Below are 114,931 nucleotides of genomic sequence, written 5' to 3'. Positions count from 1 at the left end.
GTCGTATATAAAGGGAAATGTTCAATAGCATTCGAGGGAATAGATCAAAGATCAGGTTGAAATGCTATCTCCCGACCAGATTAACTACTAGTGGGATGTCGGTGTAATGGTATGATAGATGGGGCAATCCGGGTCATGCGCTCCGGGCAGATACCCGGTACTCATTAAAAATTCGTTCACAATCTCACCGCCGGTAAACTTAAAAGTCTTCTTAAACAGCTTAACCCACTGCTCTTTGGTCAAAGGATGATGTGCGTCGATCCAGCTTTTGAACGACCCGTATTCTTTTTTCAATTCAAGAATCTTCTGCGCATTCACGATCGCGGCGTTCACTTTCAACCGGTTCCGGACAATGCCCGGATCGGCGAGGAGCCGATCGCGATCGGATTCATCGTAAGCAGCCACTTTTTCGATGGAAAAATTATCGTAAGCCGCGCGGAAACTGTCCTGCTTCCGGAGCATTAGCGTCCAGCTAAGCCCGGCCTGGTTGATTTCCAGCAAAAGCCGCCCGAATAGCTCGTCGTCATCGTCGATCGGGAAGCCGTACTGGTTGTCGTGGTAATGTTTGTGGAGCAGGTAATCAGCCTGCTCCGAGGGGTTGTTGATGATGTAAGTGCAATATGACATCGCGTTGATTTTTAGGATCTTGTCCTTTAAAATAGCTTATTTCAAAATACCGATCTGTACTTCGGTAATATTCCGGTCCGGATTTTCAAAATCCATATTCAAATAAATCTCCCGGCTCTGTCCCGACATGACCAGCTTTTGGGACATGATCTCGCTGAAGAGCGAACCGTAAGTATTAATCAGCCCATCCCAATTTCCGTAAAGCTGCTCGGTAATGCATTCAAATGCTTCGAGCTGCTTCAATTGGTAAGGTGAATCAATAGTGTGTGAAGGTGGCGTGACAGGTAATGCAATGGTGAGTGTGAAAACCGTATCGGGGCGTCCGTCCGCACCCTGGTAAACCCAGTAAACCGGGCCGGTAATTTCGAGGTCGTTGCGAACCGCATCCTGATACAGTTTCCGGGCTTCTACACGTACATACTGAAAAATTTCCTGGAACGAAGTCCGCGTTTCGAAATACAAAACGTGGATAGGTTGAATGGTTTTAGTTTGCATGGCTAACAGATGTTTCCACAAAATTCAAACCTTCGAATGACAACCCTATGTCAGCAGCATTCAGTTTTTTTCACTGTGCCGCCTGGCTTTTATTCTTCGCGCCTGCTGTTGCAGCCAGGGGTAGCTGATATACACGACTTTCGTTGCACCTATGCCTATACCCGCACCCATGAGCACGTCCGCCAGCCAGTGGTGGTTGCCGAGGACCCGCATTGTCCCTACGGCCGTGGCCGTTCCGTAGCCGCCTATGCTGTATAATACGCTTCGTTGGCCGTATTCCTCATGCAGAATCGTGGCGTTGGTAAATGCGGTCGTGGCGTGTCCGGATGGAAATGAATGGTTATCCTCCCCGTTAGGCCGCTCGTAACGCACAATGCGTTTCAGGCTTTGCGTAACGCCTTGCGCGATGATGTTCGACAGCAAAGCCAGGATTACCTGATCGCCCAGCTTATGTTTCCCTTTTACGCCCGCCGATGCAAGCCCGAGGCTTACCACGCCCGGCGCATACGGTAGGTAGTCGTCCAGGTGCGTATGATAATTGGGATATTTAGAAACCACATGCTCCTGCAAATTCCGACTGATTTTGCCCTGCACGATAAGGCCGGCGAGTCCAAGGGAAACAGGGGGAATAATGTCCCCGGCTGTCACTTTCCAAAGTTTGGTAGAATCCTCCTGCGCAAATGCGGACCGCGGAAGGATTTGCAGACAAAGAAAAAGGCATATCAAATATGCCTTTGTAAATTTTGGGATCATAAGATTGCTTCTCTCACACGTACGAGTCTTTCCAATAACCCTTCCAGCTGATCGAGCGGGAGCATGTTAGCGCCGTCGGATTTGGCTTCGGCGGGGTTGAAATGGGTCTCGATAAAAAGACCATCGGCGCCCACGGCAATGGCTGCCTTGGCTATCGTTTCGATCAGTTTGGGCTTGCCGCCGGTTACGCCGGAGGTTTGGTTGGGCTGTTGCAATGAATGCGTGCAGTCCATCACTACGGGTACGCCGAATGCGGCCATTTCGGGCAGGTTACGGTAATCTACAACCAGATCGCCATAGCCGAAACTGTTGCCTCGATCCGTGAGAATCACTGGGGCGTCCGGATTTACTTCATTGATTTTTTCGGCAGCAAATTTCATCGAAGCACCCGAAAGGAATTGCCCTTTCTTCACATTCACAGCCTTACCTGTGCGCGCTGCGGCTGCGAGGAGTTCTGTCTGGCGGCAGAGGAATGCGGGTATTTGCAGAACATCGACATACTCAGCGGCAAATGCGGCTTCGTGTGATTCATGTATATCGGTTACAGTAGGAATGCCAAAAGTCTGACTTACTTCTTGCAAGATTTTCAGCGCTTTTTCATCACCAATCCCGGTAAACGAATCGATCTTGGTGCGGTTGGCTTTGCGATAAGAACCTTTGAATATATAGGGAATGCGAAGGCGGTCGGTAACCGTCACGATATGCTCGGCGATTCGCAGGGCCATATCCCGTCCTTCGATCGCACAGGGGCCGGCCATGAGGAAAAAGGAGGTCGAATCGGTGTTTTTCAGCTTCGGTATCGAGATCATACTGGTGTTGGTATAGATATTGATAAATGTTTCGCGAATGTACGGCTATCCGTAATGTTCTGTTTGCAATCAATCGATTTCTTGAAACAGATGCCTTATAATTGGCTGATTTCCTGCTTTTTTTTATTTTAAACAGGGATTGTGCAATAATATGGCCTGTTTAAAAAATTTTTGAAAAAGTGAACTGAAATATCTTTCTTTGTGGCGATTTTAACCAAAAAGTGATTATAAAATGTCAGCAATTGCAGAAAGAGTTAAGCAAATTATCGTCGAAAAACTCGGCGTAGAAGAGTCGGAGGTTACACCGGAAGCAAACTTCCAGAACGACTTGGGAGCGGACTCTCTAGACACCGTTGAGTTGATTATGGAATTCGAAAAAGAATTCAATCTTTCTATCCCTGACGATCAGGCAGAGAACATCGGTACAGTTGGTCAGGCTGTTGCATATCTGGAAGAAAACGTGAAGTAATCCGGTTTTTACCAGTACAATCTTCTATTTCTGTCCCAATTTTATGAGTTTTAAGCGAGTTGTAATTACAGGAATGGGCGCGTTGACGCCCGTTGGCAATGATGTTCCTACCTTTTGGTCAAATCTGGTTGCAGGCGTAAGCGGTGCAGCCCCCATCACGCGGTTCGATGCTGAAAAGTTTCGTACCCGTTTTGCGTGTGAAGTGAAAGGCCTGGACGTTACGAATTACATCCCAAGGCAAGAAGCCCGTAAAATGGACCCCTTTACACAATACGCCGTCATCGCGGCTGATGAAGCGATGAAGGACGCCGGCTTTGACGCAGATACGCTTGATCTCGACAAAGCCGGTGTAATTTGGGGCTCCGGTATCGGTGGCCTCAAAACTTTCGAGGAAGAAGTGATGAACTTCTCCGAGAACGGCAGGACACCCCGCTTCAATCCTTTCTTTATCCCGAAAATGATCGTCGACAGCGCCTCCGGCGTATTGTCGATCCGGTACGGTTTCCGGGGACCCAATTTTATCACCGTTTCGGCCTGTGCTTCGGCGACCAACGCATTGATCGATGCATTCAACTACATCAAACTCGGTTTGATGAACGTGTGTATCTCCGGCGGTTCGGAAGCGGCAGTTACGATTGCCGGTGTGGGCGGTTTCAATGCATTAAAGGCATTGTCCGAAAGAAACGATTCGCCTGAAACTGCCTCGCGTCCTTATGACAGGGACCGTGATGGTTTTGTGCTCGGAGAAGGTGGCGCAGCGCTTATTTTGGAAGAACTCGAACATGCGAAAGCACGCGGGGCCAACATTTACGCCGAAATGATCGGTGCCGGTATGTCTTCCGACGCCTATCACATCACAGCCCCGCATCCGGAAGGACTAGGAGCCTTTATTGTAATGAAAAATGCGATCGAAAACGCGGGTATCAAGCCTGAGGAAATCGATTACATCAATACCCACGGCACATCAACCCCGATCGGTGATCCGCAGGAGATCAAAGCCATAGAAAAATTCTTCGGCGAGCATGCATATGATCTGAATATCAGCTCTACGAAATCGATGACAGGGCATTTATTGGGAGGAGCAGGAGCCATCGAAGCTGCCGCCTGTATCATGGCGATCAAAGACCAGGTCGTGCCGCCTACCATTAACCACTTTACCGACGACCCGGAAATCAATCCGCGGTTGAAGCTGACATTCAATAAAGCTGAAAAACGTCGCGTAAATATCGCTTTGAGTAACACATTCGGTTTCGGAGGTCATAATGCATCAGTCGTTTTCAAAAAGTACGAAGACTGATTAAATCTCTACCATTGGCAAAGCGAATTCTTATACCGATTCTTTCCCTTTTCAGGACCGGAAGTGCTGAGGATAAAAAATTTAAGGAGTCGATCGCGCATGTCATTGGCGACAAGCCTTCCAATCTTGGCGTTTATCAGCTGGCTTTCAGGCACACCTCCGCTTCCCGCGAAACCGCAATCAAAGGTTTCAGGGAGTCGAACGAGCGTTTGGAATACCTGGGCGATGCGGTGCTGGGCATGGTGGTAGCAGAATTTCTTTTTACCAAATATCCCTACAAAGACGAAGGTTTCCTTACCGAAATTCGCTCACGGATCGTGAACCGCGAGTCGTTGAACCAGATTTCGCGTAAGCTGGGGCTCGACCGGTTGATCGAATACGATGGCAACCGCCGCGGGATGTCGCCCCGCTCATCCATGTATGGGGACGCGCTCGAAGCATTCGTAGGCGCTATTTATCTCGATAAGGGTTTCCGTTTTACGCGTACCTTTATTATCAGCAAGCTCATCACGCATTACGATCTGGACAACATTATCCAGAACAATGTAAACTTCAAAAGCCTCATTATCGAATGGGCGCAGCGCGAAGGCAAGGAAATCCGTTTTGAAATACTTGAAGAACGGGGCACCCGCCACCACCGCGAATTCATCTCCCAGATCCTCGTCAACGACGAGCCTTTTGCAACAGGTAATGGCTTTACCAAGAAGAAAGCCGAGCAGTCTGCCTCTGAGCAGGCCTGTGCCATCCTTGAATTGAAATAACCCTGCTTCCTGGTGAATATCCGCTCATTGGTTTTCCAATGGGCTAATGGCGTTTTTGTCATTTTTGTAAACATGAATCGGCCATTTTGTCTGTACTTTCTAATGTGTTTTTAGTAAAATCGGTCATTTTGGCGCTATTTTTTCAATTTTTCAAGCCCGGAACAGAAGTTGTTAAATAGAGGGCATAACCGTGAGGTTAAAAGAAAACAGAAAAACTAAAAACATAAAACCTTATAGCAATGAGCACATTAGTCAAACATTTCGCAGGTCCATCTTATTTGAACGGATTTTTTGGTAAGGATCTTTTTAACGAATACAACACGCCTGCATTTGCGGGCACCGTACCAGCTGTGAACGTGGTTGAAAACGAAGAAGGTTTCCGCATCGAAGTAGCGGCTCCGGGCCTTCAAAAATCAGACTTCAAACTGAACCTTGAAAAGAATCAACTGACCATTTCAGCTGAGAAAGAGCAGAAGGAAGAGAGCAAAAACGAGAAGTACACCAGGAAAGAATTTAAGTATTCATCTTTCCAAAGGACCTTCACTTTGCCTAATACCGTCGACGGCGACAGGATCGAGGCTAACTATGCCGATGGCATTCTAAGCATCGCTTTGCCGAAACGTGAGGAAGCGAAAGAAAAACCGGCCCGCCAGATCGAGATCGCTTAATCTGCCGGACTTACATAATGGGCGTTATTCGAAAGGATAACGCCTTTTTTTGTGAGACCAATGGATAATCGCCTGGCAGGATATTTTAGTAAATTCCCAAATCGAATATCTTTGTTAAAAGATGTTAAACGAATCTACGACGGGAATAATTTGTTAATCGATTTACGTTATTTGTCCATAAAAATATAACCCCAACATATGTCTATGAAAACAAATTGGAAAGGTTTGGTGTTGGTTGGGTTGATTTCAAGTGCGTCAACCATAGCTGGCCTCAAATTCCTGGCTCCTGATCATGATAAAGATGTGATTTTTAAAGAAGCGGCGTCTGAAAATATAGCACGTTTCACATCTGCAGGGGCGCCAGCGGGTGCTCCGGGCGACTTCGTTTATGCCGCCGAGGCTACCACACCAACAGTGGTCCATATTAAATCGACTATTACACGCCAACAATCCCGTGGGCAACAGCAGATCCCCGACATTTTCCGGGATTTCTTCGGTGACGATTTTGGTGGTGGCCAACGCGGCCCTCAGCAATCGGAAGCAACCGGTTCGGGTGTGATCATCTCTGGCGACGGGTACATCGTTACCAACAACCACGTGGTGGAAGGTGCGCAGGAGCTGGAAGTGACGCTGCATAACAAAAGCAAATTTCGCGCGAAAGTGATCGGTACAGACCCTTCCACGGATATTGCCGTGATTAAAATTGAAGGCAAAGATCTGCCAGCCGTAACGCTGGGTAACTCCGACGCGGTGAAAGTAGGGGAGTGGGTAGTGGCTGTTGGTAACCCTTTCAACCTCGAATCTACGGTAACAGCCGGTATCGTGAGTGCAAAAGGCCGGGGATTGGGTATTATCGGCCAATCACGCCGTAACCAAATGCAACCTACTGCGGCCACTGCCGGTGACTCACCGCTGGAATCATTCATTCAGACCGATGCCGTGGTGAACCCTGGCAACAGTGGTGGTGCATTGGTAAACCTGAAAGGCGAGCTGATCGGTATTAATACCGCCATTGCGAGCCCCACGGGTAGCTTCGCAGGCTACGCATTTGCGGTGCCTTCGAGCATTGTGAAAAAGGTATCGAGCGATCTGATCAAATTCGGTAATGTACAACGCGGGTATTTGGGAATCTCTCTTGACGACCTCGACAGCAGAAAAGCCGAAGAATATGGTGTGAAAGTAAATGACGGAGTTTACGTTCGTGATTTCACCGAAAATAGCGCAGCCAAAGCGGGCGGTGTTGCCAAAGGCGACGTGATTGTTAAAGTGGACGGTATGAACATCCACTCGATCCCAGAATTGCAGCAATCGATCGGGTTGCACAAGCCTGGCGATAAAGTGAATGTGACCGTGAACCGCGACGGCAAGGAAAAAGACCTGAGCATTACGTTGCGTAATCGCACAGGTGGTTCCGAAATCATCAAAAGAGACGAATCGGCTGCTGTAATGAGCTCGCTAGGTGCGCAGTTCGGTAACCTGAGCGATCAGGAAAAACAAAGACTATCGCGCTACAAAATCGATGGCGGTGTGAAAGTACTGTCTATCGACGGCGGCAAGTTCGCCCGTTCACAGGTGGAAGAAGGTTTCATTATCACCAAAGTTAACGGCAAAGCTGTCAAAACTGTGAAGGAATTTGAAGCTGCGATCGCAGGCAAAGAAGAATCGATGGTGCAGTTTGAGGGACTTTACCCTGACGCTCCTTACGATGTCTACTCATTCGGATTCAGATTGTAATAATTGAATGTATAAAGAAAGGGCTGCGATGATAATCATCGCAGCCCTTCTTGTTTTATAACCGTTGCTGTTAAAGCAAGAATTTCAGCTTAATCACCTCTTTCTCGGTCAGGAAACGCCACTTGCCACGTGGCAGGTCTTTTTTGTTCAGACCAGCGAAAACGGTACGGTCCAGTTTCTGAACTTCGTAGCCCAAATGCTCGAACATCCGGCGAACGATGCGGTTGCGGCCGCTGTGGATTTCAAGACCTACGACCTGAGCGTCCGGAGTAACCAAACCCACTTCGTCGGGACGGATAAACCCGTCTTCGAGTTCTACGCCGGCTTGCAGCTGCTCGAAATCCTCAGTAGTAATCGGCTTGTCGATTTCTGCCTGATAAATCTTCTTAATACCACTGGAAGGGTGCGTCAGCTTTTCAGCTAATTCGCCATCGTTAGTAAGCAACAACAGACCGGTCGTATTGCGGTCGAGGCGGCCTACCGGGTACACGCGCTCCGAGCATGCGCCCGCGATCAGGTCGAGCACGGTTTTGCGCTCTTCGGGATCGTCGGTGGTGGTTATATAATCCTTTGGCTTGTTGATCAGGATATACACCATTTTCTCAGGGTTCAATGCTTTCTTGCCGTATTTCACGACGTCGGTAGGACGCACTTTGTAACCCATTTCGGCAACGATCTTGCCATTAACCGAAATCTGGCCGGAAGAAATCAGGTCGTCGGCTTCGCGGCGGGAGCAAATACCCGCATTGGCGATGTACCGGTTGAGACGGATCTCATCGCCCTCTTCCTTGTCTTTATGCCTCGGTGATGCTTTCTTCTTTTGATCGTAGCTTTCCAGATTATAACGCGGTGCGGTTTCGTACCGGCCTACGCGTCTCTCCAACCCGCTGCGGTCCGGCTGCTGTTCGTCGTCCTGGAAACGGGAGCGGTAGGGTTTGTCCTCCCTATCGTCTTTTTTTTTAAATGAACCTTCATTCCGGTTGAATGAACGGCCGGGCCTATCGTCGCCCGAACGCTCCGCACGTGGCTTAAATTCACCTCCTTCTCTTTCGGAGCGCGGCTTAAACTCACGATCACCATTGTCTCTTTCGAGGCGCGGCTTGTCGAAGCCCGGCTTATCGAAGCCCGGCTTAAATTCACGCTCATTATTACCTCTTTCAGGCCTTGGTTTGAATTCACGGCTGCCGCTGTCTCTGTCGGATCTCGGTTTGAATTCACGGCTGCCGCTATCTCTGTCGGATCTCGGCTTATCGAAGCCCGGCTTGAATTCGCGGTCACCGTTGCCTCTTTCCGGGCGTGATTTGAAGTCGCGTGAATCTCTGTCCGGACGTGGCCTGAACTCGCGTTCGTCGTTATCCCTGTCGAAACGGGGTTTCAACTCACGATTGCGGTCTCCGCCACCGAATCCGGCTCTTTCAGGACGATCAGCAAATGGTTTTCTGTCACCAGGGCGGTCGCCGGAGCGGAAGTCTTTTTTGAAACTGCGGTCGGCAGAATCGCCTTCACGACGGAACGGGCGCTGGCTGTCGCCGCGGTCTGATCCGTATTTCTTGAAATCGGGCTTGTCGAAGCGAGGCTTGTCAAATCGTGGCTTACCGAATCCAGGCTTATCGAAGCCCGGCTTACCGAAGCCTGAGCGATCGTCGCGTGGCTTCTCATGATCGAAGCTCGGACGTGCTTTCTGGCCTCTGTTTTCGGATGGAGCTGAAAATTTCAGACTGGATTTTTTTACGCTGGGCTTGCTGAACCGGCTTTCGGTCTCAGGCTTAGTGCGTTTGAAGTAGCCGCCTCCACCTTTGGAGCCTCCGGCTGATGGGCGGGAACTGTTGCCGCCTTTTGAATTGCTTCTGTTTCTCATTAGGAATGCAGTATCACTACTGGATTTATTTCCTCTTACAAATTTACCTTGTAACCGATTAGTGCTTTAATTCGCACAAAATGGTATGAATTGCCACTAAAACTGGTTAGCCAACGTATCTGATGGTCGGAGTACTAGTGTTTAAAAAATTAGCCTGCAAAGATACATGAATTTTTCCGGGTAAAAATTTTCGAACGTGTTTATGTCAGAAATGATATGCAAACGTTTATAAGTACTATCGGAGAAAATGCCGCAAAAACAGCGATTTTTACCTAACTAAACCTTCATTAACAATTGTATTATGTCAGCTGACGCACAGGCGCAACCTTTGTGGAAACCGGGAAGGACCCTGTTGGAGCAGTCCAATCTGAAAAAGTATATGGACTGGCTTTTTGTCAAAAAGGGCCTCTATTTCCGTTCCTATCACGATCTCTGGGAGTGGTCGGTGACCGACTTGGAAGATTTCTGGGAAAGTCTTTGGAATTACTTCAATATCAAATCGCACGATCTGTACCTGGAAGTGCTGCAAAAGCCATTGAATGGCCTGATCGGGACGCGCTGGTTTACGCGCTCGAAGCTGAATTATGCCGAACATATTTTCAGGAATAAAACAAAAGACCGTCCGGCGATCCTCTTCCAGTCGGAAAAATCGGAACTCGTTGAAATATCCTGGGAAACGCTCGAAACGCAGGTGGCAGCCGTATCCACCTGGCTGAAACAACGCGGTGTGAAGCCGGGAGACCGCGTTGCGGCGGTACTGCCCAATATTCCGCAGGCGGTAGTCGCGTTTCTGGCGACGAATGCGGTAGGCGCAGTGTGGTCGTCGTGCTCGCCCGACTTTGGAAAACCGGCCATTACCGAGCGCTTCTTACAGATCGAGCCGAAGGTTTTGTTTACTGTGGACGGCTACGCTTATAACGGCAAAAGCTATGACATTACCGCCTTCGCCGGCGAGCTCTCCGCGGCATTGCCCAGCGTGAAAGACACGGTGCTGATCGATAATATATTTTCAGAAACGCGTCCAGACCGCTTCACCGCCTGGGATGACATTCTGCATTTTGAAAACTTCGGTATAGATTTCGAACCGGTACCGTTCGATCACCCGATCTGGATTCTTTACTCTTCCGGTACGACTGCCAAACCCAAAGCCATTACTCATAGCGTCGGCGGCTGCCTGATCGAGCATATGAAAGCACTAATGCTGCATCAGAATGTAAAGCCGGGAGACCGGTATTTCTGGTATTCCACCACCGGCTGGATGATGTGGAACTACGCCATGAGCTCTTTGCTTTGCGGAGCCACATTGGTGATGTACGACGGTGCCCCGGCCTATCCGTCGTCGCAAGTGCTCTGGACACTGGCCGAAAAGGCGCGCATCACACATTTCGGCAGCGGGGCAGCATTCTTTATTGCTTCCATGAAAAGCGGCGTCAGCATTACTTCTGAGCGGCTGAGCCACCTCGAAACGATTGGTTCTACGGGCTCGCCGCTGCCACCGGAAGCATTTGAATGGATTTACAAACAAGTCAAAAAGGACGTTTGGCTGATCTCCCTGAGCGGGGGCACGGACGTGTGCAGCGCGTTTGTAGGGGGGTGCCCGCTCCTGCCTGTGTACGCAGGAGAGATCCAGTGCAGGATGCTGGGGGCGAGAATAGAAGCTTTTGACGAGGACGGGAAACCGGTGTTGAATGAGTTGGGTGAAATGGTTATTACGCAGCCCATGCCGTCGATGCCAATCTATTTCTGGAATGACGAACACGATGAAAAATACATTTCCAGCTATTTCGAAATGTACCCGCACGTGTGGCGACATGGCGACTGGATCAAGATTACGGACCGGAAATCGGTGATTATTTACGGCCGCTCCGATGCCACTTTGAACCGCGGTGGCGTCCGCATCGGGACCGCGGAAATTTACCGGGCAGTCGAAAGCATTCCGGATGTGAAGGACAGCCTGGCCGTTTACCTCGAAAAATCGAACGGTGAGGGTACGATCTCTCTTTTTGTCGTCCTGGCAAAAGACAAGGAATTGACCGACGAGTTGAAAAAGCAGATCAGGGACACACTGCGGACCCAATACAGCCCACGCCACGTGCCGGATACCATTGAGCAGGTGGGCGATATCCCTTATACGATCAATGGCAAAAAGATGGAGGCGCCTATGAAACGGATACTCATGGGGCAGGATCCGGCGAAGTGCATTAATATCGATACGATGCGCAATCCCGAATCACTTAAAGCATTTATCTAGAAATACGTGCTGTTGGTATGTTAACGCCCTGCATTCATTTGCATTAGGCAACCAAAATTGTTTAATTCACGTTGGGGAAATATCCAATTCCCGCGACGCCAGCCCATACTCCTAATTTTTACAGGTATGAATTCACATAGCCCCCAACCCCCCATCCAGAACTCGAAATCCGTAGTTCGTTTGCCTATCATCATTGCCATCACGCTGGCGGCAGGAGTGCTGCTCGGGAGTACATTTTTCAGCGGGGGCAAGAAGCTTTCGGACGTTGCAAAGGGCTATGGCAAGTTCAGGGAAGTACTGATGCTGGTGGAAAATAACTACGTGGATTCAGTAAATACCGACGAGCTGGTCGATTTCTCGATCTCCAAAATGCTCGAAAAACTCGACCCGCACACGGCCTATTTCAATGCCGAGGAAGCTACGGCGGCACGGTCGCAGCTGGAATCCGGTTTCGACGGCATTGGCGTTGAATTTAATATTTATAACGATACGGTTTATGTGGTAACGCCATTGAGCGGCGGGCCTTCCGAGGCCGCCGGTATTCAGAGTGGCGACCGCATTATTTCTGTTAATAAAGAAAACTTGTCGGGCCCCGGAGTTACCAATGCGCAGGTTTACAAGCTATTGCGTGGTAAGAGAGGAACGAAAGTCGATCTGGCGATCGAACGGGTCGGGTTGAAGGACAAAATGAATTTTGCCGTGGTCCGCGACCGTATTCCGACCTATTCGGTGGATGCATCCTACATGGTGGACCAGGAAATTGGCTACATTAAAGTAAGCCGCTTCTCGGAAACCACATTCGACGAATTCAAATCCGCATTGAAAACATTGAAGGCCAGTGGATTGAAAAACCTCATCCTTGACCTTCGCGGCAATCCCGGCGGCTACATGGAGCGCGCCACGAGTATGGCCGACGAATTTATCGCCGGTGATAAGTTGCTGGTTTATACGGAAGGTAAAGACAGCCGGTTCGATCGTAAAACCCGCTCGCATGTAGACGGTCTTTTTGAACAAGGGCCACTGATCGTGCTCGTTGACGAAGGCAGTGCATCAGCCTCCGAAATTCTCGCCGGCGCCTTACAGGATCACGATCGTGCATTGGTTGTCGGACGCAGGTCATATGGGAAAGGCCTGGTACAAATGCCGATCAAACTGTCTGACGGCTCCGAGCTGCGCCTGACCATTTCGCGCTACTATACGCCAAGTGGCCGCAGCATTCAGAAGCCCTATGAAATGGGTAAGGGTGAAGATTACAGCCAAGACCTGACGCACCGTTACGAAAGCGGGGAGCTTTTCAATGCCGACAGCATCAAATTTGATAAAACCAAGATTTATAAAACCGACGGCGGCCGCGTCGTGTACGGTGGAGGCGGTATTACCCCGGATATTTTTGTTGCAAAAGATACTTTGATGAACAGCAAATACCTGTTTGAGTTGTATTCCAAAAACATTATTCGTGAATATGCGCTGCGCTATGCCAACGAAAACCAGAAAAAACTTGAAAAGCAGCCGTTCAAGGAATTCCTGAAATCCTTCCAGGTGTCGGATGTAATGCTGGCCGAGTTGGTGAAAGACGCTTCGAAGGCGGGTATCAAGCCGAATGAAAAAGAACTGAACCTTTCCAAATCGCTCATTACCTCGCAAACCAAGGCGATTATCGGTCGCTATGTGTGGGGAAGAAAGCAAAAGAGCGGTCTGAACAACGAGGTATTTCAGGTTCTAAACCCGGGCGATAATGTTTATCAACAGGCGGTACAACTTTTCAATCAGGCGGCGCAGCTGGAAAAAGGGGAGTTCAGCAGCCTGAATATTCCTAAAAACAAAAAGTAAATTCACTCCACACCATTCACTCAATGTCCCGTATTGCATTTATTACCGGAGCTACATCCGGTATCGGTAAGGCCACGGCAGAAGCATTTGCCGGCGCTGGAATAGACCTTATTTTGTGCGGCCGCCGCCAGGAGCGTCTCGACGAAGTTGCCCTTGAACTGGCTTCAAAAGTAAAGGTGACCACACTCTTGTTTGACGTTCGTGACAAGGGTGGAGTGCTGGCAGCAGTAGGTTCGTTGCCCGACGAGTGGAAAAACATCGACATCCTGGTCAACAATGCAGGCAATGCCCACGGCCTCGGCACGCTCGACGAAGGCGATACCGACGACTGGGACGCGATGATCGATGGCAATGTAAAAGGGCTTCTCTACGTTTCGAAAGCCATTATTCCACTGCTCCTCGAACGCGGCAAAGGGCATATTGTAAACATCAGCTCCATTGCCGGGAAGCAAACCTACGCGAATGGTGCGGTCTACTGCGCTTCAAAGGCCGCCGTGGAGGTCATCAGCGAGGGAATGCGCCTTGAACTCACACAGCACGGCATCAAGACAACTAATGTGGCGCCGGGCGCCGTCGAGACTGAATTTTCGCTTGTCCGCTTTAAAGGTGATGAAGATAGGGCCGAAAAGGTGTACCAGGGTTTCGATCCGTTGCAACCCGGTGACATCGCCGATGCGATCCTGTACGCCGTCAATGCGCCTGACCGCGTTACGATTGCGGATATTACCATCCTGGCCGGAGCCCAGTCGGCAGCCACCGTGATCCATCGTAAATAGAATTTTATTTGGTTTTTGGCCATAGTTTGGCCGGGAATCGATACCTTTATCATTCTTTTTTAGCCCCGACTTATTGTTTATACAAGTCGGGGACATTTTGAATGCCTATGAAAAGTTTCGACCAGAATTCTTCCGCCGAATCTACGGCCGCCGTGGATACAACAGCAGCTTCCGCTTCCCAGACAGTATTTCCAATTCTTCTGGCGCTAAGTTTCTCTCACTTGCTGAACGACACAATGCAATCCCTCATTCCGTCGATTTATCCGATGGTGAAGGAGTCGTTTCATTTGAGTTTTTCGCAGATCGGGCTCATTACATTTACATTCCAGGTGAGTGCGTCTGTATTTCAGCCGCTTGTAGGCTCATATACGGACAAAAGGCCTCAGCCTTATGCATTGGCAGTCGGCATGTGTTTTACTTTGCTGGGGCTCGTATCGCTTTCAATGGCAAACAGCTTTCAGATTGTATTGCTTTCCGTAGGTCTTATCGGGATTGGATCGGCGGTATTCCACCCCGAAGCTTCGCGCGTGGCGCGCATGGCATCCGGGGGCAAGCACGGGATGGCGCAATCGCTTTTTCAGGTGGGGGGTAATGCGGGCAGCTCGCTTGGGCCATTGCTGGCGGCGCTGATATTGCTGCCTTATGGCCGCTTCCAGGTGATCTGGTTTTCGCTGGTGGCGTTGCTGGCTATTGTTATCCTTTCGTGGGTAGGCGGCTGGTACAAGCAAAATCTGACCACGGTTGTCAAAAAAGCGACCGGCGCAGTAAAGCAGGAAACCACTTTGTCGAAATCCAAAGTGGTAGTTTCGATAGGTATTCTGCTCCTGCTGATCTTCTCGAAATACATTTATATGGCCAGCATTTCGAGCTACTTCACCTTTTACCTGATCGACAAATTCGGCGTGTCCATTCAGAGCTCGCAGATTTACTTGTTTGCTTTTCTGTTTGCGGTAGCGGCAGGGACATTCATTGGCGGGCCGGTAGGCGACCGGATCGGTCGTAAGTATGTGATCTGGATATCTATTCTTGGCGCGGCGCCATTTGCGTTGCTGTTGCCTTACGTCGACCTGTTCTGGACGGGTGTATTAAGCTGCATTATCGGTCTGATCTTATCTTCCGCATTCTCGGCAATCCTTGTGTACGCGCAGGAATTGATTCCCGGCAAAGTAGGAATGATCGCTGGCTTGTTCTTCGGTTTTGCATTCGGCATCGCCGGCATCGGTTCGGCCATTCTTGGTACGGTAGCTGATAAGACCAGTATTGAATATGTTTTCTGGATCTGCTCGTTTTTGCCGCTGATTGGTTTGTTGACCGGGTTCTTGCCGAATTTGGAGAAGAAACATTAATCACTAATCCTCAAAATTAACGCAGGATCAGGACATAAATCCAAATAATAGTCCCGATCCGCAGCATGGCAGACGCCGGGGAAGTCGCCCTTGTAATCTCCCATGTTCCGAATAATCTGGAAATGTATATGCGGCGGCCAGTCGCCATTTTCAGGGTAGGGGCCGATGGCGGCGAGGTGTTCGCCGGCTTTAATCGTTTTGCCTTCGAACAAACCTTCCAGTGAGTTTAGCGATAAATGCCCGTATAGCGTGAAAAACGGGATTCCGTCCAGTTCGTGTGCAAGGATAATGGTAGGGCCATAATCTCCATAATGGTTGTTGAAAGCAAAGCTATGCACCGTCGCATCCAGTGGTGCGTAAAGCGGCGTGCCGGCATCCGTCCAGATATCGACGCCCAGGTGAATGCTGCGGGGCTTTTCGCTGTCGGCTGTGAAGTGTTTCCGATGCCGGTAAATGACCCGGTTTTCGCCGTAGCCGCCGATGCCATTATAAGCATTGCCCGCTAAAAGCTCCTGAAAAACATAATCGGAGAAATCACGCGTTTCCGACAGGTCACGCGTCAGCAAATCTGCATTGCCAGCCGTAAAATCCAGCTTGCGATACGGTTTGCCGTTCTGTACAATAGCAGAGAATGCGGGGTGTTGGCGAAGCAATTCGGTGAGTTCAGCCATTTTTCAAAGGTTAGAAAACAAATCAGGCAAGCCGTTATGACCTGCCTGATTCATTATGCATTATTTAGGATCGAGCGCCTGCTTGATTCTCTGGGACACATCCTGCAAATGGTACCGCGTATTCTTGTCGGTGCTTTTCGCGATGGCCGCATTTACAGTCGTTTTCAATTGCTCCAAATGCGCACGGGCAATAGACGGTAAGTCGGTTTTTTCAAGTTCTACCGAGCGGGTCGAGAAGCCGTAGGTAATGCCTACCGGAATGGACTGGACATTAGCCCGGCCCGGTTTCAGTAAGGAAACCAGCTTTTCGGCATACACTTTTTGAAGATTCCTGCGGTAAAGGTCAATCGGCTTGCCGGTTTTGGCTTCCGACCATATTCCCGCTTCCAGATCGGTAAAAAGATCGTCGAGCGTGTAATTTTTGGCAGAAATACCTGTTTCCATCAGTCGTACCGCGCGGTCGCCGGCGAAAAGGGCTGTTAATGCATATTCCTGCAATGCTTTCACTGCCTCCATACCGGTTTCAGGCTTCGTTTTGTTCAGGATATTCTGGTCCAGAAGCCAGGTTGGCGTCTTGAAAAGCTGCGCATTCAAAAAGTCGATCGCTTCTTTTTGCGTGGCTTTGGGAACGGTCGTGAAAGTCGGGCCTTCCATATCGTAGGTAGTCGGTGTGTCGTAAATACCGCCTACATTTTTGATCACGTGGCCCAGGTAGCGGCGGTATTGCGTTACCACATTGCCATAAATTTCATCCAGTTCTTTATAGCTTTCGCCGTCTTCCTTGCTCCATTCGATCAGGTTCGGGATAATGCGTTTCAGGTTTTTGATACCATATTCCGAAGCTTTCATGGCATTATCACTCAAATCTTCGGTCTGGTAGCGTGGGTCGTACGGGCTGATTTCCGTTCCAAAATGCAGGCGGTTGTCCTGGTAAGCCGCTTTGGTCAGGCTATTCAGCGCCAGCTTTTCGGATTGGGCATCTTTGGCGTCCGGGAAGTTGCTGTAACCCCATTGAATGGCCCATTTGTCGTAGTCGCCGATGCGTGGGAAGAGGTTGGTAATACCGTCTTCCGGCTGTGCCACGTAATTGAAACGCGCATAATCCATAATGGAGGAGGTATGGCCGTGTTCTTCAACCCAAGCCTTGTCGCGTAGCTTTTCAACCGGCGTTGCCGAGCTGGCGCCCATGTTGTGGCGCAAGCCAAGCGTATGCCCAATCTCGTGCGACGATACAAAACGAACGAGCTGGCCCATTAATTCATCATCAAATTTCTTGGTACGGGCTTTGGGGTCTACGGCCGCGGCCTGGATAATATACCAGTTGCGTAGCAGGCGCATTACGTTATGGTACCAGCCAATGTGGCTTTCGAGGATCTCGCCACTGCGCGGGTCGTGCACATTAGGCCCGTAAGCATTCTGTATATCGGCCGCGAAATAGCGGATTACCGAGTAGCGGGCATCTTCGAGGCTCATTGTGGTGTCGCTTTCAGGCCAATACTCGCCACGAATGGCGTTTTTCCAGCCCGCTTTTTCAAATGCAACCTGCCAGTCGTCGACACCGGCTTTGAGGTATTTGCGCCATTTCTCGGGTGTCGCCGGGTCAATGTAATAAACGATCGGTTTTTTAGGCTCGATCAGTTCGCCGTTTTTTTGTTTGCGGGCGTCTTCGGCATTTTTTGGTTCGAGGCGCCATCTTACGGCAAAAACCTCCGTGTCGGAACGGTGCGATTCCTCGCTGAAAGTGGCATATTGATTGGCAAAATAACCAACCCGACTATCGAAAATGCGTTTTTTCATCGGCGACTTCGGCAGCAGGATCAGCGAGGAGTTCATTTCAAATGTTACAACCCCGGCATCCAGGCCGGAAGGGAGGTACTGACCGACCGAAGGGACCGGTGTGGGTGTCAGCACCTGGGGCGTCACATTGAACGTCTTGATCGTCCGGATTTCGGTATTAATCGGGTAAGTACAGATTTTGGAAATAAAGGAGGCTTCTTTTTTGAACGCTGCAAGTTTCAGCAATTGTTTGCTGACGGAACTTAACGAGAATACCTGGTTATCGGAGTTGAAAAACTCGGTAACATCGATCACCGAGGATTTCTCCGGGTCTTTTTTCACGGCTTTAATATCAAAAACACCGATAATAGGGTCGGAATTGGAGTTTTTGACGGCCTGGAAAATAGGTTTGGTGCTGTCGGGGCTGGTCACAACGATCGTCACAGAGCGCAGCAGAAGGTTATTATCCATTCCCCTTTCCCAACGGATCATCTGGCGGTTCACTTCCTCACCGCCGAAGATTCCTCCGCCTGCCGCGGTTTTGGAATATCGGGTAACAGCCATAATATCGCGGTTCAGAAGTGAATCGGCGATTTCGAAATACCATTTGTCTTCCACCTTATGAACGGAAATCATGCCTTTCTGGCTGATTGCATTGGTACTGTCGATCAGATCTTTGAATGCCTTCGGGCCTTTCTTTTTGTCGTCTTTCAGCTTGTCTTTTACCGCGGATGCCACCGCGTCGACGGCCTTGTCGATCTTGACATCTTCTTGTTTGTCTTTCTTTTTCTTTCGTTGCGCGTGGGCGTCGTGCATATACACGAATGCCAGCGTCGCGAGGAGAAGGTAACGCATTAATCTCATAGAGTTGGTTTTGGGATAAAGTATAAAGGTGTAATAAATGAGTTGTTGGGTGGTCAGCGTGCCATCAATTCGGCCAGGACGCCTTCTTTGAGGGCATACTTCGAAACCTGGATTTGCCCGATGCCATGCGTTTTGAGCACGTAGTCGATCAGGCAGACGGCCACGACGATCATATCCACACGCAGCTCGATCATACCGGGGATCGCCATGCGTTCGTCATGGTTGCCAGATAGGATGAGGGCATAGGCGCGGTAAAATTCTTCCAGGGGGATATTGAAATCGGTTTCCGATGCCGGTGGCCAGTCGCCCGTGCGGTGGTGAAAGTCGATATCGACAAGGGTATCGAACGTTCCAGACGAGCCTACCAGCTTTTCGGGGGCATATTGGTGGACCGCATTCGCGAGGGGAATGAGGTTTTCGTCAAAATGATTGTACAGGCTCCGGCGGTCGGCTTGGGAAAGCGGGTCGTTCCGCATGAATTTTTCCATGAGTCGCTGCCCGCCGATTTCGAAGCTCTGTTTCCAGAATATCTGCGAGCGGTTGCCAATGATAAATTCGACGCTGCCACCTCCGATGTCCATGATCAGTGAAGGCCCCTCACCAATGTCGGCACCGTGGCGCACACCGTGGTAAATATATTCTGCCTCGCGGTTACCGTCGATGATCGTGACTTCAATATTTGTTTTTTCAAAAATTTCCGAACAGAATGCTTGCCGGTTTTCTGCATTGCGGACCGCGCTGGTGCCGAACGCGAAAGTCTTTTCGGGCATTACTTCAAAGGAGTCGAGTTTCTCGCGGAAATAGGAGAGAACGGCCAGCGCACGATCCTGCGCTTCGGGGGTGATAATGCGCTTGTTGATACCTCCCAGGCCGATCCTGGCAGGCCTGCTTTCGTGGAAAACGGTCTTGAAATGAGCACCGTTGGGCTCCGCGATCAGCAGGTGAAAAGTGTTGGTACCTAAATCAATTATTCCCAGTCTCGAACTCATATCGGGCTGTTTAATCTGTTAATGACTTTCATTTCAATGCAATGGATACAAAAATAAACGAATTTTAACGAGTTATTTCTTGATTTTCTGTCGGATATAGTTTTTCTTTGCAGTCCGATTTCAGAAACCAATTCAAAGAACATTAGAAATTATAAGCATGCTTATTATTAACATCAAAGACAACGAATCGATTGACCGCGCTCTTAAGCGTTACAAGAAGAAATTTGAAAGAACTGGTACAATGCGCCAGCTTCGTGCGCGTACAGCTTTTGAAAAGCCATCTGTAAAGCGTCGTTTCGAAGTTTTGCGTGCAGTTTACAAAGAGAAAACATACGGTCATTTAGAAGACTAGTTCCTGGTGGAATGGTTCTCTGAAAGACTTCTATAGGATTATTGTATCCACATCATACGAAAAGGAGCTATCTTGAATAAGATGGCTCCTTTTCGTATGTTCGGAGTATGATAACGCCATTTTTGGAATTCCTCCAATTCGAAAAGCGCTCGAGTGCGCATACGATCAAATCGTATCAGACTGATCTCGAACAGTTTCAGAAATACCTTCTTTTCCAATACGATTGCGCCGAGCCCGAAACAGCCAAAGCGCCGATGCTCCGGTCGTGGGTAGTGAGTATGATGGAAGAAGGACTCAACCCATCGTCGATTAACCGGAAAATTGCGACGCTCCGGACGTTCTTTGGTTATTTAAGGAAGAAAAAGCACATTGACAGTGATCCGACGAAAATCCTGTCGGCTTTGAAAACCCGCAAAAAACTGCCCGCATTTGTAGAAGAGAAATCCATGGAAATGCTTTTTGAAGAAGGCACATTTTCGGACGATTTCGAAGGGCTGCGCGACAGGGTAATTATGGAACTGCTGTATGGCAGCGGTATCCGGCTTTCGGAGCTCGTGGAGTTGGAATTAAAAGACCTTAACTTGCCCGCCCGCACGATCCGTGTTTTCGGGAAACGGTCGAAAGAGCGGATCGTGCCTGTTTCCACCTCTTTGGCACAATTGCTTCAAAAATATTCAGAACAGCGTGCGCCGGAGGAAAATACTGACATTCTGCTGTTGACTGATTCAAATAAAGCTATTTACCCGGTTTTTGTACAGCGGAAAGTGAAGCAATACCTTTCCGCCGTTACGACGCTGTCGCAAAAGAGCCCGCACGTGCTCCGGCACACCTATGCCACGCATTTGCTCAACCGCGGCGCCGATCTGAATGCGATCAAGGAATTACTGGGACACGCCAACCTGGCCGCTACGCAAATTTACACCCATAACTCCATCGAAAAGCTTAAAAAAACGCATCAACAGGCGCACCCCAAAGCCTGAAACCCATTTTTTAAGGTTATATTTGCCTTCAGTGCAAATTTCAAAATATAATTTCGTCACTCCATTATGAATAATAGTTTCCAGGACGCAGTTGTAACGAAGTATAATATTTTTAATAGCCTGTTTCTGAGTTTACCGTATCGCGGTATCTTCCAAACTGGCTCTCTGCTTCCGATACTGACCCAGCAAAGCGAGGTAGGCTTTCAGGAAGGCAAATCTCCCAAAGAAATCATCGAGCATTTTTTTTCAGAGCTCCTGGAAACAGCTACTCCCAAGGAACGCGCGGACTTGCTTTTTGCATTCATCCAATATATCGAACGCCAGGTGGTGCTTTTCGACTCGGTGGAAGATGCTGCTTTTGACGAAACGCACGACCTGACCGGCAAAGGCTCGGTGACCTACCTGACCGAACGGCTGGAAAATGACGAACTGAAAAAGAAATTGCTCGCAAAGCTGGAAGATTTCAGCGTGCGCATCGTGCTGACTGCCCACCCGACCCAGTTTTATTCCGGCAAAGTGTTGGGCATTATCAACGATCTGGAAGATGCAATCAAGGCAAACGACTTTACAGAGGTAAACCAGTTGCTGTTGCAGCTCGGGAAAACGGCTTTCATTAACCATGAAAAACCCACACCCTTCGATGAGGCGGTGAGCCTGTGCTGGTTCCTCGAAAATGTATATTATGATGCCATTCCGTCCATTCTTGAAAAACTCATTAATGGCTTGGGAATGAGCGTTCACGACTGGCCTTACCCGAATGTGTTCCGTCTGGGCTTCTGGCCGGGCGGGGACCGCGACGGGAACCCGTTTGTGAACCCCGAAATCACACTCAAAGTCGCCGACCGCCTGCGCGAGACGCTGTTGCGTGGCTACTACCGGGATATCCGCCAATTAAAACGCCGCCTGACGTTTAAAGGAGTTGACGAAGCGGTTTCGCTGGCGGAGAAAAAGATGAACAGCACCATTTTCGGGCCGTTTGAAGAAGGATACGAAAATGCGCAGGAGCTGATCGACGAGTTGCTCAAAGCGCGCGAAGTGCTGGTGAACAAGCATCAGGGATTGTTCGTGGAGTTGCTCGATAACTTTATTTTAAAACTCAATCTATTCGGTTTTTTCTTCGCAAGCCTCGACGTCCGTCAGGATAGCCGCAAGCATGGCAAGGCCTGGGAGGATATTCTGAAAAGACTGGAAAGGAAGATTCCGCTGCTGAAATACAGCGATTACGAGAGTTGGGATGAGGCGAAGAAGATCGACCTGCTGCTTTCCCTGAATATACCGCTTCGGGATGAAGACTATGAGGATGAGCTTACTAAGGACATCCTTGGTTCGATCCGGGCGATCAAGACGATCCAGGAGAAGAATGGTGAAAAAGGCGCGCACCGGTATGTAATCAGCAACAATACTTCCGCACTGAATGTAATGCAGGTGGTAGCGTTGGCCAAAAACCTGATTGCAGACGAACAGGGCAAGCTGGCGCTCGACGTGGTACCGCTTTTTGAAACGGTAGATGACCTGGCCAATGCACCGGACATTATGCGCTCGCTATATGAAAACGATTACTACCGCAACCACCTGAGCAACCGCGAGAATCACCAGACGATCATGGTGGGCTTTTCGGATGGAACCAAAGACGGCGGCTATCTGCGAGCCAACTGGTCGATCTACCGCGCGAAGGAAGAGCTGACCAAGGTTTCGCGTGAATTTGGCATTAAAGTCACATTCTTCGACGGCCGCGGGGGACCTCCGGCACGTGGGGGCGGCAACAACCACAACTTTTATTCATCACTGGGCAAGGATATCGAGGATAAGGAAATCCAGCTTACGGTTCAGGGACAGACCATCAGTTCCAATTATGGCACCGTTACGACGGCCATGTATAACCTGGAAAGGCTGTTCACCGCCGGCCTTGAAAACCACCTTTTCAAAGGTCACCGCGAAGATGAACTGACGGATGCAGACAAAGATCTGATCGAGGAAATGGCTGAAATTGCCTACAATTCCTATCTGGACTTGAAAAACCACCCGATGTTTGTCAAGTACCTCGACAAAAAGACGCCATTGCGTTTTTACGGACAAACCAACATCGGTAGCCGTCCGACCAAACGCGGCAACGACGACGAAGGCCTGAAATTCGAAGATTTGCGGGCAATCCCGTTCGTAGGTTCATGGGCGCAGATGAAACAGAATGTCCCCGGATTTTACGGTTTCGGTACCGCGATCAAGGAACTGGCGAAGGAGAACAAAGTCGATGATATCAAAAAGCTTTATCAGAAATCGCTTTTCTTTCGGACGTTGATCGAAAACTCAATGCAGTCGCTCTCCAAAGCATTCTTCCCGGCCACCAAGTACCTTCGCGACGATGAGGATTACCGTGAGTTCTGGGATAAAATGTATAACGAATTCTTGCTAACACGCGAGCTTTTGCTTGATGTATCGGGCCAGAAGGAGCTGCTCGATAGCAACAACGTCACCAAAGTTTCCATTAAAACCCGCGAGCGCATCGTATTGCCGTTGATCACCATCCAGCAATATGCATTGCAAATGCTCGCAGGCGATCCGAAGGAACTGCCGGTTGATGTGGAGACCTATAATCAGCTCATTATTAGGGCGATGTTCGGGATTATCAATGCGGCACGGAACTCGGCTTAGCAGTAAATTTTTGTAAGAAGGTGCCGGCAGGAGAGATCTTGCCGGCATTTTTCATGAAATGCCCTTGGAGGTTAAAATCTCGGGGTGATATCTTTTCATTAGCAGAAAGTATGCCCCTGCGCCGGCGAGTACTGACAATGTAAGCTCCGGCAATGGGGCGAGACGGCCGTTTAGGAAGTACCGCACCATTAAGATCAGAGCGAGCATTGCGACGCTGGGAATGCTGTTTTTTAGAATGATCCGGATGAGCGCAAAGTGTCCTACCGAAATGATTTTCTTCACAAAATGATTGTAGACAAGAAAGCTCACCAGACTCGTAGCGACAATACTTGCGGCGACCCCATCGATTCCATATCCCGCAACCAATGCAAACAGGATACCCGAGGCGGCGATCATTCGGGTGAGTAAGATGATTTTCAGATATGATTTGGTTTGGCCGATCGCCTGATAGATGGCTCCCGGGAAAACACAAATCTCAAATAGCGATGCAAAACCCAGAATTCTCAATATAGGAATTGCTTGTATCCATTTATCACCCAATAAAATGGGAACCGCAAGATCGCATACCACTGAAAAACCGACAATCATGGGAAAACCAATCAATGTCGCGAGCGATACCGTTTTCAGATAAAAGCTGCCCATCGCCGTTCTGTCCCTCTGGATTTTGGAAAACGCGGCAAAAATAACCTGGGAAATCCTGCCCTTGATATTCGAGACAGGCCAGACGTAGAGGCTGTAAGCCAGACTATATATTCCCAATGCGTTGATTCCCATCCATTTCCCAATGAGGATGTCGTCAATTTTCCTACCGAAGACCAACAAAAACTGTGATAGCGATTGAGGAACCCCAAAATGCAGGAGTTCCTTTATTTCGGAGAGCGCCGGACGAAACCTAAACTTCGGCCATGCATAAGCGCATAATGTAAGCGTTCGGACGCTTTGCACGAGGAGGAGTCTTGCCCCCAACGCTATCCAGCCATGTCCGTTGTATGCCAGCCATACAGCCACTACTCCGGAAACGACAATACTCAGGATATTGGTGAATGCAATCTTATCGAAGGCCAGGCGCCTTTGTAATTCAGAGAGCGGGAATGCCTCGATCGCCTGAAAAGGGATGGACCACATCAGCAGCAGGAACACGTCCTGTAATTGGGGCTTGTTATAAAACGCAGCGAGAAATGACGATGAAAAGCCAATAGCGAGCATCATTAATATCGCAAGCAGGGATGTCACGACGAGTACCGCCGAATAGAAGCGGTCGGTAACGACGGCACGCTGGGTGAGCGCAGAAGTGCTCCCCAGTGTGCCAAAGGTCTCAATCAGGCCCGTAAATGCCATCGCCGCGGCCAGCAACCCGAAATCGCCGGGTCCGAGCATACGGCTTAGCAGTAAATTAAAGCCAATGCTGCTTAATTGTCCGCCAGAGGAAATAATCAGATTCCACCTGATGCCCGAAAAGACGGACCGTTCAAACGAATCGGGGTTGATGTTTTCCAATGGAGCGCCTGTTTCGGATGTGGATCAGGAGAATGTATAGGGGATTTCGGGAGAGTTAACGGGTATTCGCCAGTGATCCGGATCGTCGTATTGATATGCCCGATCGACGATATTCAATAATGCGGCATGTTCGTTCGTAAAGTTTTGCACGCCATGCCATATTCGTGGAGGAACGATGATGAGCATAGGCCTGAACGCCCCGCAACGGAATTCGTTGATTTGCCCGTAAGTAGGGGATTCCGGGCGGGCGTCGTACAAAACGACTTTAATCAGACCTGTATTTACAAAAATGCGATCGGTAGTAACTTCGTGCGCATGCCACGCCGAGATACCGCCGGGAAGCAACGAAACCTGGAAAATCTGATCTACCGTTAGGTTGTCGAGCTCCCAGTCCTGCCGGTAGATTTCCGTCAGGAAGCCATTGTTTTTGATCACATTTTTAACCTCTTTCACTTTGACGCCGTCAATCAGGTCCAGGTTAGAGGGGTTCCATTGCGCGGTAATACTTTTAGCGTCTTTGATCGCGCTGTCGATACTCCATTTTTCGGCTTGTAACATTGTTCGGGGAAGGTTAGTTTGAGTTAGTTGAGTCCTCTTTTTTGGCGATAGCTTGCCACCAGACCGCCTTTTCGATAGTTTCTTTTCATGTAGAATTCTATGGTATTCAAGCCCAATTTGATGAAGGCAGTTTTGATCTTTTTCGTAAAAAATCGCCAGTAATACGTTTTTTCATCATAATAGCTTTCTTCGAAGCAATTATATAAGTATTTGACCGCCAATTGCTCTCTAAAATGCGGATTGTCGCGTAATTGCTCAAAGCACCGCTGGCTGTCCTGGGACATGCGGTCCTTATAAGAGTTCTTTCGCGAACTGGAAGGCAGGGCAATTACCGTAAAATGCCTGGTTGGCTCAATCCTCTTGCCGGCCTCGAAAGCACGTTTGAGCCAATCATGCGATGGCACGAGGTGCAGCTCCCTGGCCGGTCGCCAAAAACCGACGTCCTGGATCAGGCTTCGCTTGAAAAGCCAATTGCTCGCAGGCACAAAGATGCGTGACGGATGGTAACCGTACTTTTTTGAAACTACGCCACTCAGGTAAAAATAACTTTTCTCTTCTCCGTGATCTATGAACCCGGCCGCCAGGGCCAGGTCTGCGCCTGACGATTGCAAGAAATTGAGAGAATAAGCAAGATGATCAGGAAACCATAGGTCATCATGGTTCAGAAAGGCGATAAAATCACCCTTTGCTTGTTTCAGGCCTACATTGTTGGGGCCCGACTGCTCACCGAAGTTCTCTTTCAGGTTGATAAAGGTTATTCTGGAATCCTGAAAACCATTTACCACCGATTCCGTATCATCCGTACAGCAGTCCCCGACAACGATCAACTCCCATTCCTGAAAAGTTTGGTTCAATACAGACCGGATCGTGAAACCAAGGATATTGCTCCGATTGTAGGTTGCTGTAACGATCGAGATAACAGGGCTGCTCATGAAGGGGAAAGTAAGTACATATCTCATCTTACTCATAGCCTTTAGTCTCCGTAAGGCATCCTTTGGCGGAAATATAAAATCACCAAACTTTTCCTCACAATTATTAGTAGACGAATTGTTGCGTAGGCTTATATTTGATAATACTCAATCATTCCAAACCTGTTTTACTTCCACATCATGACACATCAGTCGGATCATCGTGCCTACTTTTTTAAGATAGATACGACTATCAAAAAGATTCGCAATGCATTGCAAAAGCAGCTGACTGAGGCGGGTTTTGACCTTACGGTCGACCAATGGGTGCTTATTGACCATATTTTCAGAAAGCAGGGCATCAGCCAGAACGAGCTGGCGGAAATGACCTTCAAAGACCCTCCGACCGTGACGAGGATTATCGATTTGCTGGAAAAGAAAGGCCTGGTTGAGCGCGGGCCAGCTGCGGGCGACCGCAGGAAATTCAATCTGTTTCTCACCAAAAGCGGGGAGGCGATCTACAACCAGGCGTTCCCGATCGTGGCCGACATCCGCCGCAAAGGGTGGGGAAGTCTCAGCGACGCCGATTACCAGCATTTCGTGCGGATCATGGATTCTATTTACCAAAATTTTACCTGATTTGACGGAATTTTACCTCTCCATTAAGTGGAAGAATGACAGCTTTTTACGTCGTTCTTCCACTTTTTTTGTGTAGAAGTGCGACCTTGATGGGGCATTTGCGGGAGCTTCCCATTAAACCTTTCACCACGTTTTTGTATCTAAACCTTAGAACGGTTCCGCAACCAGCAGGTTTGAAAGGGCTGTTCGGTTAAATCAGTTTCATTTTATCCATCATTAAGGCCATGAAAAAGTTTTTTTTGCTCGGCGCTCTCATCACTTCATCACTTGTTACCCCCGCATTTTCCCAAATCAAATCTGAGCTGCAATATCAGGTACCGAATATAGAAGTGGCGGGTTTCGCAGAAATGGAGGTTGTTCCCGATGAAATTTATTTCAACATCTCGCTCCGCGAGTATTTCCAGGACGAGAAGAACCAGAAGGACAAAGTCAATATCTCTACCCTCGAAAAGCAGCTGATCAAGGCGGTGGCCGATGCCGGCTTGCCAAAAGAGGCATTGTCGATCAGTGGGGTGGGCGGTTACCAGAACTATGTGGACAAAAAGAAAAAGCCTGCAACTTTCCTGGAAGCGAAACAGTATGAATTGAAAGTTTCGAGCGCCGAAAAACTGGACGGCATTTTGTCGAAGGTGGAAAGCCGTGGTGTGCAGTATGCCAATGTAGCGCGCGTCGACCATTCGAAGCGTGAAGAATTCAAAAAGCAGGTGAAGATCGATGCGTTGAAAGCTGCCAAGGTGAAGGCAGAGTACCTGGTAGCCGCTTTGGATCAGAAGTTGGGCAAAGTGCTCGAAATCAAAGAGCTGGAGGAAAACCTTTATTTTCCTCAGCCGGTATTCGCCAAAGCCAATGTGCGTGCATTTGCAGCAGAGGCTGCGGATACCGTTCAGGACAGCGATGTACAGTATCAGAAAATCAAGATCAGTTACCGGATGCAGGCTGCATTTGAGATCAAATAGGCCGTTTCACGCATAAACTTCCCTCTCAGGTGCCCGGTAAATAGTTTGCCGGGCACAATTTTTTCTGTGTAATGCATCCGGATTTGTCAGTCCGTTCTTTTGTTGGAACTATTAGTTTCCTTAAATTGAATATTCAATCTCAAACTAAGTAACTGGAAATCATGAGCATTAACGCAAAACACCTGGCCACATTTATTTTGGGAGCCGCCGCGGGAGTGGCAGCACACAAATACCTTCAGACCGAGGAGGGAGAGAAGCTTCTGGAAGACCTTAAAACAAAGGCTAACAACCTGAAAGCCGAAGCCGAAGGGGCCATCGATAAAGCTCCTGAGTATTTCGAGGAACTAAAAACCAAAGGGGCGGAAACTCTGAAGGGCAACTTTCCGGATGCGGAGACCTTTTTTAAGGATTTGTTTGAAAAATTCAAGGGCACAAAGGACGCTGCGTCCACGGAAACGGATATTACGCCAACGCCCGACCCTATTTCCTGATAACAGATCACATGGGGTGCCGGAGAATGCTTGTACGAAGTGCTCTCCGGCATTTTTATTGCCCTAGTAAACCGTTGATCTGGGCATACTGGATGAGCATGATGGTCTTGGCGTCGTTGATTTCGCCGCTGGCGACCATTTGAATCGCTTTTGTGAAGGGGATTTCAATTACCTCAATGTTCTCCTGCTCCGTGGCGCAGCCCCCGCCGTTACTGACTTTCATATCGTCGGAATAGGCTGCTACAAAAAAGTAAAGGATTTCAGTCACCGAGCCGGGCGACATGTATGCTTCGAATATTTTCTTCACCGAGCTTACTTTGTAACCGGTTTCCTCCTCCGTTTCACGTTTAATGCATGCTTCGGGATTGTCTTTGTCGAGAAGGCCTGCGCAGGCTTCGATCATCATGCCGGTGTCATTCCCGTTGGTATAAGTAGGCAGGCGAAACTGCCTTGTCAGCACAACGGTCTGTTTTTCCTTATTATAAAGCAAAATCACCGCGCCATTCCCGCGGTCGTACGCTTCACGCGCCTGGCGCTCCCAGGAGCCGTCGGCGCGTTGGTAGTCGAATGTGTATTTGCGAAGCGTGTACCAGTTATTCGAAAGGACTTCTTCCGATGCCATGTTGACGCGAGGATTTGTCATTGATTAAATTTGATTATTTGTGATTAATAATGATCAAAATTAATCAAAACTTTTCTGCGAGCAAAAAAGAATGAGCCAATGGCGAATATTTAGTGATCCGGATTACTTTGCGGTTGTTATCTCAACCTACGTTCCATGAAACCTGCATCTTACTGGATTGAAAAGTATAACCTTCTGCCTCACCCGGAAGGCGGCTATTATGCCGAAACCTACCGCGCATCCGAAAGTATTCCGCACCACGCATTACCCACGCGTTTCGGGGGCGACAGGGCATTTTCCACCGGCATTTACTTTTTACTAGAATCGCACAACTTCTCCGCATTCCACCGCATTCAGGCTGATGAAATGTGGCATTTCTATGCCGGGGAAGCGTTGGAAGTGTTTGTAATAGATGAAAAAACAGGCGAGCTGAACACAATCAGGCTAGGTAGCAATCCCGACAATGGAGAAACATTCCAGGCCGTGGTACCGGCCGGTGCGTGGTTCGGCTCACGCCCCGCGAGCGGGAGCGCGTACGCGCTCGTGGGCTGCACCGTGGCGCCCGGTTTCGATTTTGCCGACTTCGAAATGGCCGGGCGGGAGGCATTATCCCAGGCTTATCCCCAACACGCCGGGCTGATCGCCGAACTTACCCGTTGCTGACAACCCGGCGCGCGTTAATATCCTGCGCTCGTATCGTCCCCGCGTGGGTCGGAGCCGCCTTCGAGGGAGCCGTCGGGGAGCACCAGGATGCAATCCATCCGGCCGATAGAGTTGCGTTGCTGTTCGAGGATATAGCCCTTGTCCTGCAACTTCTTAATGGCCTCGGCCGAGAATGCATTGGCCTCGAAAGTAGTTTTGTCGGGCAGCCACTGGTGGTGGAATTTCAATGCGTTCACGGCCTGCTGCATGGTCATACCGTGTTCCAGGACGTTTAGAATGGTTTGATAAACCGATGTAATGATGGTAGAACCGCCCGGCGTACCCACTACCATCAGCAGTTTTCCGTCTTTTTCGATGATGGTCGGCGTCATGGAAGAGAGCATTCGCTTGCCCGGTGCGATCGCATTGGCTTTATTGCCGATCAGCCCGTACATATTTGGTGCGCCTGCTTTAATACTGAAATCGTCCATTTCATTGTTCATAAAAAAGCCCCCGCCTTTCACTACGACGCGGCTGCCGTAGCCACCGTTCAAGGTAGTTGTGACCGATACTGCATTGCCTTCTTTGTCTACTACCGAAAAGTGTGTGGTTTCCAGGCTCTCGTAGCCCGGCAGCGTGCCGCCGTGAATATTTTTGCTGTCTGTCGCTTTGTCCCAAGAGAAATCGCTCCAACGTTTTTGCAGGTAAGCTTGGCTGATGAGATCGTTCACTGGCACTTTCACGAAATCGGGATCGCCCAGGAACTTGGCGCGGTCGGCGTACACGCGGCGCTCGGCCTCGATCATCACCTGAATAGTCGAATCGCTGTGCCAGCCCCATTTGCGCAGCGGGTGCTGCTCGGTGAGGCGCATAAGTTGCAGCAATGCTACGCCCCCGCTGGATGGCGGTGCCATCGTGATCACCTTATAGCCTTTATATCCTTCGGTAATGGTTTCGCGCCACTGTGCATGGTAATCGGCGAGGTCATGTTTGCTGATAATGCCTTCTCCGTTCCTGTTAATATCCTTTACGAGCTTTTTGGCCACTCTGCCGGCATAGAAGCCCTCCCGACCTTTCTTCTGAACACGCTTCAATACTTTGGACAGGTCCTTCTGCACGAGGAGATCGCCCGCCGCCCAATCCTTGCCCGTCGGGTTCAAGAAATACAACGAGCCTGGATTTATGGCCAATAAATCCTTTTTGATTGAGTTGAGGCTGCGTGCCTCCCGTTCCGTCAGTATCACCCCATTTGCAGCAATGTCGATGGCTGGCTGCAATACCTGCTTCCAGCTTAGTTTACCATACCTGGCATGCGCCTGGGCCATACCATCCACAGACCCCGGCACGCCCGACGCCAGACGGCCCAGTGTACTCGAATTGGGAACAATATTGCCGTCTTTGTCAAGATACATATCGGCGTGGCCCTTTCCGGGTGCTTTTTCGCGGAAATCGATGCTGTAACTTTTGCCATCTTTATCTCGTAAAACCAAAAATCCGCCGCCGCCGATATTGCCTGCCGAAGGATGAACCACAGCCAGCGCAAATTGCACGGCCACCGCGGCGTCCACTGCATTTCCGCCTGCCTTGAGAATATCCACCCCCACTTTCGAAGCCTCGGGATGGGCCGAAGCGACCATCCCGTTTTGTGCGACGACGCCTTTGCGGTCACTGAAAAAAGGTTTCTGATTAGGATCGTCGGAAAGGAACTGATAGAAGCCGGTAGATTCCTGTACTGGTTTCTGAGCGTAGGAAACGCCGGATAGCGTGCCGGCCAGCAGCATGAGCGCGAAGCGTAATTTCATATAGGAGTGTCAGGTTAATGTTGTAATTTATTAAATCGAACCCTTTTTCTTACCTTTTATACCAATTTATTTCGATGCATTGGGGCGATGCGTTAACTTTTGAATTCAAATTGTCCGTAACGTCATGATGAAGTTTTTACGACAGGTCTGGGAGAGTTTCCGCTTCGCCTGGGGAGCGCTCAAAACCAATGTTACCCGCACTATCCTATCGCTTCTCGGCGTCACGGTGGGCATATTCGCGATCGTTGCCGTGTTTACCATTGTCGATTCGCTGGAAAAAAGCATCCGCGACAGCCTGAGCTTCATCGGCGATAAAGTGATTTATGTACAAAAATGGCCGTGGGGCTTCGGTGGCGAGTATCAATGGTGGAAATACTTTCAATGGCCGGAACCGACGTACTCCGAATATAAATACCTCTACGAAAACCTGGAAAGTGCCAGTGCCGTGGCTGTCATGGATTTCAGGGGTAGCACGACGCTCAAAAATGGCTCCAATAGCATCAACGCCCAGATTCAGGGCGTGTCGTTTGAATACAACCTTATTTCCGACATTCCCGTCCAGAACGGCCGTTACTTCATTCCGCTTGAAACCAACAACGCCCGAAATGTGGCGATTGTCGGTGCGGATATCGCAGAATCGCTATTTCCCGGTCAGGATCCTGTCGGAAAGCCATTCAAGCTGGCGGGCCACAAGTTCACAATTATCGGCGTGAGGGAGAAAAAGGGAGAGAGCCTTGTTGACTTTGGCGGTAGCCCTGATAAAATTTGCCTGATCCCGTTCTCCTCATTCTCCAAACTGTTTCAATCCGGCCGGCGAAGCGCAGACATTGTAGTGAAGGGCTTTCCCGATGATGTGGGTATGAAGGAAGTGGAAGCGGAAATCGTGGGGCTAATGCGGACCAAGCGGGGTATCAAACCTCGCGATGGCAATAATTTCTCATTAAACCGGCCCGAAGCGGCAGCCGTCGCGATTTCCGGATTGTTCGCGGTATTGACGATCGCGGGCTGGGTAATCGGGAGCTTTTCCATTCTGGTAGGTGGTTTTGGAATTGCCAATATCATGTTCGTATCGGTCAAGGAAAGAACAAACCTGATCGGTATTCAGAAATCGCTGGGCGCCAAGAACTATTCGATATTGTTCCAGTTTCTCTTCGAAGCAGTGATGCTGAGCCTTGTAGGAGGGCTTGTGGGGATATTCCTGGTGTACCTGCTTTCGTTCCTGAAACTCGGGTCGCTCGAAATCCTGCTGCTGCCGCGCAATGTGATACTTGGGTTAGGCGTGTCGAGCATCATAGGTGTGCTTTCGGGGATCGTTCCCGCAATGCTCGCCGCACGCATGGATCCGGTGATCGCCATCCGAGCAAAATAATCACTAGGAAAAATCAAACCGTTTTGCGAAGTTCGCTTCTATCACCATCACTGATCGAATATTATGCGTAAGTGGGTCATTTTCGCCGTATTTCTGGCAATCGTATTTGGGATTTTATATTATATCACCTTTGGATATTACAGTGAAGGAAAGCGCGGCGGATATGTGACAAGGCTGAGTAACCGTGGTTATTTGTTCAAAACATACGAAGGCGAGCTGAGAATGGGCGGCCTGTTCGAAGGTGACGGCACGATGAACTCATCGCAATGGGTGTTCTCGGTAAGCGGCAAGAACAAGGATGCTATTTCAAAACTGGAAGAGGCGATCAAAAATGGTCACCGGGTCTCATTGACTTACGAAGAGAAGTTTTTCAAACTGCCATGGAATGGTGACACCAAGTTTTTTGTCACCGACGTGGAAGTACTCGGCCCGAGCCGTCCTGTGACGCCACCACCTTCTACGGTGCCTGCCCCAACGGAAATCGATACGACCAAGGCATTATAGCCAAAGCCGGAGCTAGCCTCCGGCTTTTTTTGCTTTATAGCTTTTGCTGCTGAGCCAGGTAATCACCTTGTCGCGATGGTCGCCCTGAATCTGGATCTCACCGTCTTTCACGGTGCCGCCGGTGCCGCACAGGTTTTTCAACTGCTTGCCTAATGCCTCCAAATCGGCATTTGTTCCGATAAACCCTTTGACAACCGTAATCACCTTTCCGCCGCCTTTGCGGTCGAGCCAAATGCGGAGATCCTGTTGCGGTGGGGCCAGGGTTTCAACCTCGTCTTCCTGGTCGTTGTATTCAAAGTCGGGGTTGGTGGAGTACACGACGCCCGAGCGGTTTTTCTTCGACATATTTTCAAAAGTTAGGGGAATTCAAATGATCACATTCAGGCTTCCCGGCTTTATTTTCACTTCAATCCGTGTGGTATCCAGTTGCAGCGGCTCACCGTCGTAGTGGATCATCGGAGGGGTGTCGGTTTCAACCAGAGCTTCCGTAGCACGCTGGTAGTTGATATAGGTTGATTGTCTCAACTGTTTGGTAAACAAGCCGTAAGCCAGCGCTGTGCCGTACCATTGCGGGAACGGGCTGATCGTACACACGTCCAGCAAGCCATCCTGCAAGCTGGCCTGCGGTGCTACCCACGCATTATTCCCGAATTGGCCTGCATTGGCAAATGAGAGCGAAAATGCCTGCGTTTCGACGCCGTTAAGCCGGAACAGCTGCGGTTTATAGGACCAATATGCTTTGAACGACACATTGACATAAGTAGCAAGCCCCCGTGCCTTTTGCTGGCTGAACAAATGCCCCACATAAGCATCAAAGCCCATTCCGGCAGTACAGAAGAACGGTATGCCGTTTAATTCGGCGCTGTCAATCGTCGAGGGCTTTCCTTCGAACAGCCGTTTCAATGCCGCGTCCAGGGTAAGGGGCAAGCCCAGGTGCCTCGCGAGGCCGTTTCCCGAGCCTAGCGGCAGAATGCCGATCGGGATATCGGTTCCAACAAGCGCCTTGGCAATCTCATTGACAGTACCGTCGCCACCGACGGCCACGATAGCCTTCCACTTTTCCGCGTGCATATGCTCGCGCACGAGCTGTGTCGCGTGGGCGGGTTCCTCGGTGAAGAGGATCTGGGCAGAACCGGCATTCTTTTTCGCGACGGAATGGATCCGTTCCCGTACAGCCGCGCTGTTCTTGCCGATCGAGGTGCCCGAATTGGGATTCAGTATAAATAAATAGGGATGGGTCACTGGTCAGGCAAAAAATAGGAACAGAATGAGGAGAAAAACAATGATGAACAGGTAATACAGACCATCTACGAAAGGGTATCGCTGACGGTCGATTTTCTTGAAAATGCTGTTAAACTTGCTCATACCTGTTGGATCAATGATATTTCGGCAATGCGCCTTTCCGGGGCGATGATCTTTCCGTTATATTTAGAATCGTCAATTGCACTACAAAAATCCGTAAAAAATATGAGAAACTGGCTTTTTACCCTCATTCTGATCGGCGTCGCATTCACGGCAAATGCCCAATCGGCGCGCGACAAGGACGAGATCCTCGGCATTCTGAAACGTCAGGAAGCAGATTGGAACAAAGGGGATATCAAATCGTTCATGAACGGCTACTGGGAATCCGATTCGCTGATGTTTGTCGGAAAGACGGGTATTACCTACGGCTACAAGCCTACCTATGAGGGTTATCTCAAACGTTACCCCGACCGTGCGACGATGGGTACTTTGAAATTTACCTTTCTCAATTTTTCATTCCCGGGCCCGGGTGTCGCGTTCGTGGTAGGGAAATTTCATTTGACCCGACCTGAAAAAGGCGATATGGAAGGGCATTACACGCTTTTGTTCAAAAAAATTAAGGGCAAATGGCTGATCGTTTGCGATCATACGAGCGGGTAACAAAAAAGCCGGACTGAGAAGCCCGGCTCTTTTGTTTATTATTTGAAAGCTTATACTTTTTTGAATTTCAAAACAACATCAATGGCCGCTGAACCAGGAATAACGGCGGCATCGTCAACGGCAACTTGCAAATCGGAGCCGTTCAGCGTGTATTTAAAAGATTTGGAATTGTTCGAAGCGTCTTTCAATATCAGATTACCATCCTTAACTTCCCATTTAGCGCCATTAATTGGGATAACTGCATTAATGAGAGAGACAGCATTATCACAATCGGCAGTGGCAATGGTATTGTCAGCGTTAAACGTCAACTTTAAGCTGTAAATGCACTGGACGAGTGCGGCAGGGTCAACGGGGAGCGTAGATCCGGGAGCAGCCGCAACGGCAGTAAGTTGCCATGTCGCCACGATCGGATCGTTGTTTGCTGGCGGTGTCGGTTCATCTTTGTCGTCCTTACAAGCAAAAGCCACAGAAAGGATCATGAGCATGGCGAGCAAGGAGGTCTTGCTGAGGGCGTAGGTTTTTTTCATAGTTGAGAACGTAAAAAAGTTAAGATCAATAGAGTTGATTCGCGTTAGTGTTAACGCGCAAACTTAGTGAAAAATGCTCTTACAGGGAATTTTTATGACTTAGCGGAATTAAGAAGAAAAGCGTTGATCAAATCCGCCGCCGCCTCGCCGGGCACTTTTTCCCCGCTTCGGACGGCCTCATCCATGGCGGCGATGTGCTTTTTCACCCATTCATTTTCATAAAACCGGTCTTCCAGCAACTGCCGGATCTGCTCGCGAAGCCAGTCTACCCGTTGAAACTGCCTGTTTTGCTGTAAGAAGCCATGTTCGGAAGTTTGAGCATAGTAATCCGAAATCAGCTTCCAAATCGCTTTCATTCCAATGCCTTCCAATGCCGAACACGCCACAACCTGAATGGGCACCTTCGAGGGCGGCTCCGGGAAAAGATGCAAAGCCTGACGGTATTCGGAGACGGCTTTCGCGACTGCCAGCTCATTGCCACTATCAGCCTTGTTAACAGCCACGGCATCCACCATTTCCATAATGCCCTTTTTGATGCCCTGTAACTCGTCGCCCGCACCGGCAAGCATGAGCAAGAGGAAGAAGTCGGTCATGCCTTTTACCAGCGTTTCGGATTGGCCAACGCCCACCGTTTCAACCAATATCATGTCGTAACCTGCTGCTTCACACAACAATATCGCCTCACGTGTGTGCCGTGCGACGCCCCCGAGCGAAAGATTCGTAGGCGAAGGGCGGATGTACGCGTTCGGGTCACGTGCGAGTTTTTCCATTCGTGTTTTGTCGCCCAATATGCTCCCCCCCGACTGTTTGCTGCTCGGATCGACCGCCAGCACAGCTACGCGCTTGCCCAGCGAAGTAAGATAAACGCCGAATGACTCGATAAATGTGCTTTTCCCCACGCCCGGTACGCCGGTAATGCCAATGCGAATCGACTTACCGGTATGTGGCAAGATATTTTGGAGGATCTGGCCTGCCAATGCGCGATCGTCGGGAAGGCTGCTTTCCATGACCGTAATGGCCCGGCTGAGCGTTGCCCGGTCGCCCGCGAGGACGCCTTTGGTATATGTTTCGACAGGCAATCGCTGGCGCATTGGACGTGAATTTTACATTGGTAGACAAACAGGCACTGTCTGTCGCTAAAATGAAACTTTTTGACTTAAAACAGGTGAAAAGGTGTATATTGCTCGTTTACAACCCAATATTTCCAATTTTTTAACCATTATAATGAAAATTTCAGTATTTCGTCTGGGCCTCATTGCAATGAGCAGTCTGGGCTTCTTCAACAACACTATCGCACAGGAAGCGGAGAAGGTGAAATATGATGCGCATGTGCTCTTCCACCCGCTCTTCAACTTCCAGCCCGGCAACGAGTACCGGACCGGAAGTGGCGCCCCCGGGCCCAAATACTGGCAAAACCGTGCCGATTACAAGATCAATGTAGCGCTCGAAGAGGAGAAAGGGACTGTGAGCGGGGAAGTGGAGCTTACCTATAAAAACAATAGTCCTGAAAACCTCGAATTTATCTGGCTCCAACTCGATCAGAATGCATTTGGTAGCCATTCGAGAGGCGCACAAACCACGCCGGTTACCGGTGGCCGTTTCGGTAATATGGGTTTTGACGGCGGAGATTCCATCAAAGCAGTAACTGTGCAGCAAGGTAAGGGCGCATTTGTGGATGCGGAATACAAGATTACCGATACCCGGATGCAGATCCGCCTCAAAACACCGGTGAAAGCGAATGGTGATGTGATTAAAATCAAGCTGGCCTATTCGTTCAAAGTTCCTGAGTACGGCTCCGACCGCATGGGTACGCTTGAAACGAAAAATGGTATCGTGTACGAAATGGCGCAATGGTACCCCCGCGTAGCCGTTTTTGACGATATCGAAGGATGGAATTTGCTTCCCTACCTTGGTGCAGGTGAGTTTTACCTCGAATATGGTGATTTTGAATACAATGTAACTGTTCCCTGGGATCATATCGTAGTAGGTTCGGGCGAATTGCTTAACCCGAACGAAGTACTTACCGCTGAGCAGCGTAAAAGACTGGCCGAAGCTGCCAAAAGCGACCAGACCGTCGTAATCCGCAGTGCAGAAGAAGTTACGAACCCAAATACGAGACCAAAACAATCGGGCACATTGACCTGGCGCTTCCGTTGCGTGCAGGCGCGCGACATTGCCTGGGCTACTTCCAAAGCGTTTGTATGGGATGCGGCGCGTATGAACCTGCCGAAAGGTAAAACTGCGTTGGCGCAGTCGGTGTATCCGGCCGAGGACGGCGGGCTCGATGGCTGGGGCCGTTCGACCGAGTACGTAAAGGGATGCATCGAGTTCTATTCCAATTATGTGCATGAATATACCTACCCCGTGGCGACGAATGTGGCCGGTATTGTGGGTGGTATGGAATATCCCGGAATCGTTTTTTGCAGCAGCAAGAGCCGTAAAGAGGATCTTTGGGGCGTAACCGATCATGAGTTCGGCCACAACTGGTTCCCGATGATCGTAGGTAACAATGAGCGTAAATATGCGTGGATGGACGAAGGGTTCAATACGTTTATCAACTTCCTTTCGGGCGATAACTTTAATAATGGGGAATATAAAACGACCCAGATGAACGATATGCACCGTTTGGCACCGATGATCTTCCGCCCGAAAGCGGATCCGATTATGACGATTCCTGACGTGGTTCAGGCCGTGAACCTGGGCTGGGAAGCGTATTATAAACCTGCATTAGGCCTGAAAATGCTTCGCGAGCAAATTCTCGGCAAAGAGCGTTTCGACTATGCATTCAAAATTTATGTACAGCGCTGGGCATTCAAGCATCCCACGCCTTACGATTTCTTCCGAACCATCGAGGATGCAGCTGGCGAAGACCTGGGCTGGTTCTGGAAAGGCTGGTTTTTCGAGAATTATAAACTCGACCAGTCAGTGAAGGAGGTGGCCTATGTAGAACAAAACCCGCAGAAGGGCTCTTATATCACTATCGAGAACCTGGACCAGCTGGCAATGCCCGTAAAAGTGGATATCGAAGAAGTAAGTGGGAAAAAAACGCGCGTTGAACTGCCGGTAGAAATCTGGCAGCGGGGCGGTGCATGGACGTTCAAAGCGGCTACTCAGGGGCCTATCCGGTCGGTAATGATCGATCCTGAGCATAGCCTCCCGGATATCAATCCTGAAAACAATGTCTGGAAACCGGCATCATACAATGCCGAGCCGGACGTGAACTAAGCATTGAGCGACATAGGTTGCATCAAATATGACTAAGCTGACAACGAAGTTTTTGATGCAACCTATGTTTATGACTTATTGTCGGGCAATCAAATGGTAAGCAGCATAGCCCCGTACGAATAGCCGCCGCCAAATACCGTGATCACGATATTTTCACCTTTTTTGAATTTCTCTTTATTCTCCGAAAGCGCGATCGCGCATCCGGCACAGCCCGTGTTACCGAGGTATTGAATGTTCGATATCAGTTTTTCGGCAGGGATACCCAATGTATTGATCACATTGAGGCTGATCCTATGATTGGCCTGGTGAGGGATAAGGTAATCGAGGTCGTTAATCGTCAGGCCGCATTCTTGCAAAACCTGCTGACTTACTTTGGGCATGTACACGCATGCATTCTGGAACACATCACGTCCGAAAGGCATCACCACTCCACGATCGTTCGGTCGAAGCACCACTGCATCCACTGCTTTTCCGCTGGTAGCAGCGCCACCGGTAATCAACTTTTTGATTTGCATATCGTTCTCCGTCTGCCGCTCTTTTGAAATGAGCAATGCAGAAGCGCCATCGCCCCACAAATGCCCTGAAACCGTATCCATTTCGTTGTAGTAGGCCGTGTTATGATCGGAAACTACCACCAGCGCTTTGGAGGCCTTGCCCATGGCAAAATAACCTTCGACGATCTCGATGGCATTGAGCAGCGACGAGCAGGCGGAAGAAATGCTCACGACGGGAATGTCGGGAATTTGAAGCTGATGCTGTACCGCGTGTGCGAGCGTGACGATGGTATCGTAAGGCGTATAAGTTGCCCCCACGATCAGATCTATCTCGTTTTTACTGTAAGGGATTTTTTCAAGTAAGGATTCCACAGCCCTGATGGCCATGGTCGAGGTATTTTCGTCTGCTGATGCTTTACGTCTTTCTGAGATTCCCGTTCTTTCCGTGATCCACTCGTTAGATAGGTTGTTGAGATTTGTAAAATATTCATTACCAATAACTTCGCTTGGCAGATAATGACTAACCGTATTAATATACATGATTGAGAAGTTGACTTCGCAAGCTACAATTCTTTTCGATTCCGAAAGTTAAATATTTCGTAGAAATCGTAGCACTCCATATTTGAACAATTCAATAATAAATTTATAAAATCATAATGCGTGTTTCTGTAAATCAGATTGTCAGGAAAGCAAAATGTCGTTATAAAATGACAACAGTTTTGCTTCTTCCGAGGCCCAGTTATAGCAGGTCTCCGAGGCTTTTCTCCCGTTGTTACCCATTTGCGAGCGTAATGCATTCTCGGAAATGCAGCATTGCAGCGCGTTATGCAGCGCTTCCGGATCATACGGTGAGATACAATAACCACTTCCCGAGTCCTCCACGATTCGCTTGTAAAGAGGGAAATCCGAAGTAATAACAGGCAATTTTAGTGCCATGTACTCAAACATTTTCGTTGGAAACGAATCCGGATAATCGGCCACAGGTTTAAGCAATGCGATACCGGCGATTGCCTGGCTGGCATATTTTAGCGCCACTTGCTGGTCGGTATAACCGTGGAATGTGATATTATTCATTACCTGCCCGTAGTCTGCTATGGCTCCCAGCTCCTCCTTGTCTACCCTCATGGGGCCGAAAAGGTGCAGATGGCAGTCAGGATAGCTCTTCTTCAATAGGGCCAGCGCATTGATCATCGTATCCAGGCAGCGTTCCATAGACACCACACCCAGGTAGAATAGCTCGGGCCCGGGCGTGCGTGCATCCTCGTGTGCGAGCGTGTCCATGACAGGTAGCGATACGTAATTGTGGATAATGGCGAATGGCTTTGTCAGATTGCGGTATTCTTCCAGGTAGGCGTCGTCCGTAAAAATTAAATGGAACCTCCGGCGTGCCAGCCGGTCGAAAAACCGGAATAGCCATTTGAAAACCAGACCGTTATTATACCGCTTGATCGCAAATTTCTTAAACAGGTTCTCCTGTACTTCATATACCACTTTCGCTCCGGCCCATTGGAAAAGTAATGCCAGTGGAATCAGCTCCGGTACAAAAATGTGGACGATATCCGGCCTCAGCGGCAGGCATTTTAACAATGCAATGGGATGCGCCAGTAAAATCCTGGGGAGCAACCGCCCGAATTTTGGCAGGCGGATCAAATGCAGATTTTTTCGCAAACCTCCGCGAACCCCGGGCAACGCACAAAACACCTCATAATAGCTTTGGAGCGAAGGCGCAATCTTGTACATAATGCGCGGGTCTGCCGACGGGTGCACCGTACTGAGCAGCAGCACGCGTTTCATGCGCGGGTTACGATCGCTACGCCCGACGAAGTCCCGATACGTTCCGCACCGGCTTCGATCATGGCAATGGCCTGTTCATAAGTCTTGATACCACCCGATGCCTTGATTTTTACTTCCGCAGGCAGAATCGAACGCATTTTACGAACCGTTTCGGCATCCGCGCCGCCGGGACCAAAGCCCGTAGACGTTTTCACAAAATCCACTTTGGCTTCCGCGCAGATTTCGCAGGCCGTGTACAGATCGAACGAATCGAGGTAAGCGGTTTCGATAATGACTTTCAGCAATGCATTCTGCTCATGCGCTAGGTCCGCGAGTTGTATGAGTTCTTCGCGGACGCTCAGATAAGCCATGGATTTGAATTGTGAAAGATTCATTACCACATCGAGCTCGGTAGCACCATTTTGCAATGCCTCCCGTGCTTCGAAAAGCTTGGTAGCAGTGGTAGAATAGCCCATTGGAAAGCCGATCACCGTTGCCGTTTCGATTTTAATCGGACAAAATTCCAGCATTTCCATTACATACGGCACATATACAGGCGCTACGCAAACGGCCTTGAACTGATGGATCCAGGCCTCTTCACAGATTTTGCGGATGTCGGTTTCGCTGGCCGTCGCGCTGAGCAGCGTATGGTCGATGTAGGAAGAAAGATTGTCCATATTAAAAACGGAAAACCCCGCCGGAAAGGCAGGGTTCCACATTATATCAGTCGCTGTTAAGCTTTACTTTTTTCTTTTTTGGGAGCCTTTTTCGCAGGAGCTTCTTCTACCGCAGGGGTTTCTGCAACCGGCTCGGCAGCAACTTCCGTCTCACCTTCTGTTGCAACAAATGCTTCGGGCGTGTATTTCGAAAGCAGGTTGTACCAGGTAATGACTTTCTTGATGTCCGACACATACACCTTCGTGCGGTCGAAATCCGGAAGTACCTCAGCAAGAAACTCGATGAGTTCTTTATCTGATGAAGTTTTGACAGACAATGTAACCTCTTCGCCGTGGATCTCACGGATTTTCAGGAACACATCCGACAGGGCAACAGATTCTTCTGCACCGTCTGTAAAGATCGAAACGTCTTTCAGTACCGATACGCGAGCAGTCGGGCCGATCAGCGTTTTTTCACGTTTCTCGTCCAGGCTTTCCACGATCACGCCCGCACGGCTTGGTTTCAGAATGCGGAACAACCCTGGCTTGCCGGATACATTGGCTACTTCTTTCAACAAATCCATTCCTGTTGACTCTACTTTTTCACTCATCCTTTCTTACTATGTTTATATCTTGATGTTAATGTTGGATGCGGCAATCAATTTTTGCGCAAAATAACGGAAAGATTGCCGGGGAAACAACCGATATGCTACTTTGTCTTCACAAACGACTGATTATAAGTTTCTATTGTCGCCAGAATAGGCTCGCGGCCTTCATTTTTCTCTGCCGAGGTTACATACATTTCCGGCACTTCTTCCCACATTTCACCCATTTTTAGCTTGTAAGCCGCCACCTGGCTGGCTACCTGGCCCGGTTTGAGCTTATCAGCTTTGGTAAATATGATCTCGAACGGAATGCCCGCCTCGCCTAATGCAGCCATAAATTCCAGATCGACGGCCATCGCGCTGTGCCTGACGTCCACCAGCACGAAGGTGCAAATCAGGTTTTCGCGGTAATGCAGGTAATCATGGATCATCTTCTCCCACTTGTCGCGCTCGACTTTGCTCACTTTGGCATAACCATAACCGGGCAAATCGACCAGATACCACGTGTCGTCGATGATAAAATGGTTGATCATCTGCGTTTTTCCCGGCTGCTGCGATGTTTTGGCCAACGCTTTTTTGCCTGTCAGCATGTTGATAAGCGAGGATTTACCCACATTGGAGCGTCCGATAAATGCATATTCGGGAAGGATGGGCTCCGGGCACTTTTCGTAGTCGGAGTTACTCATCACATACTTGGCTTCCTGAACTTTCATGGTTTTCTGGCGTTAATAAAGTTGCGAAGTTACCCTTTTTTGAGATTCTTATCCGCAAAAGGTGCGAGATAGCCTTGCAGCCCACAATTGTGTAAAATAAAACAAAGGCGTATTTTCGTTGTGGAATACTGAAATCAAAAATCATATTTAAAAAATGAAAAATCTTAAAAATCTCGGGTTCGCGATCGTGGCGCTGATGCTGACCATGTCCGTGGCAATGGCCGGGGAAGGAGATAAAAAGGCGGCCGAAAAGGGCATCCAGTTCACCGAAGGATCATGGTCTTCCCTACTTAAAAAAGCTAAAAAAGAGAACAAACTGATCTTTCTGGACGCTTACACGACCTGGTGCGGGCCTTGCAAGCAGTTGCAAAAAAACGTTTTCACACGTGAGGACGTGGCCGGGGTTTTCAACGGAAATTTTATCAATGTAAAAATCGATATGGAAGCCGGTGAAGGACCCGCGCTCGCGAGGAAGTATCCGATCGAAGGTTACCCGACCCTGTTTTTTATCAATGGCAAAGGCAAGGTGGTGAAGCAGCTTCTGGGCTATCAGCAACCTCAGGACTTGATCAAAGCGGCCAAATCCGTACAAAAGGGCCCTGCTATTTAAATTATTAGTATAAAAAAGAAACCCCGCAGAATGCCTCTGCGGGGTTTTTATATTTTGTGAAAATCTTATTCGTAGTAGTTGGGAACGCGGTGGCCGCTGCTTTCGAGCAAACGGTCCTTGCGGAACAGTTGGACGTCGGCCGTAACCATGTCGTTCACCAGCGCTTTCAGATCGTATTTCGGTTTCCAGCCCAATTTTTCCATTGATTTCGTAGGATCGCCGATGAGCAATTCCACTTCGGTTGGACGGAAATAGCGCGGATCGACAGCCACTACTTCTTTGCCGATTTCTATCTTGAAATCAGGATTGTTGCATTTAGCCACTTTCGCGATTTCGTCGACGCCTTCACCGCTGAACTCGACTTCGATGCCAACTTCCGCAAATGCCATGCGCACGAACTCGCGGATACGCGTGGTGACGCCTGTTGCGATCACGAAATCTTCGGCTGTGTCTTGTTGTAGGATAAGCCACATCGCTTCCACGAAGTCTTTGGCATGGCCCCAGTCGCGTTGCGCGTCGAGGTTACCCAGGTACACTTTGTCCTGCAAGCCCAATGCGATACGTGCAACCGCGCGGGTGATCTTGCGCGTCACGAAAGTTTCGCCACGCAATGGCGACTCGTGGTTGAAAAGGATACCATTCACCGCGAACATATTATATGCCTCGCGATAGTTGACGGTGATCCAGTAACCGTACAGCTTCGCAACTGCGTAAGGCGAGCGCGGATAGAACGGCGTGCGCTCCGACTGCGGCACTTCCTGCACCAAACCATACAGTTCGGAAGTGGAAGCCTGGTAGATTTTGGTTTTTTTGGTCAATCCCAGCAAACGTACTGCTTCCAGGATACGGAGCGTACCGATACCGTCGACATTGGCAGTGTATTCCGGTTCCTCGAAACTTACCTGCACGTGAGACATTGCTCCGAGGTTATATATTTCATCCGGCTGAACTTCCTGGATGATGCGGATAATGTTCGTAGAATCGCTCAGATCGCCGTAGTGAAGGTGAAAGCGCACGTTTTTCTCGTGCGGGTCCTCGTAAATATGGTCGATCCGCTGGGTATTGAACAACGAACTGCGGCGTTTGATACCATGCACTTCATATCCCTTGCTCAAAAGGAGCTCGGCCAAATAGGCACCATCCTGGCCGGTGATCCCTGTAATTAGCGCTTTCTTCATTCTGTTGGTAGTATGTATATGTGGATAAAGTTATCCGGTTAAAAAGTAATTACATTAATTGTGGTCCGAAGCCGGGCTAACCATCAGGCTTCGTTTGATGTCCACCCTGTCGGCAAGGATTACCGCGGACGCATATTGTTCGCGGATCAGGTCGAGGTATTGCTCTGCGTCGCTCCGGTACATGAAATCGCCCACTTTCACTCGGTAGGTCGGCTGGGTGTACGAAACGTAAGGGTTCAAATCCGGGAAAGCCTGGTAAACATAGGACTTCGCACCATCTGCTTCCTGCCTCACATTTCCTACGTAAATCTGGATCCTGAAACCATTGATGTAGCGGATGGACTTGTTTTGCTTCGACAGCGTATCCAGCACGGATTCCAGTTTTTTGTTGACATACAACGGCTTATCTACATCGGCTTTCGGAACGTTGCTGTTCTTAGCGGGTGTCGCCGGTTCTGCACGGGTCACGACGGCGGGTTCTGTGTATTCATAGCGTGGCCGGACCGCCGAAAGATCTTCCTTGTACTCGGAACCGGAGCTCACTACCGACTTTTTGGCACAACCCGAAATCAAAATGATACCAAGATGCAGAGCCCATAAAAATTTCTTTTTTAGCGTCATATCCTGAACCATTGTAACTGAGCCCACAAACTTAATCAAAATTGGATGAATCACCATACCACTTAATTTTGAATGTAATACCTAACTTTACCCGGTTTATTCCCGATTTCAATGCTAATACAATCCAACGTTTCACTTCGTCATCTCAATACATTCGGGCTCGATGCCGATGCCAGGTATTTCGTAAATGTGCAGTCCGTCGACGAGTTAATAGCCGTTTTGCGTGATCCTGAATGGAAGGAAACGCCGAAATTCATTCTCGGCGGAGGCAGTAATATTTTACTCACAAAGGACATCGAAGCACTCGTGATCCATCCCGCTATGAAAGGTATTTCGATAGTTGAAGAAAATGAGGCAACGGTCGTGCTCGAAGTGGGTGCGGGCGAGGTTTGGCACGATTTCGTGATGCATTGTGTCGGTAAAGGCTATGGCGGTGTGGAAAACCTTTCGCTCATTCCCGGAACGGTGGGCGCGGCACCGATGCAGAATATTGGGGCGTATGGTGTGGAGATTAAAAGTGTGATCGAGTCGGTAGAGGCTGTCGATATTGAAAATGGCAAAAAACGCATTTTCAATAATTCAGAATGTGAATTTGGGTATCGCGAGAGTGTGTTCAAAAAAGCATTGAAGCACAAATATGTGATCACGGGCGCCACTTTTAAGCTTAGCAAGAAACCTATTTTGAATGCTGCTTATGGAGATGTCCAGAAGACATTGCAGGAAATGGGCGCTGAAAATCCGACGATCCGCGACGTTAGTGAGGCTATCATGCAAATCCGCCGCAGCAAGCTGCCCGACCCTGCTGAAATTGGGAATGCGGGAAGTTTTTTCAAAAACCCTGAAATACCGGTTGCTCAGTTTACACGTTTGCGGGAAACCTTTCCGGAAGTACCCGGTTATCCGGTGGATGCCGAAACGGTGAAAGTGCCGGCCGGCTGGCTGATCGAAAGGGCGGGCTGGAAGGGTTACCGCGAGGGCGAGATTGGCGTCCATGCGCGCCAGGCGCTGGTGCTCGTCAATTATGGTGGCGGTACGGGGGCGCAGATCAAAGCATTATCAGAAAAAATTCAGGAATCCGTGGCCGGGAAGTTCGGGATCCGGCTCAACGCAGAAGTCAATTTTATTTAGAACCATGCACCGCAAAAAGTTATACACCTCATTTGCCCTGCTCGCAATATTTGTCATTGTTTTTTTTCTGAAAGAGCGGTTTACCGTGGACCCGTACCAGGACGAACACCATTACCTGCCCACGGCAGTGCTGTTCAGTACCGAACCGGTTCCCTCGCTGCATTTACTCCAAACCTACAACGAGCTGAATACGCCCATCCCTTTCATTCTAGGCGGCTGGGTGCTGCGGGTTTTCGGAAAGGATATTCAAAATCTCCGCCTGCTGACGGCTTTCACGAGTTTTGCATTGCTAATGCTCTTTGTTTGGTTCAGCCCCGAACGCACGAAGCGTTTCTGGCTCTGCCTGGGCGGTTTATTGATTTTTCCGAACTATTACCTCATCAGCGTTTACTATTACACCGATATTTTCGCGATGGTATTCACGCTCGGCGGTGTGATCGCCTATTTGCGTAAATGGCATTGGGTGGGCTTCCTGTCGCTGGCGGCAGCTGTTTGTTGCCGGCAATACATGCTGGCATTTCCTGCGGCTATTCTGGCGTACGAGGTGTTCAAAAATGTAAAATGGAGTACTAATCCTGTGATTTTGGTGAAAAGCGTGTTCTCCGATCCGGGTTGGGTCTGGTACGCGCTGGCGGTTCTGGCCATTGTCCCCTGGGTGGTAATCTGGCACGGACCTGCGCCCGCCTCGGTCATGGCCAACCAGCATTATGATTCGGATAAACTGGTAAACTATAATTTCGGCTATTTAATGTACGCCTCTGCGGTGGTGGCGGTGTATTATATTATTCCTGAAACATTGGTGACGCGCCGTTTTTCACACTTTTTAGAATATCCGCGCAAGCATCCGATCATGTTCGCCGGTTTTCTGGCGGTAATTGCCGTGATTGTCGCCTTTTTTCCTGCCAAACAGGCTTATAATCCCTATTTCACATGGCCATACCTGGGTTATGTGGATGAATTGTTGATGAAGACAGGTATCAGCGGATTACTGAAACAACTGATTTTCGGGTTGCTGATGCTCGTTACGCTCGTCCGTTTCATATCTCCGCGGTTCACCCTTGCGACGTGGGTTTTTCTGCTGAATATCCTGCTGCTGGGTAAGGCACAGCTATCGTGGGATAAATATTCCCTGCCGATGATCATGGTATTATGGTTCCTGGCTATGTATGACGAATATTGGCTGCCCGCCGCGTCACGTACCGAAAACAAACCGGAGACATTAAATGTAAAATATTAAAGATATATTTATAACCGGGCATCGATGTGCCATTCGCCTACTGTCATTGATTCCGGGGCGAAGTATTCCCAGTAGCCATCAGAAACAGCGTCTTAATGAAATGAACTTTACACACTCAAAACTTTTCCTGCTTTCCTTTCTTTTCTGTTGTACAACAGGTAGTGCCATTGCACAGCGTTTTTTTTCCGTGGTTTTCGATAAGCTGCCGCGCGATATGCAATTGTATGCGCGTGCCGACGATAATCTGGCCGAGGTACCTATTTCCGGTGTCATCGAGCTGGCGGGGTGGGACCATATGTCGGTGGTTACGTTCAGGAACAATGTACGGGTCGGATACCAGAAGTCGGCGATCAACTACGGGGGAAAGACGACCGGTACATTCTCGATGAAGCCCAAGATCAAGGCGGAAATGGCGGATTACTCCGTGGAAGTATATGCCTGTCATGCAACAGATTCCGCACTGATCGTGCGGCGCAACGAGCTTGTGGGGGGAGATTTTTATGTGATCAGTGGACAGTCTAATGCGGCCGCTACTGTTTTTGGCGCGTGGTCAAGCAAATATGCGCGTACCATTGCCCGCACGCCCGATCAGACCCCGGCTATTTTACCTGGCGACACCCTTTGGACTGTCGCCGCGTGGTCGTGGACCTACGTAGGCGCCTGGGGCCTTGAAATGCAGAAGGAGATTTTGGAGCGCGATAGCATTCCTACCTGTGTGATCAATGGATCGTTACCCGGGGCAAAACTGACCGAATTTCTGAATAGCCGCCGCTCCAACGACTCTTCGAGCATTAGCTCACTTTACGGCAGTTTGCGTAAAAGGGTGAACGTTGCCAGCCCTTCCCGTATCAGGGCGTTCATCTGGATGCACGGTGAACAGGAGGTGTTCGAAAACATCCCTAACTATGCCACCGAGTACGACCAGTTGCAGAAATTTTGGGTACGTGACTATCCTCAGGTCGAACAATTTGTAGTTGTACAATCGAATCTGATTATTCTCAGAAACGACAATCCGAACCCGGTAGGAGGCTCAGTGCGTGATTTTCTGAGGAGAACTAAATACATCTATCCCAAAACAGATCATTTTGCAGCTATCGGAACACCCGATTATGACGGCGTGCATTATCACAGGTCGGGTTACGAAGAATTTGGCCGCCGGATGTACCGCTTCTTTGCGCCCCGCGTTTACGGGTCGAAGGATTCGGACAATGTCAGGAGCCCGGATATCAAAAAAGCATTTTATACCAATGCGGAGAAAAAGGAGATTACACTGGTCTTTGAAGAAGGCCAGGAGCTGAAATGGCCCGCCGATTCAACCATCAAAGGGCAGGATGGAAAGCCGCTGGTGTTGAGCCTGAAAAACTTCTTTTTCCTCGACGGCGACGAAAAGAAAGCTGCTTTCTCGGCCGGAAAGGCGGCAGGCAACCAAGTTACGTTGACGCTCAAAGAGCCGTCCAATGCAACAAAGTTGAGCTACTTACCCACGTTTTATCCAGATAACCTCCCATTGCAATGGCCATTTGAACAAAATATTGGCATTTACGCGGGGCCTTATCTGTTGAACAAGCGTGGGCTGGGCGCATTTTCTTTTGATAAAGTAGGGATCGGCGTGCTGCTGCCCAGTGTAAAACTCTCGGCCAACCGTACCTATAATTCGGTGATACTGACCTGGCCTGCGGTAGAAACCGCCACCAGCTACGTGCTGCAACGCGAAAAATCAGAATCTGCTCCTTACGAGGTAGTAAAACAACTCGACGGGCAGTCGCTATCCTTTGAAGACCGCGATATCCAACTGAATGCGACCTATACTTACCGGATTCAGGCATTCAACGACATTTCACAGTCGGGCTACGCAACCGTAACCGTTGACCTCAGCCCAATTCTCGGCAACGAAATCGGTGCCAGGAACATGCTCTGGCAACTGTTCCCGAACCCCACCGATCGCGTGTTGCGGGTCGAGTTCAAGAATGCGGCTACGGGTACCATGGCCGTCTTGAATGCGAAAGGGCAGATCCTGCACCGAAAAGCCCTGAAAGCCTCCAAAGGTGAAGAAATCAATGTCGCCAACTGGCCAACCGGCACATACCTGCTGAATTTTGAAAACCAGGATGGCGTGCGGACTGCCCAGCAGTTTATCAAACGTTAGGTATGTCGGGGACCTCCGGCGAGCTGCGGCACTATGTAGAGGGTTTTTACTTACGGACGATCAGCTGCCCAGTCCGTAGCGTACAATGCAGTACAGCGCGCGAAAACCATCTTTCCAGTTGATTTTCTTGCCTTCTTCGTAAGTGCGGCCGTAGTAGGAGACGCCGACTTCGTAAATGCGGATTTTTGGTACTTTGGAGATTTTGGCTGTCACCTCGGGCTCGAAGCCGAAGCGGTTTTCTACCAGTTTGAGGTTTTTGAGAATGTCGGCGCGGAAGAGCTTGTAGCATGTTTCCATATCCGTCAGGTTGAGGTTGGTAAACATGTTGCTCAGGAACGTCAGGAACTTGTTTCCTATCGTGTGCCAGAAAAAAAGGATGCGGTGCGGTCTTCCACCCATGAAGCGGGAGCCATACACCACATCCGCATATCCTTCGATAACCGGTTTTAGCAATATATTGAATTCCTGGGGGTCGTATTCAAGATCGGCATCCTGAACGATAATGTAGTCGCCCGTTGCACGGCGTATACCCGTATGCAATGCGGCCCCTTTCCCCTGGTTATATTCATGCCGGAAGTAAGCCACTTCCAGCTCGGGATTCTCTTCTATAAATCTTTTGGCAACCGCCTCCGTATTGTCGGCAGAACAGTCATTCACGATTACGATCTCCTTCTGAAAATTGCCTATCAGGTCAACGGATTTGAGTTTATCCAGCACATTTCGGATTGTCTTTTCTTCATTGTAAGCAGGAACGATAACCGATAATTTCATCAGGGAAAAATAAGAGTGTGACTGTTTAAGAGTGAATCTTTATTGTTTCGGGGTTATTTGTTATTCAAAACACAATGAAGCTGCTCCCAGCAGTCCGGCGTCGTTAGCGAGCGTTGCGCGTTTGATAGTAACGGTTTTCAGGTAGTAGGGCGTCAGCCAGTACTTGAAACGATCGTTAATAGCCGGCAAAATAAACTCAAATGAGGCAGAAATACCACCGCCGATCAAAATTGTTGTGATATCCAGGATACGGATCATCGACACGAGGCCTTCACCGAGCAGGTAACCCATTTCGTGGAAAACGTCTTTGGCAAGTTCGTCGCCTGCGGATGCAGCCGCTACCAGGCCAGTCGTTGAAATAGTGCCGTCGGCAGGAAGTTGGGTAGTGCCGGTGTAAGCCGCGCGCATGGCATTGGCCATATCCAGCAGTTCTTTTTTACCGATGTTGCGTTCGAGGACCTTTCCGTTTTTGGAGGGAACGTGGCCTGGCTCCATGGCATTACCGCCACCGCCTTTGAATACCTTTTTATCGATAATCGCCGCGCCGCCGATGCCTGTGCCCAGGGTTACGAAAATATAGTCTTCCGGAAGTTTGTCTTCGCCAAAATAGTATTCGCCCAAAGCCGCCGCATTCGCGTCGTTTTCCAGATAAAAATCATGCTGCGGGAACCTTGCTTTCAAATCCGGAACAATGGTGATCCCGTCGATTTCGGGGATTGCCGTGATTTCGATCAGCGTGGTCCTATCGCGGGAAATGAGTCCCGGGACACCAATCCCTACTTTTTTGACTTCGGGATATTCAACGAGTTGGAGTGCAATTGCATCACCTAGTCTGTCTATAAAATGCCCGGAGCTGCGCCAGCTGGCAGTATCGTGACTGTAAAAATTCGAGATCCTTCCATCCGTAGCGTCAACGATCCCCATTTTTACGTTAGTACCGCCCACGTCTATACCGAGGTATTGTTCCATGAAATGAAAATATGGGTTTAATAAATAATTTTAAAAATGTGGCAATTTAGTAAAATTGCTCTATTGTTCACTCATTAATCCAAATCTCCCAGCTGCGGGCGGATCAAAATTTCTTCGACAACTGCCCTGGAAGACAATGCATAGACAGACCAGATTGATTCGGCGACGTCCCTGGAATCCATGAAACGCTCTTCCGGAAGATCGGTGCCTTTCCAGCTATCGGTGTACGTCGCGCCCGGGAGAATGGCCGTTACACGCACATTATACGGCTTCATTTCTTCACGCAAAACCTTGGTCATCCCGTACAATGCGAACTTCGAAATGCAGTACGAGCCGCCATTCGGGTAGGCGATAATGCTGGCTGTGGAGCAAATGGTAAAGATATGGCCCTTTTTGAGCTCCATCATGCCGGGAAGCAACCCGCGTGTGAGATGATAGGCGCTGTACAGGTTGGTCTCCATGGTTTTTTCCAGCGTGCCCTCCGTTTCGTTATGAACCTGCCCGGGGATAAATACGCCGGTATTGTTGATAAGTACCTGCGGCGGCGTAGTATGTTGGTGAATAAATGCAATGAATGCATTCACGTCGGCCCGCACCGAGAGATCAGCCGTTAAATAAGTCAGTTTTGATTGGGGAAAACTTTCGCTGAATGTTTGTTGCAGTTCGAGCAGGTCGCTCTCGTTTCTTGCGCAGGTAATTACATCAAAGCCTTGTGCCAAAAATTTTTCTATCGCTGCCCTTCCGATCCCTTTTGTTCCACCGGTTACAACCGCTAATGGATTCATTTTTCTGATTGCTTCTTTTTTTGCCTAATTTTCCCGAAAATATTGAATACAATTAAGATATCATGTCTGTAATCGGTAAATACTTCATTTTTTTAGGGACGCTGTTCGGGAAGGGCGAAAAATTATCGGTTTACTGGCGGAGGTTGATGGAGGAATGCGTGGGCATCGGCGTGAGTTCGATATTCATCGTCGCGATCGTCTCCACGTTCATCGGCGCCGTGTCTTGTATTCAAACTGCCTATAACCTGGTCAGCCCCATTATCCCTATTTCCACCGTAGCGCTCATCGTCCGCGACATGGAGATCCTGGAACTTGCGCCTACCATTACCTGTATCGTACTCGCCGGTAAAGTGGGTTCCAATATCGCCAGTGAGCTCGGTACCATGCGCATTACCGAACAGATCGACGCATTGGAAGTAATGGGGATCAATTCATCGTCCTATCTGGTACTTCCAAAGGTCCTGGCGGCGATGTTGACATTCCCGATGCTCGTTATTTTCTCAGCATTTCTCGGCATTATGGGCGGTTATCTGGCGGGGACGCTAACCGGTGTGATTACCGAACGCGATTATTTATACGGTATCCGTGACTCGTTCGTGCCTTACAACATATTTTTTATGTGTGTAAAACCATTCGTTTTCGGCTTTCTCATCGCGTCAATTTCTTCTTTCAAGGGATTTTTTACTTCGGGCGGCGCGTTGGAGGTAGGTAGGGCAAGCACGCAGGCCGTGACCAACAGCTGTATTTCAATTCTCATCGCGGATTACCTGCTCGCACAGCTGCTTTTGTAAGCGCTCTCAACCGGACACAAAATGATTGAAATCAATAATATCTCCAAGGCATTCAACGGTAAGGCAGTTTTAAAAGGCATTTCGGCCCAGTTCCAGAAAGGGGAGACAAACCTGATCATCGGAGGGAGTGGTACCGGTAAAAGCGTATTGCTGAAATGCATGATTGGGCTCGTGAAACCCGACCAGGGCAATGTGCTCTACAACGGTCGAAACTTTTACAATTGCGATAAGGAAACCCAACAATCGATCCGGCGCGAAATGGGCGTGCTGTTTCAGGGTGGGGCATTGTTTGATTCCAAAACAGTAGAGGAAAATGTGCGCTTCCCGCTCGATATGCTTACGGCACAATCGGCGGAGGAAAAACGGGAGCGTGTGGCATTCTGCCTGCAAAGGGTAGGGCTGGAAGCGGCCGCAAAACGGATGCCGTCGGAGATCAGCGGCGGCATGAAAAAGCGTGTCGGGATCGCCCGTGCCATTGTGATGAACCCTGCCTACCTTTTCTGCGACGAACCCAACTCAGGCCTCGATCCGCTGACATCGGTGAAGATCGATGAGCTGATCAAGGAGATCACCGAAGAATATCAGATCACCACCATCATTATTACCCACGACATGAACTCGGTGATGGAAATCGGGCAGAATATCATGTTCCTCTATCAGGGAGATAAACTTTGGGAAGGGATCAATTCGGAGATCACAAAAACCACCGTTCCCGAACTGAAGGAATTCCTTTTTTCCAATAAGTTATTGCGGGAAATGCAGGAATAGCGTCCCGTAAGCATTACGACGTTCTGCGCCGTAGCGCCGGAATGTTCTTTCTTTCCAGCAGGAAAACAATTACCCCAAAGATCGCGAGCACCCCCATGTGCACAGGTACGGAAATCCATAGATCCGGGATTTTGACGAGCGAAGAAGCGTAGATGAGCAATGCACCGCCGCCCATGTAGCCTATTGCGGAAGCAATATCGTACGGCACCGGGTAATACTTTTGCCCAAAATAATAGCAGAGCGAAAGCATCATGAAGCCCGAAAGCGCGAATGCGATTGCAAAGCCCATATACCCGATCTGCGGCACAAGTACAAAGCTGGTAACAATGGTAATCCCTGCTCCCGAGAGCGTGAGCCACGTGCCATATTGTGTTTTATCGGTCAACTTGAACCACGTTGCCAGATTGTAGTATACGCCCAGGAACAAATAGCCCGCCAATAACCAGGGTACCACGGCCAGTCCCTCGTGGTAGATCTTCTTTTTCAGGAACAATTCCGCGAACAAGTCGAGGTTCAGGCAAATGCCTACCCACATGAGCACGCACACGATGATGAAATACTTCGTAACCTTCGCAAAAACAGGCGGTGCATTCTTGTCCTCGCCTTTCGAAAAGAAAAATGGCTCAGCAGCATATTTGAAGGCCTGGATCGCCAGGTTCATGAAGATAGAGAGCTTGTAGCACTGCACGTAAATACCGATGGCGGTTTCGTTGCTGCGGCCGGGGTAGAAGCCCTCGGGCAGCAGGAACTGGATAAATGCCCGGTCGAAAAGCATATTCAGGACACCGCCGATATTCATCACCATGACCGGGAAGGCGTAAACCCACACAGGTTTGAAAAGATCGGTACTGAATACGAAGCGGAAATCGGCGAACTCCTTCCGCAGCATCCAGAAGAATGCAAGGTTGGCGATGAGGTTTGCGAGAACGATGTAATCGGGCGCGTGGAGTGGGTCGTAAAAGAGATTGACGGCCGGTTGCAGGAATGCAAGGTATTTCCCTGCGTAAATGTCGCGGCAAACCAGCAGGAAGAACAGGTTCAGGAAAATGTTGATGAGGATGTTGATAACCCTGATGATTACGAACTTTTTGCCTTTGCCTTCCAGCCGCAGCCTTGCAAACGGGATCGAAACAATGCCGTCGGTAGCCATGATGATAGCGAACATCCTTACGATGGACGTCGATTCGGGGTATTTGATCACCTCCGCGATCGGCCCTGCGAACAGGAACATGAAGGTGGAACCGACAAGGCTGACCACGATAACCGCGCTCAATATAAGGTCGTAATATTGCTTCCGGTTCTTCTCCTCGCGTGCAAAACGGAAGAATGCCGTTTCCATCCCGAAAGTGTAGAGTACGAGTGCCAGGCCGGCGTAGGCGAAGAGCTGCCCTTGTGCGGCGATTTGCTGAGGCTCAAAAAGCTTGGTATGCAGTGCGACCAGCAGGTAGTTCAAAAAGCGGCCCAGCATGGTGCTGATGCCGTAAGTGGCGGTTTCACTGGCCAGTTTTTTCAGTACGCTCATTCAATGCGGGATTTTCCACCGCAAATATAGGTGAGTAACTGCCAATAAAAGGAAAGGCCCTTCCCGTTTCGTGGGAAGGGCCTTCTGTTTTTTATCGTCAACCCCGGACATCGGAGATGATACTGTCGACCACGCGCTCGATCCGCTTCCATCCTTCATCGGTTTGAAGGTCTACGTCAAGCATTTTTTCACGATAATCAGAGGAGATGGTCAAAAAATAAATGCCTGCTGAAATGAATGCGATCAACGCGCTGGTGTCATTGTAATAGGGCAGGTCGCCTATTTTGCTCAGGATACGCGTCGCAATCTGGTTGCGGGCATCTGAAAGCATCGACTTTCCGGTTCCGATTTCCCAGCGGAGCAGGTCGCGCGTAGCCTTACGCTGGCGCAGATCGTTCGTGAAAGTGTGCATGAGGGACGTGAGAGCTTTGTTCCGATCTTCCGGTGTCAGTTCCGGGATGCTGTCAATGTAATCGGTGCTGAGGGTTGACGTGTATTCTCCCGACCTGACATATTGTTCCATGAGGCCGTCTACGCTTTCAAAGTATCTGTAAATCAGTACTTTGTTGACTCCTGCGGTGCGGGCGATCAGATTGACGCCCACCTTTTCGGTGCCATGTTGTTCAATTACTTCGCCAACCGCCTTGAGTATTTTACTCTTCGTGCGCTCGCGATCACGCTTTTTAACTTTTTCTACTTTCATATGGGTGCTGTTTAGGTTAAAACATAGTAAATGTAACATTTCATATCCAAATTTTATAGCAGAAAAGTTACATTAAGTAACCAAATTTTTAAAATAGTTTCCTTAATGTCACCGTAAAGTCGCAAAAGGATGGAAATGCTATTAAAAGGTCTTTTCACTTCCGAAATTTGGAAGAATTCTAAGGATAGGAGGGGGATTGGATGGAAATAAAAAAGAGCTCATTGAAAAATGAGCTCTTCGATTACTGTTGGCCGACAAGGACTCGAACCCTGAATAAGACAACCAAAATGTCCTGTGTTACCATTACACCATCGGCCAAAACCGTAAACAGTGGTGCAAAAGTAATGTTAGTCGGGTAACGTGTCAAGTATTTCAGTAAAAAAAATTAAATACTTTTTAGCTCAACATTGCTAGCGATCTTTTTTACAAGGCCTTGCAAAACTTTGCCTGGTCCCGATTCAATAAAAATTTCCGCGCCGTCGGCCACCATTTGCTCGACAGACTGCGTCCATCTTACCGGGGCAGTGAGCTGGGAGATCAGATTTTCCTTGATAACGGCTACTTCTGTGGCTGGCTTTGCATTCACATTCTGATAAACCGGACAAATCGGCTGCTCGAATTTTGCCGCATGGATAGCCGCTGCGAGCTCTTCCCGGGCAGGCTCCATCAATGGCGAGTGGAATGCGCCTCCAACGGGCAGCACTAATGCACGTTTGGCCCCGGCAGCCTTCAACAACTCATTGGCGCGTTCAACGCCTTCGATCGTCCCCGAGATCACCACCTGTCCCGGGCAGTTGTAGTTCGCCGGTACAACAATCTCGTCGGTAATGCCGGCGCAGATCTCTTCGATCACATTGTCGGCAAGGCCGAGGATCGCAGCCATCGTAGAAGGGCGGATCTCGCAAGCTTTCTGCATGGCTGCGGCACGTTTTGCCACGAGAGACAGGCCGTCTTCGAAGGAAAGTGCGCCGGCTGCAACCAATGCCGAGAATTCACCGAGCGAATGGCCCGCTACCATATTGGGAGAGAAGTCCGGGGATATCTTCGCCAGGATCACCGAGTGGATAAATATCGCAGGTTGAGTAACATTGGTTTGTTTCAGCTCCTCGTCGGTGCCTTCGAACATGATCTTTGTAATTTCGAAACCGAGGATTTCATTGGCTTTTTCAAATAATGCCTTGGCGGAATCGGAGCTCTGGTAAAGGTCCAGACCCATTCCTTTGAACTGCGAGCCCTGACCAGGGAAAACATATGCCGTTTTCATATGGATGATTTATGGTTATTCATGCTGAAACAAAAAGCCCGGTACAAAAACCGGGCTACAAAGGAAATACTTGAATGTGAAAGAAAAAAGGCAACGCCGGTCGCCTTTTTTCAAACCCGAATGGATATTATCTGAGAAGCTGCACCCAGCCTTTCATGGAAACAGGTGTGCTTTGTTTTTTGGACGATTCGAAGTAGATCGTTACTTCATAATAATATTGTCCCGCCGCCAGTTCTTTTCCGCCGTTGGTTTTACCGTCCCAGTTGATATTCACATCTTTCGTAGAAAATACTTGGGCACCCCAACGGTTGAAAACCTTGAATTCCAGCGATTGCACGAACGCAGGGCATTCATAGGGTTGGAATGTGTCGTTTTTGTTGTCGCCGTTTGGTGTAAATACGTTTGGCAAAACATACATCGGGCAGTTATCGCGGCAAACGGTGTTGCTAGGCGCGCTCTCGCTGCCAAAGCGGTTGACGGCCGTGACGTAATAGCAGCCTGCAAATGAAGCGAGCCCCTGGTGGTCAAATGTGGTTTGCAGCGGCGAAGGAGGAGTGGTCACGGTGGCGATCAGGGTCGGGGAGTCACCTTCATATCTTGCATAATATACCCTGTAAGCAGTCACGAGCGGGTCACATTCGCGGCCATCCAGTTCTTTCGGGTACTCCCATGACAGATGGTTGGTAAAACCGGCCGAGGTACAAAACGCTTCCGGATGCGCCCTTAGAGAGTCGCAATTGAGCGGATCGAGGCTAAGCACCGGCGGGCAAGGTTTGGTGGTATCCGACGATGAAATACAGAGTATCTGCGAGAAATTGTATAAAACAGATGGTTTAATCTGGCTGTTGTTGTACGAACCGACCGTTTCAACTTTATAGCAATAGGTCGAATCCTTCACGATGGTCACATTAACCGTTCCATCCGCCGCATATTTATCGGTACCGTCATCGACAAAAGTGAATGTCTGTGGCCCTTGCACGGATACTTCCGCGATGCGGTTGAATGTACCTGGCTTTCTTTTGTCCTCACGGTACACCCGGTGCACGCGGTTACTATTATCCCAGGGTACGAGGGCGGTCCATTTAAGACCTACCTGGTTGGGCTGCGCAGCGGCTTGTTCGAGCCTTACCGAGCTTGCGGTTTCAGTTTCGTCGAATTTGGTGAGCTGGCCACCTTGGGTAGTGTAGTATTCGAGCTTGTAATTGTATGCATTCGCCTCGGTATTCAGGTTTCTGTCCACAAAAAGGGTATCAGGAGCTCCTGGTGTGAGGTTGGTGTTAATGGTTGCGATCTGTGTGAATGCGGTGCCATTCTGTCCGGAAGCCCTGAACAGGCGATATTGAGCCGGTAATCCTGCCGCAGCTGCTGGTTTAATCCATTTAACAGTGATAACACCCTTGGTAGTGCTGGTAGAATCGACGGTTACATTGGTGATCACCGGCATAACCAACGGAAGGTTCAGGCAAGCCTCCGCCGAAGCAAGACTTTCGCCGCCACCGATCAGATAGCCAGGGTCGCCAGGTTTTGCGCCGGGCCTTGGGAACATCACCACAATGCGGTAGGAGTATGAAACACCCGGGCGGAGGCCTTCGCCACCATTGTTATCGAGGAATGTAGTCTGGTTTACATCCACCCTTCCGATTTCCTGGTAACCCGAACCGGCAGGAATACCTGGGCTGCAGACATCTTCGGGAAGGTCGGTACATTTCTCCGCACGGTAAATAGCGATTTTAGCACCTGCTGTCTGGCATTTGTAAGCATCCCAGTTGAGGCGGTAAGCAGTTCCGGTTGGGTCATTCACGGCAGTTGTCTTCAAGCCCGTCGGTTTCGGCCCGTATACTTTAATATTCACGGTGGTCATATCGACAAGCTTTCGGAAAAGCGCCGGGTTGGGGACCGCCGGACCAGGGGCATCTTCCACCTTGAAAAGAACATCGTAAGGTTCCAGGCGAATATGCGCGCAGGAAGTCTGCCACGTGAAAAGACCGGTAATAGTACTCTGAGCGCCCTGCTGCGCGACGGTAAATTTGGCAATGGCGGGTGGAATGAGCGAAGCTTCGTAAACACCGCCCGACGAGGTAAGTGTCAGCTTGTCTCCATTCTTGTCGGTAGCCGTAATCGGCTGGTTGATCAGCGTTCCGGCCTCGACGCAAATATCTGGTATCGGCTGAATCACCGGCCGGTCGTTGCGCGCATCCTCGACGATGATTTGCATATCGCGGACGATCTGGCCTATGATCGCGCCGTCGCGCCACTCCTCAACGACAAATGCAACGTTATAATAGCCCTTGGTAACGGGAGCGTCCCAGATCAAGTCGCCGGTGACCTTGTTCATACTGAAAGTGGCGGGTGATGCGCCGGCCTCCGTGCTTCCGGGAGGCGTTACCATATTCGGATCTTTGTATTGCAAATTGATCCCCGAGCCATTTACACCGCTTCTTTGTGGCACAAACATCCGGTAGGCAAGACTATCGCCGTCCGCATCGAATGCACCGGGGTTATGAATGTACCGCTGCCCTACTGCTGCCACGTCGATCGGCGCATTGAGCAGCACCGGCGTCTGGTTTTGTCCGAAGCTGGAACTGATTTCCAGGATGGTGCTGACGTAAAAGTTCAGGTTTTGTGTCGGCGGGGGGCCGATGTTCAATACGTTGTTGTTACGGTTGTCCTCTTCGAAGGAAATGCGGTATTGACCCGCGCTGCGAAATGTATAGGTGATCGTATAAGTATTGCGGGTAGTGTTATTTCCAATGTTTGGTATGGGTTGTAAGCGGGGTGCTTCAATCACATCCAGGTTGGAGCTGGGGCCTGAAATGACCGGTCCAATTGTGAAAAACACGCTGTTCTGGGCATTGGCGGCACCTTCGCCATTTTGCATATCAAAATAGGCGGTTAGCGTAATCTCGTAGGTATGGCGATCGGAACCCACAGGACTGATCCTTTTTGCAGTGATCTCGCCCGCGCGTATGTGTGTGGCCATGGCCTGGAATCCGTTACAGAGTAAGGCCAGGAAGAAAAAGTATAGTGGGATTCGTAAAGCAGAGCGCATAAATCTGTGTCGAGCTAATAATGATAGGGAGGTAACGGCAGGCACCATATCTCCTGTCAGGTACGTTAAATCAACGAAAATTCAAGTAAAAATGTGTGCTTTGGGAATGAATATAATATGTCGGTTTGTAAACTTACAAAACAACTTTATAAATCATATATGAATTATAACAAAGTCCCAAAGCAGCACAAATAGCGCCCTGATGTGATTTTGCATTGCTATCTCAGCAATTGTACCCAACCTTTCATGCTCGTCTCTACACCTTCTTTTTTAAATGACTCAAAATTGATAGTTACTTCATAATAGTATTGCCCTGCCGCCAGCTCTTTGCCGCCGTTGGTTTTGCCATCCCAGTTAATGTTGACATCCCTGGTCGAGAAGACCTCGGCGCCCCAACGATTGAAGATCCTGAATTCCAGTGATTGCACAAATGCCGGACATTCAAGTGGCTGGAATGTATCATTTTTGTTGTCGCCATTGGGGGTAAATACGTTCGGCAGCACGTACATCGGGCAGTTGTCCCGGCAGGTGGTGTTGCTGGGCGCGCTTTCGCTTCCGAAGCGGTTCACGGCCGTAACATAATAACAACCCGCGAAAGATGTCAGGCCTTCATGGTCGAAAGCGGTTTTCAGCGGCGACGGCGGTGTGGTTACTGTGGCGATCAAAGTCGGGGCATCGCCTTCATATCTTGCATAATACACCCTGTAAGCGTTTATCAGCGGGTCGCAATCGCGGCCATCGGCTTGTTTGGGGTATATCCAGCTCAGGTGATTGGTAAACCCGGTGGTAGTACAAAAAGCTCCGGGATGTTGTCTGAGCGAATCGCAATTCAGCGGGTCGAGGGTAAGTACCGGTGGGCACGGCCTGATGGTATCCGACGACGACACGCAAAGAATTTGCGAGAAGTTGTAGAGTACCGACGGCTTGATCTGGCTGTTGTTGTATGAACCCACCGTTTCTACTTTATAACAATAGGTAGAGTCTTTCACAATGGTCACATTGACTGTGCCGTCGGCCGCATATTTATCCGTGCCATCATCCAGATAGCTGAATATCTGCGTTGCTCCGACAGCCACTTCGGCAATGCGGTTAAATGTTCCCGGTTTTGTTTTATCCTCGCGGTAAACCCGGTGAATGCGGTTGCTATTGTCCCAAGGCACGAGGGCTGTCCATTTCAATCCGATCTGATCGGGCTGCGCAGCGGCCTGTTCGAGCCTGACCGAACTGGCAGTTTCCGACTCGTCGAACCTGGTAAGCTGGCCGTTTTGGGTGGTATAATATTCGAGCTTATAGTTGTAGGCGTTGGCTTCGGTATTCAGGGTTCTGTCTACAAAAATGGTGTCGGCAGCCCCAGGTGTGAGGTTGGTATTAATGGTTGCGATTTGCGTGAATGCAGTGCCGCTTTGTCCTGTGGCTCTGAACAGCCGGTATTGAGCCGGCAACCCCGTCGCTGCCGCAGGCCTCATCCACTTAACAGTGATAACTCCTTTGGTCGTGCTGGTAGAGTCAACCGTAACATTAGTGATGACCGGCCTTATGACCGGTAAATTAAGACAAAACTCCGCCGACGCGACGCTCTCGCCGCCGCCAAACAGATAGCCCGGTTCGCCGGGGCTCGCGCCGGGCCTTGGGAACAATACCACAATGCGGTAAGAATAAGAAACCCCCGGGCGTAGGCCTTCGCCTCCATTGTTATCCAGGAAGGTAGTCTGGTTCACATCCACCCGCCCGATTTCTTCATAGTCCGAGCCAGCCGGGATCCCTGTGATACAAACATCCTCGGGGATATCGGTGCAGTGGTCGGCCCGGTAAATGACGATTTTGGCGCCTGTTACCTGACATTTGTAGGCGTCCCAGTTGAGGCGGTAAGCCGGCCCGGAAGGGTCGGTCACGGGAGTGCCTCTCAAACCGGTGGGTTTTGGCCCGTAAACCCGGATATTCAAGGTCGTCATATCAACCAGCTTGCGGAAAAGGGACGGGTTCGGGTATCCGGGAGGCGCGGCGTCCTCCACTTTGAAAAGTACATTATAAGGCTCCAATCGGATATGGTCGCAGGATGTCTGCCAGGTGAATGTCCCGGTGACGCTGCTCTGTGCGCCCTGATTGGCCACGGCGAAACTGGCTATTGCTGGTTTAATAAGCGTGGCATCATACAGCCCGCTGACGGACGTCAGGTTGAGTTTGTCCCCGTTTTTATCCGTAGCATTTACTTTCTGATTGATCAACGTCCCGGCTTCGACACAAATATCCTGCAATGGAGGTATTACCGGCCGGTCGTTGCGGGCATCATCGACGATGATCTGCATATCGCGGACGATCTGTCCGATAAGTGCTCCATCGCGCCATTCTTCCACGATGAATGCGATATTATAATAACCCTTCGTGACCGGGGCGTCCCAGATAATGTCGCCGGTAATGCGGTTGATGCCGAATGTCGCCGGCGAAGCGCCCGTCTCCGTCTGGCCGGGCGGGGTGGTCAGGTTAGGGGCTTCGTATCCGAGGTTAACGCCCGCTCCGTTGGTGCCGCCCTGCTGCGGGACGTACATGCGATAGGCAATGCTATCGCCATCGGCATCGAATGCCGCGGGATTATGAATGTAACGCTGGCCCACAGCCGCGATATCAATAGGCGCGTTGCGCAGGACCGGTGTACGGTTCAAACCGAAGGCGGCATTAATTTCTATTGTGGTGCTTACGTAGAAATTAAGTTCCCGGGTAGGTTTGGGGCTGAGGTTCAGTATGTTGTCGTTTCGGGCGTCCACCTCCATTGAAATCCTGTAGGCTCCGACGGTGAGGAATGTGTAAGTGGCGGTGTAAATGTTTTGTGAAGTGTTGTTACCGATGTTGTTCCTGGCACGCCGGGGCGCTTCAAGGAGAACCGGTGTGCCGGTGCCCGTTGCATTGCCTATTTTGAAAATGACTGAATTTTGGCCGTCAGCGGCTTGTTTTCCATCCAGTTCGTCGAAGTAGCCAGTCAGCGTAATCTCATAAGTAGGCGTTGTGAGCGATAGCCTTCTGGCCGTGATTTCCCCGGCCCGGAAGTGTGTCGCAAAAACCTGGCCAAGCGATAATGTCAGCATCAGAATAAGAAGCAGAATCCTGGGAGATAGAGATCTGGGCATGGGGCGGTTCGTTAGTCGTCCGGGTTGTAACAACTCAACGAAACACTTGTTTGAAAATGTGTGCTAATCGGTTACAAAATAACCTGAAAGACGGCGCTGAGCCATTCGCGCTGAGCGTCTTGCTTTTGTAAAGACTAATCAGTCTAAATAATTCTTAATAATGATTATAAATAAACAGGGGGTAGGCAAAAATGAAAGGGATTTTTTGCCTCGCACACGTTTGTGATATACCTTTGAAAGGTTCTAAATATACCTCTTTTTTTTGCACTAAAACCATTCGTTTTTTATTATGTCGTGGTTTTCACAAACGTTAACGAGCTCTATCGGTAAGAAACTTCTGATGGCTCTTACCGGACTTTTCCTGATTAGCTTTCTGGTCATTCATGCCACTATCAATGCCATGATATTTTACAATGATGGCGGAGAGACTTTTTCCCACTGGGGGCACTTCATGGGTACCAACCCGATTATACGTACGCTTGAAATAGGCCTCGTTGCGGGCTTTATCATCCATATTGCTGATGGTTTGCTCCTTTGGAAAAACAACCGTGACGCCCGTCCGGTTAAATATGCCGTCAATAATGCAGCGGCGAACAGTACCTGGTACTCGCGCAGCATGGGCTTGCTCGGAACGTTGCTTTTGATCTTCCTCGTGATTCACACTTCGCATTTCTGGATCCCTAACCGGTCCAACCAGTTTGTGACCGGCGAAGAGCTGAACCTTTACCAAATGATGCTCGACATTTTCCAGAATCCGGTGGTCGTGCTGATTTATGTGCTGGGTTGCATTTCCCTTTTCTGGCATTTGCTGCACGGTTTCAAAAGCGCATTCCAGTCGCTGGGACTGAACCACGTGAAATACAACGGCGCGATCTCATTCGTAGGAACGGCTTTTTCGATCATCGTCCCGCTCCTTTTCGCGCTCATGCCGATCTCGATTTATCTGGGCTGGGTGAAATAATCCGGCAAAGTTTCATTCTCAATTTCTGATTAAATACTATTGATATATGGCAACGTCATCTCGTCTGGATGCCAAAATACCACAGGGTTCGATTGAAAGTAAATGGAGCAAATACCGCTCGTCGGTTCCGCTTGTCAACCCGGCGAACAAACGTAATCTTGAAATCATCGTAGTAGGTACCGGACTAGCCGGTGCTTCTGCCGCTGCTACGCTCGCGGAGCTCGGTTATAAAGTGAAAGCGTTCTGTTTTCAGGATTCCCCACGCCGTGCGCACTCTATTGCCGCACAGGGAGGGATCAATGCAGCAAAAAATTACCAGAATGACGGGGACTCGGTTTACCGTCTTTTTTATGATACCATCAAAGGAGGTGACTACCGTGCGCGTGAAGCGAACGTTCACCGCCTTGCCGAAGTTTCGGGTAACATTATCGACCAATGCGTAGCGGCGGGTGTGCCTTTCGCGCGTGAGTACGGCGGTTTGCTGTCCAACCGTTCATTCGGTGGAACGCAGGTGCAGCGTACATTCTACGCGGCAGGCCAGACCGGCCAGCAACTCTTGCTGGGAGCCTATTCCGGTTTGCAGCGCCAGGTGGGTATGGGTACTATCAAAATGTACAACCGCCACGAAATGCTCGACGTTGTGAATATCGATGGCAAATGCCGCGGTATCATCGCACGTAACCTGATCACGGGAGAGCTGGAAAGGCACGGCGGCCATGCGGTGTTGCTTTGTACCGGCGGTTATGGAAACGTTTTTTACCTCTCGACCAATGCGATGGGTAGTAACGTAACCGCAGCCTGGAAAGCCCACAAACGCGGCGCATTCTTCGGTAACCCTTGTTTTACCCAAATTCACCCGACTTGTATCCCTGTTTCGGGCGAGCACCAGTCGAAACTGACCCTGATGTCGGAGTCGCTTCGTAACGACGGACGTATCTGGGTTCCTAAGAAAAAAGACGACAACCGTCCCGGTAATGCAATCCCCGAAGACGAGCGCGATTACTACCTCGAGCGCCGCTACCCTGCATTCGGTAACCTGGTTCCGCGTGACATCGCGTCGCGTGCTGCCAAGGAGCGTTGCGATGCCGGTTATGGTGTAGGAACTTCCAAACTGGCCGTTTACCTCGACTTCGCTGCGGCGGTTGAGCGTTACGGACGTGGCGAAGCCAATAAGAACAATATCCACAATGCATCAGATGCCGACATTGTCACGTGGGGTAAGGCTGTTGTGAAAGAAAAATATGGTAACCTCTTTGATATGTATAAGCAAATCACCGGCGAAGACCCGTATGAAGTGCCTATGCGTATCTATCCTGCGGTACACTATACCATGGGCGGGCTTTGGGTTGACTATAACCTGATGACGACCGTCCCTGGCTTGTACTCGCTGGGAGAGGCCAACTTCTCCGACCACGGTGCGAACCGCCTCGGTGCCTCAGCACTGATGCAGGGCCTTGCCGACGGTTATTTCGTGATCCCTTACACGATCGGTGCCTATCTGGCGAGCGAAATCCGTACCGGAAAGATCTCTACCGACCACGAAGCATTCGTGAAAGCCGAAGCAGAAGTGAGAGAGCGTATCGAAACGCTACTGCGCATCCAGGGAAAAACCTCTCCTGAACTTTTCCACCGCCGTTTGGGCAAAATCATGTGGGATAAATGCGGCATGGCACGTAATGCCCAGGGCTTGAAAGAAGCGATCGAAGAGATTCGTCAGCTTAGAAGAGATTTCTGGTCAGACGTGAAAGTAATGGGTACCGCCAACTACTTCAACCCTGAACTCGATAAGGCCAACCGCGTTGCGGACTTCATCGAACTCGGCGAGCTGATGTGTCTAGATGCATTGGACCGCAACGAATCATGCGGCGGACACTTCCGGGAAGAATACCAGACCGAAGAAGGTGAGGCAATGCGCGACGACGAAAACTACATGTATGTTTCGGCCTGGGAGCACAAAGGACCCGAAAACTGGGAGCTTCACAAGGAAGAGCTGGTGTATGAAAACATCAAGATCGCTCAGCGTAGCTATAAATAAAACCTCCGGTGGCACGGATTTATGCCACGCTTAAAAGTTGAATCAGATATAAAGAATATAGGTATGGAAGGAAATATGAGTTTGTCTCTCAAAGTATGGAGACAAAGCAATAAAGATGCAGCAGGAGGCTTTGAAAACTACAAGTTGGATCACGTCTCTCCTGATATGTCATTTCTTGAAATGTTCGATGTATTGAATGAACAACTCATCGAGGAGGGAAAGGAACCTGTATCGTTCGACCACGACTGCCGCGAAGGTATCTGTGGCGCGTGCTCGATGTATATTAATGGCCGTCCGCACGGGCCCCTGCGTGGTGTAACTACCTGCCAGCTGCACATGCGTTCGTTCAAGGACGGTGATACGATTGTGGTAGAACCATGGAGAGCGCAGGCATTCCCGGTGATTAAAGACCTCGTAGTAGACCGTGACGCATTCGACCGCGTGATCTCGGCTGGTGGTTTCGTTTCTGTTAATACCGGTAATGCGCAAGACGCAAACGCATTGCCGATCGCAAAAGAAGCTGCGGACGACGCATTTGCGGCGGCGGCATGTATCGGTTGCGGTGCTTGTGTTGCAGCTTGTAAAAATGCCTCTGCAATGCTTTTCGTATCTGCCAAAATCTCTCAACTGGCATTGTTGCCGCAAGGACAGGCAGAACGCAGTATCCGCGCCGAGAAAATGGTTGCCCAAATGGACGCAGAAGGCTTCGGAGCTTGTACCAACACTGGTGCGTGCTCGGCAGAATGCCCTAAGGAAATCAGCCTCGAAAACATCGCCCGCATGAACCGCGAGTACATCGGCGCGAAGTTCTCTTCTTCGGCGGTTTAGAATATATCAAATGCATGACGCAGGGCAGTCGGGAAACCGGCTGCCCTGTTTTTGTTTTGAGGGGAAACCTTGAATCTGTTAGTGTTTCAAAATGTTTATATTGCATTAGGTAAGGGAACAACAACATGGATACGATAGAATTGAGATATAAGCCTCTGCGTCTTGACGACGATGAATTCTACGAGTTTTGCAGGGAGAATGATCAACTCAAAATAGAGAGGGATAGCCAAGGAACGATTTATATTATGTCTAATACCGGCGGAACTACGGGAATGTTGAATGCAATCATCACCTATTGGTTGATGCATTGGCACCTTGCCGTTAACCTCGGGCATGTTTTCGATTCTTCCACTGCGTTTCGTCTTCCAAATACGTCGGTAAGGTCTCCCGATGCAGCGTGGATTTCTGCTGAGAAATGGGGACGTCTGACAAAGGCAGAACAAACGAAATTCCCTCCCGTTTGCCCTGATTTTGTGATTGAACTACTCTCGACGAACGATGATCTGAAAACCATCCAGAAGAAAATGCAAGACGAGTGGATAGGTAATGGCTGCAAGCTGGCCTGGCTCATTGATCCGTTTGAAGAAATGGTGTTTGTTTATCGGACTAATGCGCCTGTTGAGATTTTCAATAGTTTTGACCTGCAATTATCAGGCGAAAACGTGCTGCCAGGGTTCCAATTTGATTTGAGTAAATTAAAAATATAAAATAGGTAATATACCAAAACAGCGAAGCAGACGGCCACTTGACCATCTGCTTCGCTGTTTATTTTGATCGGGGAAAGACTACTTTTTGGTAGTATCAGCCGGAGCTGCTGCTTTGCCTGAGCTTTTATATTCTTTGTTCAGTCCGTCGAGGATCTTCTGGGTTACGTCCAGGGATGGGTTTGCGAACAGGATACCGCCGCCCAGGGAGTAGCCCAATACATATTCGTAGCCGTTTTCCTTATTGTATTTGTCGATGTAGGAACGGATGTTTTTGTACAGCTCTTCGTTCTTTTTAGCTTCTTCCTGGCCCAGTGCCTGCGCCGACTGGTCGCGGTAAGCCACCAGGTCCTGCTGCTTTTTCATGAGCTGAGCCTCTGTGGAGCGTGCTTGCTCGGGCGTCATGGTTTGTGCTTTCTGCTGAAAAAAGGCTACTTCATTTTGCAAAGAGCGTCCTTTGGTCGTCAGCTCGTTTTCAAGCTGGAAATTTTTGTTTTCAAGCTCTTTTCTGGTATCCTTAAAGAAATCGTAGTTTTTCAGAAGCGAATCAACCTGAACGTAAACAGTGCGGCGGCCTGCCACTACTGCACCATCTGCGGCTGCACCTGAGTCTGACGATTTGCTTGAAAAATGAAGGAAGAATAACACCGCCACAGCAAGCGAAAGGACGACGTTCCAGATCAATGAAGTATTGTTGTTCACGTTTTTAAGGTTTGGTTGTTTTGAACGAGCCGCAAAGATAATGATTTGTGTTTAAGTACAATGAATAAGTGCCTCCGGGGAGCCAGGTCGGAGCTTTTACGAGGCGTGTGTCGAAAGAGGTGCCGGGTGTTTGCGGAAAATTTGGCGTGCCCAATGGCCCGCAAGGCCTGAAAAGCCACCTACAAGGCCGCCAATAAGGCTTGTCACCAGCAATAAAAGAATACCGCTGGGCAGCATGAATATCTTGGCAACGCGGTCCGACATGGCGCCGTCGGAGATGAAATGCTGGTAGTACCCATAAAGCAGCCAGGGCACGGCAATGCCGCCAAAACCCGTCCAGAAGGCGCCTGACGAGGTAGCCGGGCGCCAGAACAGGACGACGAACGGAACGATGGCGATTACCCACCACGGGGCGAATATTTGCAAGATCGCCGACAGTATGGCTATGATAAAGAAGTTCATGAGTTCCGGGTTAACGTTTTTGCAATACAAGACTGGAAGCCAGATGCGGTACTTTCTGATCCGGCGAGGTAAGGTAGATCAGCTCATTAAGCTCTCCTTTCTCCCATTTTTTCAATAAGTTGAGATAATAGGGACTACCCGGATTGCCCGACTGGCCTCCCGGATAGATGCCATAGGCGCGCGGCGTAGGGCCAAGTTCAACCACCATTCGCCACGAAGGCCCCTTTCGCTTCGTCATCGCATTGACAATGCTGCTGCCTCCGCCCGTTATAAGCGGTGGCGCATTGAAGGGCTTGATGCTCCTGCTCAGATGCCTGATCTCCGCTGCTTTCACCTTCGACCACTGCCATTCGGGACTCATGGCACCCTTGTGGGCAGTAAGCGTGTCGAGCGAGGCGTTGAAACTTTGATAAACAAGGTCGGGTAATGTCTCTTTTTCAGGCGTGTTGACATTATCGAACCATTTTTCATTCGGCTGCTTCAAGATCAGGTATAGCGTCCGGTCGCGAGAGGGATATTCCATCGGGCTTTCAGGAGACGAGAAATCATCGTTCCAAATGGCCTGGCCTAACAGCGGAAACCATGTCTCGAAAATGGAGGCTGCGACCGATTCAGGCGCGTTCTGATAATTCCAGTTAGAAAGCAAGATATGGGCAGCCTTCTGTTTGGGCGTCAGTGACCGGGTTTCGAGAATGTTTAGCAGCTTAGGTAGTAATGTGCGCGCAAGGACGCTGAAATTGTCATTTTGCAGCATTCGCAGACTGTCGGCATTGGCATTCGTCATCGCTTGCAGACGTTCGTTGATGCGTATGGCCCGCTCGGACGGCGCGAAACTCCAGTTGATATAATAAGGATAGGTGGTATCGGCAGACGACTGGTTGGCGCTGCTCACAAAGCCTCTCGGCGGATTTTTTACAAACGGGTTCTGTTCCGCGGGAATCCAGCCATTCCAGTCGTCGGCGCGTGATGATCCGTCCAGCACGAATTTGCCTTGCTCTTTATATTTCAAAGGGATCTTTCCATTGACGGTAATGGCGATGTTCTTCTCATTATCGGCAAATACGAAGTTTTGCGCGGGCCCTACATAATGCGTCAGCGCTTTGCGGTAATCGTCATAGGTTTTCGCTTTGTTCAACTCATAAAAGGTGATAAAGCTGTTGCCCGGCTCATGTCCGATCCATTTGATCGCCAGGTTAGGCAAATCGCTGAATGTGCCATCCGAATCGGTTACCGGCCCGTGGTGGGTGTAGATGATCTGCTCACGGTAGGGTCTCAGCTGACCTTTGACATGGATAATTTCCTCGCGCTTGTGCGTTGGTTTCCATTGATTATCATGCCAGTAGAAATTCCGGTATTCATTTTTGAATTTGATTTTATACAAATCGAAAACATCGGCATCCACATTGGTAACACCCCATGCCACGCGCTCGTTGAAACCGATGATTACACTTGGAATGCCGGGCAGCGACACACCGTACACATTGACGTCGGGTGAATGCAGCTGCACCTGGTACCAGATCGACGGCAGCGAAAGTTCGAGGTGCGGGTCGTTGGCGAGGATAGGGTAGCCGGTAATGGATTTCTCCGCGCTGACGGCCCAGTTGTTACTGCCGATGCCTTCTTCCTTGGGAGCTTTTTCGGGCAATGCGGTCAAAGGTTTTGAGGACAATAAAGAGCTGTCGCCCGGTATCATTGGCGGAATGGCCTTCGGAACCGGTAGTTTAGGGAAATCCCATGCTGTGCCGGAGGGGATAATCGGGCTTTCCTGCAACATCGGGTAGTCGGGGAAGAGCTGCGCGATGGTTTGCTGGCCATATTTTTTCAATGCATTGGTCATAGCGAGCTCGTTGGAGCGCCCCGCAAGCGTGAGCGTCATCTGTTCGAGCATGTACATGGTGTTGATCGGCTTCCAGGCTTCCGGTTTATAGCCGAGAAGCTTGAATTCTATGGGATAGTCTTTTGGGGCAAGTTGCCGGATAAATGCATTGACGCCGGCTGTGTAGCCCAGTAGTGCTTCGCGGGAGCGCGGGTCGGTCATGGCTACTTTCAGATTAGCTTCTGCACCGTAACCCATTCCCAACCGGCGGCTCTGCTGATCCAGAGCAAGCGTGGCCGGGCCCAGGATTTCGGAAAGCCGACCCGCTGCGGCTCGGGTTTGCAGGTCCATTTGCCACAGCCGGTCTTTGGCCGTAACGTAGCCCTGTGCGTAAAAAAGGTCGAAGTCGTTTTTGGCAAAAATATGCGGTACGCCCGAATCGTCGTAGCGGATCACCACTTCGTCGCGGAGGCTGTCGAGTTGCAGGGTTACGCGTGTTTTCGGGTCGATAACCTTTTCACTGTTTTGCCATAACCCGCAAAAGGGGCTCAGAAATGGCCCGAGCGCGGGTGCCGGCGCCCATGGCTTGTCGAGCACATAAACGAGCCCGGCCGTGATAGCGATAAACAGAATTGCCTTTGCGAACTTCATAGAGAGGATATTGACGTGCTTTTAGAAGAAAGGGCATTATTCGGAGACTGCTTGTACCATCGCTTCGATCAGTCCAAGGTCTGAATACATGACTGATTTTTCATCAGGAATTTCTCCGGCCATCGAAATCCCCTCGGGGAAAAACTTTTGGCGTGCCGGCCGGAATTTTTTAGCTGTCAAATGTAATGCGTGTACTCCCGCCGCTTTCAATTCCGCGGCATTGTTATGGTTAACCCCGCCGCCTGCCATGATCTCTATTTTTCCATCGGCCTCTTTGGAGAGCTTACCTAGCAGTTCCGTCGCCTGAATGGCCGATGGTTTCTGACCGGACGTGAGGATACGCTCGGCGCCAGTGGCGATAATATCTTTGAGTGCTTTCACCGGGTCGGGCGTGAGGTCGAATGCACGATGGAAAGTGACTTTCAAAGGTGCGGCATATTCGACGAGTGCTTTCGTGCGTGCGACGTCTACATTGCCGTCGGGGGTAAGAATGCCCAGCACGACGCCATTAGCGCCTAAGTTTTTAGCGAGATCTATATCTTTCCGCATGATTTCTTCTTCAAAAAAATCATACACAAAATCCCCGCCCCTGGGCCGGATCATCACATATAGCTGGATATCGATGTTTTTTCTTACGATTTCGATGAGTCCGGCGCTGGGTGTGGTACCACCTTCCCCGAGCCCGCCGCAAAGTTCAATCCTGCCCGCCCCGCCGGCCTGCGCATTGATACACGATTCCAGCGAATAAGCGCAAATTTCAATAGTCATAATATGGTATTTGTAATGGTGAGGGAAATTAAGGGTTTTTCGGGAAAGAAAAGCGGACGATTGAAAGTCCGGGCATGGATATTGCATCTCATAGCATTAACAAAATGTGCTGGCATCGGCGATGTCGGCTTCTCCCGCAAAGAAGTTCTGAAATCACGGGTGAATATTCAATTGTTTGATAATCAGTCGGTTGTTCTGTGTTAAAAAATTAAACATGTAACCCGGTAATTATTTTTCTTTTTTTTTGCTTTAAGCTTTTAAAAGATATCAAATTTTTTACTTTTGCAGAAAAGTAAAGTAACCATTAATAGGCGAAAATATTATGTACTGGACTCTCGAACTCGCATCGTACCTTGAAGATGCTCCCTGGCCAGCTACCAAAGACGAGCTAATTGACTTTGCAATCAGAACAGGCGCTCCGTTAGAAGTAGTTGAAAACCTTCAGGAGCTTGAAGATGATGGTCAGCCTTATGAAAGCATTGAAGAGATTTGGCCCGACTATCCCACGAAAGACGATTTCTTTTTCAACGAAGACGAATACTAAATGAAAACGGCACTCTATCGGTGCCGTTTTTTTATGATATATGGTCCGCTTTTTTACGTAACTCAATCTTCCATATTTTTTAAATCTGACAAAAGGAATGTAAATTGTTAGCGTTAACTAATGAGGAGGACGAGGTAAGTTACCGAAAGTGATTTAGTCATAACTCATAATTTATCCATTCCAACCCGATGGAGCTTCGATTGTTGAAAGAGCTGGTTAAGAAAGGTGAGGGGGAACATCTGGAATTCAAACTGAAATCCAATCACCCCGAAAAGATCGTCCGCGAAGTGGTTGCTTTCGCAAATTCAGGGGGCGGCAAGCTGATGGTCGGAGTGGGTGACGACAAGACTATTAAAGGTCTTAAAGATGCCGATGAGGATGAATACACCCTCACGCGCGCCATCGACAAGTACATTTTCCCCAAAATCAGTTTCAAAAAAGAGCGTGTGGCTATCACGCCCGACCGCGATGTGCTCGTGCTGACGATCCCGCGAAGCATCGACAAGCCGCATTATGTGGTAGACGACACCGGCGCGCGCCAGGCGTACATCCGCGTGGACGACAAGTCCATCCAGGCAAGCCGCGAAATGAAGGAAATCATGCGCCGGGGCCGTGGCGAGCGGGATATCAGTTTTCAATATGGAGATAAGGAGGAAAAACTGATGAAGCTGCTCGACGAGAAGGAATCGGTGACCGTGGACTTGTTCGCGACATTTGCGGGTATCCCCCGTAAAATTGCTTCGAATACACTGGTTGTAATGGTGCTGGCCCGGATACTGGACGTGCATCCGCAAGAAATGATCGACAAGTTCACTATGTCGATGGCCTACCAGTCGAGCTAACCGCAGTTATATCGCCAGAAAGGTTTTTCCCAGCCACATTCCCAGAAAAGTGGCTGCGAAGCATGCAATTATGCTGATGATGATATTGAGGGAAGCCTCGATCCAGCGATCGTTGAGAAAAAGCTGAATGGTTTCATTACTAAAACTCGAAAAGGTGCTGAAACCGCCGCAGAAACCAACGACTACAAAAAGCCTTGAAGTCGCCACCAAGTCGGCAGACCTGAATGTGGCCCACCCGCCAAAGGTGCCCAGGATCAGGCAGGCTAAAATATTGGCCGTCAATGTTCCGAACGGGAAAACTGACGGCCATTGGGAGAGTGCTCTTCCGATTCCGTAACGTGCCAGACTGCCCATTCCGCCTCCTACAAAAACGATAATCAGGTTATTCATTGTGGCAGGCAGCGTCAGGTGATTTTAGAACGGCAGGTCGTCCGACTCGTCTTCGGTGAAGGTTGTTACCGGTGGAACAGGGCTGCTACCTGCATTGTAAGGTGCGCCGCCACCGTTTGCTCCTGCTTTTTCTACTTTCCAGGCGCGCACCTCTGTGTACCAGCGTGAGTTATACTCGCGGCTTTCCACGTCGATGGAAGCGGTTACCGAGTCGTTCACTTGCAGGTTCGACTGGTCGATCTTGTCGCCCCACAGCGAAATGCACACTTTTTTAGGATATTGCGAGGGTATTTCAAGAATAAATTCCTGTTTGCGCCACATCCCGTTTTTTCCCTGGCCTGTAACTTCCGGCAGCAAAGCAATGACAGTTCCTGATACTTCCATTGATCAAATATGTTTTAGTGTCTCTTTCAAAAATGGTTCCAAAAGTAAGGGTTTTGGTTGTCGATTGCAATGCTGAATGCTAATCGATGCCGATTGCCTGGTCGAGGTCGGCGAGAATATCTTCTACATCCTCAATGCCTACGCTGAGCCGTATCAAAGTGTCCTTCAAACCAATTTTAAGGCGTTCTTCGCGCGGCATTCCCCCATGCGACATGCTTGCGGGATGCGTACAAAGCGATTCCACGCCGCCTAACGACTCCCCCAATGCAAACACCTGCAGGTTTTCCATGGTACGAACGGCTTTTTCATAGCTGTCGTCTTTCAATTCGAAAGACACGACGCCGCCGAACCCACGCATTTGTTTTCCGGCTAATTCGTGGCCGGGATGGTCGGGCAGGCCGGGGTAATACACTTTCCCGACTTTCGGGTGAGCGGCCAGCCACACGGCCACTTGCCCGGCATTTTCGCAGTGGCGCTGCATTCTTATATGGAGTGTCTTAATTCCTCTCAACACCAAAAAACAATCCTGCGGACCCGGTACTGCGCCGGAAGCATTCTGGATGAATTTTAACTGAGCCGCAAGTTCGTCGTCGCTGGTGATGAGTGCGCCCATTACCGTGTCGGAATGGCCGCCCAGGTATTTGGTTACCGAATGCATGACAATGTCCGCGCCAAGGTCTAGCGGGTTTTGCAGGTAGGGCGACGCAAATGTATTGTCGACGCAGGTCAGGATATTATGTTCTTTGCAAACACGGGTGATGCATTCAATATCGATGATTTTCAGCAAAGGATTTGTGGGCGTTTCCAGCCATACCATGCGTGTTTTCTCTGACAGCAACCGGCCTATCTCACCGACTTCATCGATATCCACAAATTTAAAAACCAGGCCCAGCGGCTCAAAAATGCGTTTCATGAGCCGGTAGGTACCGCCGTAAATGTCGCTGGGGGCGATGATCTCGTCGCCCGGTTTGAATAATTTGAGTACAGCGTCGGTAGCGGCAAGGCCGGAGGCGTAACAAATGCCGTGTTTGCCGTTTTCGAGGGCTGCCAATGCGTTCTGCAATGCCGTACGCGTGGGGTTGCTGCCGCGGGCGTATTCATAGCCTTTGTGCTTGCCGGGGCTTTCCTGGACGTAGGTGGAAGTCTGGTAAATCGGCGTCATGATAGCGCCTGTACTCGGGTCTGGCTCGACGCCTGCATGTATGGCTTTGGTTGCGAATTTCATTTTTTAGTGGTGCCTTGGTGGCCGCAAAATATTAATGTAGAAAAGCAAGTTCACAAAAACCTTTTGTCAAAGCAACTGGTTATTCAATTAGAAATAAAGCCGATTAGCCTTGGAAACGTCTACACCAAAAAGATTCTCACTTCCGGTCGTCGTAAGCATATTGATGACGATCGTGCCATTGGTGACGACCTCTATTCTAACTGCGTGGGCTATTAATCATGAAAAAATTCTCCGGGAGCTACCGATTGAATGGTGGCTCGGTGTGACGTTCATACTCACGCTGGCTTCCTCCACCGCATTGACGCCCCCAACATTCCTGGCGCTGGTGTATGGTTACTTTCTTGGCTGGTCCTCGCTCCCGATGCTTTTTGTATTGAACATCGGTGCCATATCCATTATATATGTTTCCGCGCATTTCCTGCACGCGGCGTCTGTGCGAAACTACCTGATCCAGGTGTATCCGCAGGTGGGTTCATTGCTGCGCCGGTTTTACAAAAATGAGCTGAGACTGATATTTTTTGCAAAACTATCGCCCGTATTACCGTTCGCTATTACGAATCTGTTTTTCGCCATGGCCGGCGCACGCTTTAAACAAGTGCTCACCGGCGGGACGTTAGGCATGATCCCAAGGACGTTACTGGCCGTCTGGGCAGGCAAGGAAGCGCAGGATATCCGCTATTTGCTCGAACATCCGAATGAAGGGTTAGCTACTAAGATCGTGTTAATTGCATTGATCATTATTTCGACCGTGGGCATTGGTTATTTCTTCAAAGACAAGAGTATGGTAGAATCATAGGCACGTTGTTTACAAATTAATAATGTGCTTTGATAATATCGTACAATAATAGGGTACAAAACGCTACAAAACCATCGGCTTCATCCTGTTTCTTTGTGGTAAAGTTATAAATACCCGAAAAGTAGAATGAAATCCTTACCTTTCATTGATCTCAGTATTGTGATTGCATACCTGGCAGGGATGGTTGCCGTAGGTGTTTACTTTTCACGTAAAAATACCAGCGCCGATCAGTTTACCAAAGCCTCGGGGCGCATTCCCGGCTGGGCGATCGGTATTTCCATTTATGCGACGTTTTTGAGCAGTAACACTTTTCTCGGGGTGCCGGGGAAGGCGTTTGGAAGCAACTGGAGTTCCTTTGTATTTAGCTTGTCGATGCCGTTTGCAGCCTGGGTGGCGACCAAGTTTTTCATACCTTTTTACAGAAGTACTGGCGAAGTTTCGGCCTATACGCACCTCGAACACCGGTTCGGGCCCTGGGCGCGTACCTACGCGGTGATTTGCTTCCTGCTCACGCAGCTTGCCCGTATGGGATCGATTTTCTTCGGAATCGCATTGAGCCTTCAGGCACTAACGGGTTACCCGATGTCGACGATTATGGTTGTCGTGGGGATCTGTATTGTTTTGTACACCGTGATGGGTGGTATGGAGGCGGTGATCTGGACGGAGGTCGTGCAAGGGGTGATCAAAACCATTGGTGCGCTGGTGATACTCTACCTGGTTGTGGCAGGGGTATCGGGCGGTATGCCGAGCATTATCGAAATTGGTAAAACAAACGATAAATTTAGTCTGGGGACGCTGGCGCCGGATTTTACGCAGGCATCGTTCTGGGTCATTTTGTTCTACGGGTTTTTTATGAACCTGAACAATTTCGGCATGGACCAGAACTACGTACAGCGGTACCATACCACGTCGTCGGCGAAAGAGGCGGCAGGCTCGGTGTGGCTTTGCGTATACCTTTACGTGCCGGTATCAATGATATTCTTCTTGCTGGGAACCTGCCTTTTTGCCTACTATCAGGGCAATCCGGAGCTGCTGCAAACTATTAAAATGCAGGTAGCTGCCGAAAAGCTGCCGGGAGGTACCACGGACGCTATCACAAACCTTGCTGCGACGCTCACGCCAGCCGACTATGGCGACAAAGTAATGCCGCATTTCATGGTTAACAAAGTGCCGGTAGGATTGCTCGGTTTGATCATTGCGGCGATTATGTCGGCTGCGATGAGTACGATCAGCTCGGGGATGAACGCCTCGGCGACGGTATTCTCTGTGGATATTTATCAAAAATATATCAAATCTGATCTGTCACCGAAGCAATCGCTCCGCCTGCTCTACATCGCAACTACCGCATTTGGTTTGCTGGGCATGGTAACCGGCATCGCGATGATCGGTGTAAAAAGTGTGCTGGACGTATGGTGGATGCTTTCCGGGATTTTTGCGGGTGGAATGCTGGGATTGTTCCTGCTTGGTATGATCTCGAAAAGCACAAAGAACACAGAGGCGCTTACGGCAACCATTATCGGGATCGTGGTCATCATCTGGATGACGTTTTCGACACAGCTTCCCGATACCTATTCACATTGGCGAAACCCGCTCCACCAGAATATGATCATGGTGGTAGGAACACTGACGATCTTTTTGGCCGGTGTGCTGCTTACCAGGCTGAGGCGTAAGGAACCGGTTGAAAAAGATGTGCTTTTGCACAGCAAGTAACCATAAGCCCGGCCAGGAGCCGGATTTTAGAGGAATTTTTCTCATACGCATATTAAATCAAACACGATGTCATCTGTAACGTCTTCCTCCGTGTCGTTGCCGCAAGGCTTCATTCCCGTCATGCTTACGCCTTTCCTTGAAACGGGGGAAGTCGACTATGATGGATTAAAGGCATTGACGGACCTGTACCTCGAAGCGGGCGCCGCCGGGCTATTTGCCAACTGCCTTTCAAGCGAAATGTATGAGTTGTCGGCGGAGGAGCGGCTGAAAGTAACGCAAACGGTCGTCGAACATACGGCGGGACGCGTGCCGGTGGTAGCGACAGGAACGTTCGGGGGGCCTATCCCGGAGCAAGCGCAGTTCGTAAAACGTATACATGACACCGGTGTGCAAGCGGTGATCGTAATTACCGGATTGCTGGCAGATGAGGACGAATCGGACAAAGTATTTATCGAACGGGCCAAAGAACTGATCAGTTTGACGGACGACATTCCACTCGGTTTTTATGAATGCCCCGTTCCATATAAAAGATTGATCAGCAGTGAAGTCCTGGCAGAATTGCTGCCCTCGAACCGCATTATTTATCATAAAGACACCTGCTTGGATATCGAAGAAGTTATCCGTAGAATTAAAGTAGCTGATGGCTACCGTTTCGGGCTGTATGATGCCTATATGGTGAATGCGGTTGCATCGCTTAATGCAGGTGCGGCTGGGTTATCATGCATTCAGGGAAACATCTATCCCGAGCTGATCGTCTGGATTTGTGAAAATTACGACAATGCAGCACGGCAGGAGGATGTAAAAGCGCTACAAAGTTTCTTTGAGGACTCGATGGACATCGTGCATTCGGCATATCCGATTGTTGCAAAGTATTGTCTGCAAAAGAGAGGTTTCCCTATTTCAACTTACACCCGTCGCGATGTAGGCGAGCTGACGGGCGACTTGCAGGAGCGCGCGGATCAGTTGCTCGACGAGGTAGACCGGATACAGGCGGAACTTGGGATTACCAGTGTTTTTAAAAAGACTCTCGAAGCACCATTGAAATAACCCAATCGGATCAAACCCTAATTTTTGAGCTATGACTTTTCCTAACCAGCAAATTTTGGATCGGGTAACCCAGGGTGACGAAGCTGCATTTACACAACTCCGTTCGTATTTCCATGTCCCTGCATTTAAATTTTGTTCCGTTCTTTTGAAGGACGAAACAGAAGCGGAGAATGTCATCAATTGTGTTTTTAACAAGATATGGAACGAACGGCTGGCCTTGCGGAGCGAGGGTAACTTTCAGTCTTATCTGTTTAGCAGCCTGAAAGATCAGATTTTCGGAGAGATGAAAAAATACAACGATCCGGCGGCACGCAAGCAGTATCTTGACCGTATTCAGTCGTTTCGCGCCAGTTAGTCTATGCAACCGGCGGTGAGTAATATTAGTATTACGCTATTTAATAGTATTTTTTTAGCATCTTGTAGACCGTACAGGATGGATTATTAAAAAAAATTCTTTTAAATTGAGCAATGGCAGCCAACCTAAACTCTGCCGGCATTGATTTAAAATGAAACCGCATTTCCATAAGGTCCCTATTGCGTCAAGGACTTCGTTCAGTATCCGTCATGACAAAGACTCAGGCTTTGGCACGGTTTGGCATTATCATCCCGAGCTCGAACTGCATTATTTGGTCAAAGGAAAGGGGGTCAGGTTCATAGGGGACAATATCGGTAACTTTTCCGACGGCGAGCTGATCCTGCTCGGTGAAAACCTGCCGCACACCTGGCGGGCAGAGGAGGGGGCCAGTAGTACGGCGGTGGAAGTGATTATCATCCACTTTTTGCCTAATTGCCTCGGCAGTGAGCTGTTGCTGCTGCCCGAGGCTTATCAGATCCCGAAATTATACGAACGTGCGAAGAGAGGCCTGCTGATTCGTGGCGAAGCAAGGGAGAAGGTAATTCGCCTGATGCACTCCGCCGTGGATGCGGAAAATCTCGACCGGCTGATCGCATTGCTTTCGATCCTTAAAATTCTGGCGGAAGCCAGTGAATATGAGACAATCGCATCGGCGCATGCATTCTATAAATCCAACGACGCGGAAACGCTGCGCTTGAACAAAATTTACGCCTACACGCTCTCGAACTACCGCAACGATATTTCATTGCAGGATGTGGCATCGATCGCCAACCTGGGTATTACTTCTTTTTGCAGGTATTTTAAATTGATGACCAAAAAGACCTATAACGATTTTCTGGTGGAGATCCGGATCAGTCAGGCCTGCCGGTTCCTGATCGAGGATAAAATGGCAACGGAAGTAATTTGTTTCGAGTGCGGTTTCAATAATGTATCCAATTTTTACCGGCATTTCAAGAAAGTTACTGACATGACGCCTTTGGAATACAAACGGAAATACCTTTATAAAGCCGCACCCGAAATGGTCTGATCATTTGTCGTGATTTTTCATCCATTCATCCATCGAGAACCTTCCGGAGCCTATAATGGAGAACGTTACTACCAGCATAAGCGTGATCATCGAAAGCCATAGCTCGGAATTGAGATAGGAAAAACCCATCCGGATATTGACAAAGAACACGGCAGTCAGCAGGATCGGTATCTGAATGACGGATGCAACTCTGGTCAGGCATCCCATTGCGATGAGGAACCCGCCAAAAATGTGCGCAAAAGCTACATAGTGAACGGCTGTGACGGTGTACAAATGGAAATCGAGGCCGGTAACCAGATGAGACAACTTGGCGGTATCGCTGATGAAGCTAATACCCTTAGCAAACAAAAATACTCCCAAAGCGATACGAACGATGTCCATCCACGCCGGATGGTGCGTATCACCCCAATGCTCGATTCGATCCATCATATTCATAACTTCTCAAATTTTGGTTTCAAGAAAGTTACAGTATTGCATGGACTATATCAAGAGAAAATGGCTTTTTTCAAAGCCTTTTCGGGGCAGAAATCAATGTTTTTCGATCAGGGAAGTATGTTTGGTATCCCTCATTTTGACGTATACTATAAGCGAAGCGAAAATGCAGATCGTCACATACCAATAGTACCACGTTTCATGTCCCAGGTTTTTGGCCCACAACGCCAGGTATTCGGCCGTGCCGCCAAACACCGCCACTGCAATGGAGTAGGGTAATCCTACGCCCAGCGCACGCACCTCCACGGGAAATAATTCGGCCTTCACGACCGCATTGATGGACGTATAGCCGCTGACGATGATTAAGGCGGCCATCAGAAGCCCGAACGCCGACCACATTTCGGTGGTATGGCTCAAGGTGGTGAGTAGGGGATAAGTGAAAATGGTTCCTAAAACCCCGAATGCGATGAGCAACGGCCGACGACCTATGCGATCGCTGAGCGCCCCGAAAACCGGCTGCAAAGCTGCAAAAATGAATAGTGAGCAAAAAGTCAGTATGGTCGACTGGTATTTCGTGAGCCCGACGGTATTCACCAGGAATTTCTGCATATAAGTGGTGTAGGTGTAAAATGCAAGCGTGCCGCCGGAAGTGAGGCCTATTACCACTAAAATGGCCTTGGGGTGCTTCATAAGCTCTTTCAGCGAGCCTTCTTTTTTTACTTTCAGGTCTTTGGATTGAAAAGCTTCCGTTTCGTTCAGGTGAGCGCGGAGGTATAGTGCCACCAACGACAGCAATGCCCCGATTATAAACGGAATGCGCCAGCCCCAGTCGTGCATTTGCTGGTCGGTGAGGAAAATATTTTGCAAAATCAGTTGCAAACCCAATGCGATCAGCTGCCCGCCGATGAGTGTTACATATTGGAAACTTGAAAAAAAGCCGCGCCTTTCTTCGGTAGCTACTTCGCTAAGATATGTGGCGGAAGTGCCGTATTCGCCGCCGACGCTGAGGCCTTGGAGCAACCGGGCTATTAAAAGCAGCAGCGGTGCCGCAATTCCAATACTGTTATAGCCGGGCAGGAATGCGATCAGCAGTGAGCCCAGCGACATCAGCAACACCGATACCGTCATGGCCACTTTGCGTCCGCGGTTATCCGCCAGTTTTCCAAATACAAAACCGCCGATCGGCCGCATCAGGAAACCCACTGCAAAAATTCCCGCTGTATTGATCAGCTGGACAGTCGGGTTCGAATCGGGGAAGAATGTGCCGGCGAAATAGAGAGAAAAGGCGGAGTATGCATACCAATCGTACCATTCGACGAGGTTACCTGCCGATCCGCCGATAATGGCTTTGAGGCGCCAGCTGGTGTCGTCTTTTTGTAAAGTTTGCTCCATAAATCGGGATAGGTTTTCCCAATTTACTTAAATAAAGTGCAAATCCACGCAGCCGCGTGCTCCACCAGGCGTGTATGGCCGCTTTTTAGTTCAATGTATTGCTTTTCAGGAAGTAGCTCCGCCAGCTTTCGAACGGCTTTGGGTTTGAGCAGGCTGTCATAAATTCCTGCGAAAAGGTAAATCGTCACCTGATTGGCACTCGCTGTTTTGATCAATGCCGGAATATCAAATCTCAGATTCCGGAATGCCACCCAGGAGCGGTAAATGGTTTGCCGTTTTTCGGGGGTATTTAAAACCTGTTGCGTAAATCTAACAAGGCTTTTGCTGGCTAGTTTCAGGGTTTGTGCTACTTGTACACCGGGGAAAAACACGCCGGGATGCCGCATCAGCCAGCCGTAAATCCACCGTGCGGGCGGAACGCGCGTCGCGAGCGTGTACATGGGATGTTCGGAAACGCCGTCAGGCGCGATCAGGAATGCATTATCGATATTTTCCGGAAATGCTTCCAGCGTTGCCAATGCAAAGCGGCCGCCGATGCTGAAACCGGTAATGTCGAAGCGGGTAATGTTGTTTTCTTGAAGGAAATGCTGAATGCTTTGTTTCCATTCGGTTTTTGAAATGACTTCGAATGGTGCATCGCTATGCTGACCGTGGAAGGGGAGATCGAATGCGTAGATGGTATAATGTATGCCGAGAGAGGCGAGGATTGGAGCGAAGCATGAGGAACCATCTTGCCCAATTCCGTGGAATGCGAGGAGAATGCGCTGGCCTGAGCCGAGTTGAGCGTATGGAATTTGGGACGTCAAATTTACCAGCGGATTACAATATCGTATGACGAGAAGTTAGAATCCCGCGTGAGCACTTCATAATTCTCTTCGATACTTTGAGCGATAATAAGCCGGTCGAACGGATCTCGATGAAAAAAATCGAGCTTACTTAGCCGCAAGGTGTGGGAAAGTTTAATAGGTAAAATAGTGATGTTACTCTGCGATAAATCGAAAAGAAAATCTTCAAGTGACTTGGCGAGTTTAAGTTTTTCCAAACTTACCTTAATCGCGATCTCCCATATCGATGCGATGCTTACGTATTTCCGGCTTCCCGTTTCTTCAATAATGTTTCTGGCTTCTTTTGATAGCGTCGGATTGCCTTCCAAAAACCATAATAAGGTGTGTGTATCAAGCATGTATTGCATTACATATATTCTTTAAAGTCTTCTAGCGGTTCATCGAAATCATCAGAGATGATGAATGTCCCCTTCATCATCCCGAAACGTAGCGGCTTTTTGGGAGAATCGTTTTCTGCATATTTTTGAAGAAGGAAATCAATATAACTATCCAATTCTTCTTTCAGGTTTTCCGGTAATTCAGAAACCTTCTTTAATAGTTCGGTATCGCTCATAATCATTGCTTTATATGAGTAAGTTACAACAAAACAAAAAGACCTCCAAACGCCCTGCTCATTGAAACAGCCGTTTGAGAGGTCTTTTAGAGTAACCTTAGGCTTCCATCAAATAAGCCTTGATGAACGCATTAATATCCCCATTCAGTACCGCTTCGGTATTCGAAGTCTGGTAATCGGTTCGGTGGTCTTTTACGCGGCGGTCGTCGAGGACGTAGCTGCGGATTTGAGAGCCCCATTCGATCTTGCGCTTGGAAGCTTCCACTTCGGCGCGGGCCGAGTTGCGCTTTTCGAGCTCGATCTGGTACAAACGCGATTTCAGCAAGCGGATCGCCACCTCTTTGTTCATCAGCTGTGAGCGCTCCTGCTGGCAGGCGATGATAATGCCCGACGGCTTGTGATGCAAACGTACCGCGGTTTCCACCTTGTTTACGTTCTGCCCACCGGCGCCGCCCGAGCGGTAAGTGTCCCAGGTGATGTCGGCGAGGTTGACGTCGATCTCGATGTTGTCGTCCGCAAGCGGGTACACATACACCGACGTAAACGAAGTATGCCGGCGTGCATTCGAGTCGAACGGCGAAATGCGGACGAGGCGGTGTACGCCATTCTCCGATTTCAGGTTACCGTAGGCATATTCGCCGTCAATTTCGAGCGTTACGGATTTTACTCCGGCCACATCGCCATCCTGCAAATCCACCTGGCGGACTTTATAACCATTCTTTTCCGCCCACATGATGTACATCCGCATGAGCATCGAAGCCCAGTCCTGCGACTCGGTTCCACCTGCTCCCGCATTGATTTCGATCACGGCAGGTAATTCGTCGCCTTCTTCTCCCATCATTTTTCTGAACTCGATTTCGTCCAGTTTGTCAGAGAGCTTTTTGCCTTCTTCGTCGACCTCTTCTTCGGTGGCCTCGTCGGCCTCATAAAATTCCCAGATCGTGTCCAGATCGTCGCGCAGGCGGGCAAGTTCTTCGTATCCGTTGGTCCAGAATTTCAGACCGCGGATTTCTCTCATCACCTTTTCCGCACGCGTCGAATCGTTCCAGAATTCGGGTTGAACAGTCTGCTGTTCAAGTTGTGCTAGCTGTTGTTTTCGGTTAGCGTAGTCAAAGATACCTCCCCAAAGCCTCTACACGGGCTTTCAAGTCTTTCAATTGCTCTGCAGTCATTGAATTTTTTGAATTTAAGTTTGAAAAATACTTTACTGTTAGTCAGGTAATTATGTCCCTGTTGTCTTGATAGTTACGGTATTGTCACCCTGAGCGGAGTCGAAGGGCGTGAACGATGTCGCATTTACCCTTCGACTTCGCTCAGGGGGACAGCGTACCTAAACCGTTTCATTTGTAAATCAGAACTTACATTCACAAAGGTAGAACAATTAACCATAACGGTCTGTTTCACTTAAATAGGCCGAAGTTCAGATGTAGGCATTCTGGCAAATCGTCTTAACTTTGCGTCAAAATTTTGTCAACCCATTTCGTACAATAAAAATACCGGAAAATGGCTCAAACATATGATGTGATTGTAATTGGTAGCGGCCCTGGGGGTTATCCCGCGGCCATTCGTGCTTCCCAATTAGGACTTAAAGTTGCTATTGTTGAAAAAGAAAGTTTAGGAGGGATTTGCCTTAACTGGGGCTGTATCCCAACCAAAGCGCTCCTGAAAAGTGCTCAGGTATTTGAGTACATCAAGCATGCAAAAGACTATGGTATCAATGCAACTGAATACGCCGCTGATTTCGGTGCGGTGATCAAACGCAGCCGAGGCGTGGCCGATACCATGAGCAAAGGGGTGTCGTTCCTGATGAAAAAGAACAAGATCGACGTCATCATGGGTGCTGGGAAAGTAAAAGGCCAGAAAACGGTTGAAGTAACTGATAAGGATGGCAAAAAGACCGATTACAGCGCTTCAAAAGGGGTAATCATCGCGACCGGCGCGCGCGCGCGCGAGTTGCCGAACATCAAGCTCGACGGACAGAAAATCATCGAATACCGCAAGGCGATGAGTCTTGAAAAACAGCCGGCATCCATGTTGGTAATCGGTTCGGGCGCGATCGGAATGGAGTTTGCTTATGTCTATAACTCAATGGGAACCAAGGTTATCGTGGTGGAATTCCTCCCTAATCTGGTTCCGGTTGAAGACGAAGAGATTTCAAAAGAGATCGCGAAGCAATACAAAAAGATCGGTATCGAAACTTTGGTCAACTCTTCGGTTGAGAAAGTGGATACCAGTGGCAAAGGCTGCAAAGTGACTGTTAAGACGCCGGAAGGTGAGAAAACGTTCGAAGTTGATGTAGTGCTTTCGGCAGCAGGTATCGTTTCAAACATCGAAAATATCGGTCTGGAAGAAACAGGTATCAAAACCGATAAAGGCAAAATCGTCGTAAACGAGTGGTACGAAACCAGTGTTCCCGGCTTCTACGCGATCGGCGACTGTACCCCTGGCCAGGCATTGGCACACGTGGCAACTGCCGAAGGAATCATTTGCGCAGAGAAAATCGCAGGTCACAAAACCGAAGCATTGGATTACGGCAACATTCCTGGATGTACTTACTGCCAGCCTGAAATCGCATCGGTAGGTCTTACCGAGAAAAAGGCGAAAGAGGCGGGTTACGATATCAAAGTTGGTAAATTCCCATTCAAAGCCTCTGGTAAGGCGGTGGGAGCGGGCGTTACCGACGGTTTCGTAAAAGTAATTTTCGACGCGAAATACGGCGAATTCCTCGGAGCCCATATGATCGGCGCGAACGTAACCGAAATGATCGCTGAGGTGGTAGTAGCCCGCAAGCTGGAAACTACTTCCCACGAAATCATGCGCGCGATCCATCCGCACCCAACCATGTCGGAAGCACTGAAAGGCGCAACTGAGGCGGCATACGGTGAGGCGATCGATTTGTAAGCAGGACCGCCGATCGCTGACGACTGACCGCCGAGTGGCAGCCGTCTGCGTTCGAAATATGATCATGGCAATGCCCGGGAGGTTTTCCCGGGCATTGTTGGTTTTGGGGAGTTAAAGGAATTGAATTAAATTTATTGAAAACACCTGCTCAACTTCCATGTCTGCCGGCGTATTCACCAAGCAATATTCTGAAAACCTCGAAGCGCTTATTCACTTGAATGGCGTGGCGGAAAAGCTCTATCGTTCGAATCCAAGAAACAAAAACAAGCATTCGATGGACATTAGCAGTGAGGTCGTTTTGCAGCTCTTGAAAAGTTTAAACCAACATCAGGTTCAATATCTCTTGGTGGGAGGTATGGCTGGGGTGGTTCATGGGTATATAAGAACGACACTGGATATGGACCTCTGGATAGGTAATACCCGTGAGAATACCGAAGCATTTGTACAAGCATTGCTGGCAAACGATTTCGACGGCATACCATTCCGCGTGATTCATTTGCGAGATCTCATTAAGGAGAAAAAAGCATCGGCAAAAAAGAAGGATCTTGCCGATGTAGAAGAATTACAGCGTATTTGGGAAGAACAATGGTCACTTCACCTTCTGCCTTCTCTGCATCGCCTCCCGCCAGGTCGTCAGCACAATCCCTTCCTTCTCAATATACTTCCGCAATTCCGGGTCGATCATGGCTAGGAAATCGCCTTCGCGGGTGGGCCACGAGTCGGAGATGTGGGGAAAAACTTCGGTGTGGATGGTACAATGCATGATCACCATTGTGAGCCCGGGTTTCAGTTTGCCGATCGCTTCAATGTACTTGGCAGTTTTGTATTTCTGTAATGCTTTTTCGGATTTGTCGCCGTTTTCGGGGCCTTTCCAGCCGTAGCTGCTGTTTTCGAGGTCGTCGAGTACGGGTAATCCGGCTGCCCAGAGTTGCTTTCCAACGTTTTGGGTCATTTCGAAGCGTTCCGCAATCATTTTTTCCTCTCCCTTAATGGCCGTATTATGGCCGCCAGGGAACATTACCGGAATCTTTTCCTGCATTCCCACTTTTAAATATCGTTCTAAAAACTCCGGCGTCGCGAAAAGCGTGCCCATGTGAGAGTCGAGGTGTGTGGGCTCGAAACCCATTGTGCGTGCGCGTTCCAATTGCGCGCGGATTTCGGTTTCCACTTCGTCGGGCGATGCGTTTTTGACAACGTCTGCCACGCTCCGCCATAATGCGCCTTCGGAATCGGTGAGGCCTTTGACATTGGTTTTACCCGCCAGCGGGCCCCAGCGGTAGTCCTTCCATTCGGAGGTCATCGTCAAATGCAGGCCGGCGTCGATATCTTTATTCTCTTTCCAGTAATGCACAAACCCCGGTACCCAGCCGCAGGGCATCATTACGCTCAGCGAGTTCGCAACGCCTTCGCGAATAGCTTTGATGGCACCTTGATTGGATTCATAGGACATTCCCACATCGTCGACGTGGATGATGAGCACCTTTTTGCCTTTGGGATAACCCAGTTTTTCGGCGTAGGTAGGTTCGGTTTGGGCGACTGATTGCAGGCAGGGTAGAATGGCTAGCAGGAACAGTAGTTTTTTCATAAACAAAATCGTTATTGGATGAAGCTGGAAGTCTGCGAATTATACACTGCAATTGTGAATTCGGGCTATGTGGGTTGCTAGGGATTCGATTTATAAAACAGTACACCACTTCCATAGAAATCATCATCATTACTGGATGAAAGTATCCTGAATACCATTTTATAGTTTGCTTGTGAAAGAATGAGAGAATCCTGTGGTAGTTCTACACTCTCGTTACCATAGACGGCCTGCAATGCTCTGACTTTTTCAACGACATTCCAGGTTACTACCTGTTTATTTCCACGGAAAATAGCCAGGACCTTGCCCGAATCCTGCTTTACGACTTCGATTTTGCCATCGCTAATCGTATCATTGTCGATGCCATCTATGAAAATCATACGGTCAAATCCGGAAATGGTAGCACCGGAGATGTCACGGGAAGTCTGGGATGAAAAGCTCATATACCGTGCCTCGTTATCGGTTTTCATGGCAATTGCGTAGCGGTCCAGCGTATTTTCCATTATTGAATAGTGCTGGCCGTCGCGTTTCTCTCCTTGTTTTACGCCCGCAAAATAAGGTTCAAGGCCAGGTAATTCTCTGTCCCTGAAAAACCGGATAATGGACATGAGTTGTTGACGATCCTCTACGGTGACTGTTTTCTTTTGAGCCAAATGCCTACTGGCGTCCAGCATTTGGTTTTTCGAAAGTATGTGCTCAAACTGTTTTAGCTGGCTGTCCCTGGAAACCAGAAAGATATTCCAGGGGCCTATCGGAAGCAGCAGGCACAAAACAGACAGGGAAATAGGAATCCATCGGATATCATCACGTTTTCCTGACAAAGAATAAAAAGTAATTGCGGATAGCCATAATGCCAGCACCGCGACAATGTAGCGGTTTTCGGTAACCCCGTAGTCGTCGATGCGTCGGAATATGCCCGTAAAAAGCAACACGATCAGGGGAAGTAGGGCCAGATAATACCTCCGCCCAAATATTTTCAGCCAGCGCTCCTCCGTATTTTGGCGCAGTGGATAAAGGAGCAGCAATGCAAAAATTCCAGCAACTGAAAATGCGAGAACGAGGTAAGCGACGCGTCCTTGGGGAAGCTGCCATTGAGTGACAATTTTCCCGACGTAAGCATATAAAATGACCAGATATACAACCTCGAGGGGCAGGAGCACATATTGGGTAAATACTTTTAATCCATGCGGATAATCGGAATGGACCTCATCGGGTTTCGGGATTTTACTCAGGAAAAAGATCGTGTGAAAAAAGCAGGATACGATTAGAAATAAGTCTATTTCGATAAAGAACCGGGATTCTATTCCAAATAAGTATTTGACCGTTTCCACCGCAATGAGAAGACCGACATAAAGGGTCGCGGAGTACAATGTGGCATTCAGGAATTGGATGAATAGCGTTTTGTTGAATTGCCAGAACCCGTCTTTGTCGTTGGTGCCGATAAATGGTGCATAGGAAACCAGCAAATGGGCGCCGGCTAAAAAAATGAAGAACCGGTAAGCTCCACTCTGGTTCAACGTCTTATCCATTAACCAATAGTAAACGGCAAGCACGAGTACCGTCGATGCAATCAACGCGGGCTGAACGTAAGGTTTCCAGTTGTGCCGTTCACCTGAAAGGCGAATTGCCAGAATGAGGGGAAGTGCGAGTGTAGCTATAAAGGACAGTTGTGTCAGCTGGTTTCGCACGGCGCTTTCTTCATGAGGCATTTCGACGAGCATGATGAAGATGATAGTCTTTATCAAGGCGATTAGTGCGACTTCTTTGTAGCGAAGCGTCGTTTCAATCAAGCTGTCGCCCAATGTTTTGAGAGAAGGGAATTTGATCATGGCCAAATAGACTATTTGAATAGTGCATAAATCAACAAATATTTTCCCAAAATTCTGATAGTCCCGATTGCACAATAGCGCTTGGTTTTTCGCGTTATTTGCCAACATTTTAACGCATCCCCTAACTTTCCTGAATGGCTAACTCGCGCAACCTGTTAACCTGTCTGCTCCTGTGCCTGATCGTTCCTGCACATGCCCAGCACTTTTCTCTAAGTCGCTTATTTTACCCGAATCTGACGCTCAAAGCGGATTATAATGTCCCGGCGAGTCTCGACGGGACGCGGGAGTATGGCGTTTCAAGGACAGGTTTTTTCGGGATCATACCTTTGCAGAGCGAGGTGCAGCTCGGTTACAGCCTGCGTAAAAAGTTTGATCTGAGAGCTGTACACACAGTCGCCATCGCCCAGTACACACAAATACAGCCCACTTTCGATGGTAAGAATGATCCAGCCAACGGCTATAAAACGTTATCCCTCGGGGTGATTCGTTTGCAGGCGAGCATTAAGGACAGGCTTTGGGTGTATGGCGGCGGCTTGGGGATGACGGAGAGTAATGAGACGTTTTTCAGCCCGCAGCCGTTTTTCTGGGGCGGTGCGGCAAGAATGCACATTTTGGGGCTTCGTACCCAGTTCATGTATGGTTCGGTGCTGGCTTATAACCAGAAGCTGCGTTTTATCCCGGTATTTGGGGTAAATAAGGGGTTGGGGAAACACTGGCGCGTGTCCGCATTGCTGCCGTTTATGGTAAATGCGAATTACAAGGCTACCAAATGGTTCAATGTCGATTTCCTGGCGGGGCTGAGCGGTTACAGCGGCGGGTTCCAGGTGCAGACACCGGAGGAAAAAGCATTGCGGCGCGAGAATTACCGCCAGATCAAAACCGGCGTTGCTGCCAATGTACATCTGTTTTCGGTGCTGAATGTGTCGGTGGAAGCTGGTGTGACTACTTTCCGGCAATTGCGCACATTCAACAGCGCCCGTGAAAACCTTACCTCGTACACACCCGCAACCACGCCTTACATAGGTGCGAGCGTGCGCTACATCACGAGCCGGTCGCGGCTGTCGTCCCGATTTACACGAAGAATGGGTCTCGGAGAAGGTGGCATCAATTGGTAGCTACACGAGCTTTTGGGCTTCCGATTTCAACAATGCCTTATCGATAGGAACCACTCCGACCATTTCACACACCAGTCCGCCGCCAAGATTAGAAATAGCTGCCACGCTTTTCGGCGGAAGGCCTAATGCCACGCAGCACGCGGCAATGCTGATTACCGTATCGCCTGCACCGGAAACGTCGGCGATCTGACGAATGTGTGCCGGAAGCTTGTGGGTTTCATTATTAAAATCAATAAAAACGCCTCTTTCCGACAAAGTGATCAATGCGCCTTTTGCTTGGAGCGAATCTTTCAAATGCTGAACCGTTGTTTTCAGTTCTTCGAGGTTATCCACATTGAAATCCAATTTTAAACCTTCGCGGAGCTCTTTCAGGTTAGGTTTGAAAAGTGTGACGTGGTTATAGGCCAGAAAATTGCGCTTTTTTGGGTCAACAACGGTCGGGACGTTGTTCGCGTTGGCAAATGCGGTGATCTCAGCGATAGATTCGGGCGTGAGTACGCCTTTGTCGTAATCTTCAAATATGATGACTTGGCAGGATGGGATCAGCTCCTTGGCTTTCGCAATCAGTTTTTCAGTTTCTGATTTGGAAACCGGTTTGTCGGTCTCGGTATCGATGCGGACAACCTGTTGCGATCCGGCGATAATGCGTTCCTTAATAGTAGTAATGCGGTCGTCGCTGCGGATCAGGCCTTCGCAGTTCAATCCTTTTTCTTTCAGACTGTTTTCGAGGAGGTCGCCGGGGCTGTCGGTGCCGATTACCGAGCAGATAATGGCCTCTGCACCCAATGATTGTACATTCAGCAGCACATTGCCCGCGCCGCCCAGCCGGTATTCCCTTTTTTGAACATTGACCACCGGTACGGGTGCTTCCGGAGATATTCTTTCAACTTTTCCCCAAACATAGGAATCGAGCATCACATCGCCGATTACCAGTACTCGAAGGGTATCAAATGCTTCAAAAACCTGATCGATTGTCATGTAGTTATGTGCTAAAATTGCCAGATCTGCTATTAAAAATCAGACTTTGGCAACAAAATGCAGGCTGGTAACCTGAAATCTTTTATTGAGATAGAGCCGGTGCGCGTCGGTTCGGGCCGCATTTACGCCCGAATCGAGGTGGATTTCATTGAATCCTTCTTTTTGCGCGTAATCCGCGATCCAGTCGAGCAGCTTTCCTGCATAACCTTTGCCACGTTGCGTCGGCAAAGTCGAAAGATCGTCGATGTAGATGTATTTTCCACGAAAAAGATTGTAACCGGTTTCAAAAACGGCTACTGCGGCGGCATCGGGGTTGCCATCTTCGATGAAAATGATTTGCCGGTTATCGGCGAGGGTTTGCCTGACGGCTTCCGTATAAATGTCGTCGGTCAACAATGGCCGCAGCGCCTGGATGGCGCCGCGGCATTTGAGAATATCGGCATCGTTTTGGACGGTTTCGATCGTCATACCCCTTTGTTATGTCCTACGATGGTCAGATTATTCAGGCTGTGGCCCATTTTATCACGCTTGGTGAGCAGGTATTTTTCGTTGTACGGGTTAGCCGGGATTTCGATGGCTACCGAATCCACAATTTCAAGGCCATAACCGATCAGTCCGGCGCGTTTCTTGGGATTATTGGTAATGAGCTTGATTTTAGTCAGTTCGAGGTCACGCAAGATTTGTGCGCCCACGCCATAATCGCGATCGTCCATCGGGAAGCCGAGTTCAAGATTGGCTTCCACGGTATCGCGGCCCATTTCCTGCAATTTATATGCCCTTAATTTATTCAAAAGACCGATTCCGCGACCTTCCTGGTTCATATAAACGATCACACCTTTACCGGCCTGGTCTACCATTTCCATGGCAGCGTGCAGCTGAGGGCCGCAGTCGCAACGGCAGGAACCGAAGATATCGCCTGTAACGCATGACGAGTGTACGCGTACGAGAACCGGCTCGTCTTTTTCCCAGGTCCCTTTCACCAATGCAAGGTGCAGGTCGCCGGTGTTGATCTGCCGGTAGGCGATCAGGTCGAAATGGCCCCATTTAGTAGGCATATCCACCCCGATCTCCCGCTTGATCAGCGATTCTTCGCGGAGACGGTATTCGATGAGGTCTTTGATGCTGACAAGTTTCAGATTGAAGCGGTTGGCGATCTCACGCAGCTGAGGCAGGCGTGCCATCGAACCATCTTCGTTTAGAATCTCAACCAAAACACCGGCAGGCGACAGTCCCGCCAGACGCGGAAAATCGATCGCAGCCTCGGTATGGCCGGTGCGGCGAAGCACTCCGCCTCTTTTGGCTTTCAACGGGAAAATATGCCCGGGGCGGCCCAGATCTGTGGGCTTTGTATCTTTGCTTACAAGTGCCTGGATGGTCTTGGAGCGGTCGCTGGCCGAGATACCAGTGGTACAGCCATGCCCGAGCAGGTCGACAGAAACCGTGAATGCGGTTTCGTGCAGGGCGGTGTTGTTGCCCACCATCATTTCCAGTTCGAGTTCGGCGCAACGCTCTTCGGTAATCGGCACGCAGATGAGCCCGCGGCCTTCCCTCGCCATAAAATTGACTATTTCCGGCGTTACCAGCTCGGCAGCGCAGATAAAATCACCTTCGTTTTCACGGTCTTCGTCATCTACAACGATGATAAGCTCCCCTCTTTTGATTGCTTCGATGGCGTCTTCGATAGAGTCCAGCGCAATCGGGTTAGTATTGTTACTCATTAATCGGGTTAATGAAAAAATAGTTTTAAACTAAAACTCGTTTTTACTCTGCAAAGGTACGTTGATAATGTCGAAAGTTCTATTTTTGGACATCCGTCACAAATTGAACAAAGGATTTGCATGATCCGTTTCAATGGGGCAACCCGCATCAGCGCACCCGGCGGAACCTACTTTACTCACTATGAAACATAAGCTACTGACCCTATTTCTTTTCAGCATCTTTTCGCTTGTTATTCAAGAAGTTTCAGGTCAGGGCGCTGGTGCAAGGACAGGGGCTACTCAGAGCTTTTGTGGAACTACGGGAGCATTTACCGTAACACCGGAAGTCGGTTGCGCACCGATGACGGTCAATGTAAAAAACCTGGTACCGAAACCTGAGAGCCTTACATACGCTTTCCGTTTCGATCGCAGCCAGAATTCCCCTCCTAATATCAGCGAAACAACGCAGGATTCCACCTTCACCTATCAGGAACCTGGCACCTACACGATCCTGCAATACGGGAGTGTCAAGGATGTGGCCGGGTTCAGCTTGTGCAAAGATGTGACCGTAAAAGAAACCCGCGGGCCCCAGGCTGAGCTTGTAACGTGTCCCAACGGCAAGGTGAGGGTTACGCTCGGGGACGATCCTATTACCAAAGCATATGATGTGGTGACGATCAACTGGGGTGACGGGAGGACGCAGAATGTCAATCTAAAAACAAATTCCACTGCTTTTTTCGAGCATACCTACGCGTCGGGCAACAGTGTGCCGGCCATTACATTGAAAGGTTCTTATACCAACAGTGTGTGTACCACGGAATCCAATTCGACCACCTTGGCGGCGGACGCGCCGCAATCGCTGGCCGGTATCCGCATCAGAAGCGTTGAAATGCCTGCAAGCAATGGCGATGCGAAGCTTATATATGATGGAATGGAAGGTATTGAGACCAAAGTTTACATTGCCAGGGGAAACGAAGAATTCATTTATACCAATCAAAGCGGGCAGACTGGCGGCGCTCAATCTGCAACCGTGCCTCAGCTGGATCCGAAAGTAGTTTACCGGTTTCAGCTCTGGTCGACCGACATTTGCGGGAATGTAATAAAAAGCCCGATCGTGAGCAGCATTGCGATCAAACAGGGAAGCCTGTCGCTCGATGAAATCATTTCACTCGAATGGGAGAGCGAACCCAATACCAATGGCCTGGTAGAGTATCAGTTGAAACGCAACGGAGCTGTAATTTTCAACACTTCGGACAAGCTTTCGTATGAAGATACGGATGTCAAATGCGGTAATACTTACCAATATGAGATCGTTGCGATTGTAGAGAACGACGTCCGCTCCTATTCGGCGCCTATCAGTCTGGAACCCAAAACCTCGTCGCCGGGCGATATTGCCAGTGCGCTGGTTACTGTTAAGGACGACAATACCATCGCTACCAGAGTGGAGCTCTCGGGTGAGGGGCTCACGAGCACTTATAATCTGATCGTGGAGCGCGCATTACTGGGTAGCTCGAATTTCGAGCTGGTTTCGCCTGCGGGTAACCAGAGCTTGCAATGGGACGATACGAATGTAAGTGCTTCGCAGAACTCGTATTGCTACCGTTTCCAGTATGAGAACGCGTGTAAAATGAAATCGCCGTCGTTCAGCACGCCGGTTTGTTCTATTTTGCTGACTGCCAATACGCCCGACATTGTCTGGACTTCGGATCCGCCGTTCACAGGCAACATCGAAACGTATAGTTTACAACAAGTGGACCAGGGTGGGAACGTGATCGATGCAATGCCGAAAGGCCTTTCAACCAGCCATACGCTCGACCTCGCATCCCAATCCGAGTTTGGATACCGTATTGAGGCTAAATCCGGGAACTTCACGAGTTTATCCAACCTGTTGAATTTCAGAAGTGAAGCGATTCTTCTCGTTCCCGATGCATTTACACCGAATGGCGACGCTTACAATGAGCGCTTCGAGGTGAAGGGATATTTTATCAAGGATTTCAAAATGTCGGTTTTCAGCCGCTGGGGGGAGGTGATTTACCATACCGACGACATCGCCGAAGGCTGGGATGGGAACGTGAAGACCGGCAAAGCGCCGGGCGGTTATTACCTCTATAAGATTGAAGCGACCAACGCTACTGGCCAGACTATGGTCAAAAATGGGAGCTTTCTGCTAATAAGATAGGATTTTTCTAAGACAATTTCTCACGGGATAATACTTTTTTAATATGCCCGTTTAATAGGTACGCTCAATTGCCACCCCTAAATAGCTTATTTTTGCTATTGCATTTTCTGAATTCGTTAAGATTCCCGGAAACTTATTGTTTTATCTATCGTCTTTGAAAAAAGCTTAGGGTTAAATATGCCACACTTATGAGAATAACACTACCTCTTCTTTGTCTCGGAATATTATTTTCGTACTTCCCGTCATTTGTTTCCGCCCAGGACCTTTGCGCAAAAGCAGATGGTGCATTTTCTATTTCCCCTTCAGAAGGTTGTGCGCCACTTATTGTGAAGATAACCAATCAATTAAGTAATTCTATAGACGTATCATACAATTTTGATTACAGGGGCCAGGCAAACCCCGGTTATAGCGGCGATCTACCTTCGTATCAATACAATGTTCCCGGAACTTTTACCATCCTCCAAAAGGCCTTCCTTTCCGGCGGTACCATTGCCTATAAATGTAATAAGGCCACGGTATTCGAAACCCGGGTGATCGGAGCCCAATATTCGTCATGTGGAGGCGGTAAGATCGTTATGACGCTGATCGACAATGCGATTTTGAAAGCATACGATCAAGTAGAGATTAAATGGGGTGATAGAGAAACGACGACCTGGACAAAAGGGGGTTCTCTGACTTTTGAACATAATTATGCAAGCGTGGCGACACCCCCTACCGTATCGATCACAGGGTTGTATGCAGGAGGCAAGGCTTGTGATAAAGGCAGGGTTAATAGCCTTCCTATTACATTTGAGCGCCCTCAGCTTAACGAAATTCAAACGAGTGCCGTGGAAATGCGCAGTGACGGTACCGTCCGGCTTACTTACAAGGGCGTAGCCGGTATTCCTACCAACATTCAATATAGTACAGATGGTACTTCTTTCACTACTTCCGGAACGCGTTCCTCCGGGGGAACACAGCCCTACGACATCAAAGGACTTAACAAAGATCAGGTATACAAGGTAAGGTTATCATCCGAAGACCTTTGCGCGGGCAGCACCGAAACGCTGCCAATTACTACAATGACGCTCTCCGGAAATACAGCCGACGGTGCGAATAGTTTGAAATGGAATCAGTACGGGGATGCGTCTCAGTTCGAGGGGTACGACCTGCTTCGAGACGGTACAATTATCAAGAGTTTCACCGCAATAGGAGAAACCAGTTACACCGATGAAGATGTAGAATGCGGCACGTTTGTAGAATACCAGGTGGTGGCGAAATTGAAGGATGCTACGTCCACGTCTGCTCCTGTGGGTATCAAAGTTGAAACAGGGAGCGCGAAGCCTATCGGTGGCGGCTCGGTGTCAGTCTTGGACAAGAATAGTGTGGCTATCAAGGCCAAAGTGCCTGGCGCGGGCCCTAATACATCGTTTGAACTGTCGATTGAGCGGGCAGAAGCGGGCAGTACATTATTTAAGAAAATCATAACGCTTTACAACCAGAGCGATTACATCGATAATAATGCCAAAACCAGCGAGTTGTCTTATTGTTATCGAATGAGCTACGAAAACTCCTGCGGACAGAAAGTGCCTGTTTCGGAACCCATTTGTACCATACTTTTAAATAAAAACCTAACAACTCTGAATTGGACAAGCGCTAGCCCGATCATGGGCGGTTTTGAAGAATACAACGTCGTTCAAACAGGTTCGGCTGGGGCTTCCCAAGATATCCCGGTGCAAAAAAATACGAGCTACACCGTAAAGCTGAATAGTCAAAGTGACCTGGAATATAATTTCCTGATAAAAGCCGTTTCGCAAGACGGCGATTTCGAAAGTTTGTCGAACATCATCAATTACCGCCGGAGTGCGGGCGTGTTCGTTCCGGATGCATTTACCCCGAATGGCGACGGCTTTAATGATATCCTGGAAGCAAAATCAGAGCAATTACAGTCATTTAACATATCCGTCATGAACCGCTGGGGGGTAGTCGTTTTCCACTCCGACGACATTGCCAAGGGCTGGGACGGAACCGTCGAAGGGACCAGTGCGCCCGTCGGGTATTACTACTACAAGATGACTTTCGTCGACGACATCAATCAAACTGTTGAAAAAAGCGGTACTTTTATGCTTTTACGGTAAGGAACTATTTCCGTAAAAAGGAGTTTTTTGAAGTTATTAAACTTAATAAGTACAGCTATGTTTGGAAATATGGCGGACATGATGGGCCTCATGGGCAAAATGAAGGACCTTCAGTCGCGTATGAAAGAAGCACAAGACCAGCTTGTCCACATCACTGAGACCGCGGAATCGGGCGGTGGAATGGTGAAGGCTACCGTCGACGGAAAGAGAAAGCTGCTGAGCCTGGATATTGACAGGGATCTCATCAACGCCGATGATAAAGAAATGCTGCAAGATCTCATCGTTGCTGCCGTCAATAAGGCCAATGAAAATATCGAATCCAAAATCCAACAACATCTGCAAAAGGTAACGGATGGGGTGCTTCCCAATATTCCAGGGCTGGATTTGGGCGGTTTTATGAAATAACCGAACACCGATGACTCCCTCTGTTGCGATTGTAATCCTGAATTATAACGGTCAGCATTATCTCGAAAAATTCCTTCCAAAAGTCATCGAGTTTTCCGGAAACCATGCGATCTGGATTGCCGATAACGCTTCGACAGATCAGTCTCTCGACTGGCTGAATACGCATTATCCCACCCTGAATACGCTTGTAATCAGTGAAAACAAGGGTTATGCGGGAGGCTATAACGATGCCTTGCGACGCATTCAGGCGGACTATTACATTTTACTTAATTCGGATATTGAAGTAACCGAAAACTGGATCACTCCCGTGATCGAATTCATGGAATCGGACCCGCTTATCGCGGCCTGTCAGCCCAAAATACGCGCGTACGACCTACCCACGCACTTCGAATACGCGGGCGCGGCTGGCGGATACATGGATTACCTGGGTTATCCTTTCTGCCGCGGACGTATTTTCGATACCCGGGAAGAAGATCTGGGCCAGTATGACGATGAAAAGGATGTGTTTTGGGCCACGGGCGCCTGCCTGTTCCTACGGTCTTCCGCATTCCATGCAGCATCAGGTTTCGACGAGTCGTTTTTTGCACATATGGAGGAGATCGACCTTTGCTGGCGGCTGCTCAATATGCGCTTCCGTATTACCTATTGCGGAAAATCGACGGTCTACCATGTTGGCGGCGGAACCCTGCACAAATCCAACCCGAGAAAGACATTTCTGAACTACCGCAATAACCTGATCATGCTCTACAAAAACCTGCCGAAAGGCCGGCGGTGGAAAACGGTGCTGATCAGGCTCGTGCTCGACGGTATTTCCAGCGTGCGGTTTATGGCCACAGGCGCATGGCCCGACGTATTGGCCATCGTCAGGGCGCATTTTGCCTTTTACGGCATGATCCCGGAACTAACACGGAAGACGCAACGGACCCGGTACAGGGCACCGCTTTATTACAGAAGTGTCGTTTGGGAATATTTTGTGCTTGGAAAACACAAATTCGGCAAGCTTACAGGTATTGACCCGATTAAAGCTCCCAGATTGTAGGGCTGTTATGCCGGCGCCAATGCTGGTGCAGATCCATCCAGAACGCAAGCACAAGATACAGGATAATGGGCGAGCCGAATGTCATGAAAGTGGCATAAATGAAGTATTTCCGGATGCTGCTAGCCGGGAAATTGAGCTTTTCTCCCAGTTCCGCACAAACTCCAAATATTTGGTTTTCAACGAAATACCTAAACTTGTTCATACCTGTTTTTTGATAATTGCCTCATAATTAGCGATTTTCACTGGAATATGCAATTTTGATGCATGAAATTTGCTTTAAATGAGCCAAAATGGCAAAATACCGCTTGCTCGTTAAATTTTCAAATTCTTTAATCAAATAAATTGTTTTACAAACAATTTTTGTTTCTTTGTGATTGAAGATTTTGTAAGTAGTTCATTATAATCAAGATGTCTTCGGAAGAATTTCCAAAATTTCTTTTGCTAATGCGTTGAGCCTCCCTCAATTATTTGGTAGAGCCATTTCGACTTTTAACTGAAACGCCTACATATCTCCGGTATTTTCACCTTATTTCAATTTTTTTATTTCAACTATTATGCCAACAGGTACTGTAAAATTTTTCAATGAAGCTAAGGGATACGGCTTCATCGTGGAAGACGACACAAAAAAGGACATTTTTGTCCATGTGACAGGATTGGGAGGACTTACTATCCGTGAAAATGACCAAGTGGAATACGAAGTCGTTGAAGGAAAAAAAGGACTTAACGCTGTGCAGGTAAAAAAGTTATAATTGTATTTTTTCTGCAAGAGAAAATAAAAATGCCGCTCACTAGCGGCATTTTTATTTTATAAGCTATTCCACCCAGGACTTCACGTCGTCTAGCAATGGCATTTTTTCGTCTATTTTGAGCTTCTTGCGCATTCCCCCCAAATCATTGAAGATCTTGTTCGCATTTGCACTTTTCAGTTGCTCGATCGTTAGGATATTCATCTTCTGCAACGCCGGTACCCACACCGCCGGTACGCCAGCGCTTACGTAATCCGACTCTTTCGCGATCTCCGCTTTCTTTTCGGGGCGCATTTGCGGGAAGAAAATCACTTCCTGAATGCTCGCATTGTTGGTCAGAAGCATGGTGAGGCGGTCGATACCGATACCGATACCCGCGGTGGGCGGCATACCGTATTCCAACGAGCGGATAAAGTCGTCGTCCATCTCCATCGCTTCGTCGTCACCCTTTTCTTTCAGGCGCAGCTGATCTTCAAAGCGCTCTTTCTGCTCGATCGGGTCGTTTAACTCAGAGTAAGCATTTGCGATTTCTCTGCCATTCACAAAGAGCTCAAAACGCTCTACCATCCCTTTTTTCGTGCGGTGTTTCTTCGTCAGCGGTGACATTTCAACCGGGTGGTCAATAATGAACGTAGGCTGAATGATGTTCGATTCTACTTTTTCCCCGAATATCTCGTCGATCAGCTTGCCTTTGCCCATGCTCTCGTTCACTTCCATTCCCCAGGCGCGGCATTGCTCACGGATCGCTACTTCGTCCAGCGTTTCTACGTCCAGGCCGGTATATTGCTTGATCGCGTCGGTAATGCTTAATCTCGGATAAGGTCCCGCGAAATCCAGCTCAACCTCGCCGAATTTCGCTTTGGTAGTGCCGTTAACGGCCACCGCCACTTTTTCGAGCACTTCCTCGGTCATATTCATCATCCAGAGGTAATCCTTGTAAGCCACATAAAGCTCCACGGTTGTAAATTCGGGATTGTGGGTACGGTCCATTCCTTCGTTGCGGAACAGCTTCCCGAATTCATAAACCCCTTCGAAACCGCCCACAATGAGGCGTTTCAAATGCAGCTCGGTCGCGATGCGCAGGTACAGACCCAGGTCGAGCGCATTATGATGTGTCGTGAACGGACGTGCAGCTGCGCCGCCGTGAATGGATTGCAGTACCGGCGTTTCAACCTCCAGCCAGCTATTCGCATCGAAATAGGAGCGCATAGTGGTGATGATCCGTGCCCGTTTGATGAATATATCGCGAACTTCCGGGTTCACGATCAGGTCCACGTACCGCTGGCGGTAACGCAGCTCCGGATCGGTGAAGCCGTCGTGCACATTCCCGTCTTCGTCGCGTTTCACAACCGGCAGCGGGCGAAGCGATTTGTTCAGTATTTTGAACTCCTGCACGTGCACGGAGATTTCACCGGTTTGCGTCGTGAAAACAAAACCCGTTACGGCAATAATATCGCCGATATCGAGCAGTTTTTTGAAAACGGTATTATACAAAGTCTTGTCTTCGCCGGGACAAAGATCGTCGCGGCGGAAGTACAGCTGCATACGTCCCGTGGCATCCTGGAACTCGGCAAATGCAGCGCTTCCCATAATACGGAAGCCCATCAGCCGACCGGCCATTGTCACGTGTTTATAGTCGATCTTATTGTTTTCGTAGTTTTTAAGAATGTCGGCCGCGTAGGCATTTACGACAAATTCTTCCGCAGGATAAGGCTCAATGCCCATTCGCATGAGTTCCTCGCGTTTTTGACGGCGCAGTATTTCCTGTTCGCTCAGTAGCATCTTACAGCAATGGATTGGTAAATGGAACTAGGTATTCCAAAAGAGTGCGCAAAACTACTACATTTTGCGTTGAATAGCGAGTATGGCGGCCGGTAAGATGCTGTAACTGCCGGTGGGACATTATTTCTGGCACGCTATTATTGTCTTCCTTATATTGTAAATCGGAGCGAATTCTTCCTCTTTCATCAATAGCGCTAAAACCTCTTCGTTTCATGTTTCAAAAGGTCTTAAAAATCATCGGTATCGTCGCTCTGGTCGGTGCGTTGCTGTTCGGAGCTGTGGAACTTTGGGTTTATAAAAACAGGGAAAAGCTATTCAGGAGGGCGCAGGAACTGATTAATGAAAATCTTAACGGAAACCTCGAAATAGGGGATTTTAAGTTTCGACCGTTTTATGGCGGATTGGGATTGAATTTTACGTTGTACGACGTAAAGCTGACCGACTCGCTCTACAACGTTCACCATAAACCGTTTCTTCAAGCGGAGAAAATTCACGTCGCACTCGACCTCAAACGTATTTTTTCAGGAGACATACAAGTAAAAAACCTGGTGCTCGAAGACGGCGGCCTAAAAATGTTCGTTCAGCGGGATGGTTATTCGAATGCTTCGATTTTCAAATCCGACGATCAGAAGAAAGATAAGTCAGAAAAAAAGGACCCCGATAAAATCATAGAAAAATTGGGGAATGTACGCTTTCTGAATTTTGCGTTGGCCTATTCCGATTCTGTCAAAGAGAAGTATTACGGTGCGCTCTTTCATGACGCCACTAACATTATCGAACGAACAGATTCGAGTACGAACGCTACTTTGACAGGGGCAGTGCTATTCAATGGATTGACGTTTAAGGTCGATAAAGGTACTTTTCTGAAAAACCAGGAAACTTCACTGGCCTTGGTTTTGGGTTATGACGATGATGAAAAGCAGCTGAAAATCTATCCTTCGACGCTCGAAAGCGCTACACACGATCGGATTGGAATTAACGGCGTTTTCGACTTTTCGGATACCATTAAAATATTCCATCTCAACTTCGATGCAAAAGGTATTGCGGTTAAGAATGCATTACCATTGCTGAACGACCGGCTGCAAAAACAGATCGATTCGATCGGCGTTCAGACAAATGTGGATACGCAGGTCAAAATAGCCGGAATACTAGGCCGACCGGGACTTAAACCACAGGTAGATGTGCATTTTGAAACAGATACATTCCGGTACAATCTTCCGGTGGGTGTGCTACGCAAAATGAGGGCCTCCGGCACGTTCACCAACCGCGCCGATACGACAAAACTGGCCGATGTCTTCAATTCGAGGCTGATAGCACCCAAGATCACGGGCTTTTTCGAAACAATACCATTCGCATTCAAGCTGGTTGTCAATAACTTCCGCAACCCAAGGGCGGATATCGATGGCCGTATCGAAGCGGATTCCACCAATATGGGTGCACTACTCGATCCCGCTCGTTACCGTTTCAAACACGGCTCGGCCAAGATCGACTTCCATTTCAGCGGTAATTTGAGGAAGTTCTACAATGCCAAAAACGACAACTTTGACGGTAAGGTCACGGGAAAGGTTATGCTCAAAAATATTGCAATGGATTACCTGCCACAAAAAGTAAGGGTCAGCAAAGTCAACGGAGATCTCACTTTCAACGAAAAGGTGATGGTGCTGCCCAATCTCCGGTTTCACGACGGCCAGAATATGCTCTATGTGCGTGGAACGCTGCTCGACCTGATACCTTATCTCTTCGGCTCGCCCAAACCGTTGCGCGCCAATGTCGACATTAACATTCCGGAATGGCAACTGAACTGGCTCGAAACGCTGCTCGCGGCAAGGGGTACCACCAGGTCGAAACCCAAAAACTCGCTGAAACTTTCGGATTTGCTCGACAATGCGATCGACAAATTGGAGATCGTCGCGAAACTGGATGCCAAAAAAGTAACGTATCGGCATTTTACGGGTCGGGATGTGAAAGGTCAGTTTACGATCAGCAACAATGCGGTAAGCATCGAATATTTTCAGTTGAAAGCTTTTGGCAAAGGTCAGGTGCGAATTTCGGGAGAGATGGACAATGCCGGTAAAATGCCACGCATGGCTGTCCGCGGAAAGATAGCGAACGCGGATGTTCATTCCGTTTTTTACTCCTTCGACGATTTTGGACAAAAAACACTTACACACGAGAACCTGAAAGGTATCCTGAACACCGATTTCAGCTTTGAATCAACCCTGAATAATAGTGTGAAGCTGGTGCCTTCGAGTATGAAAGGCTTGCTGAGGATCGACCTGACGAATGCGTACATTATTAACTTCGAGCCTTTCATGAAGATGAAGAAGCTCATTTTCAAAAAGCGGAACTTCGAGCGTGTCAAATTCGCCCCCATCCGGAATGATTTCAGGCTTAGCGGGCAGGAGGTGGAAATAGCGCCGATGGAAGTTGAATCAAATGTGCTCACACTCTACATCGACGGTATTTACAGCTTTGGGAACAAAACCGATATCAACATTCAAATTCCCCTCAGCAACCTCAAAAAACGTGATTCGACCTACGTTTTAGATCCCAATAATCCCGAAAAGAAAGATGGCTCCAAAATATTCCTCCGGGCCATCGATGAAAACGGAGAGGTCAATATCAAACTTGCCTTCCGCAGAAAGAAGAAGGACAAGTCGAAAGACGAGGAATCTGAGGTCAAAAAGCTGGAAGGCGTAGAGCGGTAACGGTTACTCCCGCTCGTTACTGAACATGTAGCCCACTCCTTTCAAAGTCTTGATGTAGCTGTCACCAAGCTTCTCCCGCAATTTGCGGATGTGAACGTCGACGGTTCTCTCGAGTACGTAAATGTCTGCACCCCAGATCTTTTGCAGCAGTTCGTCGCGGCTGAAAACCTTATTAGGTGTTTGCGCGAGGAAAAACAGCAATTCAAATTCCTTTTTAGGCAGAACAGTCGACTTCTCCCCGCCCTGGGTTACCGTATAGTTCTTCCTGTTGATCGACAGGTCAAGGATTTCAATAGTATCGCCCGACTCGGCTTTTTGGGCTTCACGGCGGAACAGTGCATTAATGCGGCTCATCAATGCACGCGGCTTGATGGGCTTCGTGATATAATCGTCGGCACCTACTTCGAACGCCGCTACTTCCGAATATTCTTCCGAACGGGCAGTGAGAAAGAGGATGTAGGTATTCCTGATATCGGGGTTCTGGCGGAGGATCCTTCCGGTTTCGATACCATCGAGCTGCGGCATCATAATGTCGAGGAGGATCAGGTCGGGTACAAATGCCTTGGCAATGTCGATGGCCTTCCTTCCGTTGGAAGCCGTTAATACCGAATAGCCTTCCTTGGTTAAATTATATTCGAGAAGTTCAACTATGTCGGAATCGTCGTCAACTACCAGTACTTTCGGGGCCGAGTTTGCAGATTTGGCAGTGCTCATTGTTTTGTTGATTAAAACGCGATTCGAAATTAGTGGATGTGATGTTCACATTACATGAGGAAATCTATTGTTAACACAAACATAACATCATCGAAAAGTAGTTCGATAGAAGCCGCCCTGTTCGTTGGTTATCAGCATATCGGTATTGTTCAAAAATTCAATAGCCTCGGTTTGTTTCCTTGAAAAGCGAAAACATCCCTTTGGCTTGCTGAAATCGATGTTGTCACCGGCTGTTTCAAATAGCAACACCTTCCCATAAGTCAGCAGCGCGAATGTTTTACCGTCCGGGCCGATAGCCGCTGAGGTGACCTGGGCGTCGATGCGAATGCTATCCGAGGCGGCGATGGTGTGGTCGCCCTGTTCGGCGGGCAGACGATACAGTTTCACCCATTTGTTCTTGCCCCAGTTTTTCGAAAAAAGATACAAACTTCCCCGGTGATAAAAAAAGGCCTCGCAGTCGGGCGCTGCGGCCTGGTAGTGGAAAGTAATATGCTCGGAGCTGTTACTTTCCGGATTGAAGCGGTAAATATCGAAAGTGCTGCGTTGAGAGGTGTTATTACCAAAGTCTCCGATGTAAATGTTGCCTTCCCCGTCCTGAGCGAGATCCTCCCAATCGGTGTTTTTCGCATTGGGAACGGCTTTTGTATCCAGTAATTTACCGTCAAGGTCGAAAAGGTAGAGTTCGGGTTTGCCGCCGCTGTCATTATGCGTCCAGAATGTACCGGGCTGTGGCCCTTTGGCCAATCCCGAACTTTCCGACGCTACCGCGGGAAGCTTTCCTATTTTGCTATTTTTGTAATGCGCATTAACTTTCTTGAAATGATTCGTTCTGTGATCCGGCTGGCAGGTACAGAACACCGTTTTGACCGCTAACCACAGATATATCAACTTGTTCATGAATTCAACGTTGCGTCCTCTTCCAAACAAAGATAGAGAAACCCCCGTGTACCTGAAGCTCGCCAGTTCGCTGGTAGCGCTCATTGCGACGGTATACATCCTCTACATACTTAGGGAAACGATTATCCCGCTTGCATTTTCGATATTGCTGGCCATCCTGCTGCACCCGGTCTGCGCATGGCTCGAAGTACGCAGGGTTCCGCGGATAGGAGCTATTCTGTTAAGCATTCTCGCACTGTTTACGGTAATTGTGGTCCTTGTTTACGTCGTTTCCGTCCAAATCGGCAGTTTTGCGGAAGAGCTTCCACGCATAACCGAAAAAGCCGAGGCAATACTCGACCAGACGCTCACGATGGGGGAACGTTACCTGAATATCAGCCGGACCCAGCAGGTGAGCGAAGCTAAAAAGTACCTGATCAATGCGTTGAGCGAAGGCCGTGCTGTGCTGCTCAACACGCTAGTGACGACAACCGGTGCGATTTCAACCTTTGTGCTGATCCCGCTGTACATATTCTTTTTTCTCCTCTACCGCGATTTTTTCAGGATGTTTGTGCACAAGGCAGTCCGTAGCGTGCCAAATGAGGAATTGAATCTGCTGCTGAAAAAAATCTATGAAGTAATCCAGAGCTATCTCTCGGGCCTGTTCCTCGTGATCCTGATCGTGGGCGTACTGAACAGCGTTGGTTTGCTGATCCTGGGCGTTCCGCATGCGATATTTTTCGGGTTCCTGGCCGGCTTCCTGATATTGATACCTTACATCGGAATCCTCATCGGTTCGATATTACCGGCGTTACTGGCCATAGTAACCATGGATTCGCCCTGGTATGCGGTGGGAGTAATAGGGGTTATGAGTTTCGTGCAGTTCCTCGAAGGAAATCTCATTACACCACACATTGTAGGCTCTAAGGTGAGTGTGAACCCGCTGGCTGCTATTATTGCGTTGTTTCTCGGAGGCCAGCTCTGGGGGCTTTCCGGTTTGATCCTCGCGCTACCTGTTACGGCAATTCTTAAAGTGATCATGGACACGATCCCGAGCCTCGAACCTTACGGGTTCCTTTTGGGAGAGCCCGTGCATGAGGTAGCGGAAGAAAAAGCCGACATGGCCAGAGAGCAGACCGTTGTAAAGGAATTCAAGAAAAAGCCCTATCGCCGAAACCGCAACAGGCCGAGGAAGAAGCCGGAGGGTGAAGTTCCTCCCGCGCCGCCGGCTGTATAAGCCGTTTCGTTATTTTTTTACCGGGATTTTTTCTACGCTAATGCCTGCGCTGATGATAAATGGAAGCGGGTTCTGGCGCATGGATTGTGAAATTGTAAATGTGTAGGTTCCCGAACGCGGAAACCGGTAGTTTTTCAGGAAAGGGATTTTATGGTCGAACAAATCGCCCAGGCCGTGGCCGTAAGGCTTGCCAGTGACTTCATTTGAAATGAAAACCTCTTCCAATGTATTGGAAATGACCTTTCCGTCGGGCCCGGTGAAGTTACGGGTAATATAAAGGTTATGGTAAGGATACTGCAGTGCGTTCCTCAGCAAATAGTACAGGTTATAAGTCTGGGTCGTATCGGTGATCTCAACCTTGAACGAAGGCCTGTTTTTAATATACCAGAGCCCGTCATCAATGTCCTCATGGGCCTTGTAGACGACGTTTTCATCACAACCTGATAAAAGGGACACAAAAAAGACGACGACAGCCAGCCGGAAGAACTTCATGAAAGACTCTGATATGTTGAATTGCAAAAGTACCTGTTTCTCGCTCTCTATAAACTGGTTTGTTCCGTAAAATAACGGTTCAGCCACGAATTGGACGCGGAGATCTTCCAGCCGTTCATCCATTGTGCCTTCGTGCCAACCTGGTTATCGAAGACCGTGGTCGTTGGCTGGATCGTTTCCTGAATGATCGCCTGCTTGATTTTCGGTACCGGGATAGTCTGCACGTGGCCATGGTCATCGAGATAAGCGAGCGAGCGATCGAAGAAATCGATGTTCATCCGTTGCCCGATTTCCTGCAACCAATGCACTGATTTGTCGATCGAGCAACCACTTGGCAGCTCGTCGCGTTCGTCGACGGCGATCACGACGAAGCGGTGTTCGAATATTTTCCCGGATGCGGTGAGTGGTTTGCCGTGCGCTTCCCAGGTGTCGAGAGAAGCTTTCAGCGTTTCGGTGATAATTCCCGTTTCCTGGGGTGTCAGCTCCCTATCGGCCTGATAAACCCAGACCCGGGATTGAAAATCGATATCACTAAAAGGGATGTACATGATTAAAAAGGGTTAAATGCCGGTCAAACGGTTTACTGTATTGCTATTTTAAAACAACCGTGCTAACGGCATAGTTCTCGTAACTTCCGGCTACAAATCTTTTGCCTGTGCGATAAGTTCGGCAAGGTCGTATACTTTCACCGACTGTTCTTTTTCCTTGTTCTTGACACCGTCGGTCATCATTACCATACAAAACGGGCAAGCCACGGCAATCGTATCGGCGCCGGTCTGCAATGCATCCTCGATTCGCTCGATATTCACATCTTTTTTTCCTGGTTCAGGCTCCTTGAACATTTGCCCACCGCCTGCGCCGCAGCAAAGCCCCTTCGTACGAGAGCGTTTCATTTCGACCAGATCCGCATCCAGCGCTTCCAGTATATGCCGCGGTGCTTCGTACACATCGTTCGCGCGGCCGAGGTAGCACGAATCGTGGAAAGTTATTTTTTTCCCTTTAAATGATTCGCCACTCTCCAAGCGCACGCGACCCGCATCGATCAGTTGCTGAAGGTATTCCGAATGGTGCAGGACCTCGTAATTTCCGCCCAGTGCCGGGTATTCATTTTTAAGTGTATTGAAACAATGCGGGCACGCCGTGACGATCTTCTTTACATTGTACATATCCAAAACCTGGATATTCGACATCGCCAGCATTTGGAACGTAAACTCGTTTCCCGCCCGTCGCGCCGGATCGCCGGTGCAGCTTTCTTCGGTACCAAGCACCGCGAATTTCACCCCGGCGCTATTAAGTATTTTCACAAAAGCGACCGTCACCTTTTTGTAGCGATCGTCGAACGAGCCGGCGCAGCCTACCCAGAACAAAACTTCGGGCGTCTCGTTATTTGCCGCCATTTCGGCCATTGTAGGCACCCGGTATGCGATCTCACTCATATTTATAATGCTTTATGACGCTGTTGAATTGCTTTCCGGGCCGCTATCCGTCACTGCGGAAGCCCAGTTGAAACGATCGCTCGGTGAAAACTTCCACGGCGCCTGGTTGGTATCCAGGTTCTGGAACATCATATTCCACGAACCCGGCGCTTGCGCCTCATCCATGACCTTGTGCCTGCGTAATTGCAGGATAATGTCGAGCGGATTGATGAGCACCGGACATTCCTGCACGCATGCATTGCACGTGGTACACGCGAGTATTTCCTCTTCCAGGATATAGTCACCGAGCAGACTTTTGTTATCATTCACAAATTCGCCCTTGTTAGCCAACATATTGCGGCCGACTTCTTCGAGGCGATCGCGCGTGTCCATCATGATCTTCCGAGGCGAAAGCTTTTTGCCCGTCAAATTCGCCGGACATGCCGCTGTGCAGCGACCGCATTCTGTACACGAATAGGCGTCCATCAGATTTTTCCAACTCAAATCTGCCACATCCTTTGCACCGAACCGCTCGGGGACCGAGGCATCACCCGCCTGTGTTTCCAGCCCCAGCATGATTTTCACCTCTTGGGTAATCTCGGGCATATTCTTCATTTCTCCTTTGAGTTCCAAGCGGGAGAAATAGGTATTGGGGAATGCTAATGCAATATGCAAATGCTTCGAATAGGTGAGATACACAGAAAAAACGAATATCCCCAGGATATGAATCCACCACGCGACGCGTTCATAGGCGATCAATGCGCCCTCGCTCCATCCCGCAAAAAGCGGTTTCAGCCACTGGCTGATCAGGAAGTCGCCTGCGAGTGGATAATGCGCGGATCCAAGGTCCTGCAATGCGCTATCGGCGGCGTTCATGCTGAGGATTGCGATCATTAGTACGATCTCAAAGACGAGGATTAACTTACCGTCGAGCTGCGGCCAGCCGTTCATTTCACGATGACGCGCCGGTTGGAAACGCTCAACTTTCAGAATGCTGCGGCGGATAAGGAAAATCGAGCAGGAAATGAGCACACCCAATGCCAGCAACTCGAAAAAGCCGATCAGAAGACGATAAAAGAAACCCAGCGGGCCGGCAAACACCCTGTGCGTGCCTAAAACACCGTCCAGAATGATTTCCAGTATTTCGATATTGATCAATATAAACCCGGCATATACTGCGAAATGCAGGAAACCGATCAGCAGGCGATCGAACATCTTTTTCTGCCCGAATGCGACGCGCATCATAATCGACAGTCGTCGGGCGGACTGGTCGGTCCGGTCCTCATCCTTCCCGAGCCGGATCGTCTTTCCGATAATGCCGACGCGCCGGTAGATCAGCCAAGCCACCGCTGCGAGGGCGGCTATAAAGATGATTTGCTGTATGATCGCCATAGCGAAATGGGGCTAGTTTGGTATGCTTGCATACTAACAAGGTATGATAAAAATGTATTTCGGCGCAAATGGATTTGGTATTAAATAAAATGTCTTTTTTGTAAGTTAAAGAAAGTCAACTGGATAGCGCTCAGATGAAACATTTTTATAAACATTTTAAAAAATATTTTGCTTGAACGCTTGTAAACCCAAGAGAGACATCTATTTTTGCAGTCCCAAAAGGTACCAACTGAATCGGTGATGTAGCTCAGTCGGTAGAGCAATAGACTGAAAATCTATGTGTCGGCGGTTCGATTCCGTCCATCACCACTCAAAATGCACTACGCCTTGACAGTCAAACTGTCAAGGCGTTTTTGTTTTCCCGGCTGTATCCGAAATGTTGAATGGGTTCAACGTTTCGGATACAGCCGGGATTTCGAAACGGCTGAGCCGATGTTAGAAAGCGAAGATAGCTTTGCGGTCGCCTGGCTTGGTGAGGCCATAAACCAACTGGGCGAACTGGTCGGCGTAGCTTTTAATGGTAAAATTTTCGCGGGCTACTTTTGACGCTCTTGAGGAGATTTTTTTATACAGGTCGTCGTCTGTCATTAGTCGTGTTAACTGCGTAGTGAGGGCATTTTTCTCGTCATGATATAATAATCCGGTAATCTCGTGGTCAATAATTTCGGCCGTGCCCGCTGATTTGTAAGCCACTACCGGTACCCCGTGCATCATACTTTCTACGGTTACCCTTCCAAATGCCTCGTGCGGAGAGCACATCAATGTGATATCGATCGATTTGAAGATAGCACTCACATCTTTACAGAATCCGGTAAAATTGACGTACTCGTTCAAACCATGTTCCGAAATGTAGGTTTTCAGGGTTTCGAAATAAGCCTGTGAGCTAACGCTGCCGACGATATTCAATACGACAAACTTTCCGCGTTTCACAAGTTCGTGGATCGCCTTGATGGCCGCAAGCTGATTTTTGGCAGGATCAATAACCCCGACAATACCCAGAACGGTAGGTTTCACAGGGCTCGGCCTGACTATCGCTTTGCTCTTATCGCCTACAAGCCCATTGTAAATGATAACAGAGTTAGTGTTGATGTCTTTGGAAAGTACCCGGCGCTTTTGAATACTTTTAGAAATGCAGATAATAGCGCTGGCCTGTTCGGCCCAAAAACGGAATGCCCTTTCCCCCAGCAGGTATGTGAGTTTGTAGTCGTCATAAACAAATTCGCGGATGTGCCAGATGTGCTTTCTTCGGGAGAAGAAGGATGTTACCGCGCCGATGAAAATGACGGATGAGTTGGTGTAAATCAAATCAACGCCGTGCTTTCTTGCGATGAACGCCGTGTAAAGGCCGATAGCAATGTTGTACACCGTGCGTTTGATGCTGTTGAACCATTGAAACCGCTTTTTTTGCATGTAAACGTCATTGGTGAATGGGACAATGCTGTACCGGATGTTTTGCCGTCGCAATTCCCGTGAAAACGCGCTTTCCTCTTTACAGATCACCCACCAGTCGATTTTGTCGCGCAGGGCGATCAAAAGGGTTAGCAGGGACCGGTTTGCACCGTACAATTCACCATAATGCGTAAAAGTTAAAATTCGGGGTTTTTTAGTGATCATAATTCAGGGGAACGTTAAGTAACCCTCTGCGGCACAAACTTTCTTACGAATGTTGACACAAGGGCGTGTTGGAATAGAATGAAAAACACAAGGCAAATCATGATGTTGAGGAGGATTGATGGGATGAGGGGGAGATCGAAATGCATTAATCTGATAAACTGGTTTTTGGCGACCAGTGTAACGATCATGGCTAGCGCCATGGGTGCTTTGGAGAGAATTGCTTTGAAAAAAATGCGCGGGGACTGTTTTAATGCGTGCACAATAAGGGTGTAGAATCCCTGGAAGAAATTAAATGAAAACGCACTCACCAGCAGCCAGGCCGTTGCCTGCATGGATTGATAATAAAAAACCCCTACCAGAATAGCGGAAATGGTGAACACGGCCGACAATGCCCCCGAAAGAAAAAGCAGGTCGGTCCTTCCCGAGGCCTGGAAAACAGAACCGCTGCTGGAAAGCACCATTTGTATCCATACGGACAGGCTCATTATTTTCAGTATTGGTACAACGGCAGCCCATTTGCTTCCGAGCATGATCTGGACGATTTCTTCGGAGGAAAAAAATACAAAAACAGATATCGGCACGCCCAGAACAGCGAGGATGTTGACCACATTTACATATTCTTTGTAAATAAAGGCTTTGTCGTGCTGGTATTTGGCCAGAATGGGGTGCAGCACGGGGGTTATCACGAAGGTCAGGTTGGAGATCGGGTACATCATCAGCTGGTACGCCTGGTTGTACACGCCAAGCTGAGCATTGCCCATGAATTTGCCGATCAGGATGTTGTCGAGGTTTCTTGAGAAGTAATTGATGAAATTGAATCCAAACTGGAACGACGAGTATTTCGCAACCCGCCGTGCCGGCGCCAGCGATAAACCTTTTTTAAATTTTAGGCCGGAGATCAGGAAATAGATGGTAAAGGTGACCGAGCTCACAAATATCGATCTCCACACGATGGCAAAGTAGCTGTAATGCTGCGAGGCCAGTAACACCGCCAAAAGCCCGGCCGTGAGGGCTGTGCAAACATCGATAATAGCTATTTTCTTGAACAGCTGCGACTTGATCAGTATATTCTTCGGGACTACGCTGAGGGAACTGAAAAAGACATGAATGGCCAGCAACTGCCCGATCGGGATGTACACGTCATT

At 49.1% G+C, this 114,931-nt stretch carries 108 protein-coding genes and 2 tRNA genes (1 of these 110 cut by a window edge); 49 read left to right on the top strand and 61 right to left on the bottom strand.

Features of this window, described 5'->3' with window-relative positions; all coding sequences use genetic code 11:
• Positions 1–28 carry the final stretch of a glycerophosphodiester phosphodiesterase family protein gene (locus tag IEY24_RS30815; RefSeq protein ID WP_188939142.1) on the top strand. 791 nt of this gene lie to the left of the window's left edge, so the window shows 28 of its 819 coding nt (coding positions 792–819); its start codon lies off the left edge, out of view; the stop codon is at positions 26–28.
• 59 nt (positions 29–87) lie between these two features.
• Here IEY24_RS30815 and IEY24_RS30810 read toward each other — a convergent pair whose 3' ends face one another.
• Genes IEY24_RS30810 through kdsA form a run of 4 tightly spaced genes read right to left on the bottom strand, consistent with a single transcriptional unit; the run spans position 88 to position 2,684 of the window.
• Entirely contained in the window at positions 88–627 is a 540-nt protein-coding gene (locus tag IEY24_RS30810) for a DNA-3-methyladenine glycosylase I (protein ID WP_188939141.1), read from the bottom strand.
• 36 nt (positions 628–663) lie between these two features.
• Entirely contained in the window at positions 664–1,122 is a 459-nt protein-coding gene (locus IEY24_RS30805) for a GyrI-like domain-containing protein (RefSeq protein ID WP_188939140.1), read from the bottom strand.
• A gap of 60 nt (positions 1,123–1,182) precedes the next feature.
• Positions 1,183–1,875 (bottom strand): phosphatase PAP2 family protein, encoded by a 693-nt coding sequence (locus tag IEY24_RS30800; RefSeq protein WP_188939139.1) that lies wholly within the window; start codon positions 1,873–1,875, stop codon positions 1,183–1,185.
• A complete protein-coding gene (gene kdsA / locus IEY24_RS30795; RefSeq protein WP_188939138.1) occupies positions 1,872–2,684 on the bottom strand; it encodes a 3-deoxy-8-phosphooctulonate synthase in 813 nt (270 codons plus the stop codon). Before kdsA ends, IEY24_RS30800 begins: the two co-directional genes overlap by 4 nt.
• A gap of 232 nt (positions 2,685–2,916) precedes the next feature.
• Between kdsA and IEY24_RS30790 the strand changes: the two genes are divergently transcribed.
• The 5 genes from IEY24_RS30790 (at position 2,917) to IEY24_RS30770 (ending at position 7,613) form a co-directional block, all read left to right on the top strand.
• Positions 2,917–3,153, top strand: a complete 237-nt coding sequence (locus IEY24_RS30790; RefSeq protein WP_015813362.1) for an acyl carrier protein — start codon at positions 2,917–2,919, stop codon at positions 3,151–3,153.
• Between the two features lie 43 nt (positions 3,154–3,196).
• The gene (gene fabF / locus IEY24_RS30785; protein WP_188939137.1) at positions 3,197–4,450 is read left to right on the top strand and encodes a beta-ketoacyl-ACP synthase II; all 1,254 of its coding nucleotides are present in this window, start codon (positions 3,197–3,199) and stop codon (positions 4,448–4,450) included.
• Positions 4,451–4,464: 14 nt separating this feature from the next.
• On the top strand, positions 4,465–5,211 hold the full coding sequence (gene rnc / locus IEY24_RS30780; protein ID WP_188939136.1) for a ribonuclease III: 747 nt from the start codon (positions 4,465–4,467) through the stop codon (positions 5,209–5,211).
• A 239-nt stretch (positions 5,212–5,450) separates the two neighbouring features.
• Entirely contained in the window at positions 5,451–5,879 is a 429-nt protein-coding gene (locus tag IEY24_RS30775) for an Hsp20/alpha crystallin family protein (protein ID WP_188939135.1), read from the top strand.
• A gap of 204 nt (positions 5,880–6,083) precedes the next feature.
• On the top strand, positions 6,084–7,613 hold the full coding sequence (locus IEY24_RS30770; protein ID WP_188939134.1) for a Do family serine endopeptidase: 1,530 nt from the start codon (positions 6,084–6,086) through the stop codon (positions 7,611–7,613).
• A 70-nt stretch (positions 7,614–7,683) separates the two neighbouring features.
• On the opposite strand, the gene IEY24_RS30765 is transcribed toward IEY24_RS30770, so the two are convergent.
• Positions 7,684–9,471: a pseudouridine synthase gene (locus IEY24_RS30765; protein ID WP_188939133.1), complete on the bottom strand. Its 1,788-nt coding sequence runs from the start codon at positions 9,469–9,471 to the stop codon at positions 7,684–7,686.
• 301 nt (positions 9,472–9,772) lie between these two features.
• Between IEY24_RS30765 and IEY24_RS30760 the strand changes: the two genes are divergently transcribed.
• From IEY24_RS30760 to IEY24_RS30745, 4 genes are all read left to right on the top strand, one after another.
• Positions 9,773–11,722, top strand: a complete 1,950-nt coding sequence (locus IEY24_RS30760; RefSeq protein WP_188939132.1) for an acetoacetate--CoA ligase — start codon at positions 9,773–9,775, stop codon at positions 11,720–11,722.
• A gap of 126 nt (positions 11,723–11,848) precedes the next feature.
• On the top strand, positions 11,849–13,552 hold the full coding sequence (locus tag IEY24_RS30755; protein ID WP_188939131.1) for a S41 family peptidase: 1,704 nt from the start codon (positions 11,849–11,851) through the stop codon (positions 13,550–13,552).
• Positions 13,553–13,575: 23 nt separating this feature from the next.
• Entirely contained in the window at positions 13,576–14,328 is a 753-nt protein-coding gene (locus IEY24_RS30750) for an SDR family NAD(P)-dependent oxidoreductase (protein WP_188939130.1), read from the top strand.
• A 107-nt stretch (positions 14,329–14,435) separates the two neighbouring features.
• Complete coding sequence (locus IEY24_RS30745; protein WP_229223368.1) at positions 14,436–15,674, top strand: MFS transporter; 1,239 nt, start codon at positions 14,436–14,438, stop codon at positions 15,672–15,674.
• On the opposite strand, the gene IEY24_RS30740 is transcribed toward IEY24_RS30745, so the two are convergent.
• From IEY24_RS30740 to IEY24_RS30730, 3 genes are all read right to left on the bottom strand, one after another.
• Positions 15,671–16,345, bottom strand: coding sequence for a peptidoglycan DD-metalloendopeptidase family protein (locus IEY24_RS30740; RefSeq protein WP_188939129.1), 675 nt, complete (start codon positions 16,343–16,345; stop codon positions 15,671–15,673). The genes IEY24_RS30745 and IEY24_RS30740 overlap by 4 nt on opposite strands.
• Positions 16,346–16,405: 60 nt before the next feature.
• Positions 16,406–18,976, bottom strand: coding sequence for a zinc-dependent metalloprotease (locus IEY24_RS30735; RefSeq protein WP_229223367.1), 2,571 nt, complete (start codon positions 18,974–18,976; stop codon positions 16,406–16,408).
• A 62-nt stretch (positions 18,977–19,038) separates the two neighbouring features.
• On the bottom strand, positions 19,039–19,974 hold the full coding sequence (locus IEY24_RS30730) for a Ppx/GppA phosphatase family protein (protein ID WP_188939127.1): 936 nt from the start codon (positions 19,972–19,974) through the stop codon (positions 19,039–19,041).
• Between the two features lie 157 nt (positions 19,975–20,131).
• On the opposite strand from IEY24_RS30730, the gene rpsU reads away from it, so the two are divergent.
• From rpsU to IEY24_RS30715, 3 genes are all read left to right on the top strand, one after another.
• Positions 20,132–20,326 carry a 30S ribosomal protein S21 gene (gene rpsU / locus IEY24_RS30725; RefSeq protein WP_090154901.1) on the top strand — a complete coding sequence of 65 codons (195 nt, stop codon included), beginning with the start codon at positions 20,132–20,134 and terminating at the stop codon, positions 20,324–20,326.
• A gap of 107 nt (positions 20,327–20,433) precedes the next feature.
• Positions 20,434–21,306, top strand: a complete 873-nt coding sequence (locus IEY24_RS30720; RefSeq protein WP_188939126.1) for a phage lytic cycle repressor MrpR family protein — start codon at positions 20,434–20,436, stop codon at positions 21,304–21,306.
• Positions 21,307–21,372: 66 nt separating this feature from the next.
• Positions 21,373–23,955 carry a phosphoenolpyruvate carboxylase gene (locus tag IEY24_RS30715; protein WP_188939125.1) on the top strand — a complete coding sequence of 861 codons (2,583 nt, stop codon included), beginning with the start codon at positions 21,373–21,375 and terminating at the stop codon, positions 23,953–23,955.
• A 51-nt stretch (positions 23,956–24,006) separates the two neighbouring features.
• On the opposite strand, the gene IEY24_RS30710 is transcribed toward IEY24_RS30715, so the two are convergent.
• Genes IEY24_RS30710 through IEY24_RS30700 form a run of 3 tightly spaced genes read right to left on the bottom strand, consistent with a single transcriptional unit; the run spans position 24,007 to position 26,942 of the window.
• Complete coding sequence (locus IEY24_RS30710) at positions 24,007–25,452, bottom strand: lipopolysaccharide biosynthesis protein (protein ID WP_188939124.1); 1,446 nt, start codon at positions 25,450–25,452, stop codon at positions 24,007–24,009.
• A gap of 24 nt (positions 25,453–25,476) precedes the next feature.
• Positions 25,477–26,010: a dTDP-4-dehydrorhamnose 3,5-epimerase family protein gene (locus IEY24_RS30705; protein WP_188939123.1), complete on the bottom strand. Its 534-nt coding sequence runs from the start codon at positions 26,008–26,010 to the stop codon at positions 25,477–25,479.
• Between the two features lie 23 nt (positions 26,011–26,033).
• On the bottom strand, positions 26,034–26,942 hold the full coding sequence (locus IEY24_RS30700; RefSeq protein ID WP_188939122.1) for a glycosyltransferase family 2 protein: 909 nt from the start codon (positions 26,940–26,942) through the stop codon (positions 26,034–26,036).
• 177 nt (positions 26,943–27,119) lie between these two features.
• On the opposite strand from IEY24_RS30700, the gene IEY24_RS30695 reads away from it, so the two are divergent.
• The 3 genes from IEY24_RS30695 (at position 27,120) to IEY24_RS30685 (ending at position 29,001) form a co-directional block, all read left to right on the top strand.
• Positions 27,120–27,554: a MarR family winged helix-turn-helix transcriptional regulator gene (locus IEY24_RS30695; RefSeq protein WP_188939121.1), complete on the top strand. Its 435-nt coding sequence runs from the start codon at positions 27,120–27,122 to the stop codon at positions 27,552–27,554.
• Between the two features lie 224 nt (positions 27,555–27,778).
• Positions 27,779–28,510 (top strand): SIMPL domain-containing protein, encoded by a 732-nt coding sequence (locus IEY24_RS30690; RefSeq protein ID WP_188939120.1) that lies wholly within the window; start codon positions 27,779–27,781, stop codon positions 28,508–28,510.
• Between the two features lie 161 nt (positions 28,511–28,671).
• Positions 28,672–29,001 (top strand): YtxH domain-containing protein, encoded by a 330-nt coding sequence (locus IEY24_RS30685; protein WP_188939119.1) that lies wholly within the window; start codon positions 28,672–28,674, stop codon positions 28,999–29,001.
• 55 nt (positions 29,002–29,056) lie between these two features.
• Here IEY24_RS30685 and nudK read toward each other — a convergent pair whose 3' ends face one another.
• Entirely contained in the window at positions 29,057–29,644 is a 588-nt protein-coding gene (gene nudK / locus IEY24_RS30680) for a GDP-mannose pyrophosphatase NudK (RefSeq protein WP_188939118.1), read from the bottom strand.
• A 135-nt stretch (positions 29,645–29,779) separates the two neighbouring features.
• On the opposite strand from nudK, the gene IEY24_RS30675 reads away from it, so the two are divergent.
• On the top strand, positions 29,780–30,286 hold the full coding sequence (locus IEY24_RS30675) for a cupin domain-containing protein (protein WP_188939117.1): 507 nt from the start codon (positions 29,780–29,782) through the stop codon (positions 30,284–30,286).
• Positions 30,287–30,300: 14 nt separating this feature from the next.
• Here IEY24_RS30675 and ggt read toward each other — a convergent pair whose 3' ends face one another.
• Positions 30,301–32,067 carry a gamma-glutamyltransferase gene (ggt, locus tag IEY24_RS30670; protein WP_188939116.1) on the bottom strand — a complete coding sequence of 589 codons (1,767 nt, stop codon included), beginning with the start codon at positions 32,065–32,067 and terminating at the stop codon, positions 30,301–30,303.
• A gap of 124 nt (positions 32,068–32,191) precedes the next feature.
• Between ggt and IEY24_RS30665 the strand changes: the two genes are divergently transcribed.
• Together IEY24_RS30665 and IEY24_RS30660 are read left to right on the top strand one after the other, a co-directional pair.
• Positions 32,192–33,436 carry an ABC transporter permease gene (locus IEY24_RS30665; protein WP_188939115.1) on the top strand — a complete coding sequence of 415 codons (1,245 nt, stop codon included), beginning with the start codon at positions 32,192–32,194 and terminating at the stop codon, positions 33,434–33,436.
• A 63-nt stretch (positions 33,437–33,499) separates the two neighbouring features.
• Positions 33,500–33,940 carry a DUF8785 domain-containing protein gene (locus IEY24_RS30660; protein WP_188939114.1) on the top strand — a complete coding sequence of 147 codons (441 nt, stop codon included), beginning with the start codon at positions 33,500–33,502 and terminating at the stop codon, positions 33,938–33,940.
• A gap of 12 nt (positions 33,941–33,952) precedes the next feature.
• On the opposite strand, the gene IEY24_RS30655 is transcribed toward IEY24_RS30660, so the two are convergent.
• Both IEY24_RS30655 and IEY24_RS30650 read right to left on the bottom strand, forming a co-directional pair.
• On the bottom strand, positions 33,953–34,285 hold the full coding sequence (locus tag IEY24_RS30655) for a translation initiation factor (protein WP_188939113.1): 333 nt from the start codon (positions 34,283–34,285) through the stop codon (positions 33,953–33,955).
• A 21-nt stretch (positions 34,286–34,306) separates the two neighbouring features.
• Positions 34,307–35,182, bottom strand: a complete 876-nt coding sequence (locus IEY24_RS30650) for a diacylglycerol/lipid kinase family protein (RefSeq protein ID WP_188939112.1) — start codon at positions 35,180–35,182, stop codon at positions 34,307–34,309.
• Between the two features lie 225 nt (positions 35,183–35,407).
• Here IEY24_RS30650 and IEY24_RS30645 point away from each other — a divergent pair, with 225 nt between their 5' ends.
• The gene (locus IEY24_RS30645; protein WP_188939111.1) at positions 35,408–35,842 is read left to right on the top strand and encodes a YybH family protein; all 435 of its coding nucleotides are present in this window, start codon (positions 35,408–35,410) and stop codon (positions 35,840–35,842) included.
• A 50-nt stretch (positions 35,843–35,892) separates the two neighbouring features.
• Here the strand turns inward: IEY24_RS30645 and IEY24_RS30640 are convergent, their stop codons facing one another.
• Positions 35,893–36,369 (bottom strand): lipocalin-like domain-containing protein, encoded by a 477-nt coding sequence (locus IEY24_RS30640; RefSeq protein ID WP_188939110.1) that lies wholly within the window; start codon positions 36,367–36,369, stop codon positions 35,893–35,895.
• 92 nt (positions 36,370–36,461) lie between these two features.
• Positions 36,462–37,460, bottom strand: a complete 999-nt coding sequence (gene meaB / locus IEY24_RS30635) for a methylmalonyl Co-A mutase-associated GTPase MeaB (RefSeq protein WP_188939109.1) — start codon at positions 37,458–37,460, stop codon at positions 36,462–36,464.
• 133 nt (positions 37,461–37,593) lie between these two features.
• Between meaB and IEY24_RS30630 the strand changes: the two genes are divergently transcribed.
• Positions 37,594–39,594, top strand: coding sequence for a M1 family metallopeptidase (locus tag IEY24_RS30630; protein ID WP_188939108.1), 2,001 nt, complete (start codon positions 37,594–37,596; stop codon positions 39,592–39,594).
• Between the two features lie 89 nt (positions 39,595–39,683).
• Here IEY24_RS30630 and IEY24_RS30625 read toward each other — a convergent pair whose 3' ends face one another.
• The 5 genes from IEY24_RS30625 to yihA form a co-directional block, all read right to left on the bottom strand.
• Positions 39,684–40,628 (bottom strand): 3-oxoacyl-ACP synthase III family protein, encoded by a 945-nt coding sequence (locus IEY24_RS30625; protein ID WP_188939107.1) that lies wholly within the window; start codon positions 40,626–40,628, stop codon positions 39,684–39,686.
• A 141-nt stretch (positions 40,629–40,769) separates the two neighbouring features.
• Positions 40,770–41,882, bottom strand: coding sequence for a glycosyltransferase (locus IEY24_RS30620; RefSeq protein WP_188939106.1), 1,113 nt, complete (start codon positions 41,880–41,882; stop codon positions 40,770–40,772).
• Positions 41,879–42,538 carry a deoxyribose-phosphate aldolase gene (gene deoC / locus IEY24_RS30615; RefSeq protein WP_188939105.1) on the bottom strand — a complete coding sequence of 220 codons (660 nt, stop codon included), beginning with the start codon at positions 42,536–42,538 and terminating at the stop codon, positions 41,879–41,881. The genes IEY24_RS30620 and deoC overlap by 4 nt, the downstream gene beginning before the upstream one ends.
• Positions 42,539–42,594: 56 nt before the next feature.
• Positions 42,595–43,128 carry a DUF5606 family protein gene (locus tag IEY24_RS30610; RefSeq protein ID WP_188939104.1) on the bottom strand — a complete coding sequence of 178 codons (534 nt, stop codon included), beginning with the start codon at positions 43,126–43,128 and terminating at the stop codon, positions 42,595–42,597.
• Between the two features lie 98 nt (positions 43,129–43,226).
• Positions 43,227–43,835: a ribosome biogenesis GTP-binding protein YihA/YsxC gene (gene yihA, locus IEY24_RS30605; protein ID WP_188939103.1), complete on the bottom strand. Its 609-nt coding sequence runs from the start codon at positions 43,833–43,835 to the stop codon at positions 43,227–43,229.
• Positions 43,836–43,989: 154 nt separating this feature from the next.
• On the opposite strand from yihA, the gene IEY24_RS30600 reads away from it, so the two are divergent.
• Positions 43,990–44,445 carry a thioredoxin family protein gene (locus tag IEY24_RS30600; RefSeq protein WP_188939102.1) on the top strand — a complete coding sequence of 152 codons (456 nt, stop codon included), beginning with the start codon at positions 43,990–43,992 and terminating at the stop codon, positions 44,443–44,445.
• A 65-nt stretch (positions 44,446–44,510) separates the two neighbouring features.
• On the opposite strand, the gene gmd is transcribed toward IEY24_RS30600, so the two are convergent.
• Positions 44,511–45,623: a GDP-mannose 4,6-dehydratase gene (gene gmd / locus IEY24_RS30595; RefSeq protein WP_188939101.1), complete on the bottom strand. Its 1,113-nt coding sequence runs from the start codon at positions 45,621–45,623 to the stop codon at positions 44,511–44,513.
• Positions 45,624–45,677: 54 nt separating this feature from the next.
• Positions 45,678–46,301: an SPOR domain-containing protein gene (locus IEY24_RS30590; protein ID WP_188939100.1), complete on the bottom strand. Its 624-nt coding sequence runs from the start codon at positions 46,299–46,301 to the stop codon at positions 45,678–45,680.
• Positions 46,302–46,355: 54 nt separating this feature from the next.
• Here IEY24_RS30590 and murB point away from each other — a divergent pair, with 54 nt between their 5' ends.
• The 3 genes from murB to IEY24_RS30575 all read left to right on the top strand — a co-directional run bounded on the left by murB (position 46,356) and on the right by IEY24_RS30575 (position 50,755).
• Positions 46,356–47,372 (top strand): UDP-N-acetylmuramate dehydrogenase, encoded by a 1,017-nt coding sequence (gene murB / locus IEY24_RS30585; RefSeq protein WP_188939099.1) that lies wholly within the window; start codon positions 46,356–46,358, stop codon positions 47,370–47,372.
• A gap of 4 nt (positions 47,373–47,376) precedes the next feature.
• Entirely contained in the window at positions 47,377–48,609 is a 1,233-nt protein-coding gene (locus tag IEY24_RS30580; protein WP_188939098.1) for a hypothetical protein, read from the top strand.
• Between the two features lie 100 nt (positions 48,610–48,709).
• Complete coding sequence (locus tag IEY24_RS30575) at positions 48,710–50,755, top strand: T9SS type A sorting domain-containing protein (protein ID WP_188939097.1); 2,046 nt, start codon at positions 48,710–48,712, stop codon at positions 50,753–50,755.
• Between the two features lie 60 nt (positions 50,756–50,815).
• Here the strand turns inward: IEY24_RS30575 and IEY24_RS30570 are convergent, their stop codons facing one another.
• The 3 genes from IEY24_RS30570 to IEY24_RS30560 form a co-directional block, all read right to left on the bottom strand.
• Complete coding sequence (locus tag IEY24_RS30570) at positions 50,816–51,526, bottom strand: glycosyltransferase family 2 protein (protein WP_188939096.1); 711 nt, start codon at positions 51,524–51,526, stop codon at positions 50,816–50,818.
• A 60-nt stretch (positions 51,527–51,586) separates the two neighbouring features.
• A complete protein-coding gene (locus tag IEY24_RS30565; RefSeq protein WP_188939095.1) occupies positions 51,587–52,495 on the bottom strand; it encodes an ROK family protein in 909 nt (302 codons plus the stop codon).
• Positions 52,496–52,569: 74 nt separating this feature from the next.
• A complete protein-coding gene (locus IEY24_RS30560) occupies positions 52,570–53,280 on the bottom strand; it encodes an SDR family oxidoreductase (protein ID WP_188939094.1) in 711 nt (236 codons plus the stop codon).
• Between the two features lie 62 nt (positions 53,281–53,342).
• Here IEY24_RS30560 and IEY24_RS30555 point away from each other — a divergent pair, with 62 nt between their 5' ends.
• Both IEY24_RS30555 and IEY24_RS30550 read left to right on the top strand, forming a co-directional pair.
• On the top strand, positions 53,343–54,071 hold the full coding sequence (locus IEY24_RS30555) for an MlaE family ABC transporter permease (protein ID WP_188939093.1): 729 nt from the start codon (positions 53,343–53,345) through the stop codon (positions 54,069–54,071).
• A 21-nt stretch (positions 54,072–54,092) separates the two neighbouring features.
• Positions 54,093–54,839 carry an ABC transporter ATP-binding protein gene (locus tag IEY24_RS30550; RefSeq protein ID WP_188939092.1) on the top strand — a complete coding sequence of 249 codons (747 nt, stop codon included), beginning with the start codon at positions 54,093–54,095 and terminating at the stop codon, positions 54,837–54,839.
• A gap of 13 nt (positions 54,840–54,852) precedes the next feature.
• Here the strand turns inward: IEY24_RS30550 and IEY24_RS30545 are convergent, their stop codons facing one another.
• The 6 genes from IEY24_RS30545 to IEY24_RS30520 form a co-directional block, all read right to left on the bottom strand.
• The gene (locus tag IEY24_RS30545) at positions 54,853–56,361 is read right to left on the bottom strand and encodes a lipopolysaccharide biosynthesis protein (protein ID WP_188939091.1); all 1,509 of its coding nucleotides are present in this window, start codon (positions 56,359–56,361) and stop codon (positions 54,853–54,855) included.
• A 97-nt stretch (positions 56,362–56,458) separates the two neighbouring features.
• The gene (locus IEY24_RS30540; RefSeq protein ID WP_188939090.1) at positions 56,459–57,064 is read right to left on the bottom strand and encodes a TetR/AcrR family transcriptional regulator; all 606 of its coding nucleotides are present in this window, start codon (positions 57,062–57,064) and stop codon (positions 56,459–56,461) included.
• A 247-nt stretch (positions 57,065–57,311) separates the two neighbouring features.
• Positions 57,312–57,382: transfer RNA gene (locus IEY24_RS30535), tRNA-Gln, on the bottom strand.
• Between the two features lie 67 nt (positions 57,383–57,449).
• Entirely contained in the window at positions 57,450–58,328 is an 879-nt protein-coding gene (gene fabD / locus IEY24_RS30530) for an ACP S-malonyltransferase (protein WP_188939089.1), read from the bottom strand.
• Positions 58,329–58,455: 127 nt separating this feature from the next.
• A complete protein-coding gene (locus IEY24_RS30525; protein ID WP_188939088.1) occupies positions 58,456–61,308 on the bottom strand; it encodes a T9SS type B sorting domain-containing protein in 2,853 nt (950 codons plus the stop codon).
• 287 nt (positions 61,309–61,595) lie between these two features.
• Positions 61,596–64,499, bottom strand: coding sequence for a T9SS type B sorting domain-containing protein (locus tag IEY24_RS30520; protein ID WP_188939087.1), 2,904 nt, complete (start codon positions 64,497–64,499; stop codon positions 61,596–61,598).
• A 289-nt stretch (positions 64,500–64,788) separates the two neighbouring features.
• Between IEY24_RS30520 and IEY24_RS30515 the strand changes: the two genes are divergently transcribed.
• The 4 genes from IEY24_RS30515 to IEY24_RS30500 all read left to right on the top strand — a co-directional run bounded on the left by IEY24_RS30515 (position 64,789) and on the right by IEY24_RS30500 (position 69,030).
• A complete protein-coding gene (locus tag IEY24_RS30515) occupies positions 64,789–65,460 on the top strand; it encodes a succinate dehydrogenase cytochrome b subunit (RefSeq protein WP_188939086.1) in 672 nt (223 codons plus the stop codon).
• 46 nt (positions 65,461–65,506) lie between these two features.
• Positions 65,507–67,495 (top strand): fumarate reductase/succinate dehydrogenase flavoprotein subunit, encoded by a 1,989-nt coding sequence (locus tag IEY24_RS30510; protein WP_188939085.1) that lies wholly within the window; start codon positions 65,507–65,509, stop codon positions 67,493–67,495.
• Between the two features lie 75 nt (positions 67,496–67,570).
• A complete protein-coding gene (locus IEY24_RS30505; protein WP_229223366.1) occupies positions 67,571–68,323 on the top strand; it encodes a succinate dehydrogenase/fumarate reductase iron-sulfur subunit in 753 nt (250 codons plus the stop codon).
• Between the two features lie 125 nt (positions 68,324–68,448).
• A complete protein-coding gene (locus IEY24_RS30500) occupies positions 68,449–69,030 on the top strand; it encodes a Uma2 family endonuclease (RefSeq protein WP_188939083.1) in 582 nt (193 codons plus the stop codon).
• A 78-nt stretch (positions 69,031–69,108) separates the two neighbouring features.
• On the opposite strand, the gene IEY24_RS30495 is transcribed toward IEY24_RS30500, so the two are convergent.
• The 4 genes from IEY24_RS30495 to IEY24_RS30480 all read right to left on the bottom strand — a co-directional run bounded on the left by IEY24_RS30495 (position 69,109) and on the right by IEY24_RS30480 (position 73,426).
• A complete protein-coding gene (locus IEY24_RS30495) occupies positions 69,109–69,729 on the bottom strand; it encodes an OmpH/Skp family outer membrane protein (protein ID WP_188939082.1) in 621 nt (206 codons plus the stop codon).
• Positions 69,730–69,825: 96 nt separating this feature from the next.
• Positions 69,826–70,191, bottom strand: coding sequence for a hypothetical protein (locus IEY24_RS30490; RefSeq protein WP_188939081.1), 366 nt, complete (start codon positions 70,189–70,191; stop codon positions 69,826–69,828).
• Positions 70,192–70,201: 10 nt separating this feature from the next.
• Positions 70,202–72,658, bottom strand: coding sequence for a penicillin acylase family protein (locus IEY24_RS30485; protein WP_188939080.1), 2,457 nt, complete (start codon positions 72,656–72,658; stop codon positions 70,202–70,204).
• Positions 72,659–72,694: 36 nt separating this feature from the next.
• The gene (locus tag IEY24_RS30480) at positions 72,695–73,426 is read right to left on the bottom strand and encodes a copper homeostasis protein CutC (RefSeq protein WP_188939079.1); all 732 of its coding nucleotides are present in this window, start codon (positions 73,424–73,426) and stop codon (positions 72,695–72,697) included.
• A gap of 322 nt (positions 73,427–73,748) precedes the next feature.
• On the opposite strand from IEY24_RS30480, the gene IEY24_RS30475 reads away from it, so the two are divergent.
• Together IEY24_RS30475 and IEY24_RS30470 are read left to right on the top strand one after the other, a co-directional pair.
• On the top strand, positions 73,749–73,970 hold the full coding sequence (locus tag IEY24_RS30475) for a DUF2795 domain-containing protein (protein ID WP_013927448.1): 222 nt from the start codon (positions 73,749–73,751) through the stop codon (positions 73,968–73,970).
• A 188-nt stretch (positions 73,971–74,158) separates the two neighbouring features.
• Positions 74,159–74,812 carry an AlbA family DNA-binding domain-containing protein gene (locus IEY24_RS30470; RefSeq protein ID WP_188939078.1) on the top strand — a complete coding sequence of 218 codons (654 nt, stop codon included), beginning with the start codon at positions 74,159–74,161 and terminating at the stop codon, positions 74,810–74,812.
• 6 nt (positions 74,813–74,818) lie between these two features.
• On the opposite strand, the gene crcB is transcribed toward IEY24_RS30470, so the two are convergent.
• From crcB to IEY24_RS30455, 3 genes are all read right to left on the bottom strand, one after another.
• The gene (gene crcB / locus IEY24_RS30465; protein WP_188939077.1) at positions 74,819–75,202 is read right to left on the bottom strand and encodes a fluoride efflux transporter CrcB; all 384 of its coding nucleotides are present in this window, start codon (positions 75,200–75,202) and stop codon (positions 74,819–74,821) included.
• 24 nt (positions 75,203–75,226) lie between these two features.
• On the bottom strand, positions 75,227–75,586 hold the full coding sequence (locus tag IEY24_RS30460) for a DUF3127 domain-containing protein (protein WP_188939076.1): 360 nt from the start codon (positions 75,584–75,586) through the stop codon (positions 75,227–75,229).
• A gap of 79 nt (positions 75,587–75,665) precedes the next feature.
• A complete protein-coding gene (locus IEY24_RS30455) occupies positions 75,666–76,811 on the bottom strand; it encodes a cystathionine gamma-synthase (RefSeq protein WP_188939075.1) in 1,146 nt (381 codons plus the stop codon).
• 109 nt (positions 76,812–76,920) lie between these two features.
• Here IEY24_RS30455 and IEY24_RS30450 point away from each other — a divergent pair, with 109 nt between their 5' ends.
• From IEY24_RS30450 to IEY24_RS30430, 5 genes are all read left to right on the top strand, one after another.
• Entirely contained in the window at positions 76,921–77,607 is a 687-nt protein-coding gene (locus IEY24_RS30450; RefSeq protein WP_229223365.1) for a VTT domain-containing protein, read from the top strand.
• Between the two features lie 126 nt (positions 77,608–77,733).
• The gene (locus IEY24_RS30445) at positions 77,734–79,317 is read left to right on the top strand and encodes a sodium:solute symporter family protein (RefSeq protein WP_188939074.1); all 1,584 of its coding nucleotides are present in this window, start codon (positions 77,734–77,736) and stop codon (positions 79,315–79,317) included.
• Between the two features lie 66 nt (positions 79,318–79,383).
• A complete protein-coding gene (locus IEY24_RS30440; RefSeq protein ID WP_188939073.1) occupies positions 79,384–80,364 on the top strand; it encodes a dihydrodipicolinate synthase family protein in 981 nt (326 codons plus the stop codon).
• 31 nt (positions 80,365–80,395) lie between these two features.
• Entirely contained in the window at positions 80,396–80,719 is a 324-nt protein-coding gene (locus IEY24_RS30435; RefSeq protein ID WP_188939072.1) for an RNA polymerase sigma factor, read from the top strand.
• Positions 80,720–80,870: 151 nt separating this feature from the next.
• Positions 80,871–81,746, top strand: coding sequence for an AraC family transcriptional regulator (locus IEY24_RS30430; RefSeq protein ID WP_188939071.1), 876 nt, complete (start codon positions 80,871–80,873; stop codon positions 81,744–81,746).
• Here the strand turns inward: IEY24_RS30430 and IEY24_RS30425 are convergent, their stop codons facing one another.
• From IEY24_RS30425 to prfB, 6 genes are all read right to left on the bottom strand, one after another.
• Positions 81,747–82,181: a DoxX family protein gene (locus IEY24_RS30425; protein WP_188939070.1), complete on the bottom strand. Its 435-nt coding sequence runs from the start codon at positions 82,179–82,181 to the stop codon at positions 81,747–81,749.
• 93 nt (positions 82,182–82,274) lie between these two features.
• A complete protein-coding gene (locus IEY24_RS30420; protein ID WP_188939069.1) occupies positions 82,275–83,570 on the bottom strand; it encodes an MFS transporter in 1,296 nt (431 codons plus the stop codon).
• A gap of 23 nt (positions 83,571–83,593) precedes the next feature.
• Positions 83,594–84,376, bottom strand: a complete 783-nt coding sequence (locus tag IEY24_RS30415) for an alpha/beta fold hydrolase (RefSeq protein ID WP_188939068.1) — start codon at positions 84,374–84,376, stop codon at positions 83,594–83,596.
• A 2-nt stretch (positions 84,377–84,378) separates the two neighbouring features.
• The gene (locus tag IEY24_RS30410; protein WP_229223364.1) at positions 84,379–84,753 is read right to left on the bottom strand and encodes a type II toxin-antitoxin system VapC family toxin; all 375 of its coding nucleotides are present in this window, start codon (positions 84,751–84,753) and stop codon (positions 84,379–84,381) included.
• Positions 84,754–84,761: 8 nt separating this feature from the next.
• A complete protein-coding gene (vapB, locus tag IEY24_RS30405; RefSeq protein WP_188939066.1) occupies positions 84,762–84,968 on the bottom strand; it encodes a type II toxin-antitoxin system VapB family antitoxin in 207 nt (68 codons plus the stop codon).
• A 97-nt stretch (positions 84,969–85,065) separates the two neighbouring features.
• Positions 85,066–86,140 (bottom strand): peptide chain release factor 2 gene (prfB, locus tag IEY24_RS30400; RefSeq protein ID WP_188939065.1). Its coding sequence is split into 2 segments (ribosomal slippage): positions 85,066–86,079 and positions 86,081–86,140, totalling 1,074 coding nucleotides; the frame shifts between segments, so codons are not numbered across the junction.
• Between the two features lie 331 nt (positions 86,141–86,471).
• Between prfB and lpdA the strand changes: the two genes are divergently transcribed.
• Together lpdA and IEY24_RS32875 are read left to right on the top strand one after the other, a co-directional pair.
• Positions 86,472–87,869 carry a dihydrolipoyl dehydrogenase gene (gene lpdA, locus IEY24_RS30395; RefSeq protein ID WP_188939064.1) on the top strand — a complete coding sequence of 466 codons (1,398 nt, stop codon included), beginning with the start codon at positions 86,472–86,474 and terminating at the stop codon, positions 87,867–87,869.
• 157 nt (positions 87,870–88,026) lie between these two features.
• Entirely contained in the window at positions 88,027–88,560 is a 534-nt protein-coding gene (locus IEY24_RS32875; protein ID WP_229223363.1) for a hypothetical protein, read from the top strand.
• Here the strand turns inward: IEY24_RS32875 and IEY24_RS30385 are convergent.
• Both IEY24_RS30385 and IEY24_RS30380 read right to left on the bottom strand, forming a co-directional pair.
• Positions 88,459–89,454, bottom strand: coding sequence for a polysaccharide deacetylase family protein (locus tag IEY24_RS30385; protein ID WP_188939063.1), 996 nt, complete (start codon positions 89,452–89,454; stop codon positions 88,459–88,461). The genes IEY24_RS32875 and IEY24_RS30385 overlap by 102 nt on opposite strands.
• A gap of 77 nt (positions 89,455–89,531) precedes the next feature.
• Positions 89,532–91,280, bottom strand: a complete 1,749-nt coding sequence (locus IEY24_RS30380; protein WP_188939062.1) for a DUF4153 domain-containing protein — start codon at positions 91,278–91,280, stop codon at positions 89,532–89,534.
• A gap of 134 nt (positions 91,281–91,414) precedes the next feature.
• Here IEY24_RS30380 and IEY24_RS30375 point away from each other — a divergent pair, with 134 nt between their 5' ends.
• Positions 91,415–92,395, top strand: coding sequence for a hypothetical protein (locus IEY24_RS30375; RefSeq protein WP_188939061.1), 981 nt, complete (start codon positions 91,415–91,417; stop codon positions 92,393–92,395).
• On the opposite strand, the gene IEY24_RS30370 is transcribed toward IEY24_RS30375, so the two are convergent.
• The 3 genes from IEY24_RS30370 to IEY24_RS30360 are packed head-to-tail and all read right to left on the bottom strand — an operon-like array spanning position 92,396 to position 95,091.
• Positions 92,396–93,373 carry a bifunctional heptose 7-phosphate kinase/heptose 1-phosphate adenyltransferase gene (locus IEY24_RS30370; protein ID WP_188939060.1) on the bottom strand — a complete coding sequence of 326 codons (978 nt, stop codon included), beginning with the start codon at positions 93,371–93,373 and terminating at the stop codon, positions 92,396–92,398.
• 39 nt (positions 93,374–93,412) lie between these two features.
• Complete coding sequence (locus IEY24_RS30365; RefSeq protein WP_188939059.1) at positions 93,413–93,841, bottom strand: GNAT family N-acetyltransferase; 429 nt, start codon at positions 93,839–93,841, stop codon at positions 93,413–93,415.
• Positions 93,838–95,091 (bottom strand): bifunctional 3,4-dihydroxy-2-butanone-4-phosphate synthase/GTP cyclohydrolase II, encoded by a 1,254-nt coding sequence (locus tag IEY24_RS30360; protein WP_188939058.1) that lies wholly within the window; start codon positions 95,089–95,091, stop codon positions 93,838–93,840. The genes IEY24_RS30365 and IEY24_RS30360 overlap by 4 nt, the downstream gene beginning before the upstream one ends.
• A gap of 181 nt (positions 95,092–95,272) precedes the next feature.
• On the opposite strand from IEY24_RS30360, the gene IEY24_RS30355 reads away from it, so the two are divergent.
• From IEY24_RS30355 to IEY24_RS30340, 4 genes are all read left to right on the top strand, one after another.
• Positions 95,273–97,249: a T9SS type B sorting domain-containing protein gene (locus tag IEY24_RS30355; protein ID WP_188939057.1), complete on the top strand. Its 1,977-nt coding sequence runs from the start codon at positions 95,273–95,275 to the stop codon at positions 97,247–97,249.
• A gap of 188 nt (positions 97,250–97,437) precedes the next feature.
• Positions 97,438–99,366 carry a T9SS type B sorting domain-containing protein gene (locus IEY24_RS30350; RefSeq protein WP_188939056.1) on the top strand — a complete coding sequence of 643 codons (1,929 nt, stop codon included), beginning with the start codon at positions 97,438–97,440 and terminating at the stop codon, positions 99,364–99,366.
• Between the two features lie 57 nt (positions 99,367–99,423).
• Positions 99,424–99,771 carry a YbaB/EbfC family nucleoid-associated protein gene (locus IEY24_RS30345; protein WP_188939055.1) on the top strand — a complete coding sequence of 116 codons (348 nt, stop codon included), beginning with the start codon at positions 99,424–99,426 and terminating at the stop codon, positions 99,769–99,771.
• 10 nt (positions 99,772–99,781) lie between these two features.
• Positions 99,782–100,810 (top strand): glycosyltransferase family 2 protein, encoded by a 1,029-nt coding sequence (locus IEY24_RS30340; protein WP_188939054.1) that lies wholly within the window; start codon positions 99,782–99,784, stop codon positions 100,808–100,810.
• On the opposite strand, the gene IEY24_RS30335 is transcribed toward IEY24_RS30340, so the two are convergent.
• Entirely contained in the window at positions 100,791–101,012 is a 222-nt protein-coding gene (locus IEY24_RS30335; protein WP_106594006.1) for a PspC domain-containing protein, read from the bottom strand. The two genes, IEY24_RS30340 and IEY24_RS30335, sit on opposite strands and share 20 nt — an antisense overlap.
• 352 nt (positions 101,013–101,364) lie before the next feature.
• Here IEY24_RS30335 and IEY24_RS30330 point away from each other — a divergent pair, with 352 nt between their 5' ends.
• On the top strand, positions 101,365–101,559 hold the full coding sequence (locus IEY24_RS30330) for a cold-shock protein (RefSeq protein ID WP_188939053.1): 195 nt from the start codon (positions 101,365–101,367) through the stop codon (positions 101,557–101,559).
• A gap of 63 nt (positions 101,560–101,622) precedes the next feature.
• On the opposite strand, the gene lysS is transcribed toward IEY24_RS30330, so the two are convergent.
• Positions 101,623–103,338: a lysine--tRNA ligase gene (gene lysS, locus IEY24_RS30325; protein WP_188939052.1), complete on the bottom strand. Its 1,716-nt coding sequence runs from the start codon at positions 103,336–103,338 to the stop codon at positions 101,623–101,625.
• A gap of 212 nt (positions 103,339–103,550) precedes the next feature.
• Here lysS and IEY24_RS30320 point away from each other — a divergent pair, with 212 nt between their 5' ends.
• Positions 103,551–106,046 (top strand): AsmA-like C-terminal region-containing protein, encoded by a 2,496-nt coding sequence (locus IEY24_RS30320; protein WP_188939051.1) that lies wholly within the window; start codon positions 103,551–103,553, stop codon positions 106,044–106,046.
• Positions 106,047–106,049: 3 nt separating this feature from the next.
• Here the strand turns inward: IEY24_RS30320 and IEY24_RS30315 are convergent, their stop codons facing one another.
• Positions 106,050–106,760 carry a response regulator transcription factor gene (locus IEY24_RS30315; RefSeq protein WP_188939050.1) on the bottom strand — a complete coding sequence of 237 codons (711 nt, stop codon included), beginning with the start codon at positions 106,758–106,760 and terminating at the stop codon, positions 106,050–106,052.
• Positions 106,761–106,847: 87 nt separating this feature from the next.
• A complete protein-coding gene (locus IEY24_RS30310) occupies positions 106,848–107,657 on the bottom strand; it encodes an esterase-like activity of phytase family protein (protein ID WP_188939049.1) in 810 nt (269 codons plus the stop codon).
• Here IEY24_RS30310 and IEY24_RS30305 point away from each other — a divergent pair.
• Entirely contained in the window at positions 107,656–108,873 is a 1,218-nt protein-coding gene (locus IEY24_RS30305) for an AI-2E family transporter (protein WP_229223362.1), read from the top strand. The genes IEY24_RS30310 and IEY24_RS30305 overlap by 2 nt on opposite strands.
• Before the next feature lie 9 nt (positions 108,874–108,882).
• Here the strand turns inward: IEY24_RS30305 and IEY24_RS30300 are convergent, their stop codons facing one another.
• The 4 genes from IEY24_RS30300 to IEY24_RS30285 all read right to left on the bottom strand — a co-directional run bounded on the left by IEY24_RS30300 (position 108,883) and on the right by IEY24_RS30285 (position 112,172).
• Positions 108,883–109,365, bottom strand: a complete 483-nt coding sequence (locus IEY24_RS30300; RefSeq protein ID WP_188939048.1) for a gliding motility lipoprotein GldH — start codon at positions 109,363–109,365, stop codon at positions 108,883–108,885.
• Positions 109,366–109,412: 47 nt separating this feature from the next.
• Positions 109,413–109,913, bottom strand: coding sequence for a hypothetical protein (locus tag IEY24_RS30295; protein ID WP_188939047.1), 501 nt, complete (start codon positions 109,911–109,913; stop codon positions 109,413–109,415).
• Between the two features lie 90 nt (positions 109,914–110,003).
• Complete coding sequence (locus IEY24_RS30290; protein ID WP_188939046.1) at positions 110,004–110,801, bottom strand: (Fe-S)-binding protein; 798 nt, start codon at positions 110,799–110,801, stop codon at positions 110,004–110,006.
• Positions 110,802–110,813: 12 nt separating this feature from the next.
• Positions 110,814–112,172 (bottom strand): 4Fe-4S dicluster domain-containing protein, encoded by a 1,359-nt coding sequence (locus tag IEY24_RS30285; RefSeq protein ID WP_188939045.1) that lies wholly within the window; start codon positions 112,170–112,172, stop codon positions 110,814–110,816.
• Positions 112,173–112,408: 236 nt separating this feature from the next.
• Between IEY24_RS30285 and IEY24_RS30280 the strand changes: the two genes are divergently transcribed.
• Positions 112,409–112,481, top strand: a tRNA-Phe gene (locus tag IEY24_RS30280).
• Between the two features lie 126 nt (positions 112,482–112,607).
• Here IEY24_RS30280 and IEY24_RS30275 read toward each other — a convergent pair.
• Both IEY24_RS30275 and IEY24_RS30270 read right to left on the bottom strand, forming a co-directional pair.
• Positions 112,608–113,786 (bottom strand): glycosyltransferase family 4 protein, encoded by a 1,179-nt coding sequence (locus IEY24_RS30275; protein WP_188939044.1) that lies wholly within the window; start codon positions 113,784–113,786, stop codon positions 112,608–112,610.
• Between the two features lie 14 nt (positions 113,787–113,800).
• Positions 113,801–114,931 (bottom strand): oligosaccharide flippase family protein (locus tag IEY24_RS30270; protein WP_188939043.1); only part of this gene is annotated, 1,131 nt, incomplete at its 5' end.

The sequence above is a fragment of the Dyadobacter endophyticus genome, assembly GCF_014641595.1.
GTDB lineage: Bacteria > Bacteroidota > Bacteroidia > Cytophagales > Spirosomataceae > Dyadobacter > Dyadobacter endophyticus.
The sequence above is the reverse complement of the archived record's forward strand: the minus strand, read 5'-3'. Positions and strand labels throughout refer to the sequence as shown.

What these genes read in the sequence shown, in the direction of transcription:
- IEY24_RS30720 (WP_188939126.1), top strand. Translation starts at nt 20,434, where the DNA reads ATGATAACGCCATTTTTGGAATTCCTCCAATTCGAAAAGCGCTCGAGT.
- IEY24_RS30420 (WP_188939069.1), bottom strand. Translation starts at nt 83,570, where the DNA reads ATGGAGCAAACTTTACAAAAAGACGACACCAGCTGGCGCCTCAAAGCC.
- IEY24_RS30445 (WP_188939074.1), top strand. Translation starts at nt 77,734, where the DNA reads ATGAAATCCTTACCTTTCATTGATCTCAGTATTGTGATTGCATACCTG.
- IEY24_RS30580 (WP_188939098.1), top strand. Translation starts at nt 47,377, where the DNA reads ATGCACCGCAAAAAGTTATACACCTCATTTGCCCTGCTCGCAATATTT.
- IEY24_RS30310 (WP_188939049.1), bottom strand. Translation starts at nt 107,657, where the DNA reads ATGAACAAGTTGATATATCTGTGGTTAGCGGTCAAAACGGTGTTCTGT.
- IEY24_RS30610 (WP_188939104.1), bottom strand. Translation starts at nt 43,128, where the DNA reads ATGAGTGAAAAAGTAGAGTCAACAGGAATGGATTTGTTGAAAGAAGTA.
- IEY24_RS30385 (WP_188939063.1), bottom strand. Translation starts at nt 89,454, where the DNA reads ATGAAAAAACTACTGTTCCTGCTAGCCATTCTACCCTGCCTGCAATCA.
- IEY24_RS30440 (WP_188939073.1), top strand. Translation starts at nt 79,384, where the DNA reads ATGTCATCTGTAACGTCTTCCTCCGTGTCGTTGCCGCAAGGCTTCATT.
- IEY24_RS30515 (WP_188939086.1), top strand. Translation starts at nt 64,789, where the DNA reads ATGTCGTGGTTTTCACAAACGTTAACGAGCTCTATCGGTAAGAAACTT.
- IEY24_RS30695 (WP_188939121.1), top strand. Translation starts at nt 27,120, where the DNA reads ATGACACATCAGTCGGATCATCGTGCCTACTTTTTTAAGATAGATACG.
- IEY24_RS30370 (WP_188939060.1), bottom strand. Translation starts at nt 93,373, where the DNA reads ATGACAATCGATCAGGTTTTTGAAGCATTTGATACCCTTCGAGTACTG.
- IEY24_RS30330 (WP_188939053.1), top strand. Translation starts at nt 101,365, where the DNA reads ATGCCAACAGGTACTGTAAAATTTTTCAATGAAGCTAAGGGATACGGC.
- IEY24_RS30565 (WP_188939095.1), bottom strand. Translation starts at nt 52,495, where the DNA reads ATGGAACAATACCTCGGTATAGACGTGGGCGGTACTAACGTAAAAATG.
- IEY24_RS30700 (WP_188939122.1), bottom strand. Translation starts at nt 26,942, where the DNA reads ATGAGCAGCCCTGTTATCTCGATCGTTACAGCAACCTACAATCGGAGC.
- IEY24_RS30350 (WP_188939056.1), top strand. Translation starts at nt 97,438, where the DNA reads ATGAGAATAACACTACCTCTTCTTTGTCTCGGAATATTATTTTCGTAC.
- IEY24_RS30295 (WP_188939047.1), bottom strand. Translation starts at nt 109,913, where the DNA reads ATGTACATCCCTTTTAGTGATATCGATTTTCAATCCCGGGTCTGGGTT.
- IEY24_RS30500 (WP_188939083.1), top strand. Translation starts at nt 68,449, where the DNA reads ATGGATACGATAGAATTGAGATATAAGCCTCTGCGTCTTGACGACGAT.
- murB (WP_188939099.1), top strand. Translation starts at nt 46,356, where the DNA reads ATGCTAATACAATCCAACGTTTCACTTCGTCATCTCAATACATTCGGG.
- yihA (WP_188939103.1), bottom strand. Translation starts at nt 43,835, where the DNA reads ATGAAAGTTCAGGAAGCCAAGTATGTGATGAGTAACTCCGACTACGAA.
- IEY24_RS30290 (WP_188939046.1), bottom strand. Translation starts at nt 110,801, where the DNA reads ATGAGTGAGATCGCATACCGGGTGCCTACAATGGCCGAAATGGCGGCA.
- IEY24_RS30745 (WP_229223368.1), top strand. Translation starts at nt 14,436, where the DNA reads ATGAAAAGTTTCGACCAGAATTCTTCCGCCGAATCTACGGCCGCCGTG.
- IEY24_RS30705 (WP_188939123.1), bottom strand. Translation starts at nt 26,010, where the DNA reads ATGTTACAAGCCGAAAAATGGAGTATCGACAGCGCGATCAAAGACGCT.
- IEY24_RS30760 (WP_188939132.1), top strand. Translation starts at nt 9,773, where the DNA reads ATGTCAGCTGACGCACAGGCGCAACCTTTGTGGAAACCGGGAAGGACC.
- kdsA (WP_188939138.1), bottom strand. Translation starts at nt 2,684, where the DNA reads ATGATCTCGATACCGAAGCTGAAAAACACCGATTCGACCTCCTTTTTC.
- IEY24_RS30730 (WP_188939127.1), bottom strand. Translation starts at nt 19,974, where the DNA reads ATGAGTTCGAGACTGGGAATAATTGATTTAGGTACCAACACTTTTCAC.
- IEY24_RS30520 (WP_188939087.1), bottom strand. Translation starts at nt 64,499, where the DNA reads ATGCCCAGATCTCTATCTCCCAGGATTCTGCTTCTTATTCTGATGCTG.
- IEY24_RS30285 (WP_188939045.1), bottom strand. Translation starts at nt 112,172, where the DNA reads ATGGCGATCATACAGCAAATCATCTTTATAGCCGCCCTCGCAGCGGTG.
- IEY24_RS30715 (WP_188939125.1), top strand. Translation starts at nt 21,373, where the DNA reads ATGAATAATAGTTTCCAGGACGCAGTTGTAACGAAGTATAATATTTTT.
- IEY24_RS30755 (WP_188939131.1), top strand. Translation starts at nt 11,849, where the DNA reads ATGAATTCACATAGCCCCCAACCCCCCATCCAGAACTCGAAATCCGTA.
- IEY24_RS30305 (WP_229223362.1), top strand. Translation starts at nt 107,656, where the DNA reads ATGAATTCAACGTTGCGTCCTCTTCCAAACAAAGATAGAGAAACCCCC.
- IEY24_RS30655 (WP_188939113.1), bottom strand. Translation starts at nt 34,285, where the DNA reads ATGTCGAAGAAAAACCGCTCGGGCGTCGTGTACTCCACCAACCCCGAC.
- IEY24_RS30660 (WP_188939114.1), top strand. Translation starts at nt 33,500, where the DNA reads ATGCGTAAGTGGGTCATTTTCGCCGTATTTCTGGCAATCGTATTTGGG.
- gmd (WP_188939101.1), bottom strand. Translation starts at nt 45,623, where the DNA reads ATGAAGAAAGCGCTAATTACAGGGATCACCGGCCAGGATGGTGCCTAT.
- IEY24_RS30775 (WP_188939135.1), top strand. Translation starts at nt 5,451, where the DNA reads ATGAGCACATTAGTCAAACATTTCGCAGGTCCATCTTATTTGAACGGA.
- IEY24_RS30275 (WP_188939044.1), bottom strand. Translation starts at nt 113,786, where the DNA reads ATGATCACTAAAAAACCCCGAATTTTAACTTTTACGCATTATGGTGAA.
- IEY24_RS30750 (WP_188939130.1), top strand. Translation starts at nt 13,576, where the DNA reads ATGTCCCGTATTGCATTTATTACCGGAGCTACATCCGGTATCGGTAAG.
- IEY24_RS30380 (WP_188939062.1), bottom strand. Translation starts at nt 91,280, where the DNA reads ATGATCAAATTCCCTTCTCTCAAAACATTGGGCGACAGCTTGATTGAA.
- IEY24_RS30740 (WP_188939129.1), bottom strand. Translation starts at nt 16,345, where the DNA reads ATGGCTGAACTCACCGAATTGCTTCGCCAACACCCCGCATTCTCTGCT.
- IEY24_RS30640 (WP_188939110.1), bottom strand. Translation starts at nt 36,369, where the DNA reads ATGAAAAAAACCTACGCCCTCAGCAAGACCTCCTTGCTCGCCATGCTC.
- IEY24_RS30510 (WP_188939085.1), top strand. Translation starts at nt 65,507, where the DNA reads ATGGCAACGTCATCTCGTCTGGATGCCAAAATACCACAGGGTTCGATT.
- fabF (WP_188939137.1), top strand. Translation starts at nt 3,197, where the DNA reads ATGAGTTTTAAGCGAGTTGTAATTACAGGAATGGGCGCGTTGACGCCC.
- nudK (WP_188939118.1), bottom strand. Translation starts at nt 29,644, where the DNA reads ATGACAAATCCTCGCGTCAACATGGCATCGGAAGAAGTCCTTTCGAAT.
- deoC (WP_188939105.1), bottom strand. Translation starts at nt 42,538, where the DNA reads ATGGACAATCTTTCTTCCTACATCGACCATACGCTGCTCAGCGCGACG.
- IEY24_RS30665 (WP_188939115.1), top strand. Translation starts at nt 32,192, where the DNA reads ATGATGAAGTTTTTACGACAGGTCTGGGAGAGTTTCCGCTTCGCCTGG.
- IEY24_RS30360 (WP_188939058.1), bottom strand. Translation starts at nt 95,091, where the DNA reads ATGAGTAACAATACTAACCCGATTGCGCTGGACTCTATCGAAGACGCC.
- IEY24_RS30490 (WP_188939081.1), bottom strand. Translation starts at nt 70,191, where the DNA reads ATGAACTTCTTTATCATAGCCATACTGTCGGCGATCTTGCAAATATTC.
- IEY24_RS30460 (WP_188939076.1), bottom strand. Translation starts at nt 75,586, where the DNA reads ATGGAAGTATCAGGAACTGTCATTGCTTTGCTGCCGGAAGTTACAGGC.
- IEY24_RS30805 (WP_188939140.1), bottom strand. Translation starts at nt 1,122, where the DNA reads ATGCAAACTAAAACCATTCAACCTATCCACGTTTTGTATTTCGAAACG.
- IEY24_RS30685 (WP_188939119.1), top strand. Translation starts at nt 28,672, where the DNA reads ATGAGCATTAACGCAAAACACCTGGCCACATTTATTTTGGGAGCCGCC.
- IEY24_RS30335 (WP_106594006.1), bottom strand. Translation starts at nt 101,012, where the DNA reads ATGAACAAGTTTAGGTATTTCGTTGAAAACCAAATATTTGGAGTTTGT.
- IEY24_RS30575 (WP_188939097.1), top strand. Translation starts at nt 48,710, where the DNA reads ATGAACTTTACACACTCAAAACTTTTCCTGCTTTCCTTTCTTTTCTGT.
- IEY24_RS30435 (WP_188939072.1), top strand. Translation starts at nt 80,396, where the DNA reads ATGACTTTTCCTAACCAGCAAATTTTGGATCGGGTAACCCAGGGTGAC.
- IEY24_RS30545 (WP_188939091.1), bottom strand. Translation starts at nt 56,361, where the DNA reads ATGAGCGTACTGAAAAAACTGGCCAGTGAAACCGCCACTTACGGCATC.
- IEY24_RS30345 (WP_188939055.1), top strand. Translation starts at nt 99,424, where the DNA reads ATGTTTGGAAATATGGCGGACATGATGGGCCTCATGGGCAAAATGAAG.
- IEY24_RS30430 (WP_188939071.1), top strand. Translation starts at nt 80,871, where the DNA reads ATGAAACCGCATTTCCATAAGGTCCCTATTGCGTCAAGGACTTCGTTC.
- IEY24_RS30620 (WP_188939106.1), bottom strand. Translation starts at nt 41,882, where the DNA reads ATGAAACGCGTGCTGCTGCTCAGTACGGTGCACCCGTCGGCAGACCCG.
- IEY24_RS30355 (WP_188939057.1), top strand. Translation starts at nt 95,273, where the DNA reads ATGAAACATAAGCTACTGACCCTATTTCTTTTCAGCATCTTTTCGCTT.
- IEY24_RS30480 (WP_188939079.1), bottom strand. Translation starts at nt 73,426, where the DNA reads ATGACTATTGAAATTTGCGCTTATTCGCTGGAATCGTGTATCAATGCG.
- rpsU (WP_090154901.1), top strand. Translation starts at nt 20,132, where the DNA reads ATGCTTATTATTAACATCAAAGACAACGAATCGATTGACCGCGCTCTT.
- IEY24_RS30770 (WP_188939134.1), top strand. Translation starts at nt 6,084, where the DNA reads ATGAAAACAAATTGGAAAGGTTTGGTGTTGGTTGGGTTGATTTCAAGT.
- IEY24_RS30570 (WP_188939096.1), bottom strand. Translation starts at nt 51,526, where the DNA reads ATGAAATTATCGGTTATCGTTCCTGCTTACAATGAAGAAAAGACAATC.
- IEY24_RS30735 (WP_229223367.1), bottom strand. Translation starts at nt 18,976, where the DNA reads ATGCGTTACCTTCTCCTCGCGACGCTGGCATTCGTGTATATGCACGAC.
- IEY24_RS30320 (WP_188939051.1), top strand. Translation starts at nt 103,551, where the DNA reads ATGTTTCAAAAGGTCTTAAAAATCATCGGTATCGTCGCTCTGGTCGGT.
- ggt (WP_188939116.1), bottom strand. Translation starts at nt 32,067, where the DNA reads ATGAAATTACGCTTCGCGCTCATGCTGCTGGCCGGCACGCTATCCGGC.
- crcB (WP_188939077.1), bottom strand. Translation starts at nt 75,202, where the DNA reads ATGAATAACCTGATTATCGTTTTTGTAGGAGGCGGAATGGGCAGTCTG.
- IEY24_RS30600 (WP_188939102.1), top strand. Translation starts at nt 43,990, where the DNA reads ATGAAAAATCTTAAAAATCTCGGGTTCGCGATCGTGGCGCTGATGCTG.
- IEY24_RS30790 (WP_015813362.1), top strand. Translation starts at nt 2,917, where the DNA reads ATGTCAGCAATTGCAGAAAGAGTTAAGCAAATTATCGTCGAAAAACTC.
- IEY24_RS30590 (WP_188939100.1), bottom strand. Translation starts at nt 46,301, where the DNA reads ATGGTGATTCATCCAATTTTGATTAAGTTTGTGGGCTCAGTTACAATG.
- IEY24_RS30555 (WP_188939093.1), top strand. Translation starts at nt 53,343, where the DNA reads ATGTCTGTAATCGGTAAATACTTCATTTTTTTAGGGACGCTGTTCGGG.
- vapB (WP_188939066.1), bottom strand. Translation starts at nt 84,968, where the DNA reads ATGAGCGATACCGAACTATTAAAGAAGGTTTCTGAATTACCGGAAAAC.
- IEY24_RS30765 (WP_188939133.1), bottom strand. Translation starts at nt 9,471, where the DNA reads ATGAGAAACAGAAGCAATTCAAAAGGCGGCAACAGTTCCCGCCCATCA.
- IEY24_RS30505 (WP_229223366.1), top strand. Translation starts at nt 67,571, where the DNA reads ATGAGTTTGTCTCTCAAAGTATGGAGACAAAGCAATAAAGATGCAGCA.
- IEY24_RS30800 (WP_188939139.1), bottom strand. Translation starts at nt 1,875, where the DNA reads ATGATCCCAAAATTTACAAAGGCATATTTGATATGCCTTTTTCTTTGT.
- IEY24_RS30300 (WP_188939048.1), bottom strand. Translation starts at nt 109,365, where the DNA reads ATGAAGTTCTTCCGGCTGGCTGTCGTCGTCTTTTTTGTGTCCCTTTTA.
- IEY24_RS30630 (WP_188939108.1), top strand. Translation starts at nt 37,594, where the DNA reads ATGAAAATTTCAGTATTTCGTCTGGGCCTCATTGCAATGAGCAGTCTG.
- IEY24_RS30810 (WP_188939141.1), bottom strand. Translation starts at nt 627, where the DNA reads ATGTCATATTGCACTTACATCATCAACAACCCCTCGGAGCAGGCTGAT.
- IEY24_RS30475 (WP_013927448.1), top strand. Translation starts at nt 73,749, where the DNA reads ATGTACTGGACTCTCGAACTCGCATCGTACCTTGAAGATGCTCCCTGG.
- IEY24_RS30425 (WP_188939070.1), bottom strand. Translation starts at nt 82,181, where the DNA reads ATGAATATGATGGATCGAATCGAGCATTGGGGTGATACGCACCATCCG.
- IEY24_RS30540 (WP_188939090.1), bottom strand. Translation starts at nt 57,064, where the DNA reads ATGAAAGTAGAAAAAGTTAAAAAGCGTGATCGCGAGCGCACGAAGAGT.
- IEY24_RS30560 (WP_188939094.1), bottom strand. Translation starts at nt 53,280, where the DNA reads ATGAATCCATTAGCGGTTGTAACCGGTGGAACAAAAGGGATCGGAAGG.
- IEY24_RS30675 (WP_188939117.1), top strand. Translation starts at nt 29,780, where the DNA reads ATGAAACCTGCATCTTACTGGATTGAAAAGTATAACCTTCTGCCTCAC.
- IEY24_RS30340 (WP_188939054.1), top strand. Translation starts at nt 99,782, where the DNA reads ATGACTCCCTCTGTTGCGATTGTAATCCTGAATTATAACGGTCAGCAT.
- IEY24_RS30690 (WP_188939120.1), top strand. Translation starts at nt 27,779, where the DNA reads ATGAAAAAGTTTTTTTTGCTCGGCGCTCTCATCACTTCATCACTTGTT.
- fabD (WP_188939089.1), bottom strand. Translation starts at nt 58,328, where the DNA reads ATGAAAACGGCATATGTTTTCCCTGGTCAGGGCTCGCAGTTCAAAGGA.
- IEY24_RS30470 (WP_188939078.1), top strand. Translation starts at nt 74,159, where the DNA reads ATGGAGCTTCGATTGTTGAAAGAGCTGGTTAAGAAAGGTGAGGGGGAA.
- IEY24_RS30625 (WP_188939107.1), bottom strand. Translation starts at nt 40,628, where the DNA reads ATGTATATTAATACGGTTAGTCATTATCTGCCAAGCGAAGTTATTGGT.
- IEY24_RS30525 (WP_188939088.1), bottom strand. Translation starts at nt 61,308, where the DNA reads ATGGCCACACACATACGCGCGGGCGAGATCACTGCAAAAAGGATCAGT.
- IEY24_RS30315 (WP_188939050.1), bottom strand. Translation starts at nt 106,760, where the DNA reads ATGAGCACTGCCAAATCTGCAAACTCGGCCCCGAAAGTACTGGTAGTT.
- lpdA (WP_188939064.1), top strand. Translation starts at nt 86,472, where the DNA reads ATGGCTCAAACATATGATGTGATTGTAATTGGTAGCGGCCCTGGGGGT.
- IEY24_RS30375 (WP_188939061.1), top strand. Translation starts at nt 91,415, where the DNA reads ATGGCTAACTCGCGCAACCTGTTAACCTGTCTGCTCCTGTGCCTGATC.
- IEY24_RS32875 (WP_229223363.1), top strand. Translation starts at nt 88,027, where the DNA reads ATGTCTGCCGGCGTATTCACCAAGCAATATTCTGAAAACCTCGAAGCG.
- IEY24_RS30645 (WP_188939111.1), top strand. Translation starts at nt 35,408, where the DNA reads ATGAGAAACTGGCTTTTTACCCTCATTCTGATCGGCGTCGCATTCACG.
- lysS (WP_188939052.1), bottom strand. Translation starts at nt 103,338, where the DNA reads ATGCTACTGAGCGAACAGGAAATACTGCGCCGTCAAAAACGCGAGGAA.
- IEY24_RS30365 (WP_188939059.1), bottom strand. Translation starts at nt 93,841, where the DNA reads ATGACGATCGAAACCGTCCAAAACGATGCCGATATTCTCAAATGCCGC.
- meaB (WP_188939109.1), bottom strand. Translation starts at nt 37,460, where the DNA reads ATGCGCCAGCGATTGCCTGTCGAAACATATACCAAAGGCGTCCTCGCG.
- IEY24_RS30485 (WP_188939080.1), bottom strand. Translation starts at nt 72,658, where the DNA reads ATGAAGTTCGCAAAGGCAATTCTGTTTATCGCTATCACGGCCGGGCTC.
- IEY24_RS30455 (WP_188939075.1), bottom strand. Translation starts at nt 76,811, where the DNA reads ATGAAATTCGCAACCAAAGCCATACATGCAGGCGTCGAGCCAGACCCG.
- IEY24_RS30550 (WP_188939092.1), top strand. Translation starts at nt 54,093, where the DNA reads ATGATTGAAATCAATAATATCTCCAAGGCATTCAACGGTAAGGCAGTT.
- IEY24_RS30410 (WP_229223364.1), bottom strand. Translation starts at nt 84,753, where the DNA reads ATGCTTGATACACACACCTTATTATGGTTTTTGGAAGGCAATCCGACG.